The sequence below is a fragment of the Sebaldella termitidis ATCC 33386 genome (assembly GCF_000024405.1).
In the GTDB taxonomy this organism is placed as follows: Bacteria; Fusobacteriota; Fusobacteriia; order Fusobacteriales; family Leptotrichiaceae; genus Sebaldella; species Sebaldella termitidis.
Genome location: NC_013517.1, coordinates 4325358 through 4418842 on the forward strand (window position 1 = coordinate 4325358; position 93485 = coordinate 4418842).

The 93485-nt window shown below is 34.3% G+C and carries 76 protein-coding genes, 3 tRNA genes, 3 rRNA genes and 1 pseudogene (1 of these 83 only partly in view); 23 read left to right on the plus strand and 60 right to left on the minus strand.

Features of this window, described 5'->3' with window-relative positions; all coding sequences use genetic code 11:
- The 5 genes from STERM_RS20155 to STERM_RS20175 form a co-directional block, all read left to right on the plus strand.
- On the plus strand, nucleotides 1-611 hold the 3' end of the coding sequence (locus STERM_RS20155; RefSeq protein ID WP_012863469.1) for an ATP-binding cassette domain-containing protein. Its footprint begins 1141 nt before the window's first position; only the last 611 of its 1752 coding nucleotides appear in the window; its start codon lies off the left edge, out of view; the stop codon is at nucleotides 609-611.
- A gap of 9 nt (nucleotides 612-620) precedes the next feature.
- Nucleotides 621-1748 carry an ABC transporter permease gene (locus STERM_RS20160; protein WP_012863470.1) on the plus strand — a complete coding sequence of 376 codons (1128 nt, stop codon included), beginning with the start codon at nucleotides 621-623 and terminating at the stop codon, nucleotides 1746-1748.
- Between the two features lie 14 nt (nucleotides 1749-1762).
- The gene (locus STERM_RS20165; RefSeq protein WP_012863471.1) at nucleotides 1763-2878 is read left to right on the plus strand and encodes an ABC transporter permease; all 1116 of its coding nucleotides are present in this window, start codon (nucleotides 1763-1765) and stop codon (nucleotides 2876-2878) included.
- 19 nt (nucleotides 2879-2897) lie between these two features.
- Nucleotides 2898-3524, plus strand: a complete 627-nt coding sequence (locus STERM_RS20170) for a TetR/AcrR family transcriptional regulator (RefSeq protein ID WP_012863472.1) — start codon at nucleotides 2898-2900, stop codon at nucleotides 3522-3524.
- 350 nt (nucleotides 3525-3874) lie between these two features.
- Nucleotides 3875-5647, plus strand: a complete 1773-nt coding sequence (locus STERM_RS20175; protein WP_012863473.1) for a glycoside hydrolase family 2 protein — start codon at nucleotides 3875-3877, stop codon at nucleotides 5645-5647.
- Between the two features lie 72 nt (nucleotides 5648-5719).
- Here the strand turns inward: STERM_RS20175 and eno are convergent, their stop codons facing one another.
- From eno to STERM_RS20200, 5 genes are all read right to left on the minus strand, one after another.
- The gene (eno, locus tag STERM_RS20180; RefSeq protein ID WP_012863474.1) at nucleotides 5720-7027 is read right to left on the minus strand and encodes a phosphopyruvate hydratase; all 1308 of its coding nucleotides are present in this window, start codon (nucleotides 7025-7027) and stop codon (nucleotides 5720-5722) included.
- 220 nt (nucleotides 7028-7247) lie between these two features.
- A complete protein-coding gene (locus tag STERM_RS20185) occupies nucleotides 7248-9050 on the minus strand; it encodes a peptidylprolyl isomerase (RefSeq protein ID WP_012863475.1) in 1803 nt (600 codons plus the stop codon).
- 97 nt (nucleotides 9051-9147) lie between these two features.
- Complete coding sequence (gene rd / locus STERM_RS20190) at nucleotides 9148-9309, minus strand: rubredoxin (RefSeq protein WP_012863476.1); 162 nt, start codon at nucleotides 9307-9309, stop codon at nucleotides 9148-9150.
- 39 nt (nucleotides 9310-9348) lie between these two features.
- Entirely contained in the window at nucleotides 9349-9840 is a 492-nt protein-coding gene (locus STERM_RS20195; RefSeq protein ID WP_012863477.1) for a ferritin, read from the minus strand.
- Nucleotides 9841-9852: 12 nt separating this feature from the next.
- Nucleotides 9853-10269, minus strand: coding sequence for a Fur family transcriptional regulator (locus tag STERM_RS20200; RefSeq protein WP_012863478.1), 417 nt, complete (start codon nucleotides 10267-10269; stop codon nucleotides 9853-9855).
- 550 nt (nucleotides 10270-10819) lie between these two features.
- Between STERM_RS20200 and STERM_RS20205 the strand changes: the two genes are divergently transcribed.
- The gene (locus STERM_RS20205; RefSeq protein ID WP_012863479.1) at nucleotides 10820-11458 is read left to right on the plus strand and encodes a DUF3298 domain-containing protein; all 639 of its coding nucleotides are present in this window, start codon (nucleotides 10820-10822) and stop codon (nucleotides 11456-11458) included.
- A 50-nt stretch (nucleotides 11459-11508) separates the two neighbouring features.
- Nucleotides 11509-14103: a single-stranded-DNA-specific exonuclease RecJ gene (gene recJ / locus STERM_RS20210; protein ID WP_012863480.1), complete on the plus strand. Its 2595-nt coding sequence runs from the start codon at nucleotides 11509-11511 to the stop codon at nucleotides 14101-14103.
- A gap of 85 nt (nucleotides 14104-14188) precedes the next feature.
- Here the strand turns inward: recJ and STERM_RS20215 are convergent, their stop codons facing one another.
- The 3 genes from STERM_RS20215 to STERM_RS20225 form a co-directional block, all read right to left on the minus strand.
- Nucleotides 14189-15601, minus strand: a complete 1413-nt coding sequence (locus tag STERM_RS20215; protein ID WP_012863481.1) for a PTS transporter subunit EIIC — start codon at nucleotides 15599-15601, stop codon at nucleotides 14189-14191.
- A gap of 43 nt (nucleotides 15602-15644) precedes the next feature.
- Nucleotides 15645-17048, minus strand: coding sequence for a glycoside hydrolase family 1 protein (locus STERM_RS20220; protein ID WP_012863482.1), 1404 nt, complete (start codon nucleotides 17046-17048; stop codon nucleotides 15645-15647).
- Nucleotides 17049-17223: 175 nt separating this feature from the next.
- Entirely contained in the window at nucleotides 17224-19116 is a 1893-nt protein-coding gene (locus tag STERM_RS20225) for a BglG family transcription antiterminator (protein WP_012863483.1), read from the minus strand.
- Nucleotides 19117-19483: 367 nt separating this feature from the next.
- On the opposite strand from STERM_RS20225, the gene STERM_RS20230 reads away from it, so the two are divergent.
- On the plus strand, nucleotides 19484-20002 hold the full coding sequence (locus STERM_RS20230) for a dihydrofolate reductase family protein (RefSeq protein WP_012863484.1): 519 nt from the start codon (nucleotides 19484-19486) through the stop codon (nucleotides 20000-20002).
- Between the two features lie 118 nt (nucleotides 20003-20120).
- Here STERM_RS20230 and pstA read toward each other — a convergent pair whose 3' ends face one another.
- From pstA to STERM_RS20290, 12 genes are all read right to left on the minus strand, one after another.
- Nucleotides 20121-21002, minus strand: a complete 882-nt coding sequence (pstA, locus tag STERM_RS20235) for a phosphate ABC transporter permease PstA (protein ID WP_012863485.1) — start codon at nucleotides 21000-21002, stop codon at nucleotides 20121-20123.
- Nucleotide 21003: 1 nt separating this feature from the next.
- A complete protein-coding gene (locus tag STERM_RS20240; RefSeq protein ID WP_012863486.1) occupies nucleotides 21004-22077 on the minus strand; it encodes a PstC family ABC transporter permease in 1074 nt (357 codons plus the stop codon).
- A 95-nt stretch (nucleotides 22078-22172) separates the two neighbouring features.
- A complete protein-coding gene (locus tag STERM_RS20245; RefSeq protein ID WP_012863487.1) occupies nucleotides 22173-23066 on the minus strand; it encodes a PstS family phosphate ABC transporter substrate-binding protein in 894 nt (297 codons plus the stop codon).
- A 169-nt stretch (nucleotides 23067-23235) separates the two neighbouring features.
- Nucleotides 23236-23321 (minus strand) — tRNA-Leu (locus tag STERM_RS20250).
- Nucleotides 23322-23497: 176 nt separating this feature from the next.
- Entirely contained in the window at nucleotides 23498-24037 is a 540-nt protein-coding gene (locus tag STERM_RS20255) for a helix-hairpin-helix domain-containing protein (protein WP_012863488.1), read from the minus strand.
- Nucleotides 24038-24077: 40 nt separating this feature from the next.
- On the minus strand, nucleotides 24078-24593 hold the full coding sequence (locus tag STERM_RS20260; protein WP_012863489.1) for a DUF421 domain-containing protein: 516 nt from the start codon (nucleotides 24591-24593) through the stop codon (nucleotides 24078-24080).
- 41 nt (nucleotides 24594-24634) lie between these two features.
- Nucleotides 24635-25831: a DUF819 family protein gene (locus tag STERM_RS20265; RefSeq protein ID WP_012863490.1), complete on the minus strand. Its 1197-nt coding sequence runs from the start codon at nucleotides 25829-25831 to the stop codon at nucleotides 24635-24637.
- Between the two features lie 19 nt (nucleotides 25832-25850).
- A complete protein-coding gene (locus STERM_RS20270; protein WP_012863491.1) occupies nucleotides 25851-26102 on the minus strand; it encodes a 4Fe-4S dicluster domain-containing protein in 252 nt (83 codons plus the stop codon).
- Nucleotides 26092-27498 (minus strand): coproporphyrinogen III oxidase, encoded by a 1407-nt coding sequence (locus tag STERM_RS20275; protein ID WP_012863492.1) that lies wholly within the window; start codon nucleotides 27496-27498, stop codon nucleotides 26092-26094. Before STERM_RS20275 ends, STERM_RS20270 begins: the two co-directional genes overlap by 11 nt.
- Before the next feature lie 3 nt (nucleotides 27499-27501).
- The gene (locus STERM_RS20280) at nucleotides 27502-27993 is read right to left on the minus strand and encodes a hypothetical protein (protein ID WP_147289502.1); all 492 of its coding nucleotides are present in this window, start codon (nucleotides 27991-27993) and stop codon (nucleotides 27502-27504) included.
- A 49-nt stretch (nucleotides 27994-28042) separates the two neighbouring features.
- Nucleotides 28043-28855 carry an undecaprenyl-diphosphate phosphatase gene (locus STERM_RS20285; RefSeq protein WP_012863494.1) on the minus strand — a complete coding sequence of 271 codons (813 nt, stop codon included), beginning with the start codon at nucleotides 28853-28855 and terminating at the stop codon, nucleotides 28043-28045.
- A gap of 236 nt (nucleotides 28856-29091) precedes the next feature.
- Nucleotides 29092-29853, minus strand: coding sequence for a DUF4240 domain-containing protein (locus STERM_RS20290; RefSeq protein ID WP_012863495.1), 762 nt, complete (start codon nucleotides 29851-29853; stop codon nucleotides 29092-29094).
- A 277-nt stretch (nucleotides 29854-30130) separates the two neighbouring features.
- Here STERM_RS20290 and STERM_RS20295 point away from each other — a divergent pair, with 277 nt between their 5' ends.
- Together STERM_RS20295 and STERM_RS20300 are read left to right on the plus strand one after the other, a co-directional pair.
- Entirely contained in the window at nucleotides 30131-30706 is a 576-nt protein-coding gene (locus STERM_RS20295) for a toxin-antitoxin system YwqK family antitoxin (RefSeq protein ID WP_012863496.1), read from the plus strand.
- A gap of 21 nt (nucleotides 30707-30727) precedes the next feature.
- Nucleotides 30728-31351, plus strand: coding sequence for a hypothetical protein (locus tag STERM_RS20300; RefSeq protein ID WP_012863497.1), 624 nt, complete (start codon nucleotides 30728-30730; stop codon nucleotides 31349-31351).
- Between the two features lie 126 nt (nucleotides 31352-31477).
- Here STERM_RS20300 and STERM_RS20305 read toward each other — a convergent pair whose 3' ends face one another.
- The 9 genes and pseudogenes from STERM_RS20305 to STERM_RS20340 all read right to left on the minus strand — a co-directional run bounded on the left by STERM_RS20305 (nucleotide 31478) and on the right by STERM_RS20340 (nucleotide 41577).
- The gene (locus STERM_RS20305) at nucleotides 31478-31843 is read right to left on the minus strand and encodes a hypothetical protein (RefSeq protein ID WP_012863498.1); all 366 of its coding nucleotides are present in this window, start codon (nucleotides 31841-31843) and stop codon (nucleotides 31478-31480) included.
- 85 nt (nucleotides 31844-31928) lie between these two features.
- Complete coding sequence (locus STERM_RS20310; RefSeq protein ID WP_012863499.1) at nucleotides 31929-33974, minus strand: S1 RNA-binding domain-containing protein; 2046 nt, start codon at nucleotides 33972-33974, stop codon at nucleotides 31929-31931.
- A gap of 118 nt (nucleotides 33975-34092) precedes the next feature.
- Nucleotides 34093-34968 carry a 4-hydroxy-3-methylbut-2-enyl diphosphate reductase gene (gene ispH, locus STERM_RS20315; protein ID WP_012863500.1) on the minus strand — a complete coding sequence of 292 codons (876 nt, stop codon included), beginning with the start codon at nucleotides 34966-34968 and terminating at the stop codon, nucleotides 34093-34095.
- On the minus strand, nucleotides 34958-35227 hold the full coding sequence (locus STERM_RS20320; protein WP_012863501.1) for an HPr family phosphocarrier protein: 270 nt from the start codon (nucleotides 35225-35227) through the stop codon (nucleotides 34958-34960). Before STERM_RS20320 ends, ispH begins: the two co-directional genes overlap by 11 nt.
- 218 nt (nucleotides 35228-35445) lie before the next feature.
- Nucleotides 35446-36855 carry a glycoside hydrolase family 1 protein gene (locus STERM_RS20325; protein ID WP_012863502.1) on the minus strand — a complete coding sequence of 470 codons (1410 nt, stop codon included), beginning with the start codon at nucleotides 36853-36855 and terminating at the stop codon, nucleotides 35446-35448.
- A 310-nt stretch (nucleotides 36856-37165) separates the two neighbouring features.
- A pseudogene (pheT, locus tag STERM_RS20330) lies at nucleotides 37166-39568 on the minus strand (phenylalanine--tRNA ligase subunit beta); the annotation flags it as partial.
- Nucleotides 39569-39613: 45 nt separating this feature from the next.
- Nucleotides 39614-40633: a phenylalanine--tRNA ligase subunit alpha gene (pheS, locus tag STERM_RS20335; protein WP_012863504.1), complete on the minus strand. Its 1020-nt coding sequence runs from the start codon at nucleotides 40631-40633 to the stop codon at nucleotides 39614-39616.
- 307 nt (nucleotides 40634-40940) lie between these two features.
- Nucleotides 40941-41105 carry a hypothetical protein gene (locus STERM_RS22350; RefSeq protein ID WP_012863505.1) on the minus strand — a complete coding sequence of 55 codons (165 nt, stop codon included), beginning with the start codon at nucleotides 41103-41105 and terminating at the stop codon, nucleotides 40941-40943.
- A gap of 109 nt (nucleotides 41106-41214) precedes the next feature.
- Nucleotides 41215-41577 (minus strand): PTS glucitol/sorbitol transporter subunit IIA, encoded by a 363-nt coding sequence (locus STERM_RS20340; protein WP_012863506.1) that lies wholly within the window; start codon nucleotides 41575-41577, stop codon nucleotides 41215-41217.
- A gap of 698 nt (nucleotides 41578-42275) precedes the next feature.
- On the opposite strand from STERM_RS20340, the gene STERM_RS20345 reads away from it, so the two are divergent.
- Nucleotides 42276-48953, plus strand: coding sequence for an autotransporter domain-containing protein (locus STERM_RS20345; protein ID WP_012863507.1), 6678 nt, complete (start codon nucleotides 42276-42278; stop codon nucleotides 48951-48953).
- A gap of 167 nt (nucleotides 48954-49120) precedes the next feature.
- Nucleotides 49121-49357, plus strand: coding sequence for a hypothetical protein (locus STERM_RS20350; protein ID WP_012863508.1), 237 nt, complete (start codon nucleotides 49121-49123; stop codon nucleotides 49355-49357).
- A gap of 78 nt (nucleotides 49358-49435) precedes the next feature.
- Here STERM_RS20350 and STERM_RS20355 read toward each other — a convergent pair whose 3' ends face one another.
- The 8 genes from STERM_RS20355 to STERM_RS20390 form a co-directional block, all read right to left on the minus strand.
- The gene (locus STERM_RS20355; RefSeq protein ID WP_012863509.1) at nucleotides 49436-50425 is read right to left on the minus strand and encodes a Gfo/Idh/MocA family protein; all 990 of its coding nucleotides are present in this window, start codon (nucleotides 50423-50425) and stop codon (nucleotides 49436-49438) included.
- Between the two features lie 27 nt (nucleotides 50426-50452).
- Nucleotides 50453-51394: a sugar-binding transcriptional regulator gene (locus STERM_RS20360; protein WP_012863510.1), complete on the minus strand. Its 942-nt coding sequence runs from the start codon at nucleotides 51392-51394 to the stop codon at nucleotides 50453-50455.
- A 138-nt stretch (nucleotides 51395-51532) separates the two neighbouring features.
- Nucleotides 51533-52039 carry an MgtC/SapB family protein gene (locus STERM_RS20365; RefSeq protein WP_012863511.1) on the minus strand — a complete coding sequence of 169 codons (507 nt, stop codon included), beginning with the start codon at nucleotides 52037-52039 and terminating at the stop codon, nucleotides 51533-51535.
- 13 nt (nucleotides 52040-52052) lie between these two features.
- Nucleotides 52053-53708 (minus strand): PTS transporter subunit EIIC, encoded by a 1656-nt coding sequence (locus tag STERM_RS20370; RefSeq protein WP_012863512.1) that lies wholly within the window; start codon nucleotides 53706-53708, stop codon nucleotides 52053-52055.
- Nucleotides 53708-55090: a CehA/McbA family metallohydrolase gene (locus STERM_RS20375; RefSeq protein ID WP_012863513.1), complete on the minus strand. Its 1383-nt coding sequence runs from the start codon at nucleotides 55088-55090 to the stop codon at nucleotides 53708-53710. Before STERM_RS20375 ends, STERM_RS20370 begins: the two co-directional genes overlap by 1 nt.
- A 35-nt stretch (nucleotides 55091-55125) precedes the next feature.
- Complete coding sequence (locus tag STERM_RS20380) at nucleotides 55126-56508, minus strand: family 4 glycosyl hydrolase (protein ID WP_012863514.1); 1383 nt, start codon at nucleotides 56506-56508, stop codon at nucleotides 55126-55128.
- Between the two features lie 203 nt (nucleotides 56509-56711).
- Nucleotides 56712-57443 (minus strand): MurR/RpiR family transcriptional regulator, encoded by a 732-nt coding sequence (locus STERM_RS20385; RefSeq protein ID WP_012863515.1) that lies wholly within the window; start codon nucleotides 57441-57443, stop codon nucleotides 56712-56714.
- Nucleotides 57444-57461: 18 nt separating this feature from the next.
- Entirely contained in the window at nucleotides 57462-57749 is a 288-nt protein-coding gene (locus STERM_RS20390; RefSeq protein WP_012863516.1) for a Dabb family protein, read from the minus strand.
- Nucleotides 57750-58030: 281 nt separating this feature from the next.
- Between STERM_RS20390 and STERM_RS20395 the strand changes: the two genes are divergently transcribed.
- From STERM_RS20395 to STERM_RS20435, 9 genes are all read left to right on the plus strand, one after another.
- Nucleotides 58031-59500: a toxin-antitoxin system YwqK family antitoxin gene (locus tag STERM_RS20395; protein ID WP_147289503.1), complete on the plus strand. Its 1470-nt coding sequence runs from the start codon at nucleotides 58031-58033 to the stop codon at nucleotides 59498-59500.
- Nucleotides 59501-59682: 182 nt separating this feature from the next.
- Nucleotides 59683-60456 carry a ParA family protein gene (locus STERM_RS20400; protein WP_012863518.1) on the plus strand — a complete coding sequence of 258 codons (774 nt, stop codon included), beginning with the start codon at nucleotides 59683-59685 and terminating at the stop codon, nucleotides 60454-60456.
- Nucleotide 60457: 1 nt separating this feature from the next.
- Nucleotides 60458-61021 carry a hypothetical protein gene (locus STERM_RS20405; protein ID WP_012863519.1) on the plus strand — a complete coding sequence of 188 codons (564 nt, stop codon included), beginning with the start codon at nucleotides 60458-60460 and terminating at the stop codon, nucleotides 61019-61021.
- A gap of 335 nt (nucleotides 61022-61356) precedes the next feature.
- Nucleotides 61357-64062 carry a formate dehydrogenase subunit alpha gene (fdhF, locus tag STERM_RS20410; protein WP_012863520.1) on the plus strand — a complete coding sequence of 902 codons (2706 nt, stop codon included), beginning with the start codon at nucleotides 61357-61359 and terminating at the stop codon, nucleotides 64060-64062.
- Between the two features lie 72 nt (nucleotides 64063-64134).
- Complete coding sequence (mobA, locus tag STERM_RS20415; RefSeq protein ID WP_012863521.1) at nucleotides 64135-64767, plus strand: molybdenum cofactor guanylyltransferase; 633 nt, start codon at nucleotides 64135-64137, stop codon at nucleotides 64765-64767.
- On the plus strand, nucleotides 64751-65518 hold the full coding sequence (fdhD, locus tag STERM_RS20420; protein ID WP_012863522.1) for a formate dehydrogenase accessory sulfurtransferase FdhD: 768 nt from the start codon (nucleotides 64751-64753) through the stop codon (nucleotides 65516-65518). The genes mobA and fdhD overlap by 17 nt, the downstream gene beginning before the upstream one ends.
- Nucleotides 65519-65684: 166 nt before the next feature.
- Nucleotides 65685-66494 (plus strand): DUF1848 domain-containing protein, encoded by an 810-nt coding sequence (locus tag STERM_RS20425; RefSeq protein WP_012863523.1) that lies wholly within the window; start codon nucleotides 65685-65687, stop codon nucleotides 66492-66494.
- Nucleotides 66495-66569: 75 nt separating this feature from the next.
- Nucleotides 66570-67175, plus strand: a complete 606-nt coding sequence (locus tag STERM_RS20430) for a DNA-3-methyladenine glycosylase family protein (protein ID WP_012863524.1) — start codon at nucleotides 66570-66572, stop codon at nucleotides 67173-67175.
- A 16-nt stretch (nucleotides 67176-67191) separates the two neighbouring features.
- The gene (locus STERM_RS20435) at nucleotides 67192-67650 is read left to right on the plus strand and encodes a hypothetical protein (RefSeq protein WP_012863525.1); all 459 of its coding nucleotides are present in this window, start codon (nucleotides 67192-67194) and stop codon (nucleotides 67648-67650) included.
- Between the two features lie 55 nt (nucleotides 67651-67705).
- Here the strand turns inward: STERM_RS20435 and STERM_RS20440 are convergent, their stop codons facing one another.
- The 16 genes from STERM_RS20440 to STERM_RS20515 form a co-directional block, all read right to left on the minus strand.
- Entirely contained in the window at nucleotides 67706-68791 is a 1086-nt protein-coding gene (locus tag STERM_RS20440; RefSeq protein ID WP_012863526.1) for an SIMPL domain-containing protein, read from the minus strand.
- Nucleotides 68792-68961: 170 nt separating this feature from the next.
- Nucleotides 68962-70326 (minus strand): PFL family protein, encoded by a 1365-nt coding sequence (locus STERM_RS20445; RefSeq protein ID WP_012863527.1) that lies wholly within the window; start codon nucleotides 70324-70326, stop codon nucleotides 68962-68964.
- Nucleotides 70327-70341: 15 nt separating this feature from the next.
- Nucleotides 70342-70620, minus strand: coding sequence for an ACT domain-containing protein (locus STERM_RS20450; RefSeq protein ID WP_012863528.1), 279 nt, complete (start codon nucleotides 70618-70620; stop codon nucleotides 70342-70344).
- Nucleotides 70621-70823: 203 nt separating this feature from the next.
- Nucleotides 70824-72683, minus strand: coding sequence for a tRNA uridine-5-carboxymethylaminomethyl(34) synthesis enzyme MnmG (gene mnmG, locus STERM_RS20455; RefSeq protein ID WP_012863529.1), 1860 nt, complete (start codon nucleotides 72681-72683; stop codon nucleotides 70824-70826).
- A 199-nt stretch (nucleotides 72684-72882) separates the two neighbouring features.
- A complete protein-coding gene (locus STERM_RS20460; RefSeq protein WP_012863530.1) occupies nucleotides 72883-73425 on the minus strand; it encodes a hypothetical protein in 543 nt (180 codons plus the stop codon).
- An 82-nt stretch (nucleotides 73426-73507) separates the two neighbouring features.
- Nucleotides 73508-74131: a thiamine diphosphokinase gene (locus STERM_RS20465; RefSeq protein WP_012863531.1), complete on the minus strand. Its 624-nt coding sequence runs from the start codon at nucleotides 74129-74131 to the stop codon at nucleotides 73508-73510.
- 16 nt (nucleotides 74132-74147) lie between these two features.
- A complete protein-coding gene (locus STERM_RS20470; RefSeq protein ID WP_012863532.1) occupies nucleotides 74148-74708 on the minus strand; it encodes a nitroreductase family protein in 561 nt (186 codons plus the stop codon).
- A 93-nt stretch (nucleotides 74709-74801) separates the two neighbouring features.
- Nucleotides 74802-75464: a ribulose-phosphate 3-epimerase gene (locus STERM_RS20475; RefSeq protein WP_012863533.1), complete on the minus strand. Its 663-nt coding sequence runs from the start codon at nucleotides 75462-75464 to the stop codon at nucleotides 74802-74804.
- A gap of 347 nt (nucleotides 75465-75811) precedes the next feature.
- Nucleotides 75812-76336: a GNAT family N-acetyltransferase gene (locus STERM_RS20480; protein WP_012863534.1), complete on the minus strand. Its 525-nt coding sequence runs from the start codon at nucleotides 76334-76336 to the stop codon at nucleotides 75812-75814.
- An 81-nt stretch (nucleotides 76337-76417) separates the two neighbouring features.
- Nucleotides 76418-76494, minus strand: a tRNA-Asn gene (locus STERM_RS20485).
- Nucleotides 76495-76506: 12 nt separating this feature from the next.
- A 5S ribosomal RNA gene (rrf, locus tag STERM_RS20490) occupies nucleotides 76507-76621 on the minus strand.
- Nucleotides 76622-76694: 73 nt separating this feature from the next.
- Nucleotides 76695-79620, minus strand: a 23S ribosomal RNA gene (locus STERM_RS20495).
- A gap of 133 nt (nucleotides 79621-79753) precedes the next feature.
- A 16S ribosomal RNA gene (locus STERM_RS20500) occupies nucleotides 79754-81267 on the minus strand.
- The 16S, 23S and 5S rRNA genes sit together here with 1 tRNA gene alongside, the layout of an rRNA operon.
- 453 nt (nucleotides 81268-81720) lie before the next feature.
- Complete coding sequence (locus tag STERM_RS20505; protein WP_012863535.1) at nucleotides 81721-84759, minus strand: alpha-amylase family glycosyl hydrolase; 3039 nt, start codon at nucleotides 84757-84759, stop codon at nucleotides 81721-81723.
- Between the two features lie 12 nt (nucleotides 84760-84771).
- Nucleotides 84772-86148: an aminopeptidase gene (locus STERM_RS20510; RefSeq protein WP_012863536.1), complete on the minus strand. Its 1377-nt coding sequence runs from the start codon at nucleotides 86146-86148 to the stop codon at nucleotides 84772-84774.
- Nucleotides 86149-86269: 121 nt separating this feature from the next.
- On the minus strand, nucleotides 86270-87616 hold the full coding sequence (locus STERM_RS20515; RefSeq protein WP_012863537.1) for a glucose-6-phosphate isomerase: 1347 nt from the start codon (nucleotides 87614-87616) through the stop codon (nucleotides 86270-86272).
- A 233-nt stretch (nucleotides 87617-87849) separates the two neighbouring features.
- On the opposite strand from STERM_RS20515, the gene STERM_RS20520 reads away from it, so the two are divergent.
- Nucleotides 87850-88314, plus strand: coding sequence for a GyrI-like domain-containing protein (locus STERM_RS20520; protein ID WP_012863538.1), 465 nt, complete (start codon nucleotides 87850-87852; stop codon nucleotides 88312-88314).
- Nucleotides 88315-88392: 78 nt separating this feature from the next.
- Here STERM_RS20520 and STERM_RS20525 read toward each other — a convergent pair.
- Nucleotides 88393-88467: transfer RNA gene (locus tag STERM_RS20525), tRNA-Gln, on the minus strand.
- A gap of 190 nt (nucleotides 88468-88657) precedes the next feature.
- Here STERM_RS20525 and STERM_RS20530 point away from each other — a divergent pair.
- Nucleotides 88658-89092 carry an Hsp20/alpha crystallin family protein gene (locus tag STERM_RS20530; RefSeq protein WP_012863539.1) on the plus strand — a complete coding sequence of 145 codons (435 nt, stop codon included), beginning with the start codon at nucleotides 88658-88660 and terminating at the stop codon, nucleotides 89090-89092.
- A 289-nt stretch (nucleotides 89093-89381) separates the two neighbouring features.
- Here STERM_RS20530 and mnmE read toward each other — a convergent pair whose 3' ends face one another.
- The 6 genes from mnmE to rpmH all read right to left on the minus strand — a co-directional run bounded on the left by mnmE (nucleotide 89382) and on the right by rpmH (nucleotide 92992).
- On the minus strand, nucleotides 89382-90752 hold the full coding sequence (gene mnmE / locus STERM_RS20535) for a tRNA uridine-5-carboxymethylaminomethyl(34) synthesis GTPase MnmE (RefSeq protein ID WP_012863540.1): 1371 nt from the start codon (nucleotides 90750-90752) through the stop codon (nucleotides 89382-89384).
- Between the two features lie 3 nt (nucleotides 90753-90755).
- Nucleotides 90756-91580, minus strand: a complete 825-nt coding sequence (locus STERM_RS20540; protein ID WP_012863541.1) for a Jag family protein — start codon at nucleotides 91578-91580, stop codon at nucleotides 90756-90758.
- Nucleotides 91580-92239 (minus strand): YidC/Oxa1 family membrane protein insertase, encoded by a 660-nt coding sequence (locus STERM_RS20545; RefSeq protein ID WP_012863542.1) that lies wholly within the window; start codon nucleotides 92237-92239, stop codon nucleotides 91580-91582. Before STERM_RS20545 ends, STERM_RS20540 begins: the two co-directional genes overlap by 1 nt.
- A 16-nt stretch (nucleotides 92240-92255) precedes the next feature.
- Entirely contained in the window at nucleotides 92256-92465 is a 210-nt protein-coding gene (yidD, locus tag STERM_RS20550; protein ID WP_012863543.1) for a membrane protein insertion efficiency factor YidD, read from the minus strand.
- Complete coding sequence (rnpA, locus tag STERM_RS20555; protein WP_012863544.1) at nucleotides 92462-92785, minus strand: ribonuclease P protein component; 324 nt, start codon at nucleotides 92783-92785, stop codon at nucleotides 92462-92464. The genes yidD and rnpA overlap by 4 nt, the downstream gene beginning before the upstream one ends.
- Nucleotides 92786-92854: 69 nt before the next feature.
- Nucleotides 92855-92992 (minus strand): 50S ribosomal protein L34, encoded by a 138-nt coding sequence (gene rpmH / locus STERM_RS20560; protein ID WP_012863545.1) that lies wholly within the window; start codon nucleotides 92990-92992, stop codon nucleotides 92855-92857.
- Nucleotides 92993-93485 lie beyond the last annotated feature (493 nt).

Genomic DNA, 93485 nt, shown 5'->3' on the forward strand with positions numbered 1-93485 from the left:
CAACTTTCAGAATGCTCTGCGGTCTGCTTCCGGCGACAAGCGGTTTTCTTTCTGTAGCCGGTGTTAATCTGCGTAAAGCCAGAACTCAGGCCAGAAAAAATATTGGATATGTTGCACAAAAATTTTCCTTATATTCTACTTTGACTGTAGATGAAAATCTAAAATTTTTCGGCGGAGTCTACGGCTTGAAAAAAGAAAAACTAAGAAAAAGAATGGAAGATGTAAAGGAACAGTTTGATCTGAGAGGACTGGAAGCGAAGCCGAGCGGCGAGCTTCCCGGAGGATTTAAGCAGCGTTTATCAATGGCTGTAGCACTTCTGCATGAACCCAAAATTCTCTTTCTTGATGAACCTACCAGTGGTATTGATCCTTTAGCACGGCGTTCTTTCTGGCGCCAAATAACAGCTCTTGCTGCAGGAGGTACTACAATAATTATTACTACACACTTTATGGAGGAAGCAGAGTACTGTGATCGTATTATGATACAGGATCAGGGTAAAATGCTGATATTGGGAACCCCTCAGGAAGTAAGAGAAAAAGCCGGTAAGGATATAAAAACAATGAATCAGGCTTTTATCGAAATAATAGGGGAAAGCCGTTCACCCCACTAGGAGGAAATTATGATTAAGAATGATTTTTTAATACGTCTTACCGCAATGACAAATAAAGAATTTCATCAGTTAATGCGGGATAACAGCAGTATTTTAATCGGAATATTTTTACCTATTATTCTCATATTTATTATAGGATATGGTGTTTCACTTGATGTAAAAAAAGTTCCCATAGCAACGGTTCTTGAAGATACCTCCCCTACAGTTCATGAAGTTTTGAGCTTCCTTAACGGATCAGAATATTTTGCCCCTATTTATGTGACTTCTATGCATGAAGCAAAAGAACTAATGGATAACCGTGATGTTGATGCTATTATAAGAATCCCATCTGATTTTTCAAAAAATTTATATACTCGCGGAAGCTCGATGCAGCTGATTTTATATGGTGTGGATTCCACTACGGCTACAACGGTAAAAGGATATGTGGAAGGTTCCGTAAAGCAGTGGGAGGCATTAAACAAAGCCAGATTCATAAACGGTTCCACTGCGGGAATCATAACCGTGGAAAACAGAATGTGGTTTAATGATGCGAATTCAAGCATCTGGTATTTTATTCCGGGACTAATAGTGCTTATAATAACTATTGTAGGAGTGTTTCTGACCTCGCTTGTTATGGCACGTGAATGGGAACGCGGAACATTGGAATCACTGTTTATTTCACCAGTAAAACCCTTAGAAATATTATTGTCAAAAATGATCCCGTATTTCTGTATTGCCATGATCGGGCTTGCTTTTTGTCTTATTGCTGCACGGTTTTTATTCAAAGTACCTATACATGGTTCCCTGACCCTTATTATACTGTCTTCCATGCTTTATCTGCTCGCCACTTTGGGAATGGGACTGACCATATCATCCATTACCAAAAATCAGTTTTTGGCAAGCCAGATAGCATTGGTAGTGAGCTTTTTGCCTGCAATGATGCTGACAGGATTTTTGTTTGATTTACGGAGTGTTCCTTTTTTTATCCGCAGCGTCGGACAGATACTGCCGGCAACATATTATTTACAGCTGCTTAAATCACTTTTTCTTGCAGGAAACAACTGGAATCTGATTTTTAAAAACTGCTTCATTCTATTTGCTTATGCTGTATTTTTTGTATCTGCCGCACTTAAAGTAACTAAAAAAACTGTAGAATAAGAGAGTGATTTTAGATGGATAATATTATGACATTTTTATTAAAATTTAGAAATATGTGCAGAAAAGAACTTTTAACTACTTTGAAAGATCCTGCCACAAGAATAGTACTTTTTCTTCCGGTTGTTTTACAGGGTATTTTATTCGGGTATGCGGCAACTTATAATCTTGACAGTGTTCCATATGCCTGTATTGATAACAGCAGAAGTGCAACATCCGTCGAATTTCTTTCCAGACTTGACGGAACAGGTGTTTTTCAGCGTGTCCAGACCCTTATGAATGCCGACGGAATCGCACAAAGTATAGATTCTAATAAAGCAATGATGGTAATCAGCATAGACTCTGATTTTGAAAGAAAGCTCGCAGAAGGCGGTTCTGCTGCAATTCAGGTAATTATAGACGGACGTAATACCATGACAGCCGCTGTAGCTTTAGGATATATTAATGATATTATAGGAGATTTCAATGCTGAAAGAAACGGAAATGAGCAGCTGATAAATATTGAAACAAGAGCATGGTACAATCCTAACCTTATTACAAGATGGAGCTTTCTGCCGGGAATGATAGCAGCACTCAGCCTGATACAGATTTTGATGCTTGCAGGCCTGTCTGTTGCCAGAGAAAGAGAACAGGGAACTTTTGACCAGCTTCTTGTTACTCCGCTTTCTTCAACTGAAATTTTAATTGGTAAGGCTGTTCCGCCATTACTCATTGGCATGATGCAGGTGACTTTTATTATGATTTTATGTGTATTTTGGTTTAAAATACCTCTGAATGGTTCACTGCTTACACTCTACCTCACAGTTTTTATCTTCATGCTCAGCTGTATCGGTATCGGATTATCTATTTCGGCAGTTTCTACAAGTATGCAGCAGGTAATGGTGTACACTTTTGTTCTTATGATGCCGATGGTTCTGTTATCCGGTCTGGCAACACCTATACGTAACATGCCTGAAATTCTTCAGATTGCTACTTATGCTAATCCGCTGCGTTTTGGAGTGGATGCCATAAGGAGAGTTTATCTTGAAGGCAGCACTCTGGCTCAGGTTGCCCATAATTTTATTCCTATGACGGCAGTCGCAGCAGTGACTCTTCCGCTGGCAGTCCGTTTATTTAGAAATAAATTAACTTAATTTGTAAAGTAGGTATTATATGAAAAAAGAAAAAACAGTTGCTAATAAGGAAACAAAGAGTTTAATTATTAACTGCGCTGGTAGACTAATAGCCAAATACGGTTATGCTAATGTAACCAGTAAAAGTATCTGTAAAGAAGCTAAAGTGAATATGGCGGCTATCAATTATCATTTTGGAAGCCGGGACGGATTATACAGAGCTGTCCTCAAGGAAACACATGATTTTTTAATCAGCGTCAGCGAACTGAATAAACTGCATTTAAGCGACATAACCGCAAAAGAAAAAATCGAAGTTTTTATTGATATTTTTATAGAAAGATTATCCAATAAAAAAAACTGGTATTTAAAGGTATGGGCAAGGGAAATTGTCAACCCGTCACCTTTTATAACTCAGATATTATCAAAGAAAACTCTTTTGAAATTAAATATTGTAGCAAAAATATTCAGTGAATATACGAAATTACCTATTACGGATCTCAAATTATACAGCTGTATACTCAGTACTGTATCACCTTTTGCCTTAGCTTTTCTGGCACACGATACATTTGAACTTTTACCTGTAAAATTTTCCGAAAAGGAACTGGCAGCCCATACAAAAGAAGTTGTCCTCGCCGGATTAGATAAATTTCGGGAAGCACAATCCTGACAAAATTTTTTCAAATAAAATCATCTAAAAAATAACCCGGGATCAGATTATTCCCGGGTTATTTTATAAGAATTTTCTGCCACTGCACGATTTAGGCCTTCTTCTTACAATTCTGATTATTTCTGTATTCTAAAATATCATAAGCTGAAATAATATTCCGGTTAAATAAGTTATCAGGCTCTGAATCACGATAAAGTAAATACCGGCAAAAAATAATCAGCTTTGAAAGTGAAATAAGAAAAACATAAACTTATCTATTTCTATAGATTTTCTAAACTTTTGTACTATAATTCATACTAAATAGAAACTGATCAGATAATAAAATCTAAAAAATTTAAAGGAGTCGGAATATGCATAGAAATGAATATCCCAGACCGGATTTTGTGAGGGAACATTGGGCTTGTCTAAACGGTATATGGGATTTTGAATTTGATGATAATAATATCGGAATGTCATCAAAATGGTATAAAAAAGATCATAAGCTTACTGAAAAAATCAATGTTCCTTTTGTTTTTCAATCAAAGCTAAGTAATATCAATATAAATGATTTTCACGATTTTATCTGGTATAAAAGAGAATTTACAATAGATGATTCCTGGAAAAATAAAGATATTTTACTGCATTTCGGAGCCGTGGATTACAGATGTCATGTTTTTATCAACGGAGAGCTGGCAGGAAGCCACGAAGGCGGACACACTTCCTTTTATCTGAATATCACCAATTATCTTACATGGAATAAAGAGGAAATAACTGTATATGTAGAAGATCCTTCTGATGATGAGACTATCCCAAGGGGAAAGCAATACTGGCTTGAAAATCCCGAGAGTATTTGGTATAAGCGTTCCAGCGGCATCTGGCAGTCTGTCTGGATTGAACCTGTTAATAAAAACTATATCACAGACTTTAGATGTACTCCTTTATTTGATCAGGGTTCTGTAGAATTTAACATAAAAACAAAATCTGCCAAAAAAAATACAAAAATCATGATACAAATCTCATTTAGGGATACCCTGATAGCTGAAGATATAATAACTGTCAATAATATTGAAACTAAACGTATCTACGATATTTTTCAAAAGAAAATTTTCAGAGGCTGCACGCATGGTTCCGGATGGACATGGACTCCTGAAAATCCTAATTTATTTGATGTTACACTTACTCTTCTTACCAATGACAAAGTCTCAGATAAAATAGAAAGTTATTTTGGAATGAGAAAAATACATACTGAAAACGGAAAAGTATACCTGAATAACAGACCTTATTATCAAAGACTGGTACTGGATCAGGGCTACTGGCCCGACAGCCTTATGACAGCCCCTTCTGATGAGGATTTTAAAAAAGATATTATACTGGCAAAACAGATGGGCTTTAACGGATGCAGAAAACATCAAAAGATAGAAGACCGGCGTTTTCTTTACTGGGCTGATAAACTCGGCTATCTTGTATGGAGCGAGATGCCCAGCACTATCTCATATGATTCGAATTCTGTTTCCAGAATTACAAATGAATGGATAGAATCCGTAGACAGAGATTATAATCATCCCTGTATTGTTACATGGGTTGCATTAAATGAAAGCTGGGGTGTTTCGGAAATTAATTATAATAAAATGCAGCAAAGCCACTCACTTTCTTTATATTATATGCTTCACTCGCTTGACAATACCAGACCGGTTATTGCAAATGACGGATGGGAAGCTACAAAAACTGATATTTGCGCTGTACATAATTACCAACATGGTACAAAAGATGAGAAAGAAAAATATGAGAAATTTATCAAAGATTTGAGTACAAAAGAAGACATACTGGACTCTGTACCGGCGGGGCGTAATATTTATGCTGACGAATTCGAATATACCGGCGAGCCTGTTATGCTCACAGAATTCGGCGGGATCGGCTATGATAAAATCCGTCCTGACGGCTGGGGATACACAGTTGCTTCCAGTGAAGCAGAATTTATTCATGATTTAGAGCGTGTCTTCGATGCCCTGCGAAAATCAAAAGTATTAACCGGATTCTGCTATACACAGTTTACTGATGTAGAACAGGAAATAAACGGTCTTCTTACTTATGAGCGTGAACCAAAATGTGATTTGGAAATTATAAAAAATATTGTAGAAAAGTAATATCTTTAAATAAATTCTTCTAAAAAAACAGGACTACATCAAATAATGTAATCCTGTTATTTATTTATTTAACTATTTTTTTCTTATGTTATAGAAAGTGTTAATTCCTTCATAGATAGCCTCTTCAGCCAAGTCATCTTCGATTCTTAATAACTGGTTGTATTTAGCCATTCTGTCTGTTCTTGAAGCAGAACCAGTTTTGATCTGACCTGCATTTGTAGCTACTGCTATATCAGCTATAGTATCATCTTCAGTTTCTCCTGATCTGTGAGAGATAACTGCTGTATATCCTGCTTTTTTAGCCATTTCTATAGCATCAAGAGTTTCTGTTAATGTTCCTATTTGGTTAACTTTGATAAGGATAGAGTTAGCTATTCCCTCTCTGATTCCTCTTGATAATCTTTCAGTATTAGTTACGAATAAATCGTCTCCTACTAACTGTACAGTTTTCCCTAATTTTTCAGTAAGTTTTTTGAACCCGTCCCAGTCATCTTCTGCTAAACCGTCTTCTATTGAAATAATAGGATATTTAGCAACAAGACCTGCATACCATTCTACCATTTCTTCTGATGTTCTTTCTACTCCGCCTTCTCTTGTGAAGTGGTAAGTATACTTATCTCCGTCTTTTTTAGCGAATTCACTTGAAGCTGCATCCAGTGCGAATGTGATTTCTTCACCTAATTTATATCCTGCTCTTTCCACTGCCTGAGAAATAATATCAAGTGCTCCTTCTGTTCCGTTGATTTTAGCAGGTGCATATCCACCTTCATTACCAACATTTGTAGAATCTCCGTTTTCTTTAAGGATTTTACCTAAGTGATGGAAAATTTCAGCACCCATTCTTAATCCTTCTTTGTATGTTTTTGCTCCTACCGGCTGAACCATGAATTCCTGTACATCTACAGCCGAATCAGCATGTGATCCTCCATTCAGGATATTCATCATTGGTACTGGTAATTCTTTAGAATTTACTCCACCTAAATATCTGTATAAAGGTAATCCTAATTGGTTTGCAGCTGCTTTAGCCACTGCCAAAGATACACCTAAAATAGCATTTGCTCCTAATTTTCCTTTATTTGGTGTCCCGTCTAATTCTATCATAGCTTTATCCACAGCTACTTGGTCTAAAGCATCCATTCCCATTAAATGATCTGCTATAACTGTATTTACATTTTCTACTGCTTTTAGAACTCCTTGTCCAAGGTATCTGCTTGCATCCTTATCTCTTAATTCCACAGCCTCATGTTCACCTGTAGATGCTCCAGATGGTACAGAAGCTCTTCCCATCGCACCTCCTGACAGATAAACTTCCACTTCTACAGTAGGGTTCCCTCTTGAGTCCAATATCTCCCTAGCGTGGATATCTTCAATAATAGTCATTATACTACCTCCATAAATTTTATTTACATAATAATATTACCATATTATACTTCATTTTTCAAAGACTTTTTTGTACAGAAAACTTATTTAATATATCGTCATTTCTAATCAAAAACAATCATGTCATTAATTTTGTTCTTATTTTTACTGTATTGTATTATTTAATATATTTTCTTTTTTAAAATACCTGCTTTCCCGTTAATGGAAAAGCAGGCCCATTTTATAATAATTTATCAAGCTCCTGTGTTGCGTATTTCAATGCCTCTTCATTTCTGATCTGACCCTTTACCTCTTCAAAGGTACGCTTTTTATATGGAACTTCAGCAGTTTTTACCATTAGGAAATAACCTCCGTTTACTTCATAAGACAAAACTTCATCTACTTTTGAGGCAAATAATTTTTTATTGGCTTCTTCTACGAATCCTATTCCCGGCACTGCAGAGTTTTCATATATTTTCTTAAATACTTCTTTTACTTCATATTTATATTTGTCCTGATCTATTACATCTGTCCATGTTACTTTCTTTTCCTCCAGCTCTTTTTTCAGTGTATCAAGTCTGTCCACCAGCTCTTTTCTTGAAGCTTCCGAAGGCTTTGGAAGTAACAGTATATGACTTACTTTCTTCTTGTCAGGATTAGCTGAATCTACATCCTCCACATAGATAATGTGTGATCCGAATTCTGTCTGAACAGGACCTATTATTTGTCCTTTTTGTGCAGATTTTATTGCTTCAAGAAATTCCGGCACGAAATTAGTATTGGAATCTACCCATCCCAATTCTCCGCCCTGATCTTTACTTCCGGGATCCTCACTTACCTTCTTGGCTGTTTCGACAAAATTCTCAGGAGTAAGGGTCTTTTTCAGCTCCTCTGCGCTCTTCTTTGTGTTTTCTTTATCTGCTTCTGTAGGATCAAAGAAATCCCCTACCACATATCCGCCTACACTATGTCTTATATCATATTTTCCCTGATCTGCATCGTATATTTTCTTTAAGTCCGCATCAGACGGGTTGTATGAATCTACAAGATATACAAAATATCTCTTTCCAAGATCTCTTAGTTCATCTACGCCCACGAAATCCGGTGATGCCTTAATTCCCTTTTCCTTAGCGGCCTTACCTACCGCAACAAGATTATCAAGATCTTTCTGTATGCTTTCACGAACTTTTGCAATAAGGTCTTCACTGTATTCTGTTCCGGTAGAAACTACCATCATAAGAATTCTTGTATCCATCAGTGCTTCTTTGAATGAATACCCTTCTTTTTCCGCGATCGGTCTTACCATTTCTTCGTACAGCTTCTTTATTTCATCATCTTTAAAAACTATTTTTGCTTTTTCTCTCTGCTTTTCTATTAATGAATTTCTTATAAGATCAGAATACTCTTTTCCCACATAATCCTCTATTGTTGGTTTTGCCTGTTCAAAAGTCTGATCCTGAAAATCAGTATATCTATACATTTCATAATATTTTTTCAGATCTTCTTCGGAAAGCTTATGCGCTTTTTGCTGTGTTTCAAGAACTCTTGACACTTCGATGCTTTCCTTTATCATTCTTTTCAATTCTTTTTCATTGGCAATTCCCATTGACTGAAGATAGTTAAGAAAACTCTCCCCTTTGGCAACTCCGGCTTTTATCTCATTTATTTTATCATTAATCTCTTTATCGCTTGCTTTTATTTTCAAATCTTCAGCACTGCTTACCAGTAAGGCGTTCGATACTAATTCTCCCAAAATGACCTTTTTAATAATATCATCAGGTACTTCGCTGTTATCTTCTATTCCTTGCTGCGCTTTCATTGATTTTATCTGCATTATTTTATTCTTTACTCCGGCTACACCACGTTCCAGATCCAGTCTATGTATTTTATGCCCGTTCACTTCTGCAATGACTTCATTATTTTGCTGGATATTTTTTCCTGCTCTGATGCTTTCGCCTATTTTCAAGAAAATGGGTACAAGCATAGCTGCAATGAATAAAACAGACAGTGGTACCATCAGCTTTTTAAATTTTCTAAGTGCCATTTTTCCTCCTATTTTTGATTAACTTCTTACAATTATACCAATTTATTGACTTTCTTTCAAGAAAAAAAGCCACGATTTCTCGTGGCCCTTATTTTATTTAATCTAAAGCTTCAAATTGATCTTTTCCTACAGCACATAAAGGACATACCCAATCCTCGGGTAAATCTTCAAATGATGTCCCTGGAGCTATACCGCTGTCAGGATCTCCGATTTCAGGATCATAAACATATCCGCATACTAAACAAACCCATTTTTTCATATTCTCATTTCCTCCTGTATTTTCAAGTATTTTATTTATTTAAGCTCTTGTTCCTAATTCTTTGTCAAGAAGATACATTGATGTAGTATTTGAAACACCTAATAATTTTATTTTATCAATTATTTCAGTTACATTTTCCTCTTCTTCTATCTGCTCTGTTATGAACCACTGCAGGAATATTTCCGTAGCATAATCATTTTCTTTTCTTGCTAATGCATAGATTTTATCTATAGATTTTGTTACTGCCTGTTCGTGCCCAAGTGAATCCTTAAATACTTCCTCTGCATTTTTCCAAGAAGACTTAGGAGCATCTATGGCTGTGAGTGTAACAGTTCCTCCCTTTGAAAAAATATAATCATATATTTTTCTGGCATGTTCCTGTTCTTCTGTTGCCTGAAGATCCATCCATTTTGCGAATCCCTTGAAGTTAGCTCCCTCAAAATATGCTGCCATTGACTGGTATATATATGCTGACTGTAACTCCATATTTAGCTGTTCATTCAGAGCTTTCTCCAATTTTTTGTTTAACATTTTGATCACCCTCTATTTCATTTTTTTATTGCATTCTTCACATATTCCGCGTAAATAAAAATGTGTCTCGGTTATTTCTATATTTCCAAGATTTTTTAACTCAAGTTTTGATAAATCTATATCAAAATCCTCTATTTTTCCGCACACCTTACACTTAAAATGTCCGTGCGGCTCCACTACAGCATCATATCTGGCTTCATGGTCTTCTATTATTATAACATTGGCTACTTCATTGTCTACAAACAGATTTAATGTGTTATATACTGTTGTTTTCGATAGTGTAGGTATCTGACTCATCAGGTCTTTATAAATAACATCTACAGTAGGATGCGCATAAGTACCTAACAGATATTCGTATATTTTGATTCTTTGTAATGAAGGCTTTATTCCATGGGCTTTTAAATGCTCTGCAATATTTTCTACATGCATTTATCTCACCTCCTTGTTTTTTTACATCAGTAAGTATAGATATCCTTGTAAAATCTGTTATATTTTTTTTGTATTTTAAGGTAATACTTTTTGAATTCATTACAATTTTATAATACAAAAGCGAGAATGTCAACTATTTTTAATACTTTTACTTTCAAAGTAATGCATTTTTTCTGGATTAAGTATACTTTTTCCAATAATTATTTTTTTCAAATTTATTTTCATAACAGAAAGATATCTTTTCTATTTTTAATTTTTAAATAATAAATATATAAATTTTGAGTTTTTTATATAGTCTGTAGACATAAAAACACATTTATTTATTCTTTTAATAATAGAATCAAGATTTTTTATTGATTATTTTTTATAAATATTGTAAAATAGTACTAGTATATTGGCTAATCATAATATTTAGCATAAAGTAACTTTTATGGTCAAAATACTTGTATTTGTTCCTGTATTCATGCTATCATGTGTAGAAACAAGTTCAGAACACCGGTACTTCAGGTACTAAAATATTGTGTTTAAAAATTTATGAGGTGATAAATATATGAAGAAACTTTTGATTTTGGGTATGATGCTTTCAGTTTTCATGCTGACTGTAGGTGCAGAGAAATTTTCATTTCAGGAGTATGATCCTAAGTCTCCGTCTGTTGTCAGAGTTAGAGATTCAATAAGTAAACTAAATGGAAACAGTATTGATTTTCCCAGAATAAGTGCAAAAAATCCTAAAGCAACAAAGTCTATCCAAAAATCAATGGATAAATTCGTTAAAAAAATGACTGGTGATAAAAACGGAAAATATTACGTTACATACGATATCACTACTAATAACAGCAAGCTTGTAAGTATACTTTTTACTGTAGAGAGAACAGACCGTAAAGACAGAACAGTTGAGAATTACTACAGCGCACTTACTTTTGATGCCGTAACAGGTAAAGAGTTAAAAATCGGCGACCTTCTGGTAAGCGGATATGAAAAATCTCTTGGTACAGTTTTCGGTGACAAAGTAGTTCAGCTGAGTGTTCCCGTAAATGCATCATTTGACGGTCCTGCAAAAAAACAGGAATTTTATGTACAAAATACAGGAATCGTATTTTTCTTTGAACCATATCGATATACTGATTTTGCTGATGGTCAGGTTTTTTTACCTTTTGAATTAGCTGATTTAAGAGGACTTTTAAGATAATTTTTATATATTCAGGGGCTTCTCAGCTCCTTTTTTTATAGGGGGAATTCATGAAAAACACTAAATGGAATTTTAAAAAAGTAAACAATGCTGAAATTGCCAAAAACAATGAGCTGCCTCTGGATAAGGATATCTTAAGTATTCTCTATTCCAGAAATATCTCAAACAAAAAAGATATCATCGAATTTTTGAATCCCAGTCTCTCAAATATTCAGGATCACCATTTGCTGAAAGATTTGAAAAAATCCGTTGATATTATTTTTGATGCAATGAAAAATAAAAAAAACATCTGGATTTACGGGGATTACGATGTAGATGGAATTACATCCACTTCACTGCTTTATCTTGTTTTCCAAAAACTGGGGTATAACAATATTAACTACTACATTCCAATCCGTGATGAAGGTTACGGTCTGAATAAAAATGCAATTGAGCAGATCAAAAATTCAGGCGGAGATCTTATCATTACTGTAGACTGCGGAATTACTTCTTTTGAAGAGATTGATTTTGCCAATTCTCTGAAGCTTCCGGTTATTATTACCGATCACCATGAAATAAACAAAAAACTGCCGAAAGCAAGCGCTGTAATAAATCCCAAAAGAGAAGACAATGAATTTTCATTTAAGTATCTTGCCGGGGTTGGAGTAGCTTTTCTTTTGGCTGCCGGCTTATTTGAAGAGGCAGGACAAAAAGACGAGGTATACAGTCTTCTTGATCTCACAGCGATAGGAACTGTCGCCGATATTGTTCCTTTGGTTCAGGAAAACCGTATTTTCGTGAAATTCGGTCTGGAGCAGCTTCTTCATACAGAGATTCCCGGTTTGAAATATTTATGTTCACTTATTTTTGATCCCGGTAAAAAAGAATATACCACTTATGACGTGGGCTTTATCCTTGCACCGGTTTTTAATGCTGCCGGAAGACTCAAGGATGCTAAAATGGTAGTAAAGCTTCTTACCACTGATAATAAAAGAGAGATCGAAATTATTTCAAAAGAGCTTATTTCCAAAAATAATGAAAGAAAAGTTCTTCAGGAAAAAATTATTGCAGATGTAGAAGAAAATATACAAAAAAATTCACTTAATGATAACTATGTAATAGTCGACTATTCTCCGGAATACCATCACGGGGTAATCGGTATCGTGGCTTCCAAGATCATAGATACCTACTATAAACCTACTGTCATTATGGAAGTAAAGGAAGATGAGGATATTGCAGTAGCTTCAGCAAGAAGCATCGAGGGCTTTAACCTTATAGAAGCTCTCCAGACTATGCCGGAGCTTTTCCTGAAATTCGGCGGTCATGCCGGTGCAGCAGGTTTCACAATTCCGGTAAAAAATATCAAAAGCTTTATAAAAAAAATAAATGATTATGCTAAGAAAAAGCTTGATGAGAATGACTTTGTAAAATTAATAAATATTGATAAAGAAATACCTATACAGAAAGTTTCTTATGAATTTTATCAGATTATAGACTTGCTGAAACCTTTTGGCTTCGGGAATCCCAATCCTACTTTTGCAGTAAAAAATATTATACTTGAAAATATCAAGCATATCGGTCAAAATAAAAACCATCTTATGTTTAATATAAAAAAGAACGGATTTGTTTCAAGAAATGCTGTATGGTTTGGTGCCGGCAGTAATTTTAAGGATTTGAACCAGAATATTTTCTATGATCTTGCTTTCAAGCTGAAGGTAGAAGATTATATGGATAAATCCTATACTAAAGTCTATGTTGACGATATCAAAAATTCTGAATTAAACGACGATCGATATTCATATTTTTATTCTCTGTATCATACAGTTTTTCCGCTAAAATCTATATTTTATACTAATATCGAGCTTGAGCCGGATATTCCCCTGACACCAAAAATGGATTTTGAACAGATTTCTCTTTTTCAGGGCAATAAGTTCGTCGGCAGACTTGACTATAATGTTTCTAATCTGCTTACACAGCTTATGAAGTTTTATAATTATACTTTTAAAATTCAGATAGAAGATATTCAAAAAACAGATATCCACTATACAGTTGATATTTTAATCAAAAAAAACTATGATTTTTTATCATATGCCTATAATGAAAAAAGACTTTTTATAGATATTAAAAATTTTATTCTGGGAAATATGGAATATGACAGTTTTACCAAAACAGTGCTTGCATCTTTTTTTAAAGGTGAGAAAAATCTTATTATCCCAAATGATAAAACCTATAATTTTAAAAATGCATTTTTGACCTTTGGTATATATTTTATGAAAAAAAATAACCTGAAATCACAGATTGTTACTTCAAGTAAAAGTATGCAGTTTTCTGATTTATTTCTAAAGCATTACTTTGATATAAATAAAGAATATAAAGACGGTTATCCTTTTACCGTATTCTTTAATTCTGCCCCGGAATCAGAAATTAATGAAAGAAATATCATCATTTCAGATGATTATGAAAATGAAAATTATGAAAAAATTGACTTCAGCTTTGTTATTCCGGAAAATGTTGTTCTAAAAACTCCAAAAGAAATAATGAAGCTGGAAAATGAGAAAAATATATTTTTTGAGTTTATTCCTGTAAAAGAAAAACTAAAAATAAAGAAATTACTTGAAAACGGAGAGAAAATATATTCTGATAAAAGTATCTATGAAATTTTATAAAAAATTCCGAAATAAAAAAGCCTGCCTGAAATTATAGCATTCAGACAGGTTTTTCTTTTATATTTGTTTTTTCGGATAAAACTATTTATTTCTTTTCACTTGTGCTAAAAACATTCTGTTTTTTTCTGAAAAGCTTCAAATTAGAACCATCGTCTATTCCCAGAATCAGCGTCAAAACAAAGGCACCTATGACTGCAATAAGAACTCCCGTGATAATATATACAAAGCTGTCTGCATTATAGGTAGGCAGCGATAATATCCCGGGAAGTGCAGCAGCAGTACTGTATGCATGAAAAACGCTCATATATGCTGCCGCTGTCCCCGCAGAAAATAATGCAGCATAAAACGGTTTTTTATATTTCAGATTATATCCGTACATAGCCGGCTCCGTAATCCCGAAAAATGCAGAGAGAGCCGCAGAAAATGCTCCTGACTTCTCTTTTTTATCTTTAATAAGTACAAATGTAGCAAATGCTGCACCTGACTGTGCAAGGTTTCCTGCAAGAAGAGCCGGAATAATAATTGTTTTCCCCGTCTCGGATAATTCCTGAACCATAATCGGCGTAATAGCATAGTGCATACCAAACATAACCAGCACAGGCCGAAATGCTCCCAAAAGGAAAGCACCCACGAAACCAAATGAAGTATATAATATTTTTACTCCCTGAGCGATATACATTCCAAGGTAAGATCCTACAGGCCCGATAACAATCAGCTCAAAAGGAACCATTATAAGAAGAGTCAGCATAGATGTAAGAATAATTTTAAACATCTCGGGAACATATTTATCTATAAATCGGTGAACATAACTTAAAACCCATACAGATATTATGATAGGAATTACTGTAGATTTATAATTTACAAATAATATAGGCAGTCCCAGAAAATCAAGAAATTTTACTCCTGTAGTCGCCGCCTGTGCTGCTCCGTTCATAATTGTCGGATACATATAAGCACCTGCCAGTGCAACTGAAAGATAAATACTTGTCTTAAATTTTTGTGCAGCACTTACAGCGAGGAAAAACGGCATAAAGTAAAATATCAGATCTCCTGTCATTTTCAATACAAGAAAAAAACCTGAATCCGCCGGTACAAGCTGAAAAGTAGCTATTACAGCTGTAAGGGACTGAACCATACCGCAGCCTACCAATATTGGAAGAACAGGACTAAAAACACCTGAAATTGTCTCAATCAGTTTATTTAAGCCAAATTTTCTTTTTTCATGAACAGATGCTGTTTTTTCTGAATTACTAATTCCTGCTGTCTCTAAAAATTCAGCATATACTCCGGTTACCTTTCCGCCAAGAACGACCTGAAGCTGTCCGCTGCTCATCTGTACTTTTATTACTCCTTCTGTTTTTTCAAGTTCTTCCATTGATATCTTTTTATCATCAACTAAATTCAGCCTCAGTCTTGTGGCACAATGTGTGACATTTGAGATATTCCCGCTGCCTCCTATATTTTCTAAAATACTCTTTGCTATTTCTTTATTCGTCATATTTACTTCTCCTCCCGTTACCCTTAATCAGACAGATAAAAAATTACAGATCTTGTCCTCTTTCTGCAATTGTTTTTTTATACCAATAATAACTGTCTTTTTTTATACGGCTCAAATCTTTTAAATCATCATTATCCCTGTTTACATAAACAAATCCATAACGCTTATCCATACCTTCTCTGCCGCTGACCAAATCAATAAATGACCATGCATAATATCCAAAAACAGGAAATCCCAGACTTATACAATCCTTCACCTGGCTTAAATGTCTGCTTATGTAGTCTATACGATAGCTGTCGTGTATCTCTCCGTTTTCCAGCTTATCATAGGCTCCGAGTCCGTTTTCAGTGATAAGCATGGGCAGCTGATAACGGTTATATATTTCCATTATTGCTATTTTCAGCCCTTCAGGACATATATTCCACCCCCAGTCTGTCTGCGGAATATATTCATTTTTAGCTATTTTGTAGATTCCCACTTCTTCCGAAACAAAAACCTCTTTCCCTCTAAGGGCGATTTCTTTGATACTGCTCACGGCTATTGTCTGATTCATATAATAATTTACTGCTATAAAATCCGGAGGATTATCTTTCATCAGCTTCATATCATCATCATTTATCTCCGGAAAAATATCCCTGTCTTCCAGATATTTACGATAAACAGGCGAATATTTTCCCCGGCAGTTTAAATCAAGCATATAATATGCAGATAATTCGTTAAATTCCATTGAGGCTATAAGATCATCAGGAAGATTGCTTGCCGGAATTGCCGGCATAGGATTTATAATAGGAGCAATTTTGGCACCGGGAATCATTTTATGGCATAATTCTGTTACTTTGGCAGCTGCGACACACATGTTATAATTAGCTGTCTGTGCATTCCGTTCATATTCAAGCCCTGTCATTTCCGCAGGAAACCCTATACGCTCAGGTATTTTCAAAAGATGATCCTGCTCGTTGATCGTCAGCCAGTATTTAACCCTGTCGCCATAATTGCTAAACAATATTCCGGCAAAATTAACATAATCCTCTATACTTTCTCTGGATAACCAGCCTTTGTATTTATCCACAAGTGCCTTCGGATATTCAAAGTGATAAATTGTAACAATAGGCTCTATACCTGAATCTGTTAATTTTTGAATCAGTCTGTTATAAAAATCCAGCCCCTCTTTATTTATATTTTTCCCGTCAGGAAGAATTCTTACCCATGATATTGAAAATCTATAAGAATTCAGTCCCAGCTCCTTCATTAACTCAATATCTTCTTCAAATCTGTGATAATGATCGCTGGCAACTGAAAAATCAGTTATTCCTTTTTTCGGTTTTTTCAGATCATGCACGGCAATTCCGCGCCCGCCTTCTTTTATTCCGCCCTCTACCTGAAAAGACGATGTTCCTGCTCCAAAAAGAAAGTCATCAGGAAATTTTTCTATTCTCTTATGATACATCCTAAAAAGTCTCCAATCTTAATATTTTTATATTATCGGAAAAATCTAAAACTCCGGTTTGTTTTTATTCTCTTCCTTCATAAATACATTTACACATTAATTATATTGAAAACATATAAAAAAAGCCATTCACTTTTTTTCCCGTTTAAGCGTGAAAAAGAATGAACAGCTCAATTTATTTTTTATTATACCTGTACTTTTTTAGTATTTCTTTTACCTCCCCGGGATTAAGAAGTCTGTTTATAACCGAATAAAAATCTTTTATATTGCTGCTTTTTATATTATATCCCGAAGCTATTATCATTTTTATATCTCTGCCTTTATATCTCAAAGGATATTTAAGAATAAAGATTTTTATAAAGCTTTTCTCATCATCATATAAAAATCCGGGAATTAATATAATACCTGAATCTAAAATAAAATCATAGTTATTTTTATTCTGCTTTAATCCTGAAAATTTAAAAAAATCATCTGTGGTTTCCAGCTTTTGATTAATTTTCATAAACATTGTTTCGTTGATATATGAAAAATAAAATTTCTCAAATCTGCCGGCCTCTATCCTTCTCACAGATACTTCTATCTGTTCTGCCATTTCATGAATATCCCTGTCGTCCATGACCGCTTTTATCAGCACTAATTCTTTGTTTTGCAGCAGCATTTCTTTTTCAGTAGTTATGACAAGAGAATAATCTTCATTTCCTCCCCTTGCTTTATACAAATACCGCGGTATTATTTCAAGGGAATAAATCTCATTCTGAAAATATTTATCAACGGCCGTAACCGCCCTGTATAGCATGCTCATGGGAAGATCGCTTATTAGTACAGCTTTTATTGGTTTCCTGTTACTTTCAAACTCTGCAAAATATGATATTATATATGCTATTTCCGAGTCAGCAATCACAAAATCAAATAAAGGTACAAAATATTCATAAATTATATGTGTAATCATAGGATATTTACGAATAATTTCTCTTTTTGAATAATTTACATTATCATGCCCGTAATTAGTACGAAGCTTTAATTTATGCATATGAAGCAGAAATATTTCTCTTAGATTTTCACTCATTTCCAGCTCCAAAGACAGATTCTCCCTGACTATTTTTATAAAAATATCCACTCTGGCATTTATATCTGCATAAACGGCTTCTAATCCCCGATTTTTAGGCAATGCACTGATTACGTTGCATTCATTTAATTTTTTCTGACAATACACTATTTCCTTATCACTTAGTCTGAATCCTATTCTTTCAGAAATTTTTTCCTTAATTTCCTGCATTAATGAAGAGACCGGAACCGGTTCTCTATCTTCTTCTATAACAAAATCATAGTAACTCCTGATAATTGTAATCAGCATATAGTTTTGAAATATCTTCATCGAGTCTCCGGAAATTATATAATGATGTTTTATAAATGCCTCTTCCAGTATTGAAGAGAGATTACTGCTGAGATACATGTAATTTTCCTTAAGTGACAGAACCTCAAAGATAGAATTATCTGTTTCCAGCGTCTTAGACAGCAAATAGCGCTTTTTTGACTCAGGAGCATTTATCCTCAGACCCTTTGACTGTGATACCTCTATATTTTTCCCCAGTCTCCATGAATCATCCAGAATTTTTCTCACGGAAGATTTTGAAAAATAAAGTTTATCTGCTATTTTCCCCATACTTATATAATTTTTTTCGAACAGAAGAATTGTCAAAATTTTGTTAATACGTCTGAACTCATCAGAGTTCATTCTCTCTTCTTCGATTATCGAAATAAGTTTATTTCTTGTTTTTTCCGTAAGATTTTTAATAATATATCCCTTTTTAGGAGCATATTCAACTCTTTCCTCATCCGGCAGCTCTTCATTAATATTTTTTATCTCTGCTTTTATTGTTCTTGTAGACACGCCTAATGTAGCAGATAAAAACGCACTTGTCGTTTCTCCGTGCTTTCCTATTATATAAGACAATATTAACAGTTGTCTGCCTGTAAACACCTTTATCACTCCATTCGGCTTTATATGATTATTATATATATTTTTTGCCCTGTCTATGCTGCCGACAGTTTTTTTATACTTTAACATAATTCCTTTATTTGTTCAAACTTCTCGGTTTACAGCTATACTACTGTTTTTTCAGCATTATTCCCATTATCCGTTCCATTAATTAACTTTAAATTCATTTATTATAATAATATAAAAAGAGAGAAAAGTCATTTTTTATTTAAAAAACTGCTTTTCTCTCTCCTCTAGTAATTTTATCATTAACATTATACCCTCATTTTTCATTTTGTCAACAGACAAAATAAATATTTTTTTATACTATTGGTATCTTCTGTTTTATTGTAATGATTATGATTATACTTATCTGCTTTTTTTCTGTTGTTTAATTATGCTATAATGCATATAAAACATCATCACTAATTAATAAAAAAGAAATGGGGCGAACTGTATGAGTGTATATTTTTACGGTTGTATTACACTGGACGGATATCTCGCTGACAAAGACCATAATTTAGACTGGCTTTATCAGACAGGCACAATTGAAGAAACAGGCTATGACAATTTTTATGAGAAAATGGATATTACCATCATGGGCAGAAAGACATTCAATGAAATATTACATATGGAAAACCCTCATCTGGTTTATCATAAAACTGAAAATTATGTTTTTACACATGCAAAAGAACTGGCTGTTAATGGATTTAAGCCTGTTTCAGGTAATATTGCAGAGTTTGTAAAAAATATCAGCAGTACAAAAAATATCTGGATTATCGGAGGAACTCAAATATTAGCTCCATTACTGGATAATGATATGGTTGACAAAATGATAATACAAATTGCCCCTGTCCTTTTAGGCGCTGGTATACCTTTATTTACACAAAAAGAAGTTTTAAAACGGTTTTATCTTGAAGAATTGAATCAATACGGACAGTTTGCAGAATTAGTTTACAGCAAATGCAGAAACTAAAATATAAAAAGCTTAAAAAATTTTCATGTCAGCTTCCGTATATTCTTTTGAAATAACTCCGGCAATAAAACTAAAAAATCACAGGCCCGTCTTCAGATAAGCCTGTGATTTTTATTAATTATTCTCCTCTTTCTTTCTGATACTTATTTCTCAAAACTATTGCCAGTGTATTGGCAGAAAGAAGAATAACCAGAAGCACTATTATTCCTGTAGCTGCAAGCTCCTGAAATTCTTTTTTCGGCATTCCCGACCATTGGTATATCTGTATCGGAAGTGCTGTATACCTTGACATTATGCCGTTAGGTATTCTCGTTACATATGATGCTGCACCGACTACCAGTAAAGGTGCTGCTTCCCCCAGTGCTCTGGAAAGAGAAAGTATTATTCCAGTGAATATTCCCGGTGAAGCATAAGGAAGAACAACTGCTTTTATCATCTGCCATCTTGTTAACCCGAGACCGTATGCTGCCTCCCTTAATATCCCCGGTACTGCTTTTATGGCTTCTCTTGAAGAAACTATTACTACCGGAAGAACCATGAGAGATAATGTTACTGCTCCGGCAAGTATGCTTCCGCGAAATCCTTTCAGCCTTGAAAAAAGTGCAAGCCCCAAAAGACCGTAAACTATAGCAGGTACTCCGGCAAGATTTGATATATTTACTTCCAGAAAATTATAAAGTTTACTTTTTTTATTGGAATACTCTTCCAGATATATTGCTGCTCCTACCCCTACCGGTATTGTTATCAATCCTACAAGACCTACCAGCCATAAGCTTCCAAGTAATGCGGGATAAACACCTGCACGCTGCGGTCTTATTTTTGAAGGAAAATTAGTTAAAAAATCAAAGCTCATCCATCTTATCCCCTGCTTTATTATTCCAAACAGCAGCAGTACCAGAAAAACTATACAGAATATAATACAGCTGAAAAACAGATACTTAAAGATCTTATCTTTTAGTTTTCTTATTCTTAAATTATCTATAGCCATTTTTTCCATCATATTAATATTCCTCCCTAAATTTCAGAACTACCGTTTTAGCTATAACATTAAGCAGAAATGTCATGAAAAACAGAATTAATCCTACTACGAATATTGTCTGAAATTCCAGGCTGCCTACCATTACTTCTCCAAAACTTTTATTTACCATATAACCGGTCATTGTCTGAACCTGTCCTAGAGGATTGAAATTCAAAACAGGCTTTGCTCCGGCTGCCATTGCAACTACCATTGTTTCTCCCACGGCTCTGGAAATCGCCAGAATAAAAGAAGAAACTATTCCCGAAATTGCTGCCGGAATCGTTACATTCCATACCGTTTCAAACTTAGTTGCCCCTAATCCCAATGAACCTTCCCTCATTGTTTTGGGTACCGCTTTTAGTGCATCTTCACTTATTGACGCTACCAGAGGTGTTATCATTATACCGACGGCAAAGCTCGAGCTTAAGACATTAAATGTATCCACTCTCAGATTTGATGTTTCTTTAAAAAATCCCACAAAATTAAATGCAAGATACAAAAAAAGGACTAAAAAAATCAAAAATAATATCCCGAAAATTATTTTTGTTCTGATAAAATCTTTATCAATAAATCCTTTTACACATTTTATCATCATGTATAAGGAGAAAAGTACAAGAAAAATAAGTGCTGCTTTTGCCAGCCATGAAATATTTTTCTTTAAAAAAGGCGTTATATAAAACAAAGCAAAAAAGCCATACACTACTGATGGTATTCCTGCCAGTATTTCCAATACAGGCTTTAGTATATTTCTTGTTTTTGGGTTGGCATACTCACTCAGATATATTGCACTTCCCAAGCCCAGGGGAATGGCAAACAAGCATGAAAACACCACTATCATCATTGTTCCCACTACAAGAGGAAGTACATAATATTTTTCTCCTCTCGGATCCCATAGTTCACCATAAGAAAAAAGCTGCTTTAGTCTCTCTCCGTTAAAAAACGGTACTGACTCCAAAAATAAACTGGCAACAATGGCAGCTGTTGTTATTACGGATATAAAAGCAAAAATAAATAATATTACCTTTACTATATTTTCTTTTAAGTATTTATTTTCCATTCCGGCTCCTTCGTTATAATAAATCTAAAATTATCTGTAACAGCTAAACAAGGAAAACCGCTCTTTTAGCGATTTTCCTTCTGTTATTTATTTTTTTATTTCAATTTTGCTTTTTCTGCCGAGTAATCATCCAGCGGTATATATCCTACTTCTCTGGCAAGATCTGATACCTTATCAAGATAAAACTGTACAAAAGCTTTTACCTGTGGTTTTTCTGCATAAGACTTATTATTTACAAAAATAAATATTGGTCTTGATAACGGCTTATATGTACCATTCTGTACTGTCTCAGGGGTAGGCTCGATACCGTTTATTTTCAAAGCTGTTAACTTATCTGCATTCTCCTCATAGTAAGCAAATCCGAAGAACCCGAGTGATCCTTTATCTCCCTCCACGCCCTGTACCAATACATTATCATCAGAGCTTGGTGTATAATCTTTTCTTATTTTATTTTTTCCAAGTATCGCTTCTATAAAGTAATCATAAGTTCCCGAATCTTCATCTGGAGCATATAATTTTATAGGTGTATCAGGCCATTCAGGTCTTACATCCTTCCATGTCTTTATTGTGCTTCCTTCAGACCAGATTTTCTTTAACTCATCTGTTGTTAAATCCTGTGCCCAAGTATTTTCTTTATTTACAACCATTGTAATTCCGTCTTTTCCTACCTGGATTTCTGTGAATTCAATGTTATTCTTTTCAGCCAGTGCTTTTTCTTCCGGCTTCATTTCTCTTGAAGCATTGCTGATATCCAGTTCCCCGACTGTAAACTTTTTAAATCCTCCGCCGGTACCTGATATTCCTACAGAAACATTTACACCAGATTCTACATTTCTAAACTCTTCCGCTACAGCCTCTGTAATAGGTGCTACTGTAGATGATCCGTCTATTATTACTTCACCGCCGAGTCCTGATGATTCACCTTCTCCGCCTCCGCAAGAAACTAAAAGACCCAGTGAAATTAACATTAAAGCAAAAATCTTTTTCATTATATATCCTCCCGCTAACTTTTTTTCTATGGTAATTTTACATTATTTATGTAAACAGAGTATAAATCTAATGTAAAAAAAATGTAAAAATTTTATCGGGATATATCAAAAAACAGCCTCTGTCATAAGACCAAAAGGCTGTTCTATATGTAATCATTTTATTATCAAATGGTACCGAAGGCGGGACTTGAACCCGCAAGAGCCTAAGCTCGTCAGATTTTGAGTCTGATGTGTCTACCATTTCACCACTTCGGCAATACCTATATAGTATATAAAATAATTTTAAATTTGTCAATTCAGTATTTATAATATATTTCATGTTTTTTATTTTATCTGTAATTTGTAAAAAATTTTACAATCCCTTTATTATCGGCAAATCGTCTTTTATAAGCTAAGTATACCAGTGCAGCAGCTCATTCAGCCGTATTTTTTTAATCATAATATTTTAGTCTGCTTTCTATTTCTGTATATCTGTCAGAGCCTATTAATTCTATCAATTCTATATTAGACCTGATTTTCTTCTTTTTTATTACAGGCAGTATTATTTTTATTTCTTTATTTGTAAAACCTGTAAGCTTCAGGGTATCTTCATCCAATTTATTGATATTGTGTCGGTTTCTTACCTTTTCTTCACGTGAAACATATAAAAGCTTCTCTGCTTTTTCCATTCCTGCCTTACCAAAACCTTTTATTGCCGACAGCTCGTTAATTGAAAAAACATCACCAGCGAACTCTTTATATACAGATATTTTTTCTGCCTGTGACTTGCTGAATCCTGCTGTAATAAGATCTTCATATTCAGACCTGTTTATATCCATTTTATCATAATCCTGACTGTATTCTTTCTGCTTCATAGTCAGTCCCGATTCATCTATCTCCACTTTTGTCTTAATATTGTCACTTATGAATATTTTCAGTACATTTCCTGCCAATACAAGGACTATTAAAAAAACTGTAATTTTCAGTTTCATATTCACCCCCGATGAACTTCAAAATATTATTGCTCTGCTTTTATTCTGTATTTTGCTTTACTGCCCTATGACTTTTTCTCTTTTTTAGTGTTTTTTTGCTGAATGAGTCTGACAGCACACTTATATTTCCATCTCTTTCAAGCATAGCCAGATCCACTTCCTTTACTTCTTTCACACCATGCTCTCTCACTGCTTCATATAACTCTTCAAATGTTATTCTGGTTTTTCTCAGATTTTCCTCATTTACATAACCTTTATATATAAGAAGAATCGGTTTTCCCTGTATTGCATCATCCAGCTTCCTAGATCTGTACAGAAGCAATTTCAAAAGATAATTCCATATAAAAAGTGTAATTGCTGCTGTTATACCTCCGCTTAAAGTACTGTTAGGCCCTACCATTGCATTTTGAACAGCATTGCTTATCAGCAGAATAAAAACCAGATCTACTGTTGTCAGCTGTGCCAGTTCTTTTTTCCCAAAAAGCCTTAAAGCCAGAATAATAAAAAAATATACTACAGTTGTGCTAAACGCTATTTTCAAATATTCATAAGCCATTATTACCACTCCTCTTGGTATATTCCCGGATGATACTTGATTTACCCTACAGTATACTTAAGTATGTTTCCTACAATTACTCCCATATAATTTCCCAGAATATATCCCCATATACCAGAAAGCATAACCGGTATAATAAGTGTATTCCATCCTTTGGCTATTGCCATAGCCGCAGCTGTGGTCGGACCTCCTATTGCTGCATTGGTAGAAAGTAATATTTCATCCAGTTTGAATTTGAACAGTTTTCCCACAAACAGTGAAAATAAAAGATTTACTATTACAATAAGCAGACAGAACGGAAATAACACAGCTCCGTGTTTTAATATTTCCATTATTGAAGCAGGTATTCCCAGAACTACAAAAAATAAATATATTAAGAAAGTCCCTATTTCATCTGAACCGTTTATTTTATTGAAAAATTTTGAAAATACAGTAGCCAGAATAAGTGTCAGTGTTGTCATTATCAAATACATATTTCCAAAAATAGTATTTATTATTTCCATGACTGTATTATCTTTTGGTATAACTGTTTTAAAATATCCGGCAGCCATATTGGAAATACATGCTATAAAAAAAGCAACCGCAAGTGATACTGCTATATCTTTCAGGGAAATTTCCTTTCCCTTCCAGTAATCTGCTGCTCCTGTATTTTCACTGCTGTTTTCTCCGCTTTCCAGTCCGAATTTTTTTATCAGGAATTTTGACGATGCCAGATTCATTACTATAAGAAAATAAAGCGCCATTACCATGTTATCAGCAACAATTGTGGCATTTGTTATATTTTCAGGTGCATTAAAAGCGGCTGTCATTGCTACGAAATTCACTCCTCCACCAATATAGCTTCCCGTTATCATTCCGGCTATTTTATAAAGATGCGGAACAAAGGCCCCAAATACAAATGTTGCTATAAAAGCTCCCAGAACTGTCCCTATTGCGGAAATATTAAACATTCCAAACATTCTTCCGCTTTCTTTATAAATTTTTCTTATATCTGCTTTGAACAGCAGCAGCGGAATAGCCACAGGAATTACATAATCCCATACTGTATCATATACCGGACTTGATGTAGGTATTATTTTAAAATTTGCCAGAAGCATCGCTCCCAGCAGTGCTATAATCGCCCCTGTTATTTTAGCGGCCCATTTATACTTTTGTTCAAGTACTATACTTACTGCTGCCCAGCCTATTATTACAGTCCATAAAACCCAATAGTTACTTTCTCCAATTAAAGAATTCATTTCCTCTCCTTATTATATTTTATTTATGATTATGACAATGGCATTCTCCGCCGAAAGCATTCATTATGCTTTCATCAGTTCCGTCATAATATGAAACTGCACTATATTCACATATATCTTTACAGTCTTCACACCCGTCAGGACACTCAAATCCATTGTTTATAGTTATCTGATTATTTACCAGCGTCATATTCTGTATAGGACATTTTTCTATACATTGTTTACATCTTGTACAATTTCCTTTTATTATAGGATACCAATTATCTGCCATTAACTGCCTCCCTTATTCTCTCTTTTTTCTTTTTCAGTCTCTCTTCCAGCTCATCTATCCACATCAGCGGATCTTTAGGATTAATAAGTCTTTCTATTGTTCTGTTTCTTATATCGCCGGTTATCAGCTTAGTTACTGCACCTGCACCTATTCCGATAATTGTCTTATTTTCTTCTATAGTCTCTATATTATAAACAGATTCTTTATCCTGTAATGAATAGCCTATATTTTCTCCCCATTCAAAGCTGTTTTTCTGTCTATACATATAATAAGGATAAAGTCCTTTTTCTCTGGTTATTTTATATATGTTACCGTAAATTTTTTTGTAATTCAGATTTTTTGCAAGCAGATAGTTATCTTTATTTAGTCCGCTTGTTTTCTTTATGGCAAGATTATGTATTGTAAGATTATCCATATTGTAGGTTCCGGCTTTTTGTAAAGTGTAAAGTATATCATCTGTAGTTTCTCCGGGAAGACCCAATATCAGATCCATATTTACTATAAACCCCATTCTTTTTGCCTCATTAAATATACGGTCAAATTTTTCCTGATCATGGTACCGGTTTACCTCTTTCAGAGTTTTCATATTAAAGGTCTGAGGATTTATACTTATTCTGTCTACATTCCAGTTTTTCAAAACCTCAAGTTTTTCTTCATCTATTGTATCTATTCTTCCCAGCTCATATGAAAACTCTTTCAGTTTGCCTATGTCATAATTCTGATTTATTACTCTCAGCATTTTTTCCATTTCTTCCTTTGAGAGTATAGACGGGGTTCCTCCGCCCACATATATGGTATTTACCTCAAGACCCAGTTCTTTTACCAGCTTTCCTATCTCTCTTATTTCATATAACAGTGTATTATAATATTCCTCAAATCTTTCCAGATACTTTCCTTCTTTAAGATATGAAGGAAACGAGCAGTAAGAGCATCTGCTCGGACAGTATGCTATCCCTATATAAATCCCTATTGTCCTGTTTTCCATATATTTCAGTTCACGCTTGGCGATTTCTATAAGAAGTTCTGCTTTTTCCCTGCTCACCTGATAAAAATCCGTCAGTATACTTTCTATATAATGAAGATTAAAACCTGAATCAAAGAATTTATGTACTATTTTGGTAGGACGCACTCCTATAAGGGACCCCCATTTATAATCCTTATCATATAATTTCAGCAGTGAAATCCTCGCCATCACATCCAGCTGGTCATCAAAAGAATCGCTTATTTTTTCATATGAAAACTCCACGGTTTTTTTTCCGTTTGAAGTTATTACTGTGCATTTTTCATCATCCTCCATACCCTCTATCTTTACTGCTTCCTCTTCAGCTTCAGGTACCAGTATCCTTATGAATTCTGTAAGCTTTCCCGGATTCATTTTTATATTTGATTTTACCATTTTTTATTCACCTGTTATTCCGTTATACTTTCTGACTCTTTCAGCTCTCCTAAGCATTTTTTTATATGATCTGAATGTATATACTTCTACTTCTATATTAATATTATCATTTTTGTCAAAAATTCTTTTAAAGGCTTCCAGTCTGCCGTTTCCTTCAAAAGCTATATATGTATCATTTTTTCTCTTTATTGCTTTTATCCATGAAATAGAGGGCAGATATTTCCCGAGAAATTCCCTGTCAATATTCTTTTTTTCCTTTATTTCCGTTTTATTTTCTTCAAGCACTGCTATTCTTTCGTTAAGCTTGGATATTGCATTTTCCCTGTCAATTATGTGTATTTTGTCAATCTTGTTCAGCGGAACCATAAGAAACTCAGAGCTTCTCCTGTTTCTCCCGGCATCTATCATAAACTTGGCAAGAAAAATATCTTTTTTCTCCAGGTCTTTTACTTCTTTCCTTTTAGAAAACAGATAGTTCCACAGTTTTCTTAACATTTTAAACATTCTGTCTGCCCTCATTCCGTTATCATTTAGATACTGCTGTTTACTTAGTCATAAACATGAATGCCAGCATCACTATTCCCAATATTATTCTATAATATCCGAAAACTTTAAAATCATGCTTTTTTATGTAATCAAGAAAGAGCTTTATTACTATATAAGATATAATAAATGACAAAACAAATCCAAGAGCTATGAGGAATACCTCATATCCCGAAAGATTAAACCCTGATTTCATTATCTTATAGAAGCTTGCCCCGAACATCGTCGGAATTGCAAGAAAAAATGAGAACTCTGTTGCCAAGACTCTTTCCAGTCCCAGAAGAACTCCTCCTATTATGGTAGCTGCTGATCTTGATGTTCCCGGTATCATCGCCAGACATTGGAAAAATCCTATTCCCACAGCTGTCTTAAAGCTGAGCTCCTGTATAGTTTTAGTTTTTACCTTTACTTTTTTGCTGCTTTCTATAATTATAAGAATAACACCGTAAATAATAAGCATTAAGGATACAGTAAAAGGATTAAAAAACTTTTCTTCCAAAATATCATCGAATAACTGTCCGAGAACTACTGCCGGCAATACTGCTACTGCTATTTTTATCCACATATTCCATATGTCCTTGTTTTTTTCCTTGTCATTTGAAAAGGGCCATAATCTGGGAAAATAATATACAAGTACTGATAATATTGCTCCAAGCTGTATTATTATCAAAAATGAATCAGTAAATTCTTTATTTGAAGATAACTTTATAAAATGATCCACGATTATCATATGCCCTGTACTGCTTACCGGAATAAATTCCGTAAGACCTTCCACAAGGCTCAGAATAAAAACTTTTATTATGTCTAAAATCATTGTATTTCCTCTTTCTTTTTTTATTTTATGATTATACCATGTTTTATGCTATAAAAACAGAATTTTAATTTAATTCTGAATCTTTCTGTTGAACACTGAAAAATATTAATTTTTTGAAAAAGCATAAGGATTAATTATCATATCAAATAGAAAGAAATTAAAAAACAGGATCTGAATTTATATATCCTTTCCTGTCTTTTCAATACCTGTGAAATTTTTTATTTCGCAATTCGTTTTTAAAACAAATCCAGTTCCAGCCCCAAATCCTTTCTTCTCTTCAAAAGCTTTGGAACCACATTCTCCAGATCATCCATTGCATCTTCAAACGAGTCGTAATCTCCATATTTGGAATCATCCATAAATACGATATCTTCTTCTATCTCTTTTATCTGCTCCTTTGACAGCTTCACTTTTTCATCATTATCATCTGTATGAGGAATTCCCGAATCGTAATATTCCCCGCTGTATGCAATCAAATCATAATCCTCCTCCAGAAGTCCCATAGAAGCAAGATTTTCAAACTGGGCACCCTCGCCATACGTCTCCCTGCTTAATTCTTCCAGAATATCCGGTGATAATTCTCCCAGCATTTCAGATTCAGAGAAATACTCCTCATCTTCCCCGTCAAAAAGCTCCATATTAATATATTTATCCAAATCAGGCAGCCCCATAAAAGGAATATATTCCAGCTCCGACAGCGAATCAGGGTCTCTCAAAGCATTGAGCAGCACTTCTTTTCCCTGGGCAATCATCCATAGATTAAAATAAAGAGAAGTATCATCACTGACATATCCGTTTATTGCTTTACAGGCCATATCCAGCCATACGCATTCATTGATACTTTCCAGATATTTTCCGGTATACAGATAAAACTCTATTCTTTCTTTTTGATCAAGCTTTGAAATATGCTCATGTCCGAACTCGTGGAAGAAATTTAAGTCATTACCGCTTTTTTCCCTGAAAAGATCAATTAATTTCCAATATGATTCCTTTGTCATCACTATCCTCCTTACTTAAAGTTATTATGCTGTTTACTTTTTGTTCTTAATTAATTATAACGTGATTTTCTGTTTAGTAAAGACCATCTGATAAACTAATTATAATTTTATACGAAAGTACATAATACTGCACCGGAATAAAATAACCAAATCGTTAATTAGATATATAAAAATCTCAGGAAACATTATTAAGAAAATAATTATAATTGACAAATACATATAAATATATGTATAATTAATAACATTTAAAAGATAAAATAATAAAGGGTGGTAAATAATGAAGTTTTTGGTATATTTTTTTATTTCTATTTCTTTGATATCTTCAACTGAAATAGATTTTTTTAGTATTAAAATCGAAAAAGGGAAAAATAAAGAGAGAGTATACAGCTCAGACGGGAAAATCTTGGATAAAGCAATAAGCATAATAAATTTCCCCGAAGAATTAAGTATAGCATCAAAAGAAGGGTATAATATTTCCGGTTTATGCGATACAGAAAACATAAATATCACTAAAATATCAAAAATTGACGTGGAATTCAAAAACGGTATTTCTACACAAAATATAAAATGCTATAACAGAAAGAATATTTTATTTTTTGAAAGTGAAATATTGGAAAATAATTTCCTCAGAATATCAAAATATGATATAAACGGAATATTGGATCAAAAAAAGCTATATAATGATAATATTATTGAATTTTATTCATATTATGATAACGGTCAGATATTAAAGGAAGGAAACTTTAAAAACCATAAAAAAGAAGGCACATGGAAGGAATATTACAAAGACGGAAGTTTAAAAAGCGTAACAGAGTTTAAAAAAGACAGAATTATAAATATTGTAAAGTATTAAATGAAAGGGTGAGGAAAAATCATGAAAAAAATTATGATATTATTGGTATTATTAGGAGGATTCACATTTAGTTCGACAGTTTACATTGATATTGCAGGACCGGAATATCTGACAGTAAATGCAGATCAAGGTTTTAATCTAAACGGAATTCCATTGCACATGTTTACTAAAAAAGGAAGAGATACCGAAGCAAGAGCATACAAATTAACCGGTTATACAGTATCCGGAAAAGTGTATGCCGCAGAGAAGCTTTACAGTTATTTTCTGGAAAAAATTGCTAAAAACGAGACTTTTGAAGAGGAATTAAATAAATTATCAGAATTACCCTCAGAGGAGAAAGAAAACATACTGAATTCCCTGAGCAAAAGCTTTACCTCAAAATGGAGCGACAACGGAGTAAAGATAATTATCAGCAATTCTTCCAATAAAAAACTGTTTAATAAGAAAACAAGAAAAAGTGCTATATTTTATGACGATGTGGAGCATAAATTATATTTCAACGAGGATTTATTTGATTTCACAGACAAAGAAAAAATTACAGGCTCTGTAGGATATGCAAACTATGACCATTTTCTGTTTTATAATAATGAAAAATGGAATGAATGGGATTTTTCAGACATAAATGATTTTTTTGGCGTTAAGTAAAATGAAGTAAGTAATAATAAATTTTTTTAATAACTTAGCTTGTAACAATCTCTAAATAAATAACACACAGGAACGGTATCTGATCCGATACCGTTCTTTGTTTAAAAACAGGCAGATATCTTATCATTAATAAATTTCAAATATTAAAGCAGATATCTCGGCTTGCGAGATTAACTTTTCAAAATATACGCATAAAACTTTTATTCCATATAAGATATCTTCGACAGCATATCCCCAGTCTCCAGCTAATTCATCAGCTGCGAATTTCCCTTCCTCTAATACCTTCAAAGCCTGCCGGGCTTGCTCAGCCAGAATTTCCATAGCATAGGAATCAGTATTTCCGCTAAAATTCTCCAAAAAATTAAAAACAATATCACATTCATCTATATAATCAAGAACAGCCATATACACATCTCCGGAAATACTCTGTTCGTCATATATTTCTTTTATTTCTCCGTTTTTCTTTTCCAAAACCCTAAATAAAGCTGACATTTTTCACTCCTCCATAAATCATCAATATAAGCAAAGGACTGTATCACTTTGGAAATGATACAGCCCTTCTATATAAACTATTTTATTATTCTTCTTTTTTTACACCATAAATTTCGAGAAGCTCTTTTAATTCTTTTTCTTCCTCCATTTCAGAAATCTTCTTTACAGAAAGGATAACTGACTTTCTTTTTTCATGCATTTCCGTGATAATTCCTTCTACTGTATCTCCTACAGCCAGTGTTGTATTTTCCGGAAGCTCCTTTTTAGGAATCAAAGCGCTGAATCTGTCTGTGAGCTTTACTATATAACCGTTTTCTATCTCATTTTCTACAGATACTTTTACTTTATTTCCTATTTTATACATGCTTTCCATTTCTTTCCATGGTGATTGAGTAAGCTGTTTTATTCCTCCGCTGATTTTTTTCTCTTTCTCGTCAATTTTCAGAATTCTAAAGTTAACTATATCTCCGAGCTTATATTCTTTATGCTCTTCCTTTTCCCATGAAAAATCATTACGATGTATGAATACCTCCAAACCGTCTTCCAGTTCGGCAAATATTCCGTATTCCTGAATATTTATCACTTTTCCGCTTACTTCCTGATTCAGAGTGTATTTATCATGTATATTTGCCCATATATCATCCAGAATAGCTTTCATGCTTAATGATACTCTTCTTTTTTCCTCATTAAATTCAAGAATCTTAAATTTAATTTTTTCTCCTACAGTAAATTTCTCTTTCAGATTATTTACCCGTCTGTATGAAATTTCAGAAATATGAACCATTCCTTCCACATTTTCCTCCATTTCAACTAAAAGTGCAAAATCCAGTATTTCTTTTATCTCTCTTTCCAGAATCTGTCCTTTTTGATACTTGTCCTTTACAGTTTCCCACGGGTCACTGCTCAGACGCTTTATACTCAGCTTAAATATCTTAGCATCTTTATTCAGCTCTATAATCTTTGCTTTTACAGTATCTCCCAGCTTGAACTGTTCTATTACTCCAGTATGTGCTCCCCATGATATTTCAGAAATATGTATAAATCCGAGTACATCATCCACACTTGGAAGTATTGCAAAATCCAGTATTTTTTCTATTACTCCCTCTACTGTATCTCCTACTTTATAGTTTTCGACAAGCTTATCCCAAGGGTTTTCATCCAGCTGCTTTACACTTAATTTATAGTTTCTTCCCTTTTCGTCTATCTCTATTATTCTTGCTTTCAGCTTTTGCCCCAATGAATAACATTTTGACAATTCCTCTATCGGATGCCAGCTTATTTCAGAAATATGTATAAACCCTCTGTTATGCTCATGCTCTACCACAATACCGAAAGGCATTACTTCACTCACTTCCGCCTCAAGCACATCTCCTGTTTTATACTTTGCTATAAATATATTCCACGGATCTTCCTTCATTTGCTTTATACTCATTTTTATTTTCTTGTTTTCTTTATCTAATTCTATTATTTTGGCTTTTATTTTATCATTTGCATTAAATAAATGTTTCAGATCTTTTACTGATGACCAGTCTACTTCGGAAATATGTATAAATCCTGTTGTTTTTCCTAAATCTACTATTAATCCGAAATCCAGAATTTCCTTTATTGTTCCTTCCAGTACATCTCCCTTTTGGACTGTCTGATAAAAATCTTCCTCTTCTTTTTTTACTAAATCACTTCTTGACAATGTCAGATTTTTTGTATCTTTATCTATTATCAAAAACTTAAATTTTTTATTTTTATATTCATCATCACGTCTTAAATTAGAAATCGAAAACGGAAGGAAGCCAATATTTTTCCCTAATTTTACTTTATATCCGCCTTTTATTTTTTCTATTATTTCTCCCTGAATAATATCCCCTGTTTCATATGAAGCAAATTCTTTTTCTTTATCCAGCAAAAACTTAGAAACTATGATATTTTCACCATCGTTTCTTATGATTTTCACTTCTACGACTTCACCCACATTAAGATTTTCAATCTCGTTGGTATAAATTTTACCTTCAAGCTTGTCATTAACATCTAGATAAGAAAAGTCTTTTTCTTTTCTAAGTATTATTCCCTCTATCAGTTCCCCTTTCTTCTTTTCCTCCGGTAAATACTCATTTAACAGCGTCTCGAATTCATTCATATTATTACTCCTTTTAAACTTAGTGTTTTGTCTAACTATATACTAAATAAACCAATATTTATTAACATCAAAACTATTGTTCCCGTTTCTGCTTATTTTTGTCTGTACTGACAGGGTATTAGTCTTCCAGTTCTTTTATTTTATTTTCTATTATTGCTATTAATTCTTCAGGAGTGGATGCTCCCGCAGATACTCCTAATTTTCTTACTCCGTCTAACATATGTTTCTTTATATCATCGTTATTTTCAATCAGATAACTTTTTTCATTAAGATTTTTTGATATCTGATAAAGCTTTTTTGTATTTGAGCTCTGCTCGCTTCCTATTATAAAAACTGCGTCTACTTCCTGTGCCAGCTTTTCAATCGCCGACTGTCTCTGATGTGTTGCTCCGCAGATAGTCTTTACTACTTTATAATTAATGAATCTGTTTATTATATAGTCATTTATCTCCTGAAATATAAATCTGTTATAAGTTGTCTGAAATAAAAATACCCATTTTTCATTTATGTCCAGCTCTGCCTGCTTTAATTCATCAAGGCTTCCAAAAATCAAGGGCTTTATTCCATAGCTGGTTATTCCCTTTACTTCCGGATGATCTTTATCTCCTATAAATACACTCTTATATCCTCTTTGCTCCCAGATCACTACCTGATCCCTTGCACTCTTTACATAAATGCATGCCATGTCAATCAGCTTTACACCAATTTCCAGGAGCTTTTTCTGTACATTCTGTGTTGTTCCGTGTGCCCTGATTATTACAATATCTCCGCTTTTCAGAGGTGTATTATTATTTAATACATCTTCCTCAGATACAAAAATAACACCTTTTTTAAGTAATTTTTCTATTACGAATTCGTTATGCACCAGCATACCCAGAACATATATCTGTCCCCTGTTCATATCAACGTATCTGTGTACCTCGTCCACTGCTTCCCTTACACCAAAGCAAAATCCCATATGCTCGGCTCTGATAATCTCTATATTAAGTTTCATTAAATTTCTCCTCTTCGATTAAAATTCTAAGAGCTTCCAAAACTTCCTCCTCATCTTCACCGTCTGCAGTTATTGCCAGTACTCTGCCTTTTTCAGCAGCCAGAAGCATAAGTCCCATTATACTTCTCCCGTTTACTTCTTCTCCGTTTGTTTTTACAATTATTTCCGAATCATACTCACTTACCAGCTCTACAAATTTAGACGACGGCCTCGCATGAAGACCTGCCTCATTTTTTATCTCCACTTTTATTTCCTTCATGTTTTGAATCTCCTAAAATTTTTATCTTTAAATAACTTAATTATATCGTATTATCAAAAATTTTTAAAGTGCTTATTTTTGGTTTTATTACAGATTTTGTAAATATTTCAGACAAAAGCCGTTATTTTCAATCTTAATACAAATTATTCCCATTGGTTTTTTTTTGTAAAAAACTGACGGGACTTAGTAAATCCTCATCAGCTTTTCTTTTGGAAGCTTTATTCAAATTCATCTTCAAGCGGTTCAAAGCCATTTTCTTCAATTACTTTTTTTATCCAGTATCCTGATTTTTTTATTGTTCTGTTTCTTGTTTTCAAATCAAGAGATACATAACCGTATCTGTTTTTATAAGCATTAGTCCATGACCAGTTATCCACAAATGTCCACAGGTGATATCCCTGACAGTTCGATCCTTCTTCCATTGCTTTATGAAGCCATTCCAAATGTTCCTTTATGAATTCTATTCTGTAATCATCCTCTATCATACCGTCTTTATTTATAAAACGCTCTTCATTCTGCACTCCCATGCCATTTTCCGATATAAACCATTTGATATTGCCAAATTCATTTTTTACACGCATTGCTATATCATAAATTGATTTCGGATATATTTCCCAGCCTCTGTACACATTCATACGTCTGTTAGGCATTTCATAATCATCAAAATACCAGTTAGGTGTAAATGGTGCATTTACATTAGGAGCATATTTAGGAGCATTTACACGCTGCGGCTGGTAATAGTTTATCCCTATAAAGTCTACAGTATTTTCTTTTATTAATTCCTTTTCCCCAGGAAGGATATCAAACATACAGTCATGCTTTTCCAAAATTTCCAGATATTCATCATCGTATTGTCCGTTTACGCACGGATCCATAAATATCATATTAAAAAACAGATCTGCAACCCTTGCAGCATACTTATCCGCACTTCTTGCGCTTCTTGGTATCGGCGGAAGAAGATCCAGCACTATTCCTATTTCTCCGCTCAGCTGTAAACTTTTATATACTTTACAAGCTCCCGCATGTGCAAGAAGAATGTTATAGCTCGCCTGTGCAAAGGATTTTGTACTTAATTCCGCAGGATATATAAAATTATACAGATATGCTCCTTTTGTGTGTGCAACAGGCTCATTAAAAGTTATCCATCTTTTTACTCTGTCACCGAAAAGCTCAAAAGCTGTCTTAGCAAACTTTACATATAGCTCTGTTACCTTTTTACTTTTAAAGCCTCCATATTTCTGCTCAAGCTCAATGGGAGTATCAAAGTGAAAAAGATTCATTACAGGTTCAATCCCGTTTTCCAGCATTTCATTGATATAATTATTATAAAATTCCACAGCTTTTGGATCCGGCTCGCCTGTTTCAAGATTTTTTATAAGTCTTGTCCACTGAATAGATGTTCTGAATGACTTTAAGCCTAATTCCGCCATTATTTTTATGTCTTCCTTATATCTGTTATAGCTGTCGCATGTTATCTTCGGTCCTACATTCTGGTAAAAACGCTCTTTATCATTTTTATACCAGTAGTCCCATAAAGATTCATGCGGTTTATCCTGTGACCCTTCACTCTGCGGTCCGCTTGACGCTGTACCCCAATCAAAATTTTCCGGAAATTTAAGCTTTTTCATATCTATATCCTCCTAAGGTTAAAATCTATTTTACCAATTGTGCATTTCACACTTTACAAAAAATAAAACTTAATATTACAACCATATTTTCATATTATAAACTCTGTGATTTATAAAAAAACTCAAATATTTCACAAATAAAATTAAGAGTATTAAAAGTTTTTTCTAAGATTTCTAAGCTATACTTAAAATATAAAAATATTTTTCTTCATATACCCCCTTGAGACTGTTGAATTTGATTCAACAGTTTTTTTTCTAATAAAAAGATGCTTTCACTGCTTTTGCTTCATGTGAAAACATCTTTTCTTTTTTATTGTCTTAATTCTGCACCAAAATCTTTCTTTACTTTTTCCAGTATTTTTGATATTACTGAATTTATTTCATTTTCTTCCAGTGTTTTATTTTTCTCTCTTAAAACAATACTTATTGCTATACTTTTTTTCCCTGCTTCTACTCCTGCTCCCTGGTATACATCAAACAGCTCTACTTTTTCAATAACAGGCGATAATTTTGCTATACTTTTGATAACATCTCCCACAAGAATATTTTCTTCTATCACAAGTGCAAGATCTCTCGGTACTGCAGGAAATTTATTTATTCCCTTGAAGAATATATTTTTATCAGAGTACTTTATTAATGCTTCAAGCCTTAATTCTGCTGTAAGAAGCTTCTTTTTCAGATCAAAGTTTTCCATTACATCAGGATGCAGTTCTCCGAATGTTCCTATATATTCCTTACCGACATAGATATCTGCTGCTCTTCCCGGATGATAGCTTTCTTTTGTTGTTCTTACCAAAGTATATTTTTCAAATCTGATTTTTGAAAAAATTTCCTCTACTATTCCTTTCAGATCATAAAAATCATAAGGCACCGGCTTTACATTCCAGATATACTTTTCAGGTTCTCCGCCCAGTATAATACCAAATTTCTGTTCTTCCTCTATTTTTCCTTCTACTCTTTTAAATGTTTTTGTTGTTTCAAAAAATCTGATATCTGTTATATTTCTGTTAATATTATCCTTTGCATTTTTTATAAGACTATACAGTAAAGTAGGTCTCATAATAACAAAATCTTCCGTTATCGGCTTTCTTACCTCTATTATCTCATCACCGGCTGCATCATTGTATCTTATTTTTTCCAGTGCATTACGGGGAATAAAGCTGTAGTTTATTACCTCTCTCAGACCTGTTCCCACCGCAACCGCAGCACTTCTCAGCAAGTCTATTTCTCTTAATGTATCTATACGGATCGGATTTATATCCAACTTGGGCATAACAGATTCTATATTGTCAAATCCGTAAATTCTTATTATTTCTTCATAAAAATCCTGTTCCCTCTCGAGATCATTCCTGAAGCTCGGCGGTGTCAGCAGTAAAACCTCACCTTTATCATCAACAGTAATTTCCAGATTTTCAAAAATTTCTATTATTCTTTCTTTTTCTATCTCTTTCCCGACAAATTTTTCAAATCTCTTCATATTAAATTCGACTATTGTTTCCTCATATTTTACAGGATAAGCCTCGGATATACCGTGAAGAATCTCTCCGCCGGCTGTTTCCTGTATTAACTCGGCTACTCTGTCTATTACTCTCACAGCATCTTCCAAATCTATTCCACGCTCGAATCTGTACGAAGCATCACTTGACAGAGTAAGTCTCTTTGAAGTTTTTCTTATATTATAAGGATTAAAATGTGCAACTTCTATTAATACATCTTTTGTATTGCTGTCTATTTCAGAATTATATCCTCCCATTACCCCTCCAAGGGCAACAGCTTTATTTCCGTCTGCTATTACTATATCATCCGGGTTCAGTTTTCTCTCTTTTTCATCCAGAGTGACTACTTTCTCACCGTCTTCCGCTCTTCTGACTATTATTTTTTTTCCTTCGATTTTACTAAGGTCAAATGCATGAATCGGATGTCCCATTTCCATAAGAACAAAATTCGTAACATCCACTATATTGTTTATGCTTCTGATTCCTATAGAATTAAGACGCTTTTGAAGCCATTCGGGACTTTCTTTTACAGTTACGTTTTTTACTATTTTTGAAGTATATCTTTTTGAAATAGTTTCATCTGCTATCTCTATATGTATAAAATTTTCAGTTTTTTCAAAGTGCTTTTCATGCATTTTTGTCTCAGGCAGATGCAGCTCTTTATTATAGTATACCGCCAGTTCTCTTGCTATTCCTATATGTGACAGACAGTCCGGTCTGTTCGGCGTTATTTCCAGTTCGAATATGGTATCATCAAGACCGAAATAATCTTTTATTTCTATTCCTGTCTTTGTATCTTCCGGAAGAATCATTATTCCGTCATGATTATCACTTAGTCCCAGCTCTTTTTCCGAACAAAGCATCCCGAAAGATTCCATTCCTCTTATTTTTGTCTTTTTTATCTTAAAGTCTCCGCCAAGCACGGCTCCGATACGTGCAAGCACTACCTTATCCCCCTGCTTATGATTAGAGGCACCGCACACTATCTGCAGAACTTCATTTCCGTCGTCTACCTTACATACTGTAAGATGGTCTGAATCAGGGTGCATTTCTTTCTCCACTATCTGTGCTGTTACTATATTTCCGAGAGATTCCCCCTGTCTTTCTATTTTCTCTACTTCCTGTCCTATCATAGTAAGGGTATTATCTAATTCTTCTATTGATATTCCTTCCAAATCTATGTATTGCTTTAACCAGTTTAACGAGATCAGCATTTCTCCTCCTTCTAAGGTCTGTAAATCAGCTTTTTCTTTTTTATATTTTTATTTAAATTGATCTAAAAATCTTACGTCATTTTCATAATACGCTCTTATGTCATCTATGCCGAATTTCAGCATTGCTACTCTTTCCATTCCCATTCCAAATGCAAATCCCTGATACTTTGTAGGATCTATTCCCACTTCTTTCAAAACATTGGGATCTACCATTCCGCTTCCGAGAATTTCAAGCCACCCTGTATTTTTACAAGATCTGCACCCTTTACCATGACATACTCCGCATTCTACATCCATCTCAGCTGACGGCTCCGTAAACGGAAAAAAGTGAGGTCTGAATCTTACTGCTCTGTCTTCCCCAAAAAGTCTTCTTACCATGCTTGTAAGAAGCGCTTTGAAGTTGGCAAATGACACATCTTCTCCTATCATGAGCCCTTCCATCTGGTGAAACATAGGTGTGTGTGTTATATCATAATCTGATCTGTAAACCTTTCCCAATGATACCATTCTGAAAGGAGGCTTTTTTTCAAGCATATATCTTATCTGCATTGGTGATGTATGAGTTCTTAACAGCAGATCATCCTCTATATAAAAAGAATCCTGCAAATCCCTTGAAGGATGGTCTTTCGGAAAATTCAAAGCATCAAAATTATAATAAGTCTGCTCTATTTCCGGACCGTCCATTACATCAAATCCCATTTCCAGAAAAATCCCCCTTAACATTCCCATTGTCTGAGTAATAGGATGAAGTGTTCCTACATTTTGCTTTTTTCCGGGCAGAGTAATATCCAATACTTCTGTTTTCATTTTCTCTTCTTTTATTCTGGTCTTCAATGCTGCAAGCTTTATGTCAAAATTTTCCATTATTTTTTCTTTGACTTCATTTGCTGCCTTTCCGAATTCTGCTCTTTTTTCAGCGGCTATATTTCCCATTTCCTTCATAATGGAAGTTAGCTCCCCTTTTTTCCCTAGTATGGCTATTCTCAGCTCATCTAAATTTTCCAGACTATTTATCTGATCTAATTTTTCTGTTACCTGCTCTTTCAGCTTATCTAATTTTTCTCTCATCTGTCCTCCTGAAAAAATATAACTTTTAAAATTATTATAACACAAATCATAAACAAAAAAAAGCTTATAAAATTAGAATTCCCTAAATCTTACAGTGCTTTTTCCCTGTGTAATGATACTGAATATTTTAGCTTTTTACATGGAAAAAGGCAGGTGCAGCAGGTATATCTTTACAGACAGTAAAATTAAAATGATATTTTACTTACTACAATCAAGCCATAATTTATTTAAGAAATAATAAAAAACAGACATACCTGAATTAATTAAGATAAAGTCTGCTTTTTTAATAAATTTTATTATACATATTTTATAGTACTTTATTTCCGTCAGCTTCTTTTACTTCCAGTTCTTTTATTTCTCTTACTATTGCAGAATTGTTTTTATGTGCTTCCGCTTTTTCCAAAAATACTGCAAAAATACCTAAAAAGAAAACCACAGTAAAGAAAAAAATAAAATCAGTGTGTTTTTTCATAAATTTTCTCCTGTTTAGCTTTTCTCTTTATTATATCTTTTTCTTCTTAAACAGGACTTAGATTTATCCTTACATTTTATTTGACATCTGAAAGCTGTCTGTATTTTTACTATGATTTTATAAATTTTAATACTGTATTTTCTCCGTTTAACAATATTTCCTTAGCCTCTACATGTATTGTCCCCGGATTTTCAGCTTCAGGGCTTCCGTCAAATTTTATAGTGGCATGTCCCAGCTCCTCAATAGTTTTATTCGCCCCTGAACCTACCGCGGTTATTTTATATTCTTCCGTATCTATGCAAAATATATCCCCGGCTTCTATCCCTTCCTTTAATTCGGTAATTGTATGAAGAAGACAATACTCGTGATACATCTCCGGTGCATTATCATTAAAGAGAATTATCAAATTCTCTTCCATTCCTTCTCCCACCATTTCTCCTATTTTATTTACAACAGTTTCATATTTTACCATATACCTTCCTCCTCTGTTTCACGTGAAATTTATTTTATATTTGTTATTTTCTTACTGACAGTACACTCTTTATTAGTATCTAAAAACATTTTTGCACTTTTGTGTTATATAAGCACTTTTTAGCTATAATAATATATACTCCGATTTTCTTCTTTTGTCAATCCTTTTTTACTAAATTTACTGATTTAAAATTTTTCAATTGAAATTTTCAGTTTTATTTATTTTTTATGCTTTTTTTGCCCCTGCAAAACTCTTTCTTTCTCTGAATTATAATTATTTTATAGATAAAAAATTTATAGGAACAATGTTCTTAAAAATTATAATTATAAAATTTTTTTTATTTTTAAACATATAAAAATCATTACTTTTAATAGAAGAAAATCATAATTTTATTTATAATTTACGCATATAATTAAACCATTTGACAGTTATAAAAAAAAGGAATATAATAATGTTAAACATATATATTTAATATCATATCATTTATTAAATTATAAATATTTGAAATAATATTAAACTGTTTGGAAATTTTAAATCAATATCCAAAAATATAATAGCAGCAGTGCTGTTTTATATTTAAAATTTCGGAACATCGTTCAAAAAAATGATATAAAAATAAAAAATAATATATGAAGAAAATTCATTTGATAAATTCAATGACTAATTTTAGAAAGACCCAAAAATCTGAAGGAGTAAAAATGAAAACAAGTAAAAAAATGCTTGCTCTACTGGCATTAAACACTTTAGCAGCAGTTTCGGGAAAAGCGGCAGAAACCAAAACTGACAGATTATACAAAAATATTACAAAAAACATTCAAACAGGAAAATCTAACAGTGCAAACTATAAGCTTATAGAAAGTATACTTAAAGAAAAAAATAAAGAACTAAAAGATTTGTATCTACAATCTGACTATATTATAAAGCCTGAATATCTTGAGTGGCAGGTTTTCACGAGCGGAGTATACAGCTATAAAGACAGAGGAGGAGAAAAAGATACAGTAACCAACAAAATAAATTCCGAGGTAAAATCAGTAAATCTGGGTATGGTTATCCCTGTAACAGGAATGACAAAAAGTCCTCTTTCATTAAATATTACATCCGTAGATGAGCCTGATATAAAAGTAACAACACAATCAGTAACAGCTCCGCAGGTAACAGGACAAACGGTAAATTTCAGCGGTATTGAGATTCCTTCTGCTCCTAATTTAATTCTTGTCGCTGATGTCAATGCAAATGAGCTTTCTATAGAAAGTATAGGCAGTAATGCTTCCAATGTTGCTTATTATACCAGCGGAGGTATGATTTTTGAAAATTTAAATGTAAATACAAACAATACATCCCTTACTTTGGATACTTCTACCCGTAATATAGATATCTCAGGTGAAATGTCTTATGTAAATGGTTTATATTCAGGTGTTTCACAATCTTCTTATACACACACAGGATATACTGATAATTTTGCAGTACATAACATAGGTCTGAGCGGGAATTTTGAAATAAAAGGAAACTGGGATATGACTGTAAATGACACCGGCTCTTTATGGAGACCTGTCGGCTTTATTAATTACAGACCATACTCCATAACAGGTGATTCTAAGACTACTTTTTCCGGAGACCTTAATCTGGGTATAACTTCAGACTATGATACGTCAGACACTCCATTAGTCGGGATGAGTCTTAATCTGTCATCACCTGTTTCTGATAACCATAAAGCAGTATTAGAAAATACCGGAACTATAACATTAAAAGATAATCCTACAGTCGAAACTATTATCGGGATGCAGCTGGATAAATCAAGTGCTGCCTATATACGGAACGGGGAACTGATAAACTCAGGTCATATAATTGTGGAAAGCAGTACTGAAGACCCTTCTTATCCCGGCACTTACTGGGGTGGTGATATAGGAACTGCAGGTATGTTAGTCTCTGCCCTGCCATCTTCCAGCTCGGTATTGGTAAAACCAGGAAATATAACATTAAAAGGTGCCGGAGCCAACGCTCTAGAAATAGCAGGGGATTCTTATAATACAAATGTAAAAATAGACGGTACAGGAGGACAGTTGGTAATAGAAGGTGTACGAAATACTGCCCTGTTTCTTGGCGGAGATCTTAGCAGCAGCGGAACCAGCTCATTAGAAAATGTAAGTAATTTAAATATCTTTTTAAATGGTGATACTACTTTTGCTTTAATTTATGGTCAGTCCAGTTCAAGTAATGTATATTTACCTGTAATTTTAAATGATTCAATAATAAACACTATGGAATTTGGTGAAAATTCAAATCAAAGTGCAATAATATATAACTCAGGTGTAGGATCTACAGACTTAATTTTAGAGAGCAGTCTGGCAAATGCTTTAGGTCAGATAAATTCAGGAACATTAAATGCAATAGCCATAACTAATTCAGGAACATTAAAAAACTATATGCCTATCAATATAGGCTCTGGTGCCATAGCAATGAAAGGAATAGTATCAAGTAATTCATCCACTGAAAACTATGCCGATATAGTGAATTATTCTACAGATGGTATTTATAAACGATATACATATACTTCTGATGATGAAGGTAATCCTATTACAGAGATTGAAGAAATCCCTGTCGGAGGTATAGGATTGGCTGCTCCCTATTATGATACTTATTATAATTCATATATATCAAATCGTGGAAATATAGAAATGGGAGGAAATTATTCCACAGCAGTCTATAATTTTGATGATAATTTTGTTTCGGAAAGTGATCATATAACGGCAAACGGAAATATGGCAACAGCTATATATGCTGGTTCAAATAGTTTAAATCAAATTTCAAATACAAATATAAAAGCTGATAAGCTTATGGTAAAAGGAGAAAACGGAACTGTTTTGAATTCAAACAGTGCTCATATAAATATAGGTTCTTTCACATCAGGACAAGCTATGGAATTAACTGCTGACGGGAACAATACATTTGCTTTCTATTTTAAAGAATACGTAGACATGTGGGGCAATGCAATTCCTTATTTAGGTAAAGTAACACTAACCAGCAATGTAAATGCAAATCTGAAAAACGGTGCAGTAGGTTTTTATTACAAAGGAGATGGTACAGCTAATACAGCAGACTTTTATTCATTTCTTGACACTGTTGTAGATACTTCCGGGAATAACCTTACTGTAAACGTGGATTCTGATTCATATAAAATAGCTATTGACAATGCTAAAGTAAATTTAAGCGGTCTGTTAAACAGTGCAAATACCTCGGGAATTAACTTTACAGGAACAGACAGATCAAAAATTTACAGATCAAAAGTAATAATTGATATTGATTCTAATCTTGATAAAAATAATTCTGTTGGAGATAAAAGCTATTCAAATATGGAAATAGGAAATTCAGGAATAGATATTAGCAGCGGAATAACAGTAAGCGGTACTGAAGAGGGACTCGGAGGAATAGTACAAAGCTTTGCCCATGATGATGTAAAAATAGAAAGCAATAACTTTGGAACAATAAACCTCAGCGGGGATAAATCAGCAGGAATATATAATAAAATGGGAGTAAGTAAAAATGAGGGAATTATAAATATTTCAGGAAATTCAGGAACAGGAATATATGCAGTAACAGGACAGGCGGAAAATTCCGGTGAAATATTTATAGGAAATAAAGGAATCGGAATGTATGCTGAAACTCTTCTGAGCCCAGCAGAAAATCCCACAAGCAGTTCTTCTGTTTCTATAAGTAATTCAGGAAAAATAACTGCTTTATCAGGAGAAAAAGCAATAGGTATATTTGTTAATCAAAATGCATTAACCGGTACCACAGGAACAGCTTCACTGGATCTAACAGGAGGAAATATAAATGTAAGTGCTTCCGAAAGCGGAGTCGGTGTATATTCAAACGAAGCAGAAATTTCAGGAACTAATTCGGCAATTACTGTCGGGGAGAATGGCACAGGAGTATATTTAAAAAATGCAGCAGCAAATCTGTACAATCTTGAATTAAATCTGTACGGAGATAATTCTGTCGGGGTTTATACAGACGGAACAGCATCATTTAACGGTTCAGGAACTGTAAACGTGGACGGAAAAGGAATTACAGTATTTAATATAGCAGGTTCAGGAGGAATCAACCAGAATTTTACAGTTAATTCCACGGCAGGATCACAATATACAGTACAAAATATAAAAGATACTGTCTTTTATTATAATTCTGCGGCAGATATGGGAGAAGGCGGAAATTTCCTTACAGGTACTAATTCTGCGGTACTTTTGGACACTGATTCCTCTTTGAGCTCATCAGCAGATAATATGACCGGAATAGCTCTGAAAGGCAGCTATGCAGGCGGACTTCCGGTAACCATTAACGGAGAAACTCAGTATTACGACGTAGTAAACAAAGGACAGATCAGTTTCAAAAATAATTCTGTGGGTATTTATACAGCAGGCGGAGCCGGAATAAAAAATGACGGCAGTATTTCCATGGGTGATTATTCTGCGGCTCTATACGGGAATGGTGCAGGAACAAGAATCCTTAATAACGGAACATTAGAAATAGGAAAATATTCCGTAGGGATATATAACAATGACGGATCAGAAATTATCAATGACGGAAACATAATCAGTTCTTCTGACGGTGTAACAGCTCTTTACATAGACGGAAGCAGCAATACTGCCGGAGCTAACAGCAAGACAATAAAGCTTACGGGTGAAAAATCCGTAGGGGTATATATCTCTGAAAACGGCAGCAAGACATTTGAAAATACAGGAACAATAGAAACGGGAGATTCAAATTCAGCAACTCCAAATATAGGAATATATAATAACAACAACAATGCCGTAATCACTAATTCAGGTAATATCACTGCCGGAAAAGGCGGTGTGGGAATTTATAACAGCGGCGGATATATAAACTATATTTCAGGAATAATGAATACAGGTGAGAGCGGCGTGGGTATATACAGTGACTCCGGGACTATGAATATAAAAAACGGAATAATAAATGTAAACGGAAAAAATACAGTAGGCTTGTACGGGATTAACGGATCGGCAATTGATAATAACTCTGAGATAAATGTAGACAGTGAATCTTACGGTATAGTTCTTGAAGGAACCTCAAGCCTTATAAATAGAAATAGTTCTACTGTGGGAGATATGGGAGTTTTTCTTTACTCTGACGGAAATACCTCTGTTACAAATGAAGCAGGTGCGGCTGTAACAATGAACGGCTCGGAATCAATAGGCTTCTATATGGAAAACGGAGGAACCGTAACTAACAATGCAGACATAACAGCAAATTCAGGAACAGCAAATATAGGAATATATAATGAGTCTGGAAGCCTATATAATACAGGGAATATAAAAATAGGCGATTCAGTGATAACAGATCCGGAAAACCCGTTTTCCAATAAATATGCAGTGGGTGTATACGGCGAAAATTTAGCAAATATGGTAAATACCGGGAATATAGAAATAGGAGAAAGCAGTGTTGGTTTTTATTCGACTGGGAACATAAATGAAGCAGTAAATACAGGAAATATTTCATCATCTTCAAGCAGTGCAATAGGAATATATATAGAGCAGGGAGCAGTCAGAAACAGCGGAAATATAACACTGCTGGGAAATAACAGTATTGGAATCGCATCTCCGCGGAACGGTCAGGTAACTAATGCTGGTATTATAACAATGAACGGCGATAATAGCATAGGAATTTATGCTAATGCTAATTCTACAGTAATAAACGAAAGTACGGGAAAAATATATATAAACGGAAATAACAGTACAGGTGTACAGCTTTCAGACGGATCAACCCTTGAGAATTACGGAACAATAATAGTATCTTCCGGGACAATAGATTCTACACAGGTGATAGAAGGAAAAGCATCTTATACTGCACCAAGCATCATAAATGCCGGTGTAATAAAAGTAGATGAAAAATTTGAATTAGACGGTTATAATCTAATAATAAAACCTGATCCTTCCAGCTTTAGAAAACCTACTATGGACGAAGTAACTGCAAACAGCTATGAATTATCAGATGCAAATGCAGGATTCTTACTAAGCAACAGAGTCAGCATAGTAGCGCCAAGCTTTGATTTCGGAAATAATGCGGCTCAGATAGATCCTTTGTTTACACAGGGAACAAATGCAAGAGTGTATAAATTTGAAAATGTATTTGACCCGAGTACTCCGGGCGGAGGAACTAATACCGGAGAAGTCTCGGTAAAAAGTAACTCTCTGACATTTGATGCTGTTCCTGTAACGAATGACAAAGGAAAAATAGACATCTGGATGGAAAAAATAAACTATGATAATTTTACTGTTGGTGCATGGTATGACGGCTTTGCAAAGGAGATAGAAGGTAAATATCTGAATGCAGAAGGAGATACTCTAAAAGTATATGACAAACTTGATCTGATAACTGATGAAACTGTTTTAAGAAACAGTCTTGAACAGCTTGCAGGAGGCATGTATTCAAATATTAACCAAAGAGAACAGGATATTTACGGGATATTGGATAATGCATTATATACATTACAAAATTCAGATAATAATACAAAAGAAAATGTGAAAATAAATATCATTGGAGGAAAAGGAACTACAAAAGAAAAAACAAGCGGAGTAAATTCATATGATTATGATATAACAGGTGTATTGGCTCTAAGAGAAGTAGAAAGAACATATAAACATAAATTCGGCTACTCATTGGGTTATACAAGAACTGATTTTCAAATAGACGGAACAGATAATGAAGATCAGGCAGATACCGTTCAGCTGGGCTTACATAATAAATACAGTTCAGACGGATGGAACCTTAAAAATGACCTTCTCGGAAGATTAAGCTTTCATAGCGCGGACAGAAATCTAACATGGTATGACAATACTGTTTCCAGCTTTAATTCTGATTATCAGGTATACGGGGTAACATTGCTGAATGAAGCTGAAAAAGAAATAAGCGTTAACCGTAATATTAAGCTAAAACCATATATTGGTCTGGAGCTGGGTTATATGACTCACGGAAGCTTTGACGAAAACGGCAGCGGCGAAAAACTCAGTGTAGACAGCAATGACGGATACAGTGTAAAACCTAACTTAGGAATAAGAGTAGAGGGAAGCAGAGAATTCGGAGCTGCTTCAGAATGGAAATTAAAAGGAAATCTGGGAATAGGCTATGGATATGAGCTAGGAGAAATGAATAATCAGGAACGTGCAAAAGTAAACTTACTGGAAAATAATTATCATAATCTGGCAAAACCATCAGATGACAAAGGTGAAATGAAGGTACAGGGAAGCGTGGGAATAGATCTCATGGAAAGATATGGTCTGTATATAACCGGCGAATATGGAATCGGTGATAAAGAAAAAGAAGAATATAATATAGGAATAGGTTTTAAAATGACATTTTAAATATAAATTATCTATACTGAAGTACACTTGTTAATTAATTGTTGCAGTGTACTTCTTTTTTACTCATTACCTTGAATTTCAAAATAATATTGACTTTTCCAATGAAAAAAAATATTATTTATATAATACTAATTTTAGCAGAAACAAATCTATAAGGAGGAATTTTATTGAAAAAGGTTATTGCGGTATTAATGTTAGCTATTGCATTATATTTCGTTATTATAAGCAAAGTCAGTTATTTTTACGGCGGAAATTTTCCCATGTATATATGTATGGCTGTTTTTTCAGCGGTTTTGATTATCTTTTCTGTTCTTCTTTTTTTTAATCTGAAAGCCGGAAAAACAGTTTATTTAGCTTCAGCAGCAGCATTTATTATTTTAATGATAATAATAATTAAACTGTAAACAGAAAGTATATATTAAAGAAAAAGGATAATATCAGATTGAATGACATTATCCTTCTTTTTATTATATATATTTCTCTTATTTCTGCTCTGAGTTCTCCTCTTCAGGATATTTCATATTCCAGCTTTTTCGTATTTTGGTCATAATATCCATGACATCAATTGTATAATCGAGATACATTTCATCAGAGCTTTTTGAAACAGTTTTTTCCATATCTAAAACCTCATATAATAATGCATCCTCTGTCTTTCCTGCTTCGACTGTCTCCTGTTCGTTATTTTCCGTATAAGTAATAACTGCTTTTGTTGATCTTGGATATTCATAAATTTCTATATATCCTTTTTCAAATACTACTGTTCCCCGTTTAGGCTGTTTCCCGTGAAGTGTTAACGAGATAGCAGACATTTCATTTTTTGAATTCATTAATAATATTGAAGCCTGCTCATCTACCATTGTAGGGGCATATTTTACCTGAGATAAGATTTCTAACGGTGTTTCTGACATAAACCATCTCACAAAGGATATTGCATACACTCCTATATCCAATAATGCTCCTCCAGCGAGATCACGGCTGAAGAATCTGTTTGCCATGTCATATTCTTTATAGCTGCCGAAGTTCATCTGCACCATCTGCAAATCTCCTAATTTCCCGCTGCTTATGATTTCTTTTAATTTTCTGTAAAGAGGCATATGATATATAGTCATTGCTTCTGCCAGTATTAGATTATTTTTTTTTGCTAATTTTACTGCTTCTGTTAATTCCTGTGAGTTCAGGGTAATTGATTTTTCACATAAAACATGCTTCCCGTTTTTTAATGCCTCCAGCATATAAGGAATATGTGTATTATGAGGAGTTGAAATATAAATAATATCCACATTCTCATCAGTAAATAATTCATTAATATCTTTGTAAACCTTTGCTATTTTATGCTTTTCGGCAAAAGCAGCCCCCTTTTCATATGTTCTGTTAGCAACTGAATAGATGCTTCTTCCTTGTTTTTTCATTGCCTCGGCAAATTCATTTGCTATTACTCCGCAGCCTAATGTTGCCCAACGGTATTCTTTCATGGTATAGCCTCCTTAAGTATTTATATCTTATTCTTTTTCAAGCAGTTTTTTCCCCGTTTCAATATCAGTAATCAAAACATTTATAAACTTCCCTTTCAAAGCACCGTATATCGCCTCTGTTTTTTCCTTTCCCGAGGCAATTCCCACAGAATACTCTACTTTCCTCAGTTCAGGAAGATCTATCCCTATTATTCTGTCATCCAGTTTTGTTTTTATGACTTCTCCGTTTATATTATAAATTCTCGAACAGATTTCCCCCACTGCCTTCTGCTTTTTTATCTCTTTCTGAATACTTCCCACTCCGCGCAGCTCCGGAAGCCCTAATTCCCAAAAAACATTCGATGATTTTTCCAGTGACCCTATCCCTACCACAGTAATCCGCAGCTCTGACCATTTTTTTATTATATTCTGAAAATATCTGGAATTCACTATCTGTCTTTTCATTTCAGGATTATCAACAATCAAAGGTGACTCCAAAAAATAAGGCTCTCCGTTATATGAGCTTGAAAGTGTATAAATCATAGAATTTATGGGCATATAATCTCTCAAATTCCCATAACCTCCCAAAAGCGGGATAAAATCAATCCTGCAATTTACATCAAGAGGCTTATATACGGAAAATTCATGAATTGTCTTTCCCCACGTTATCCCTACAGTCTCTTTCTCCCGTGCGACTCTCTGTATATATGTATGAGCTGTCTCTGCTATGCTTACCAGTGTATTCTCATCTGTTGAAACCAGCTGTGCTTCCTTTAGTCCGTATTTCTTTTTTAATTTTGTTTCGATTTCCAGCTGCTCCAAAAAAGTCTCACTTATTACTATTTTTACTATTCCTGTCTTCTTTGCTTTTTTTATAAGTCTGCTTATTTTTGTTCTTTCTATTTTCAGAATATCTGCAATCTGGTTTTGTGTAAGTTCATCATAATAATACATCTTACAAATCGTCGATAACAGCTTGTTTTCAACCATAAAAATCCTTTCTAGTACGGCATTTCATTATTTTTATAATTAACTATATCGTTTTTATAATGCTTTGTCAATTTTTTTACCTGACAAATCAAGAAAAAAACAGACCCTTTTAAAATAAAGTCTGTTTTTTCTATAAATCTATTTTTTTACAGAACGTATATAATTTCTTTTCCTAAAAATCCTGATTCTCCTCTTTTGATTTATATATTTTCTTTCAAATTTTGTCATTATCACAAGTATAAAAATAGCTAAAACTGATGATACCAAAGCTATTTCATAAAATCCAAGCCCTATGATAAGTCCGAGACATGCACTTACCCAAAGTGTAGCAGCAGTTGTTATTCCGCTTACTTTATCCTGATTTTGTATAATTGTTCCTGCCCCCAAAAATCCCACTCCTGATATTACCTGTGCTATTATTCTTCCGGTATCTATTTTTATTACTTCTCTCAATGCCGGCTCATTCATGGCAAGTTCAGTCATATTATCAAAAATCATAAGCTGCATGACAGAAACAAGACATGCTCCCATACAGACCATTGTATGAGTTATGAATCCTGCGGGTTTATTTCGTCTTTCCCTTTCGTATCCTATTATTGCCCCCACAAACACAGCAAGAAATATACGTAATATATAATTGTACATTTTACTGCTCCTTTTACATATCCATCACTTCATTTATATCTGTCATTATATTTGTAACTTTTGTTCCATATACAACCTGAATTGCATTTTCTCTACGTATTACTCCCAATGCCTGAAGCTGTTTCTTCCATACTTCATCTGATACTATTTTCGACGGATCCTTTACTGTAACTCTTAGTCTTGATATACAGTTTCCTATTTCGGATATATTTTCTTTTCCTCCAAGACCGTCAAGAATTCCCAGTGCCAGCTCCTGATCCTTATTTAAAGCTGTTTTTCCATTCCCTGATTCTGTATTGGTAAATATTTTCGGATTCTTCTGCTTATAGTCATCTTTTGTATAAAGTTTTACATCCTCGCTCTCATCCTCACGTCCCGGCGTTTTTATATTAAATTTCAAAATCAGATATTTGAAAATAAAATAGTAAACTCCGAAATATATCGGTGTCAGATATAATAACGGCCATATATAATTTTTCTGCGGCTGAAGAAACGAGATGAACATATCCTTTATACATGTTCCGTATACAGCTACTCCTGTCATTTCTCCCAGTACCACTGATAATCCTGATAACGGCACATGTACCAGAAAGAATAATGCAGGCGATACAAATAAGAATGTGAATTCTATAGGCTCTGTTACCCCGAAAAGAATCATTGTTATTACAGCAGGAATCAAAAGTCCTTTTACTTCCTTCTTTCTTTCAGGTTTAGCACACTGATACATAGCCAGAGCTGCTCCCGGCAGTCCACCCATCTGATAAAGTATTCTTCCAGCAGAGAAGTTTCTTACAAGAAGTTTTGGTACTGTCGGCGATGCAAGCTGTGCCAGAAATATATTTGTTGTTCCGGCATATGTCTGCCCGTCTATTAATGCAGTTCCTCCCAGCTCGGTATATCTTATAGGAACTGTAATCAAATGGTGAAGTCCCACAGATATCAGAGCCTTATCCAGTGCTCCCCAGACAAAGCTTCCTATTAGTCCGCTGTCTCTTATGAAAAATCCCAGATCTGTGAGCGAGTATCCCACAGGCTTCCATAAAAATGCCATTACTGCTCCCAGTACAGACATTATACTTAGCGTTATTATAGGCACTATTCTTGTTCCGGAAAAGAATGCCATCACAGGCGGAAGCTTCAGATTATAAAACTTATTATGTATTGCTGATGTTATCAATCCTACAAAAAGTCCTCCGAATATAGACATTTTATATGTAAATATTCCCAGTTCAGTAGTAAATAATGAGTTAAATCTGTAAGCATTAATATTATTCATTCCCTGTTCTTTCAAAAAATCCACTGTTACAGTATCTGCTGTCAGTCCCTGTATTTTTAATATCTGGCTGATTACAGTATGAAATGCCAGATATCCCATTGCTCCCGATAATGCAGCAAATCCCTGTTCTTTTTTGGCAAGTCCGAATGATGCTCCCAGACAGAAGAACAATGGAAGATATTTGAATACTACTTCTCCCGCCGCCTTCATTATCTGAAAGAAATATATTACCCCTGTCTGTTCATTGATTATACCTGATAAATTCAGTGCTTTTATTGTATCGCTGTTTGTAAAAGCTCCTCCAAGTCCCATAAAAAATGATGCAAATGTTATCGCAGCTATGGGAATCATCATTACTTTCCCAAAAGACTGCAGTTTCCCCATAATTTTCATTAAATAAAATCCTCCTTCTTTTCAGACAAATACTTTGACATTAATTCTTTCCAGGTCTGTTTATTTTGAAATTTTATGTTATTATAGACAGGATTAACATATACTGTTATTCTTCCGTCTTCTGTTCTGCAGCCTTCCACTCTGTAAAATTCTCCTTCTGAAATATCAAAATCAAATTCTGCTCTTTTGCCTGTTTTAGTTATTATTATCTTCCCGTTTTTTACCAGATTCCATTTTGTATTCTCTTCTGCTTCTGTTATAAATTTTACTCTTCCCGCTGTTTCATTTCCGGGGAGTATTTCTTTATCATTATTATATATCTTTATCCTTGTTCCCGGTTCTTTACTTATATACATATTTCCCTTTTTCATTGCAGATAAAAGATTCTTTACCGACAAGCCCTCTGAATAAATATATGTCAAAGGAATTCCTACTGTTTCGCTTCCATTTTTAAGCGGCTTATGAGAATCACTTCCCCCTGTTCCGAATATTTTCAATCCGTTTAACCACAGATAATCCAAAAATCTTACCGCTTCTCCGTTATAATCGATCTCCTCATAATAATACGGAGAATTCATTACCTCAAGCAGGTCTGCATTTTCCATATCTATATCATGTGTAAACGGCGTTTCAGGATGAAAAGGATGATTTATGGATACAAGCCCTCCCTGCATTTTTTCATATTTTAGTATTTCATCTATTATTTCTGCCTTTTTATCAAAGTCTGAGTCTCTGAAAAAAAGTGTATAATCTATAAAATCCTTCAAAGCAAATACATTTATATGTCCTGAATTATCAAATGTTATTTCTGTAGACGGTATTATGCAGGCTTCAGATTTATAAAACTGTGTAGGTACTATTGAATGATCCGTAAGAAACAAAAAATCAAATTCCTTCTGCTTTATAACATTAAAAATTGTTTCAAAGCTCTGTCTCCCGTCGGAATAATTACTGTGTACATGAAGGTCTCCCTCGTACCATTTTTTCTCCGATGAATATTTTTTATCAAAATCCGACTTCAAAAGTTCAAGATTATATCCTGTTTTCTCTGTTTTAACATCAGTTTCTACTTCAAAAGCAAATTCTCCCTTTATATCATAGGGCTTTATCACTGTAAACTCCCAGATTCCGCCGGGAAATTCTCCGCAGACAGTTCCGTTTGACGTGTCTTCCTTCCCGGCAGAAATTATATATTCCTTTATTCTGGTTTTATAAGTGAGAAGTGCCCTGATTTTTTTATCCGGATCCTTTACAATGAGAAAAAAGTGTTCAAATACTTCCGAATCAAGTTTTATAAATATATTTTCCCTGATATTTTCCAGTTTTATTTTATAACTGAAAATCTCTATCTTTGGTTCATTGAAAATACCGCTTATTTTCATGTTTAACCTCTCTTTGTAAACTTACTCCAAACTCTTTATTTCCATTCCCCGATATATTCCTTGTGTGCCTCAAGATATTCATCAGCCAGCTTTTTAGCCAGCGAATAAGAATTTACCAACGGATGCACTGTTAAGGCCTTTATTGCTTTTTCCCTGCTTTTTTCAAATACCGCCTCTACAGTAAGTCTTTCATAAAGCTTTATACTTTGTATAAGATTTCTCTGCATTTTTCCTATTCCGGGTACTTTTATAGGATTTATCTGATTATCCTCAAATATACATGTTATTTCTACTACATCATCATCTTCCAGAAAATCAACTGCTCCTTTATTCGGTACAGATACTACCATCTCTTTTCTCTTTCCTTCACGGAATCCTTGAATAATATCTAGTGCTACACCTGCATATCCTCCGCTGTCAGGTTTTGCAAGATATTCCTCCAGTGTTTCCGGTTCTTTTTTATGAAGCTTTTCTGTTTTTGACTCTATTTCCATATAGCTGTTCTCTCTTTTCATATAGTTTCTCATATATATTTCAAAAGCTTTATCGGTATCCTTGTCTATATCAACCTCTTTCAGCTCCTTTGTCATCTGTTTATTTATTTCAAGAATTGTTTCTCCTCTTGTTTTTTCAGAGTTTATTATTGCTTTTTCAGCTCTTTCTCTATAGTAAAAATAATACAGATATTCATTCAGAAGCAGATTTCCCGAAATCTTTACTAGCTCCGGATCAAAGAACTTCATCTCTGTTTCGGTATACAGTTCTTTTTTAGCAAGAAGCTCCTCCATCGCATCTTTACCATTTACCTTTATATTTCTGAACCACGAAAGATGATTCAGTCCGAAACACTCCGCCGAAACTTCCTCCAACGGTTTTTCCAGTACTTTTGCCACCTGTTTTATAAATTCACTCGGAGCATCACATATACCGTATACATTTTTGAAACCGCTCAGATGAATTGCCTGAGTTACTATTCCTGAAGGATTCGTGAAATTAAACAGCATTGCACCTTCAGCAGAATACTGCTCTATCATTTTACAGTATTCCAGTATTTTTGGAATAGATCTGAGAGACATTGCAAAACCGCCTGCACCTGTCGTTTCCTGTCCGAGTATACCGTTATTCAGTGCTATTCTCTCATCCAATACTCTTGCCTTATCTTCTCCCACTCTTATTGTAGTAATTATGAAATTTGCATCCTTTAATGCCGCTACAGGATCTGAAGTAAGCCAGAACTTTATTCCGGGATTTATTTTTTCTGCTATTTTTTCTGCTATTTTCCCGTAAATATTCAGTTTTTCTTCATTTGAGTCCATAAATACTATTTCAGTAAGTCCGACTCTTTCTGCATTGCTGATCAGAGATTTTGCCAAAAACGGTGATCTGACCCCGCCTCCTCCTAATACTGTTATTTTCATTTTTTTCCTCCTTTGTTCTGTTTTTCCAGATATACATTTAATATACCCTGACTTTCTCTTTTGAAAAGTACTGTATTTTTTTCTCTTCTTCTCTGCATAGCAAAAACATTGAAATAAACACTTTTATAAATGTAAAATAAAAAACGTGTTGAAACAGATTGTCAACACGTTCTCATTTTGATCTTTTCATTAAATATAGCTTTCTAATCTATACCATATTTTTCGAAATACCTTCTTATCAGCTCTTCAAATCCTATTATGCATAATCCGATAAACGGATTAGGATAATATACATCATCGTCCAATGTATGAGGGTCATTATATGTAAATGAAATATCAGACAGTTTCGCAAGATGGCTTGCAGCATTACCGGTAAAACTGCATACTGTTATATTTTCTTCTTTTGCCTGTTTTGCCAGCTTTATGCAGTGCTTTGTTTCTCCTGATTTTGATACTATCAGCAGGAGGTCAAATTTCATAGCCGACTTTTCGCACAAAATATCAAAATCAATCCCGTGGAGCAGATAAACTATCTTTCCAAGGGTCAAAAGCTTTCTGTACATATATGACGAGGCTATTTCGGAAAAGCCCTCACCGTAAGTCATTATTTTTCCTCTGTGAATGCGCTTTAAAAACTGGTCTATTTCAGACTTATTTCTTGTATTAAAAGTAATTTTGTCAAAAAAAGATATATTTATTTTTTCTGATTTTTTTGCTGTCATTTTCTTTTTCAAATCATAAATCAATTCCACAAAACCGCTGTATCCTAATTTTTTTGAAAGCCTCATTATAGATGAAGTGGAAGAAAAGCTGTTTTTGGCAACACCCCTTACTCCTTCTTCAAGGCAGGTATCTATATTTTTTGTAATATAATCCAAAATTATTTTATCGTTACTGGTTAGCTTTATCCCCTTAAAAGTTCTTTCAATGTTCATTCTCATACCTCACAGAGTTTATTTCTCGAAATCTACGACCTTTGTATGGTCGCAGTATACTTTGACATAATTATTTATCACTTCCAGATGATCTTTATTTATCGCATATGACTCTAAATCCTCTTTTGTATCAAAAGCAGAGTACAAAGCAAGATCATAAGAACGGTCTTCCCTGCTGAAATCCTCGCCTACCTGAAATTCTCTTATTTCTTTTATTTTATCCTTTAAGGCTGCTATATTCTCTTTTAATTCTTTTATTCCCACAGGATAATTTTTTAGTTTAAAAAATACAATATGGACTATCATTTTTTCCTCCCGGATTTTTTCATTTATATTCTTTTCTTTTTTATGAATATGCTTAAGCTGTATATGTTTTTTATTTCTTTAATATTATAACATATTATTTGTTTTTTTCTTAACCCGGCTTGAAATTATGCAAAAAAGATTATAGAATAGTAGTAGTAACAAATTTGGAGTTTTTGAAAGGAGGTTATTTCTTGGATTTTTTATTTTTTATTCAGATTATATTTATTTTTATTAGTATAACTCTGATCTTTTTATTATTTCTTTTCCTGCTTTTTTATTTTATGAGTATTATCGGGGATTTTATCTTTGATAAAAGAGATTTTTACATTCTTGAAAAATTTTCTTTCATAAAAAAGCACCTGATAAAAAAAAGAAAGACATATCATGATAACGGCAGCCTAAAATCTGAAATAACTTATTATCTTAATACTCCTCACGGACTTGCCGTGCATTATTATGATAATGGTCAGGTATTTGGGAAGTGTCGCTATATAAAAGGTGAAAAAAACGGAATGTGGATAAGCTGGTACAGCGACGGTACAATAAAAGAAAACGGTTTTTGGAAATATAATAAAAAAGATGGCGAATGGCTTGGTTATTTTGAAAACGGTCAGCCGGAATATAGTATTTTCTGGAATAACGGCATTAAGCACGGTTCATATATGACCTTTTACCGAGACAATCAATTAAAATCAGCAGGTACGTTTATTCATGAAAAGAAAGATGATATCTGGTTTTTTTACTATAAAAACGGAAATAAAATGAGAATAGAAAGCTGGAAATACGGTATTCCCGAAGGTGAATGGAAATATTTTTACGAAAATGAAAATAAAAAAGCTTCCGGATATATATCAAAAGGGAACAGGACAGGATATTGGAAGTATTATTTTGAAAATGAAGCTATCTCCTCTGAAGGAAACTGGAATGATGATACTCTGAACGGACTGTGGCTTTATTACTATGAAAATGGCCGGATCAAGGAAAAAGGATACTGGCTTAACGATTATCAGCATGGATTCTGGGAATATTTTTATGAAAACGGCTCACAGGAAACTGCCGGATATTGGAATTATGGAAGAAAAAACTATCTTTGGAGATATTTTTATGAAAATGGCGGTATAAAAGAATACGGTAACTGGACAGATAATAATCAGACAGGTCTGTGGAAGTATTTTCATGAAAACGGACAGCTTTCATCAATAGGGAAATGGTCTGACAGTATGAAAACAGGAGAATGGAAATACTTTCACGAAAACGGCAGAATAAAATCCAAAGGTCGCTGGGTGAATGATAAACAATATGGTATATGGAAGTTTTATATTCCTGAAGGAAAATTAAAAAATAAAGGACTTTGGAGAAAAGACCTGCCTGACGGAGAATGGATAAACTATCATGAAAACGGCAAAAAAAGTGAACAGGGATTTTTTTCACAGGGAAAGAAAAATGGAATCTGGCGTTATTTTTCCGACAATGGCAGGCTTATGATAAAAGGCTGCTGGCTGGATGATCTTCAGAACGGAGAATGGAAATATTATTTTGAAAATGGAATTCCTGCTTCTCTTGGAGAATTCAAGGAGGGCAGCCAAAACGGAGAATGGAAGTACTTCCATGAAAACGGAAATTTGAAGTCCGTCGGTCTATGGAATAACGGTATAAAAAATGATGAATGGATTTATTTTGATGAAAATAACAAATTTGAAAATATAGAATATTTTGATAATACTGGTGATAATCTTCATTTTATCAATTAGCAGCTTTTCTGTATTATTATATAAAAAACGGATTATTCTTATTTTTCCGGTTTCCCGCCGGCAAACAGAATTTTTCCGTTTTTTATTTGCAGAATCTGAGGAAACATTATTTTTTTTATCTGTTGTAGAAATATATACTTTATGGTATATTTATATTAAATATAAAGAAAAAAGGAGAAACTATGAAAATACTCACTTTCGCAAATCCAAAAGGAGGTGCGGGTAAAACTGTTTCCAGTATAAATTTCGCATATGCGCTGTCACGTCTGGGATACAAAACTCTTCTTATAGATACGGATCCTCGTGGCGGAGTTTCTATCTGCCTCGGTATGGAAAATGAAAATACTCTTTTTGATCTTATCAAAGAGTATAATGAGGGTTTTGTAGAAGATGTGGAAAAATATATAAATCATAAAAACGGTGTGGATGTAGTTATTTCTGATTATGAAATTGCTAAATTCGACTCTTATTTTGATGCTGATACTGTTTCTGCCACTTTTATAATGAAAAATCTTGTTTCCGAATTTTTCAAAGAATATGATTTTATCGTTATAGATACGGAAGGAACTGTAAATTCACTTACAGCATCTATTTTATATGCTACACAGGATATTTTTATCCCTACACAGGCGAGTAATCTGGATCTTACAGGTGTCCGTGATATTCTCGGTCTTAGTAAAAATATTTCGAGACAGAATGCAGAACTAAAAATAAAAAAAGTTTTTCTTATAAGAGCTAAGATGAATACCATTGCATTTAAAGAATTTCAAAACAGTCTGGAGTCGTTCTTTGACGAACAGCAGTTTTCAAAAGTAGCCATCAGGGAAAATCAGGATATAATAAATGCCGTAAATTCACAGCTTGATATTTTCACTTACAGAAATTCTTCAAACGGTGCTATTGACTACAGAAACCTTGTTGACGAATATATAGAAGAGCTTCAGAAGGAGATATAAAATGGCAATAAAAGATATTTTAACTAAAAGTGTTAACTACGGAGGATTAGATCTTTATCAAAGTAATTTTGACTTTAATAAATTTGAAATACAGCCGAGTGACAGGGATCTGTTGCTGCAAAGCGAACAGATCATTTCTAATTCCCAAAGACAGATGATGAAAAATTTATACGAAATAGCCAAAAATTTATATGAATCACAGCAGATTCTTGCTAACTATCATTCAGGATCTTTTGTGGAATGGTTTGAAACAATCGGATTAAAAAAAGACTATGTTTACAGAATGATCGATAAATATAAGCTGGCTCAGGAAACCAACATAAGAAATGCCGTAAATCTTCCTGTAAGAGTAGTTCAAAATATAAAAAAAATGAATATTGATACCAGCCAAAAAATAGAAATCGTTAAAAGCGAAGATCCCAGAAAAAAAATAGCCGAGATTTCTCACAGTGAGAAATCAGAGCTCACAGAATTGGAAGTTCTAAAAATACAATTGCGTTATCATACAAGAAAAGTAAAAGAATTAAAAGTTAAAATTGCAATTTTGGAAGAAGAGAATATTTAAGATAATAACTTGAATATAATCAATTAAATACTGCCAAATATCCCGGCACCCCGCAAGGAAGAAAAAGACGGTATAAATTAAAAGACGGCAGTATTATCATAAGCAGCAAAATTCCGTTTACATCCATTTTGATATGGCTGCAGGACGGAATTTCTTTTTACCGGCTTTCTTCTTTTCATATCTATACTTACTATAAATTTAATATAATTAAAAAAAATAGATTGACAACATAAAATTTCAGGTTATAATTTAACGAGACGTTTTTTTATTCAATGAACAAAATTATCGTCAATGGTTGTTATTTGTTTTTTTATCTAAGGAGGACTGAAAATCTGATGGTCAATATTACCATTAATAATATTTCATACAAAACAGACAAAAGTAATACTATTCTGAAGGCTGCTTCTGAAAACGGAATAGAGATTCCGGTTTTTTGCAATGACAAAAGGCTGATTCCCGAAGCTTCCTGCAGAATCTGTCTTGTTGAAGTAGAAGGAGCGGGGAAACTTATTCCTGCCTGTTCTGCAAAAGTCTCTGACGGAATGCGTATATTTACGGAAAATGAAAGAGTAATAAATGCCAGAAAAAATATTCTGGACCTTATACTTGCAGATCATGATTTTGATTGTCCGAACTGTCCTAAAAACGGTGTATGCAGGCTACAGGAATATTGTCTGAAATATGATATAAAAAAGAGCAGTTATACAAGAAAAAGCAAAATCTTTGATATCGATACCAGCAATAATTTTTATTCTTTTAACCCAAACAGATGTATTCTTTGCAGAAAGTGTGTAAGAGTCTGCCGTGAATTACAGGGACGTGATGTTCTTACTGCTTCTGGAAGAGGAGTATTTACACATATAGAGCCTCCGTTTAACACCGGCCTTGGAAATTCCAGATGTGTTTCCTGCGGTAATTGTATTTCTGTCTGCCCTGTCGGCGCATTAGTTCCTAAAAGAAACATTCCTTTTGAAAATGATGAGATAAAGAAAACAAGAACTACATGTGTATACTGCGGTGTAGGATGTCAGATGAACCTTCTTACCAAGGGAGACAAAGTTGTCGGAACAGAGCCTCTTGACGTGGTTCCCAATAACGGACTTCTATGTGTCAAAGGTGCTTTTGCATATAATTTTGTTAACCATAAAGATCGTTTAAAAACTCCATTGATAAAAAAAGACGGTATTTTTGTAGAAAGCAGCTTCGATGAAGCAATTACCTTTATTGCAGAAAAACTTACAAATATTAAAAAAATTTATGGCAGAGAAAGTATCGCAGGACTGACTTCGGCAAGATGTACCAATGAAGAAAATTATCTCATGCAGAAATTTATGAGGGCTGTAATCGGTAATAATAATATCGACCATTGTGCCCGGCTCTGTCATGCCACTACTGTTTCAGGACTTGCAGAAACAGTGGGAAGCGGTGCAATGACAAACAGCATCTCGGAAATAGAAAAAGCTGATACTATATTTGTCATCGGGTCCAACACTACAGAAACTCATCCTGTTATCGGCACTTATATACAAAAAGCCAAAAGATCAGGAAAAAATCTTATTGTGGCTGATCCGAGAAAAATCGAGCTTGCCGAAAAAGCTGATATTTTTATGCAGCTGAAAGTGGGTACAAATATTGCTCTGTTAAATGGAATGATGAATGTCATCATAAGTGAAAATCTGCAAAACAAAGACTTTATAGAAGAAAGATGTGAAAATTACAGCGGACTGGTATCTGTGACAGAAATATACACACCCGAATATACTGAAAAGATAACTGGAGTTCCTGCAAAAGACATTATAAATGCGGCAAGACTTTATGCCGGATCAAAAAACTCCACAATAATTTTTTCAATGGGAATTACACAGCATACTACAGGAACTGAAAATGTTTTTTCTGTCTCGAATCTTGCAATGCTTTGTGGTATGATAGGAAGAGAAAATACAGGTATAAACCCTCTGCGGGGGCAGAATAATGTACAGGGTGCCTGTGATATGGGAGGACTTCCTAATGTTTACCCGGGATATCAAAACGTAGAAAATAATGAAAACAGAAGAAAATTTGAAAAAGCATGGAATTCTTCACTATCTGATAAAACAGGTCTTACTGCTTCAGAAATGATAGATTCAGCAGAAAAAAACCTTTTAAAGGCTCTGTATATTATCGGGGAAAATCCTGTGGTCTCGGAGCCTGACAGCAGCCATACGGAGAAAGCACTAAAAAATCTTGATTTTCTTATTGTTCAGGATATTTTCATGACTGAAACAGCAAAATTAGCGGATGTTATATTACCGGCATCCAGCTTCGCAGAAAAAAACGGTACTTTTACTAATACTGAAAGAAGAGTGCAATATGTGCAAAAAGCTATAGAGCCTGTTCGCGGAACTATGGAAGACTGGAAAATTCTTCTTCTTTTAATGAATAAAATGGGATACCGGCAAAATTTTTCTTCTACAGAAGAAATCATGGATGAAATCGCAGCACTCACTCCGCAATACGGCGGGATAACACATAAACGTATTTTGGAGCGAGGTCTTGGTCTTCAATGGCCGTGTCCTGAAAAAAATCATGAGGGAACTCCTTATCTGCATAAAAATACTTTTTCCAGAGGAAAAGGGAAATTTATTCCTGCAGCTCACAGATTTCCTGCAGAAGTGCCTGATAACGAATATCCTGTTATTCTCACTACAGGAAGAATTCTATATCAATATCATACTATGACAATGACTGGAAAAAACTCCGGATTAATGAAAACAGCCGGAGAAATTTACATGGAAATACACCCTGAGCTTGCTGAAAATCTTCTTCTGAAACAGGGAGAAACAGTAAAAGTCAGTTCAAGAAGAGGTTCCATCAAAGTAAAAGCAAAAATTACAAATAAAATTAATAAAAATACTATATTCATTCCTTTTCACTTTGCCGGCGGAGCTAATATTCTTACTAACAATGCTCTTGACCATTTTGCTAAGGAACCGGAACTAAAGGCCTGTACAGTAAAAATAGAAAAGCTGTATTTAGATGCGGACTGTACTGAGGCAAGGTGAAATTTCTGTTCCTGATTTGGACATTCTATTTAAATAAAAGGGGTTTATTTATATAAATTAAGGAGTCACAATATGAAAAAAACAGGAACAGCAATTATACTTTGCGGGGGCAAAAGCAGCAGAATGGGATTTGATAAAAGTAAATATGAGATTAATGGAAAGCTTCTTATAGAAATCTGTGCGGAAAAGCTCGGATCTGTCTTTGAAGAAGTTCTCCTGGTAACCAAAGATACTGATAAATTCAAAAAGCTCAGATACAAAATTATAGGAGATGATGCTGATGATTATGCTCCTGTTCTGGGGATATACAAAGGTCTTCTGGAAGCCGGATCTCATTTTTCTTTTATTATAGCCTGTGATATGCCTGTTATTAGCCTGAATTACATTAATTATCTGACGGAAAAGCTCGAAAAATCAAGCTTTCCTCAAGACGGTCTTATTTCAATGAACGGATCTTTTATCGAACCGTTTCATTCTTTTTATTCTAAAAGTATGCTTGAGAAAATAAAATATAATATCAGTATAAAGGATTATAAAATCTCAAATTTTATAAAGATGTGCAATGTTGAATTTATAAATAGCGAAACTATCAAAAAATATACCGGCAATACTGATATCTTTACCAATCTGAATTATCCATGTGATCTGGAAATTTTTTCTGATGTATTCATTAAGGAGCTTTGCCAAAATGATAAAAAATATTGAAATAATAAAATATAACAATGGATTTCTTGAAAAAACCTTTGATAACGTTGCCGAAGAAAGCAAAATAAATATTTTCGTAAACGGAAGCCACTATATAAGTCTTCTCTGCAGTAACAGCGAACTTACAGAATTGTGTACAGGCTTTCTTTTTTCCGAAGGTGTTATTTCAAGTTTCAAAGATATTAAAAATATTGAAGTTTCCTGCAATAATAATATTTTTATATCTCTTGACGAATCTATAAATTTTTTTCCCGAAAAACATAGAATTATTGTTTCCGGCTGTTCTAAAGGCAGTATTGACGAGGCGCTGATGGAACAGGACAATTTTTATTTTCCTGATTCGGAGCCATTTTATAAAATTTCTGATATTCTTAATTACATGAAGGATCTCAATTCTCATTCCGAAATTTTCAAAAAAACCGGGGGAACGCATTGCTGTGTTCTATACAGTAAAAATAAAAAAATTATATCAGAGGATATCGGACGGCATAATGCTCTTGATAAAATTATAGGAAAAAGCTTAATTTTGGATTTTAAGCCGTCTGAAAGCATTTTGCTGTTAACGGGTAGGGTATCATCTGAAATTCTTCTTAAAAGTGCAAAATTTGGTGTTAGAATTATTATTTCACGCTCTGCTCCGACAGATTTTTCCGTGAAAACTGCTTTAGGTATAAATATGACTCTGGCAGGTTTTGCAAGAGGAAATAAAATGAACATATATTCCGGTGCAGACAGACTTATTAATGCCTGATTTTTTTTAATAACAGCTTTATCCGGATTTTGTATCTCCGGATCTTTTTGTGATATCCGTACATTAGGTATACTGATTAGTTTATTATATTAATATAATGTCTATTTTTCGGTTGATTAAAGTATATCCCCAATGGTAAAATATATAAAAAATAAAGGAGAACGTTTTGATTATTAGTGCAAGCAGAAGGTGTGACATCCCAAAATACGGGAAAAAATGGCTTCTAGAAAATCTGAAACAGGAATATGTTAATGTAACTAATCCTTTTAACAGAAATCAAATAAAAAAAGTCTCATTAAAAAGTGAAGATGTTGATCTTTTTGTTTTCTGGACAAAAGACTGCTCTGATTTTACAGATGTTTTGGATTATCTGAAAAGTAAAAACATAAAATTTTTAATACAATATACAATAAACGGATATCCTCCCGAAATAGAGCCGCATACCGGCAATACAGAAAAAATTATTAATAATTTCAATGATATTAATTTACGATATCCCGGCTCTGTCTTGTGGAGATATGATCCTGTTATTCTCGCAGACAGTTTTGACCTGAAGTATCATACAAAGAAATTTTCTTATATTTTTCAAAATATAAAGCATTCTACTGCAAGATGCTATACAAGTTTTTTTGATGAATACAGAAAAAATAAAAAATTCATAGCTGCATATAATGTTAATATAAATGACTTTTCAAAATATGAAGAGATTCTTACTGAATTTGACAATATTGTAGATGGTTCGGATGTAAAGCTTGTAGTTTGTTCTGAACCGGTTAATTACATCAGCTATAAAAATGTAATAAAAGGTGCGTGCATTGATAAAGACTATATTAATGAAGTTTTAGCCCTGAACATTCAGGGAAAGCGTGATTCAGGACAGAGAAAATTCTGCAGCTGTGTAAAAAGTATCGATATCGGTGCTTATAATCAGTGCAGAACAGGCTGTAAATATTGTTATGCCTGTAATAATAACTAGTTTGTCTATTCATTCTGCCCCGTTTACTAAATAAAACCGCCGCTACAAATATATTATACAAGGAGAATAATAATTATGGAATTTTTTCAATACGGCCAAAAGGAAACAGATTATCTGAAAAAAAAAGATAAACGTCTTGCTGAAGTTATCGACAGAATCGGACCGGTTCAAAGGGAGATTATTCCTGATCTCTTTGCAGGGCTTGTAAACAGTATCGTCGGCCAGCAGATTTCTACCAAAGCTTTTATTACCATCTGGAACAGAATAAAAGATCTTTTCGGAACTGTTACTCCTGAAAGTATTCTCTCGAAATCTGCCGAAGAGCTTCAAAAATGCGGTATTACAATGAAAAAATCGGTTTACATCCGTAATATAGCTGTGGATATAATAAACGGAAGTCTTAATCTTGACGAACTTTATGAACTGCCTGATGATGAAGTCTGCCACAGATTATCCTCCCTGAATGGTATTGGTACATGGACAGCAGAAATGCTTATGACCTTTTCCATGCAGCGTCCTGATATTCTAAGCTGGGATGATCTGGCTATAAGGCGCGGCATTATGATGCTTTACAGGCACAAAAAACTGGATAAAAATCTTTTTGAGAGATACAAAAAAAGATACTCCCCGTATGGTTCAGTGGCATCCCTGTATTTATGGGAAATTTCTTTGGGAAAATAATAAAGGAGAGATAAATATGAAAAAATTACCCCCTGTGGAGAAGATCTATGAGGCATACAGTGCTTTATCAGATAACAGAGTTATTATGGAAGAAAACTCTGCAAAAGTCTTTTCCTCTGATAAAAGTAAAGAATATACAGTTACATGGAATGAAAATATATATTCATCTAACGATAATGCTTCTTACTGGCAGGGATACGCGGGTTATCCCATGATTGCAGTCTTTATGCTTCAAAAAAAGCTTTCATTTGACAACTCTGTTGCTGAATTCTTCAAAAATATAAACTGGAAAGAATTAAATACAAAATACAAAGGAAAATATTCCAAGGCTGTGGATGAAATTATGGAAAAACTGAAAAATTCGGGAATCGACACAGATAAAATATATAAAGAAACTGAAAATATCTTTGAGGAATTGAAAAATCTCGATATTCAGTGTAAAAGAAGCTCTCTGCGTCCGCCAAAATCAAAATGACCTATATAAAAAGCTGTTTCCAAGTAATACTACTTATGGAAACAGCTGTTTTTTTTTATCTTTTCAATTTTAATATATCATATGATGCTGTAAGTGTCACGGTTATACTCATTTCCTGAGCAACTGAAAAAGGAATATCCACACTCGCTGCTTTATAATCCGCAGAAAAATTTCCGCTGTTCTGCATCATTACTATTCCTGAGCCTGAATTATTGTTATAATTCCAGTACGGACTGCTGTCATTTATGTATTTTATGTCTCCTACCTCATATCCTCTGTTTCTTAAAATAACTTTTGATTTATCCACTATCTCCTGCATTGCTTTTTCATATGCCTCTAATGTGTATTTTTTCTTTAAATCCTCTGATATATCATAAGTTATTCTCCCGGGATTTTTTATTTTATAAGACTGACCTTTTTGCAGAACTTTCCCCATATCTACAGATGTTTTCATTCTTACCCTGAAAGCATGAGTTACAGTATAAACCTGTTTTTTTTCCGGTTCTGCCTCTGCTGTATTATAACTGGCTATTTCCACATTCCCTATCCCTGCTCCTCTTAATTTTTTCTCAATTCTGTCATACTTATCTTTCGCAATCTGCTTTGATGATTTTTCTGTTGTTACAGGTGACTCTACCGTATAGGTATAGTAATTTCCATAGTCATTTTTTACCAGTCTGCTTATTTCTTCCTGCTCAAGGATTCCCATAACATCATAAAATCTTTGTGTATCAAGGGAATTTATCCGCACATCTATTTTTGTCACATATCTTCCCTTTCCTTTATCACCCTGAACTGTTTCATTATTTCTTGTATATCTTGATGTTTCTATATCCTCCGATTTTATTCCCAATGATATCAAGTATTTTTTGAACTCAGTCATCGTTTTTGCATTTTCATTTGATGCCTGCTCCAATGTGCTTCCTTCAGTTTTTAATTCAAACTCTGTTACCATGATATCGGGTTTTACTTTTAATGTACCGATTCCCACAAGGTTGTTTATTGTTCCTACCACCAGATATTTTTCTCCGTATTGCTGTCTTACCCTTTCCATTTCTGCCTCAGCTGGTGACATCTCGGCTTTTAGTATGCCAAAAGACAGTAATATTGCCATTATTACCATAATCGTCTTTTTTTTCATGATTTCCTCCTTAAATTTAATTAATACACGCTGTTAAAATTTCAGTTATCTTTATTAATTATACTATCCTATGACAATTTTAACAATACTTCATTATAATAATTTCCTGATTTTGTATAATTTCAGCAAAAAAAGAAACCGAAAAAATCCGGTTTCTCTATTTTTTATATTTAATTTTTTAATGCCTGAATCGGCGGAGCCACTTTTCCGCCTCTGTTTATAAGGACAGAACAATCCAGATTATTTATATTAATTATATCGGCTTCTCCAAGCAGACCTCCAAAAACAACCCTGTCTCCGGCCTTTTTTCCCGGTACAGGTATTATTCTTACAGCTGTTGTCTTACTGTTTATCATTCCTATTGCCATTTCATCAGCTATAATTCCTGATACTACAGCTTCAGTGGTATCTCCCGGAATTGCTATCATGTCCAGACCCACAGAACAAACACATGTCATTGCCTCGAGTTTTTCCAGTGTAAGATATCCCTTACTTGTAGCTGCTATCATTCCCTGATCTTCACTCACGGGAATAAATGCTCCTGTCAGTCCTCCCACTCTGCTTGCTGCCATAGCACCGCCTTTTTTTACTGCATCATTTAGTATGGCAAGAGCAAAAGTTGTTCCGTAAGCACCTACTGATTCAAGCCCGAATTCTTCAAGAACATTGGCAACACTGTCTCCCACTGCCGGAGTAGGAGCAAGAGATAAGTCAATAATTCCAAACTCTATTTCCAGCTTATTTGCTACTTCTCTACCTATAAGCTCACCCATTCTTGTTATTTTAAAGCTTATTTTTTTTATTGTTTCTATTATCTCATCTATTTTTGCCTTTTTATCTACCTGTGCCAAAGCATGTCTTACCACTCCTGGTCCGCTTATCCCTACATTCAGTACTACATCAGCATTTTCCACCCCGTGAAAAGCTCCTGCCATAAAAGGATTATCCGGTACCGCATTAGTAAATACCACGAATTTCGCTGCTGCAAGACCATCCTGATCAGCGGAAAGCTGTGCCAGCTCCTTTACTGTTTTTCCCATCATTTTTATGGCATCCAGATTTATTCCTGACTTAGTTGATCCTACATTAACTGAAGAGCAGACTTTTGCCGTACTGCTTAGTGCTTTTGGTATACTATTGATTAACCTTATATCCCCTTTTGTAAATCCTTTATCAACTAAAGCAGAAAAACCTCCTATGAAGTCTATCCCTATCTCTGTTGCTGCTCTGTCCAGTGCTTCGGCAAATATAGTATAGTCTTCGGCATCTGTAGAATTACCTATAATAGCAATCGGAGTAACTGACACTCTTTTATTAACTATAGGAACATTATATTTACTTGATATTTCATCTGCATATTCCACAAGATTTTTCCCGTATTTTACTATTTTATTATATATATTCTCAGCTGTTTTTTCAGCACTGGGATCTATGCAGTCCAAAAGACTGATTCCCATTGTTACTGTTCTTACATCAAGACTATATGTACTAATCATATTTATTGTTTCTAATATCTCATCTGGGAGTAATAACATCTCTAATAAACCTCCTTATATTCTATGCATTGCTTTGAAGATATCTTCATGCTGTATAAATATTTTTACTTTTAAACTTTCTTCCACTGCCTTAAATTCATTTTGTATATCTTCTATGCTTCTTTGATTGTTTTTTACTTCAGTGAGCATTATCATCGCAAATATTTCATTTTCAAAAATTGTCTGTGATATATCGATTATATTTATATCCAGTTCATTCAGCTTTGCAGATACTCCGGCTACAATTCCGGTCTTGTCTGCACCCATTACAGTCACTACTACTTTACCGTCCATTTTTCCTCCTATATAAAAATTATTTACAATCTGATTATCTCACAATTACCATGAGATGTAAACATTCATTTAACTAATTTTATCATTTCTGAGATACAAATTTATTCAAAAATTTCAGAAAACAATAATACCTTCACTATAAAAGTCCTTATTTTTACTATATTAAAAAAGAGAAGACCAACTTTCTTCTCTTTTGACTGTATTTACTTATTTTTTTCTTTTATAAAGGCTATCAGCAGTGTCATATCATTATGAGTTATCCCGCTTATTCTGCTTGCCTGCCCTATTGTTTCGGGCTGTGAATATACAAGTCCGGAAATTGCAATATTACTTATACCTTTTATCTTTTCATAATCTGTATCCTTTGGAATTATCATTTCTTCCAGTTTTTTAAATTTTTCTATCTGATTTTTTTCTCTGTCGATAAAAATTTTATATTTAGAATTGATCTCTACCTGTTCCTTTACAATCTTAGATAATTTCTCTGTCTCTATGAATCTTGCCAGACCATCATATGTCATTTCTTTTCTTGCAAGAAATTCAAACGCCGAAACAGGATTATTCATGGTGTCATGACCTAGTGATATCAATATTTCATTATTTTCTTTTGTAGGATAAACAGTTATATTTCTTAGTCTTTCCAGCTCTTTTTCTATCTCTTTTTTCGCATTCTCCAGCTCTTCCAGCTTTTCCTTATCTAAAATACCTATTTCTCTGGCTTTATCAAGTAATCTCAGGAAAACATTGTCCTGTCTCAGTGTCAGTCTGTATTCTGCCCTTGAAGGAAGTACTCTGTATGGTTCGGGAGTATCTTTATTTATGATGTCATCTATAAGAACTCCTGTATACCCTTCACTTCTGTCAATAATAACAGGGGACTGCCCCTTTATTTTTCTCACTGCATTAACAGAAGCCATAAATCCCTGAACAGCAGCCTCTTCATATCCGCTGGTACCGTTAATAGTTCCTGCTGTATAAAGATTTTCAAGAACTTTTGTTTCAAGTGTCAGTTTCAGCTGATTAGCTGGTATATAATCATATTCCACAGCATAACCGTATCTCATTATCTTTGCATTTTCCAGCCCTTTTATTGTTTTCAGCATAGCGTCCTGTGCAAAAGGCGGCATTGCTGTAGTAAAGCCGTTTATATAAATTTCATTTGACTCCGTGCTTTCCTGCTCCAAAAATATCTGATGATCTGTTTTTTCAGGAAATCTTAAAACCTTTCTGTCAAGTGAAGGACAGTGTCTAGGTCCTTTGGAACTCACTATTCCTGTTACTATAGGGGAATATTTCAAAAGCTCGCTTGCTACCCTGATTGTTTCCGGTGTTGTATAAGTAAGCCATGTAGGCATTACCGAATTTTCTTCTTTCAAAGTATAATATGAAAAATATCTCGGATTTTCCTCACCTTTTAATTCCTCAATTTCAGAAAAATTTATTGTTCTTTTATCTATTCTCGGCGGTGTTGCTGTCTGGTATCTGTCCACCTCAAAGCCGTATTCACGAAGTCTGTCTGATAGTTCCTCGCTTGACTGCTCTCCCTGTCTTCCTGCCTCATATTTAACATCACCTATTATAAATCTTCCTTTTAGAAAAGTTCCTGTACATAATATAACTGCCTTGGCACCGTATTCTATTCCTACCTGGTCTTTTACCCCTGTGACTTTTTTACCGTCAAGGATCAAATCAGAAACTATTCCCTGAACTACCTCAAGATTCTCCTGTTTTTCTATTATTTCTCTCATTTTTATTCTATACCAGTATTTATCTGCCTGTGCTCTTGTTATTCTTGCTGCTAGTCCTTTGGTATGATTCAGATTTTTCAGCTGCAAATTATAGCTGTCTATATGTCTTGCCATTTCCCCGCCAAGCATTCCAAGCTCAGAAACAAGATGTGATTTTCCGGGTCCTCCTATAGAAGGATTACACGACATCATTGCTATATTATCAATAAAAATCGTAAATAAAGCTGTTTTCATTCCCAGTCTTGCCGAAGCCAAAGCTGCCTCCACCCCTGCATGTCCTGCCCCTACCACTATCACATCATAATCTGTATTCATTGTTTCTCCTCTTCATCTATAAAATTATCTTTTTTATATCTTTCTTAAAATAAAAATTACTGTATTATTATATCATATTCTTTAGAGAAAATCTTTTTTGTTTACTTTAATTTTTTATTCTGCACCTTTTATATATTACTAAAAATAAAAAGATTATCTATAAAATTTTATAAATAATCTTATCTATTCACTATTTATCTCACTCTGTTAAATCTAGTTTTATTGTACAATTCCCTCTATCGGCTATTTTCACAGCTTCTTCATTTGTCTTTACATTTCCGCAATATTTGGGTACACCTTTATCAAAGCTGATTACAAATAATCTTGAATGTGTTTTTCCTATAATATCAGGATCCTGAGCATCTACACGGAATATTAGTGCTTTTGCTTCTCCTGATTTTGTCACACGCCACTCGGCAACTCCTTCTCTTAATGCAGGAAAATGTCCAAAATTCGCATTATATACCTCTTTCATTGTTGACCATGTATTTACTCCGTCGCTTAAATCTATCCAGACTCTTGAATCATCATATACTGCAAAAACCTTCATATTTTTATAGCCGGGACATTCTTCCGCTCCATAACCGTATTCATCATCTATAGGATAAAGCTTTTTATAAATACCCGCCGGACGTTTGCAGTCCTTTGACTTCGTGGATGTATAGACACTGCTGAGCGATTCTGCCGAAAATACTGCTGCACCTGAAAAAAACAGTACCAATGCTAAAATAAGTTTTTTCATCTTTTTTCTCCTTGTTTTTATATAGAATAGCAGATATTTATTCTATTTTCAATCATACAGGTTAATTTTTAGCTGTATATTTTTATATATATAAAATAACTACTATTTTACCTTTTTTAAAAATGATCTCTGCTTTATCTGTCAATATCACATTGCTCATCAAAATAGAGCTGTCTCTTTTTATATATCTGTCTGAAAGAGGATATTTAAATCCCTTTAATGTTATTCCCTCTATCTCACTGTCAAGTGAAACCATAGAAAGCGTCTTTCCTGCCTTTCCGGCAATAGTAAAACTCTCTTCCCTGAAAAAAATCTCCTCTTTTTCTGTGAGAATTACCAGCTTATTGTATTTTTCCATAAGAAAAATATTATTCAAAGTAAAATCAATTCTTTTCCCCAAAGCTCCAACTACATATATTTTCTCATAATTCTCATACCCCATCTCTTCCAGAACAAGCTCAAAATCCGAAAAGTCCTTCTCAGGGGGAAATTTTTCTGTCTTTATTCCCATCTCAGTCACTTTATCCAGAATTTCAGGCTTTATGGAGTCCAGATCTCCATATATACATTTTGGAATATAGCCTTTTTCCAGACAGTAATTCGTTCCTCCGTCGGCACAAAAAATATCAGTATCTTTATCTATAATTTTTTTTAAAAAATTATCTTTGTAATCATACTCCCCGTTTAAGAATATAACTGCTTTCATTTAGAGTCTCCCGTATTTATTTTATTATTTTTCTGTAATTTTTATTTCTTTGCGGAATATTCATTACTTTTATTTTTGGATATCCAAAAGCTAAAACAATATGGGGAACATAATTTTCCGGTATTCCGAATTCTTCTCTCTGATCATTATCCATCTGGGAAAAGAACATACGCACTATTCCATTCCAGCAGCTTGCTATATTCAGGCTTTCTGCTGCAAGAAGCATATTTTGAGATGCAGCCGAGACATCCTCTATAGGTGTCAGATCCGCATTTTCATATGATACTATTACTATTGTCGGAGCTCCGTAAAAAAGATCCAGCATCTCATTACTGCACATTTTTTGTGTAATTTCATCTTTAGAAGCTTTCCCTGCTTCCTTTGCCAGCATATTTAATTTATCTATAAGCTCTCTGTTCTGAATAGCAGTAAAAAACCAAGGCTGTGTATTATGTCCTGTCGGTGCCCAGTTTCCTGCCTCTAATATCAGTTCCAGCTCTTCGTCTTTTATCTGTTCATCTCTTCTGAAGGCTTTTGTTGTTCTTCTTGATTTTATAACTTCTATTACATTATTCATAATTTCATCCCTTCTGCCTATTTTTCTTTTCTTATATTATAAACAGAAAACATGAGAAAATCAATCAGCTTCATTTTTTCCTTTTTATATATGCTAAATAAACAGTTTTTTCATATCCTCTATTTTTTCTCTGTAAGTACCGGGAGTGTTGTTAAATAAGGCTGATGTACCCAATACATATACACTTGCATTATTTTTATATAATATTGGTATTGTATTTTTATTTATATTACCATCTACCTCAATTAACGGAGGATTTTCCAAATCTCTAAGACAGATATTCAGTTCTTTTAATTTCTCAATTACGCTGTAATTAAAAGGCTGTCCTGCAAATCCGGGATTTACAGTCATTATTAACAGCATATCAACCAGCGAAAGATATTTTACTATTTCTGATATTGGTGTTTGCGGACTTATGGCAAGTGACGGAGAAATTCCGTTTTCTCTAAGAAACTCTATCTCTTTTTCCGGATTTTCAGATGTTTCTATATGAAATGATATATACTTCGGCTTAATGGCAGAATACATTTTCATATATTTTAACGGTGTTATAGCAGCCAGATGGATATCAAGAGGTATATCCGTATTTTTTTTTATTTCTTCCAGTATATATGGACCCATAGCCATATTATCCACAAAAATACCATCCATTACATCACAGTGCAAAAGTTTAATTTCAGCTTTTTCCAGTTCTTCTAACTCTTTTTTCAGATTCATCTGATCCGCACACATAATTGAGGCAGCAAACTGTTTCATAAAATTCCTCCTTAAATACCTGCAGGCAGGCTGATAATAAAAATTTCCCCTGTATTTTTACAGAATTCAGAGCAAAAATCATATATTATAAGCTCATTTTAGCAAGTTTTTATATTTCGTATCATTCTGTTAAAATATTATTGTCATATATCTATATTTTATTATACTCTTGCAATTATAAAAAAGTATAACTTTTATCACTAAAAATGAAATTTTTTATACTTTAGATATTATAAGTCCACATTTCAAAAGCCTGTTTTCAGTTTTTATTCAAAAAAATTAAGCAAATAACTCTTCCTTAAAGCCGGATCCAACAATTTAAATAATAAAAAAAGACAGCAAACTCATTATTTACTATCTTTTTTTAAAATATAAATATCGTGTATCATATCTTTTTCTTTATACCTTTTTACAAAAGAAGAAATTTTATTAAAACCAAGTTTTTCAGCTAGTCCTGATGATCTGTAATTTTCCGGTCTTATCAGAGCATAGATTTCTTTTTCTTCCATCTTGTGAAATGCCTGCTTTATAAAAAACATTGCAGCTTCATATGCATATCCTTTATTCCAGAATTCTTTCATAAAAATATACCCTATTTCTAAAATTCTTTTATCCTGAACCACAGAATAATGCAGACCAGCCTGCCCTGCAAATCTGCCTGACTCTTTCTCAATGATAGTAAAATAACCTGTTCCGTCTTCTCTATAACTTTTTATATTGTTATCTATCCACTCTTTTACCTCTTCATCGGAAAAAGAATGCTCCCATGCATACATGACTTCCAAATCCTTAAGCATCACAGACAGATTATCAAAATCTTCATAAGTAACTTCTTTTATTACTAATCTTTCTGTTTCCGATATTTTTTCCATATGCCCTCCAAAAATCAAACAATAAATAGTAAAAAATATTTATAAAATAAAAAAAATCCTATTAAACAATAGGAAAAAAAGTGGCGTCCCTGGCAGGACTCGAACCTGCGACCCTTTGATTAACAGTCAAATGCTCTAACCAGCTGAGCTACAGAGACAAATAATTAAAAGCTTGGCGAAGACCTATATTCCCTAGAAGTAAATCTAAGTATTGTCGGCGCAAACAGGCTTAACTACCAGGTTCGAAATGTATCTGGGTGTACCTCTGTCGCTATGTTCACCAAGCAAGGATTGTCTTAAAAAGACAATGAGAAATAAATAGTAGGATAGATATCCATCAGTAAAAACGGTATATATTTTTTAAAAAGCTTCGTCATATTAGTACTGGTCAGCTAAATATATCACTATACTTACACCTCCAGCCTATCAACCTCCTAGTCTCGAAGGTGACTTAACCATAAAGGTAGAATACTCATCTTGAAGTGGGCTTCTCACTTAGATGCTTTCAGCGATTATCCCTTCCAAACGTGACTACCCAGCTGTGCCACTGGCGTGACAACTGATTCATCAGAGGTTTGTCCATCCCGGTCCTCTCGTACTAAGGACAGATCTTCTCAATATTCTTACGCCTGCAGTGGATAGGGACCGAACTGTCTCACGACGTTCTGAACCCAGCTCGCGTGCCTCTTTAATGGGCGAACAGCCCAACCCTTGGGACCTTCTCCAGCCCCAGGATGAGACGAGCCGACATCGAGGTGCCAAACACTTCCGTCGATATGGACTCTTGGGAAGTATCAGCCTGTTATCCCCGGGGTAGCTTTTATCCGTTGAGCGACGGCCCTTCCATTCGGTACCGCCGGATCACTAAGTCCCGCTTTCGCGCCTGCTCGACCCGTCAGTCTCGCAGTCAAGCTCCCTTATGCCTTTGCACTCTTCGGTTGATTTCCATCCAACCTGAGGGAACCTTTGAACGCCTCCGTTACTCTTTAGGAGGCGACCGCCCCAGTCAAACTGCCCACCTAGCACTGTCTCACAGGTTACAAACCCATGATTAGAATTCCGACAATATATGGTTGGTATTCCACCAGTGACTCCTTTACAGCTAGCGCCATAAATTCAACGTCTCCCAACTATCCTATACACACATTGCCAAAACCCAATGCCAAGCTACAGTAAAGCTCCACGGGGTCTTTCCGTCCTACTGCAGGTAGTCGGTATCTTCACCGCCATTACAACTTCACCAAGTCTCCAGCCAAGACAGCTCCCAAATCATTTCACCATTCGTGCAGGTCGGAACTTACCCGACAAGGAATTTCGCTACCTTAGGACCGTTATAGTTACGGCCGCCGTTCACTGGGGCTTCAATTCGAATCTCTCAATCCTCCTCTTAACCTTCCAGCACTGGGCAGGTGTCAGCCCATATACGTCGCCTTTCAGCTTAGCATAGACCTGTGTTTTTGGTAAACAGTTGCTTGGGACTCTTCACTGCGACCTACTTCTGCTCCGGACGTTTCTTCCTTCACATAACATAGGTACCCCTTCTCCCGAAGTTACGGGGCCATTTTGCAGAGTTCCTTAGCTAGAGTTATCTTGTCGGCCTTATGTTTCTCACACAGTCCACCTGTGTCGGTTTACAGTACGGGCACTATTATTCTAAATAGAAGTTTTTCTCGGCAGCATAGGATTTGTAACTTCGCTTCCTTAGAAGCTCCCTATCAAGTCTCACATTTAATCAGGCGGATTTACCTACCTAATCATGCTACTCTCTTCGACATACTATTCCGTCAGTATGCTTACATACCTTTCTGCGTCACTCCATCTCTCAAACAAATAACAGTGGTATAGGAATATTAACCTATTTTCCATTCGCCTACGCTTTTCAGCCTCAACTTAGGTCCCGACTCCCCCAAAGCGGACAAACCTTCCTTTGGAAACCTTGGACTTCCGGCCAGAGGGATTCTCACCCTCTTTCTCGCTACTCATTCCTGCATTCTCACTTCTGATACCTCCAGCATGCCTTACAGCACACCTTCTTCGGCCTACAGAACGCTCTCCTACCAAACTAACTTACGTTAGTTTCCACAGCTTCGGTTTATGTCTTAGCCCCGTTACATCTTCGGCGCAGACACTCTCGACCAGTGAGCTATTACGCACTCTTTAAAGGTATGGCTGCTTCTAAGCCAACCTCCTGGTTGTTTCTGAATGTCCACCTCCTTCCCCACTTAGACATAATTAGGGACCTTAGCTGGTGGTCTGGGCTGTTTCCCTCTCGTCTGCGGACCTTGTCACCCACAGACTCACTCCTAACAATTAAACTATAGTATTCGCAGTTTGCTTGACTTCAGTAAGCTATACGCCCCCTAGGCCATACAGTGCTCTACCCCCATAGTTCTTTGTTAAGGCTGCACCTAAATGCATTTCGGAGAGAACGAGCTATCTCCTAGTTCGATTGGCTTTTCACCCCTAAACCTATCTCATCTCCCAGCATTTCAACGATGGTGAGTTCGGTCCTCCACTAAGTCTTACCTTAGCTTCAACCTGGACAGGCCTAGATCACTAGGTTTCGCGTCTATAACATGCGACTATCGCCCTATTAAGACTCGGTTTCCCTTCGGCTCCGCTTCCTTAACCTTGCCACATATCATAACTCGCAGGATGATTAACCAAAATCCACGCAGTCACCCCGAAGGGCTCCTACCGTTTGTAAGCACACGGTTTCAGGTTCTATTTCACTCCCTTACACAGGGTTCTTTTCACCTTTCCCTCACGGTACTCTCCTCTATCGGTCAACAAGAGTATTTAGCCTTACGAGATATGGTCCTCGCTGATTCACACCGAATTCCTCGTGCTCGATGCTACTCGGGATATTTAATATATACACTCAATATTACTCATACAGGACTTTCACCTTCTATGGTTTACCTTCCCAGATACATTCTAATTCTATTTCGTATATATTGACTTCAGAGCTATCCGTCATTAAACTCCCACTACCCCACACAAGCAACGCTGCTCGCTTATACACTTATGTGGTTTAGGCTCTTCCCCTTTCGCTCGCCGCTACTCAGAGAATCGTTTTTACTTTCTCTTCCTCGGGTTACTTAGATGTTTCAGTTCACCCGCTTACCTCTTTCGTAAATACCCTCCAGGTATTTAGGTTCTCCCATTCGGACATCTTAGGATCAAAGCTTCTTTGCAGCTCCCCTAAGCTTTTCGCAGCTTATCACGTCCTTCATCGGCTCTTGTTGCCTAGGCATCCTCCGTGTGCCCTTAGCGCTTTTCTTTCGATAACCTCTTTTTTACTTTCTTTCTTTCTACCTACTATTCATTTCTCATTGTCCAATTTTAACACTTTTAGTTGATTGTTCAAGGAACAATCAAAATAAAAGAAGAAGCTGCCATCTTATTTCTCCTTAGAAAGGAGGTGATCCATCCGCACCTTCCGGTACGGATACCTTGTTACGACTTCACCCCAATCGCTTACCACACCTTCAGTACTTCCTTCCCTTACGGGTTAGGCCAGCAATTTCAGGTGCAACAAACTCTCGTGGTGTGACGGGCGGTGTGTACAAGACCCGAGAACGTATTCACCGCGGCATTGCTGATCCGCGATTACTAGCGATTCCAACTTCATGAAGTCGAGTTGCAGACTTCAATCCGAACTGAGAACAGATTTCTTGATTTGCTCCATGTCACCATTTTGCTTCTCTTTGTACTGTCCATTGTAGCACGTGTGTAGCCCAGATCATAAGGGGCATGATGACTTGACGTCATCCCCACCTTCCTCCTGCTCTTCGCAGGCAGTCTCGCTAAAGTCCTCAACTTAATGTTAGTAACTAACGATAGGGGTTGCGCTCGTTGCGGGACTTAACCCAACATCTCACGACACGAGCTGTCGACAGCCATGCACCACCTGTCTTCCGGTTCCCGAAGGCACTTAAGTATCTCTACCTAATTCCGGAGATGTCAAGATCTGGTAAGGTTCCTCGCGTTGCGTCGAATTAAACCACATGCTCCACCGCTTGTGCGGGTCCCCGTCAATTCCTTTGAGTTTCAGCCTTGCGGCCGTACTCCCCAGGCGGTTCACTTATCGCATTTGCTTCGGCACAGACGATCTACTCGCCCACACCCAGTGAACATCGTTTACAGCTAGGACTACCAGGGTATCTAATCCTGTTTGCTCCCCTAGCTTTCGCACTTCAGCGTCAGTTTTTGTCCAGTGAGCTACCTTCGTCATCGGCATTCCTACATATATCTACGAATTTCACCTCTACTCATGTAGTTCCGCCCACCTTTCCAATACTCTAGAATTTCAGTTTCGTCGGCAAGCTAATGGTTGAGCCACTAGTTTTCACCGTCGACTTGAAACCCCGCCTAGATGCCCTTTATGCCCAATAATTCCGGATAACGCTTGCGACATACGTATTACCGCGGCTGCTGGCACGTATTTAGCCGTCGCTTATTCTGTTGGTACCGTCATTTTTTTCTTCCCAACTTAAAGCACTTTACAATCCGAAGACCTTCGTCGTGCACACAGAATTGCTGGATCAGAGTTACCTCCATTGTCCAATATTCCCCACTGCTGCCTCCCGTAAGAGTAAGGGCCGTATCTCAGTCCCCTTGTGGCCGTCCACCCTCTCAGGCCGGCTACCTATCATCGCCTTGGTTGTCCGTTACACTACCAACTAGCTAATAGGACGCAAAGCTCTCATATGGCATTGCTTTTCATGAATCAATGATGCCATTAATTCATTATATCAGGTCTTATCCGTCGTTTCCATCGGTTATCCCTGTCCATATGGCAAGTTCTTTACGCGTTACTCACCCGTCCGCCATGATACCCTCTCCCCGAAGGGAGTCTTCTCATCGACTTGCATGTGTTAAGCATTCTGTCAGCGTTCATCCTGAGCCAGGATCAAACTCTTCATTCAATATTTATTTCCACTACCTTAATCTTTTCTTTCTTGGCGTTTGCTTCTTCTTCTATTTTCATTGTCCTTTTGTCGGCTTCTTTTTCCGTCGACAAGATATATACTATCAAATACTTCCTTTTTTGTCAATGCTTTTTTTTCCCTTTTTTCTTTTTTTTTATTATGAATACGCTTTTTCAAGTCCTTCTATCTTCTATATCCTTTTATTTTAGGTACTTTTAGAGAATTCATTTTTTTTGAATTTTAGCTGTATTTTTATAGATTTTTTTCTGTTTTTCATTGTCAGACCTCATTTTTTTAATCGTATAATTAATTTAAATTATCATATATTTATAAAAAAAATCTGTTATCCGTAAATTAGTACAGTGACTCATTTGTTTTTTATTAAACGAGTCACTGCTTTAAATCAGATTTCTATATATCAGACCTTTACAAGTCTATCTTGTTTTTATACTATATACTTTTTTTCCATTTTTTCAGGATCATTCCCTGTTTGGCCCTTATACTAAGTATGATTTTTCCGTCTTTTCTGCTGTATATATTTTTCCCTGTAAGAAGATCTATGTATCTTTCTTCTGGTTCATCTGTCACTATTTCCAAATCTTCATAGTCATTAAATGAATTATTCAGTACTGTTATTATTACACTGTTTGGATTTGACCTTACATAGGCTACTATATCCCTTCCGTCATCCCAGTACAGCTCTTTGAATTTCCCATATACCAGTACAGGATTCTCTTTTCTTATTTTTATTACTTTTTTATACCAGAACAGCAGATCCTGGTCGGGCTCCTGCGAATATACCTCATTTTCATTTGTCAGCGACGGGTTTTTTTCATTGTCATATGTAAACTCATCCCAGAGCATAGGCTTTCTGCAGTAAGGATCTGTAGCTCCCCACATTCCTATTTCATCTCCGTAAAAAAGCATCGGAGCTCCTACATATGTCATCTGAAATACAGATATCAGCTTCAAAACATCCTTTGGTTTTATAAAAGAGCTTCTCCAGTCTATTGTAGTATTAGGATGGTAATTTGAGGCGAGATCCGGCCGTATTCCATTATACCCCTGTTCCAGCTGTTTGCCCTCTTCCAGATCTCTCCCCACCCTGTCATTTACTATTCTTGACAGCAGTCTGTCTGTATCATGCGAACCGTTCAGATTTTGTGAGGCCTGTATCGCCTGTTTAGGATACCATGTTCTTTTTTCTCTCAGCTCATTTAAAAATTCTCCGGCTTTCAGCTTATAGCTTTTATTTTTCTCATAACCCTGATTTATAAAATAACCTATTACTGTTTTCAGCCATTCATAATTCATAACCGCATCGAATTTATTCCCCTGATTTATATCATAGCTTGCATTTCCCCACAGTTCTGCAGTTATATATGTATCTTTTTTAGTACTTTTTACTACCTCACGCCACTCTATCCAAAAATCCTGATTCTCAAGGCAATTAGGAACATCCAGTCTGAAACCGTCTATTCCGTCATCTTCGTACCAATTTTTGGAAACTTTTGCATCAGGACCAAGAAGCCATTTTTTGGTTATATTGAAAATATAACTTTTGAATTCCAGATTATAGCTGTTAAACTCCGGCAATGAATCAAATCCTGCCCAGCCTGAATATTTTATATTTTCCCTGTTTTTATTTAATATTTTGTAGGCTTCTTCCTCGCTCATTCCATCTTCTATCTTTATATGCTTTGAAAAATCACTGAATTTATACCAGTTTTTATACTTGGAATTTTCTCCCTCCATAAGAACCTGGTTAAAACTCCAGTGTCTGTTGCTGCTGTGGTTAAATACACCGTCAAATATAACTCTTATCCCGTTTCTGTGCAGTTCTTTTATTAAATCTACCATTATAAGATCTGACTCCGTCCATATCCATGTCGAAGGATCCTCTGTTTCGCCGTAACCGTTTTTTCCTTTATTTTCTCCGGTCAGTTTTAGCTCCAGAAGCTTTAGTTCACTGTTATCTTTGGCATTCTTTTTTAATATATCAACATAGCTTTTGTCTCCATAAGGATTATTTTCATCTATCTCTGCATTATATCTGCTGCCGCTTGTACGTATCGTTCCCAGATCCGGCGATATATGTCTGAAATCATTCGTACCGTATTTATGGTTCTGGTATGAATAAAATACCGGATTCAGCCATACGGCATTGATGCCCAGCTCTTTCATATAAGGTATTTTTTCTCTTATGCCCTGCAGATCTCCACCGTACATTCTTGCATATTTCAGTGAAGTATTTTTTCCGCTCTCACCTTTTATCTCCCAGTCTGTCTTTTCGGAAAAATCACTTGTCCACCTGTTGGTATCGAATTTTCCTAAAGTTTCTTCTTCTGTATTCCACTTATACATCTCTTCAAAATTGCTCTCATGAAGCTTGTTTATTTCAAAATTTTCCGGTCCAAATTCATTAAATATAGGATTATTATAGCAGCTGTGGTTATAAAATCTATCTGGAAATATATTATACCAGATTGCTTCCTTTGCCCAGTTCGGTATATAAAATATTTCGATTTTATCTTTTTCAAAATTTATTTTTATTTTTCTTCCCTTTTTATTGGACAGCTTTCCGTCAAAATAATATTTTGTATTTCCATCCTCCAATATAAATACATATGAAAACTCTTTTACATCTTCTTCAAACGAAATACTTCTTTTAAAGTAATCAAAACTGTGTGTAAAATCGCTATGTCTTTCCAGTTCGTATATCTTTTCATAAATATCCTTTTCATTCAGATCTACACTTATATAAGCCCTCTCTACATCATGGAGCTGGGTTCTTATTGTAAATTCCACTTCATTCTCGGATATTTTATTCAGATAATTTAATTTTCTGAAATCATGTTTTATGGCTTTTTCAGTCTGATTCTTATCCAGCGCGTCATATGAAAGCTTCCCGGTTCCCAGTTCTCCTTTTGGAAATAAAGCACCGCTTTCTCCTACTATCAGTATAAGATTATCTTTTTCGGGAACCCATTTTTCATCAAAAATCAGCTTATATTCATAATTTCCTTCTTTTACTGCGAGTACTATCTCATACTTATTTTCCCCTGCACTTTTTAACGGAACCTCTTCTATTTCCCAGTTATTAAATGTTCCTGTTATCTGCAGCCTGTTTATTTTCTCATATCCATAATCTGTTATATCTACTATAAGTCTTTTAAACCGTGTTTTCACAAGGGAAAAAGTATTTTCCCTTGAATTATATTTTATAAGTATATCTATATTACTCTGAAAACCTGTTATGGGCTTTGGTTTTGCATCTTTATCCAGATATGTATCGAATGTATGGGCAAAGGGAGTAGTGTGATTATATGTTACTGCATAAGTAATGTTATTTTCATCCACTACTTCAAATGAATAGCTTCCGCTCTCTACTTTTTCCCATTTATAAGTATATGTAGTATCTTTCAGCTGTGTAAGTTCTTCTTCTCTGTATAAACTGTCATTTCTATATATTATTAATTTATAAATCATACAATCACTTCTTTATTTTATAGAATAAAAAGCTTTATAAGCTTTATAAGCCTCATAAATATCCGCTTTGGAAGAAACCTCAAACAAAGAGTGCATCGACAGCAATGCTGGTCCTATATCAACAGTTCTTATTCCGAAATATGCCAGAAATTTTGCTACAGTTCCGCCCCCGCCTTCGTCTACCTTGCTAAATCCGCCTACCTGATAGGCTACCTTATTTTTATCGAATATTTCTCTTATTTCATACATATATTCTGCATCAGCATCATTTGAGCCATTTTTTCCTCCATGTCCTGTATATTTGGCAACAGGAATCCCATGTGACAGCTTTGCCGAATTATTCATATCATGCACAGATTTGAAAATAGGGTCTACTCCTGCAGTAACATCGGCAGATATAGCTTTGGAATTCCAGAGAGTTTCTCTAAGCAGCTGATCATCATAATCTTTTCCAGTTAATTTCAGAAGCTTTCCCGTAAAGTATTCTATTAAACTGGAATTCAGCCCTGTACTGCCGTCACTGCCCACTTCTTCTTTATCTGCAAAATAGCATAGTACTGTTTTTTCAGGCTTTTTTATATCCAAAAGAGCTTTTAACGATGTGTAGGCACAGATTCTGTCATCCTGACCATAGGCACCTATCATTCCTCTGTCCAGACCTATATCCCTTGCCTTTAATGCCGGAACTATTTCTATCTCCGCAGAGAAAAAATCTTCTTCTTCTATTCCATAATCTTTTTTCAGATGTTCCAGTATATTGGCTTTTATCTTTTCTTTTGCATCTTTGTCTTTTACAGGTATGGAACCAAATAATACCTTCAGCTCTTCACCTTTTATTACTTCTCTTGTTTTTCTGTCATCCTGAACATTTCTTGATAAATGCGGAAGTATATCAGGTATGCAGAAAACCGGATCCTCTTCCCTTTCTCCTATTGCGAAGCTTACTTTTTTACCGTTTTTCAAAAATACTACTCCGTGAACTGCCAGCGGTGTGGCTACCCATTGATATTTTTTTATTCCGCCGTAATAATGAGTATTCAGCATCAAAAACTCTTCGTCCTCCAAAAGAGGGTTCATTTTGAGATCCAGTCTGGGTGAATCCACATGTGAAACTACCATGTTTATCCCTTTTTTCATATCTTCTTTCCCGATTATGCTCATAAGTATATTTTTATTTCTGTTATTAAAAAATATCTTATCCCCTGCTTTCAGCGACTTTACTTTTTCTATATTTTTAAATCCGTTTTTTTCCAGAATCTCCATAGTTATTTCTACTACTTCTCTTTCTGTTTTCCCGTTATTCAGGAATTCTTTATACTCTGAACCCAGCTGCTCTATCTCTTTTTTTTCTTTGTCTGTATAGCCTGTCCATAAATTCTTTTTGTTCATATATTCTACCTCCGTTTGTACTTATTTTTGCTATTTTAAAAAGCGGCTTAATATTTTTCTGATTCTTTTACTCTCATAAAAAATAACAGATTCTAAATATTATGCCACCTTTTCTATTAAATTATTTCTTTAATCTCTCAGCTAATTTTTTTCCTTCTTCTTCATATCCCGGTTTTCCCAGAAGAGCAAACATGTTTCTCTTATAGTCTTCTACTCCGGGCTGATTAAACGGATTAATACCAAGAATATATCCGCTTACTCCGCATGCTTTTTCAAAAAAGTAAAACATATATCCCAAATGATATGGCGTAGCTTCCGGAAGCTTTAACAGAAGATTCGGTACTCCGCCGTCTATATGTGCAAGAACTGTCCCGTCACAGGCTTTTTTATTGACATAATCCATTGTTTTTCCTGCTACAAAATTCAATCCGTCAAGATTATCCTTATCCTCTTCAATAAGAAATTCCACTTCGGGCTTTTCTATGCTTATTACTGTTTCAAACATTGTTCTTTTTCCGTCCTGTATATACTGCCCCAAAGAGTGTAAATCAGTAGAAAAATCAACAGATGCAGGGAATATTCCTTTTTGGTCTTTTCCTTCTGATTCTCCAAAAAGCTGCTTCCACCATTCAGATACAAAATGCAGTCTTGGCTCATAATTCACAAGGATTTCTATATCTTTTCCTTTTCTGTGAAGAATATTTCTTATAGCAGCATACTGATAGCAGATATTATTTTCAAATGGTGCTCTGAAATCTACCATTGCATCTGCCGCACCTCTCATTAATTCATCTATATCTATTCCTGCCGCCGCTATTGGAAGAAGTCCTACTGCTGTAAGTACTGTAAATCTTCCGCCTACATCATCAGGTACTACGAATGTTTCGTATTTTTCCTCATCAGAAAGTTTTTTTAATGCTCCTCTTGCTTTATCAGTAGTAGAGTATATTCTCTCTCTTGCACCTTCTTTACCGTATTTTTTCTCAAGAAGATTCTTAAATACTCTGAAAGCGAGTGCAGGTTCTGTAGTTGTTCCTGATTTTGAGATAACATTGATGGAAAAATCTCTGTCTCCTATTACTTCGATCAAATGCTGCAGATAAACACCGCTTATATTAGTTCCTGCAAAATATATCTCAGGAGATTTTCTTTTTTCTTTGGATAATTTATTTGCAAAAGTGTGAGATAAAAACTCAATTGCTGCTTTAGAGCCCAGGTAAGAACCGCCTATTCCTATCACCACAAAAACCTCAGAATCGCTTTTTATTTTCTCAGCGGATTTTTTTATTCTTGCGAATTCTTCTTTGTCATAATTTTCAGGCAGGTCTATCCATCCTAAATAGTCATTTCCTGCACCTTTTTTTTCTTCAAGGTACTTTACTGCTGTCTCTACTTGCGGTAAAAATTCACTTAATTCGTGATCATTTATAAATTTTTTTGCAAAGTCGTAACTAAATTCCAGTTTCATTTTCTCCCTCCGATATGCTTTTTGATTTTAGTATAACAGAATATATGAGGTTTTTCAATTATTTTATATCATAATTTTTTCTTATTGTGATATAATGTAAGCAGTATTTCAGCACTCTGGAATTAAACGAGCAAGTCATTTTTTATTATAAATTTTCCTGTATAATATTTCTTTCAAATTTCTTTTTTCATTTAGTTTTTTATAAAATAATTATTTTTGGAGAGGTGATAAAAATGCCTAAAGTTTCAAATATTGAGCTTATAAAAATAGGAAAGCAGCCGGTTTTATCAGTAAGAACAATTACGAATGCCGCCAATCTTCCTTCTGTTATCGGGGAAAGTTTTAGAAAAATAGCAGATTATCTGACGGAAATCAATGAATTGATGTCTGATGTACCTTTTGTAGCTTATCACAGTCTTGATCCCGAGGATATGGATATAGAAGTAGGTTTTCCGGTTCCAAGCCCGCTTTCGGGAAAAGGCGATATAAGAGCTTCCTTTTTTCAGGAGGGTTTTGCTGTTTTCTCCATGTTCAGAGGTTCTTACGGAGACATGGAGCCTTTATACAGCGAGATGACAGGATGGATAGAGGAAAACGGCTACAGGTTTTCCGGAGCATATTATGAATTCTATTATAACGGAATAGAATTTCCCGAAAGTGAACTGCTTACCAAAGTTCTTATTCCTGTTTCAAAGTAAATAATTTATTTACAGATAATAAAAAAGCTGCTTCATATGAAACAGCTTTTTTTATATATAATCTAATATTTTTTCAAATGGCTGGGCTGAATGGATTCGAACCATTGCATGCTGGAGTCAAAGTCCAGTGCCTTACCGCTTGGCGACAGCCCAATAATGATACAAAAAAGATTATATCTAATTTTTCCTTATCTGTCAAGGGATTTTTTCATTTTTTTTGAATTCCTTTAATAATCTTCTTGTTTTTCAGGACTTTTATCTCTGTTGACCTGTATTTTTTTTAGTGCTATACTAAAAATATAGAGAGAAATTATAAATAAATTTTTTTAAGAGGTGATAGTCTATGAATAAAAAATTTTTACCTATTAAATCAACTTTTTTTGATGATTTGATTAAAAGAGATAATTTTTTCAAAGATAATCTCTTTGACGATTTTTTAAATTTCAAATCTTCACTTCCGGCACTTAATGTTTCAGAAGATGATTATAATTATCAGATTGATGTTGCTTATCCCGGAGCAAAAAAAGAAAATTTTACCGTTCATATAAAGGATAATAATCTGGTTATCAAATATGAAAATAAAGCTGAAAATAAAGTAGAAGAAAAAAATTATCATAAAAAAGAGTTTTCTTCTGAGTCATTTATAAGAACTCTTGAAATACCCCAAAACTGTGATATTGAAAATATCAAAAGCAAATATGAGGATGGTGTACTCAATATAAATATTCCTAAACTGGAAAAACCAGAAGAAAATATAAAAATTGTGGATATCGAGTAACAGATATTCAATATGTAAAAAGGCTGTGATTAAATCACAGTCTTTTTTACATAAAAAGAAGCTGACTGAAATTAATCTGTCAGCTTCTTTTATTAAAGGGGTATATGAAAAAATTAATTGCTCTCGTTAACTATGGTATAATTATAAAACTATTTTCTTTATTTTTCCTTTTTATAATCTTTTTTTATTTATATATATAAATATTTTCTCTTACTCAAAAAAATAATCCTAATAACAAAAAATCTGCTGTATCGGTTACACAATACAGCAGATTATCTATATAATTATTTTATTTACCTACACAAAAATTACTGAATACATGATCTAATATATCCTCAGAACTTATTTCCCCTGTAATTTCCGATAAAGAATCAAGTGCTTCCTTAAGATCCACTGATATCAAATCCATAGGCATTTCAGAATCAATTGTTTCAAATATATTTTCTACTGCCTCTTTTGTTTTTTCCAACGCCGATTTATGTCTTATATTGGTAATTACAAGCTTTTCAGATGAATCCTCCACGTCTTCTTCGAGAATATAATTATATATCCGTTCTTCCATTTCTTCTATTCCAGTTTCTTCCTTTGCAGAAATTTCCAGTATCTCACCATCGAAAAAATCAATATTTTCTCTGGTTATTTTTCTTGAAAGATCGATTTTATTCAGGAGTATTATTGCTTTTTTATTATTTTCCCTTATAAGCTCTATTATCTGATGATCATCCTTTTCGAGCTCTCTTGAAGCATCAAGAACAAAGAGAATGAGATCACTTTTTTCAATAATTTCCTTGGATTTTTCTACACCTATATTTTCTACCAGATCCTCTGTTTCTCTTATCCCTGCTGTATCCACCAGTACAAGAGGTATTCCTCTTACATTTATCACTTCTTCTATTATATCTCTTGTCGTCCCCGGAATATGGGTTACTATAGCTCTTTCTTCTTTTAAAAGAGAATTCAGAAGAGTTGATTTTCCTACATTTGGTTTTCCAATAATAGCTGTCTTTATGCCTTCTTTTATCTTTTTCCCCTTATCATAGGAATTTATTAATTTATTTATTTCTGTATGAACATTTTCAAGATTATCCCTTAAATGTGCAGGAAGCGGTTCATCAATTCCCTCCTCCGGATAATCAAGCACAACATTTACATGAGCTGTTACATCCAGAAGAAGTTTTTTCAGATTTTGTATTTTGTCTCTAAGATCGCCTCTCAGCTGTTCAAGCGACAGGGATATGCTTTTCTCTGTTTTTCCCTGTATAATATCCATTACTGCCTCTGCCTGAGAAAGATCTATTCTTCCGTTCATAAATGCTCTTTTGGTAAACTCTCCCTTTTCAGCATGCCTTGCACCTTTTTTCAGAACAAGTTCCAGTATTTTTTGTGTTACAAGATAACCGCCGTGGCAGTTTATCTCCACTACATCTTCACATGTATAGGTTTTCGGCCCTTTCATTCTGACCGTCATTGCTTCATCAAGCATGTAATCTCCGTCATATATAAATCCATAATTAAATTTATAAAAACCCAAATCTTTATTTGGGTTTTTTGCTTTAAATATTTTATTTAATATTTCAAAAGAGTCGTCACCTGAAATTCTTATAATTCCTATACCGCCCTCACCTCTCGGAGTCGATATAGCAGCTATTGTTTCAAACATATTCTACCTCTTCTTTTTTATAACTAAACATCTCTTTGGCTCTTCACCCACGCTTTGAGTTTCCAGTTCTTTCATGAAAGAAATTTCCTCATGAATTATCTTTCTTTCTCTTGCTGACATAGGGTTAAGCTTAATCGAATTTCCTGTTTCCAGTACTTTTTCTCCTTTTTTACGTGCCAAAGCTCTTAATGATTCTTCTCTTTTATTCTTATAACCGTTTGAATCTATTACTACTTTTACATTCTTTACCATTGTTCCTATCAGATACTCAAGACTGTTTAATGTAGTTCCTTTTTCACCTATAAGATATCTTATGTCTTTTCCTTCAAGATTTACTATGTATCTTCCGTTTCTGTTCTGTATATTTTTTATGTTTACATTTAATTTGGAAGCTACTATAAATTCCTTGATTATCGCTCTAAGCTGATTTTCAACACTGCCTTCATTTTCTTTTCTTTCAAAGCTTTCCGGCTTTTCTGTTTTTTCTCTTGGTTCTCTAGGTTTTTTTATTTCTTTTGGAACTCTTTCCTGTGTTCTTTTTTCTTTTTCTCTTGGTTTTTCCTGTACCTTTTCCTTCACAGATTCTTTTTTTTCTGTCTGAGCTTTTACTGTTTTTTCTGCTTTTTTTATTTCATTAATTTCTTGTTTTTTCTTTTTATCTACTACTCGTATTTCATATTCACCCTCGATATTAAGGAATAAAAATTTTTTAGGTTTTTTCAGTACCATAATTTCAAAAGTTTCATTTTCCTTTAAATGAAGGATGTTTTTAGCCATTTGTTCTACTTCTTTTTCACTTTTGGCTCGTAATTTTATTACCTCATCCATTAATTTCTTCCTTTCATAATGAAAAACTGTTGGATAACTGCTAATAAACTCGAAGTAAACCAGTATAATGAAACCCCTGACGGCATATTATATGTCATTACCAGAATTACAAGCGGTAATGTATAAAGCATTGTCTTCATTTGAGGATTACTGTCCTGTGTTCCTGTACTCATCATTTTTTGTTGGAAAAAAGTAACAACTGTATTTAGTAACGGAAATATATTAATAGCTGAAAACATACCTGTAAATGGCAGCTTTACCAAAGCATCAGGCTGTTTTAGGTTAAACCACAAAAAAGTGGCATCATTGGGTATTGAATTTGCGTCATTTAGTACACGAAATAATGTAATAAAAATACACATTTGTACAAATAAAGGCAAACACCCTGCCATAGGATTTACCTGATTTTTCTTATATATTTCCTGCATTTTTATCTGCATTTCCTGAGGATTATCTTTATATTTTTCTCTTAATTTATCTACTTCCGGCTGGATATCCCGCATTTTTTTCATTGATTTTTCTTGTTTTATAGTCAATGGCAGGATTATAACTCTTATTAAAACTGTTAGTAGAATTATTCCTATCCCATAATTTCCGGTAAATTCTGATAATTTCTTTAATGTTGTTAAAAATACTCCCTCTAATGGACCTATTCTCATATTTTCCTCCAAAAACTTATTTTAATGGATCATATCCTCCTTTATGAAAAGGATGGCATTTTAGAATTCTTATCAGTCCTAAATATAGTCCTTTTAATGCTCCATATTTTTCTACTGCCTGTTTAGTATATTCCGAACATGTAGGATAAAACCTGCATCTTCTTCCCAAAAAAGGGGAAATTGCTTTCTGATAAAATTTTATGAGGAAAATAAATATTTTTCTCATTTTATAATTCCTTTCAAAATATCTTTCTCCATAGTATCATATTTTAGGGAATCTATATTATCTTTTAAAACAGCTTTTCCTATAATAATATAATCATAATTTTCTTTAAATTTATTATAGTTTAATCTGACAACTTCGCGGAACAGTCTTTTTATTCTGTTACGCTTAACTGCATTTCCAGTTTTTTTACTAGCTACGAACCCAAACCTTTTTTCATTTAAATTATTGTTTAGGAAAATTATTATTACATATTTAGTATGTTTTTTTTGTCCTTTTTGGTAGACTTTTGAGAATTCCTTTTCTTTTTTTAAAGTTATCATAAGTTTATATCCTTATATTCCTTCTTTAAAGAGTTTTAAAAACCCGGTGCTTATTTATGAATCACCGGGTTAAGCACATAATTGTTTTCTACCTTTTGTTCTTCTTCTTTTAAGGACTGATCTTCCGCTTTTTGTTTTCATTCTTGCTTTAAACCCATGATCCTTTTTTCTTTTTCTCTTGTTTGGCTGAAATGTTTTTTTGCTCATTTTACAGACTCCTTCCTAAAGTTATAATAAATTATACTATATAAAAATTTATTTCACAAATTGTTATAGTTAATTACGATATATCATAATAAAAAAAAAGAAAAAAGTCAAGTTTTTTAATTGGAATTTAGCATAAAAGACTTGTTTTCATTGAAATTAAATTTTTATTTTAAAATTTTAAATAATTGTATTTCTGCTTTTATATTTCTTTTTATATATTATCAGATATTATAAATCGTTTTTAGAATGCTTTTTTTCTTTGAGAATTGATAGAGTTTTTTCATATAACATGTTTTTGTTTTCACAGTGTCTTAGCTGATTGCTGGAATTTTTTATCACAAAGTTATTTTTACATGCATTTCAGATTTATTTTTATTATGTGAAAAATTTTCAAATGAATTTTCCGGATTTTTTGACATGCTTTTTTCTATCGGATTTTTTTTTCCACAGAGCATATTATTAATAAAATAAAAAACATTTCTATTATTATTAT

Excerpts from the sequence above, each read along its gene's own strand:
- STERM_RS20160 (WP_012863470.1), top strand. The coding sequence starts at position 621 with ATGATTAAGAATGATTTTTTAATACGTCTTACCGCAATGACAAATAAA.
- STERM_RS20165 (WP_012863471.1), top strand. The coding sequence starts at position 1,763 with ATGGATAATATTATGACATTTTTATTAAAATTTAGAAATATGTGCAGA.
- STERM_RS20170 (WP_012863472.1), top strand. The coding sequence starts at position 2,898 with ATGAAAAAAGAAAAAACAGTTGCTAATAAGGAAACAAAGAGTTTAATT.
- STERM_RS20175 (WP_012863473.1), top strand. The coding sequence starts at position 3,875 with ATGCATAGAAATGAATATCCCAGACCGGATTTTGTGAGGGAACATTGG.
- eno (WP_012863474.1), bottom strand. The coding sequence starts at position 7,027 with ATGACTATTATTGAAGATATCCACGCTAGGGAGATATTGGACTCAAGA.
- STERM_RS20185 (WP_012863475.1), bottom strand. The coding sequence starts at position 9,050 with ATGGCACTTAGAAAATTTAAAAAGCTGATGGTACCACTGTCTGTTTTA.
- rd (WP_012863476.1), bottom strand. The coding sequence starts at position 9,309 with ATGAAAAAATGGGTTTGTTTAGTATGCGGATATGTTTATGATCCTGAA.
- STERM_RS20195 (WP_012863477.1), bottom strand. The coding sequence starts at position 9,840 with ATGTTAAACAAAAAATTGGAGAAAGCTCTGAATGAACAGCTAAATATG.
- STERM_RS20200 (WP_012863478.1), bottom strand. The coding sequence starts at position 10,269 with ATGCATGTAGAAAATATTGCAGAGCATTTAAAAGCCCATGGAATAAAG.
- STERM_RS20205 (WP_012863479.1), top strand. The coding sequence starts at position 10,820 with ATGAAGAAACTTTTGATTTTGGGTATGATGCTTTCAGTTTTCATGCTG.
- recJ (WP_012863480.1), top strand. The coding sequence starts at position 11,509 with ATGAAAAACACTAAATGGAATTTTAAAAAAGTAAACAATGCTGAAATT.
- STERM_RS20215 (WP_012863481.1), bottom strand. The coding sequence starts at position 15,601 with ATGACGAATAAAGAAATAGCAAAGAGTATTTTAGAAAATATAGGAGGC.
- STERM_RS20220 (WP_012863482.1), bottom strand. The coding sequence starts at position 17,048 with ATGTATCATAAGAGAATAGAAAAATTTCCTGATGACTTTCTTTTTGGA.
- STERM_RS20225 (WP_012863483.1), bottom strand. The coding sequence starts at position 19,116 with ATGTTAAAGTATAAAAAAACTGTCGGCAGCATAGACAGGGCAAAAAAT.
- STERM_RS20230 (WP_012863484.1), top strand. The coding sequence starts at position 19,484 with ATGAGTGTATATTTTTACGGTTGTATTACACTGGACGGATATCTCGCT.
- pstA (WP_012863485.1), bottom strand. The coding sequence starts at position 21,002 with ATGATGGAAAAAATGGCTATAGATAATTTAAGAATAAGAAAACTAAAA.
- STERM_RS20240 (WP_012863486.1), bottom strand. The coding sequence starts at position 22,077 with ATGGAAAATAAATACTTAAAAGAAAATATAGTAAAGGTAATATTATTT.
- STERM_RS20245 (WP_012863487.1), bottom strand. The coding sequence starts at position 23,066 with ATGAAAAAGATTTTTGCTTTAATGTTAATTTCACTGGGTCTTTTAGTT.
- STERM_RS20255 (WP_012863488.1), bottom strand. The coding sequence starts at position 24,037 with ATGAAACTGAAAATTACAGTTTTTTTAATAGTCCTTGTATTGGCAGGA.
- STERM_RS20260 (WP_012863489.1), bottom strand. The coding sequence starts at position 24,593 with ATGGCTTATGAATATTTGAAAATAGCGTTTAGCACAACTGTAGTATAT.
- STERM_RS20265 (WP_012863490.1), bottom strand. The coding sequence starts at position 25,831 with ATGAATTCTTTAATTGGAGAAAGTAACTATTGGGTTTTATGGACTGTA.
- STERM_RS20270 (WP_012863491.1), bottom strand. The coding sequence starts at position 26,102 with ATGGCAGATAATTGGTATCCTATAATAAAAGGAAATTGTACAAGATGT.
- STERM_RS20275 (WP_012863492.1), bottom strand. The coding sequence starts at position 27,498 with ATGGTAAAATCAAATATAAAAATGAATCCGGGAAAGCTTACAGAATTC.
- STERM_RS20280 (WP_147289502.1), bottom strand. The coding sequence starts at position 27,993 with ATGTTAAGAAAACTGTGGAACTATCTGTTTTCTAAAAGGAAAGAAGTA.
- STERM_RS20285 (WP_012863494.1), bottom strand. The coding sequence starts at position 28,855 with ATGATTTTAGACATAATAAAAGTTTTTATTCTGAGCCTTGTGGAAGGT.
- STERM_RS20290 (WP_012863495.1), bottom strand. The coding sequence starts at position 29,853 with ATGACAAAGGAATCATATTGGAAATTAATTGATCTTTTCAGGGAAAAA.
- STERM_RS20295 (WP_012863496.1), top strand. The coding sequence starts at position 30,131 with ATGAAGTTTTTGGTATATTTTTTTATTTCTATTTCTTTGATATCTTCA.
- STERM_RS20300 (WP_012863497.1), top strand. The coding sequence starts at position 30,728 with ATGAAAAAAATTATGATATTATTGGTATTATTAGGAGGATTCACATTT.
- STERM_RS20305 (WP_012863498.1), bottom strand. The coding sequence starts at position 31,843 with ATGTCAGCTTTATTTAGGGTTTTGGAAAAGAAAAACGGAGAAATAAAA.
- STERM_RS20310 (WP_012863499.1), bottom strand. The coding sequence starts at position 33,974 with ATGAATGAATTCGAGACGCTGTTAAATGAGTATTTACCGGAGGAAAAG.
- ispH (WP_012863500.1), bottom strand. The coding sequence starts at position 34,968 with ATGAAACTTAATATAGAGATTATCAGAGCCGAGCATATGGGATTTTGC.
- STERM_RS20320 (WP_012863501.1), bottom strand. The coding sequence starts at position 35,227 with ATGAAGGAAATAAAAGTGGAGATAAAAAATGAGGCAGGTCTTCATGCG.
- STERM_RS20325 (WP_012863502.1), bottom strand. The coding sequence starts at position 36,855 with ATGAAAAAGCTTAAATTTCCGGAAAATTTTGATTGGGGTACAGCGTCA.
- pheS (WP_012863504.1), bottom strand. The coding sequence starts at position 40,633 with ATGAGAGAAAAATTAGATAAGCTGAAAGAGCAGGTAACAGAAAAATTA.
- STERM_RS22350 (WP_012863505.1), bottom strand. The coding sequence starts at position 41,105 with ATGAAAAAACACACTGATTTTATTTTTTTCTTTACTGTGGTTTTCTTT.
- STERM_RS20340 (WP_012863506.1), bottom strand. The coding sequence starts at position 41,577 with ATGGTAAAATATGAAACTGTTGTAAATAAAATAGGAGAAATGGTGGGA.
- STERM_RS20345 (WP_012863507.1), top strand. The coding sequence starts at position 42,276 with ATGAAAACAAGTAAAAAAATGCTTGCTCTACTGGCATTAAACACTTTA.
- STERM_RS20355 (WP_012863509.1), bottom strand. The coding sequence starts at position 50,425 with ATGAAAGAATACCGTTGGGCAACATTAGGCTGCGGAGTAATAGCAAAT.
- STERM_RS20360 (WP_012863510.1), bottom strand. The coding sequence starts at position 51,394 with ATGGTTGAAAACAAGCTGTTATCGACGATTTGTAAGATGTATTATTAT.
- STERM_RS20365 (WP_012863511.1), bottom strand. The coding sequence starts at position 52,039 with ATGTACAATTATATATTACGTATATTTCTTGCTGTGTTTGTGGGGGCA.
- STERM_RS20370 (WP_012863512.1), bottom strand. The coding sequence starts at position 53,708 with ATGAAAATTATGGGGAAACTGCAGTCTTTTGGGAAAGTAATGATGATT.
- STERM_RS20375 (WP_012863513.1), bottom strand. The coding sequence starts at position 55,090 with ATGAAAATAAGCGGTATTTTCAATGAACCAAAGATAGAGATTTTCAGT.
- STERM_RS20380 (WP_012863514.1), bottom strand. The coding sequence starts at position 56,508 with ATGAAAATAACAGTATTAGGAGGAGGCGGGGTCAGATCACCGTTTTTG.
- STERM_RS20385 (WP_012863515.1), bottom strand. The coding sequence starts at position 57,443 with ATGAACATTGAAAGAACTTTTAAGGGGATAAAGCTAACCAGTAACGAT.
- STERM_RS20390 (WP_012863516.1), bottom strand. The coding sequence starts at position 57,749 with ATGATAGTCCATATTGTATTTTTTAAACTAAAAAATTATCCTGTGGGA.
- STERM_RS20395 (WP_147289503.1), top strand. The coding sequence starts at position 58,031 with ATGAGTATTATCGGGGATTTTATCTTTGATAAAAGAGATTTTTACATT.
- STERM_RS20400 (WP_012863518.1), top strand. The coding sequence starts at position 59,683 with ATGAAAATACTCACTTTCGCAAATCCAAAAGGAGGTGCGGGTAAAACT.
- STERM_RS20405 (WP_012863519.1), top strand. The coding sequence starts at position 60,458 with ATGGCAATAAAAGATATTTTAACTAAAAGTGTTAACTACGGAGGATTA.
- fdhF (WP_012863520.1), top strand. The coding sequence starts at position 61,357 with ATGGTCAATATTACCATTAATAATATTTCATACAAAACAGACAAAAGT.
- mobA (WP_012863521.1), top strand. The coding sequence starts at position 64,135 with ATGAAAAAAACAGGAACAGCAATTATACTTTGCGGGGGCAAAAGCAGC.
- fdhD (WP_012863522.1), top strand. The coding sequence starts at position 64,751 with ATGATAAAAAATATTGAAATAATAAAATATAACAATGGATTTCTTGAA.
- STERM_RS20430 (WP_012863524.1), top strand. The coding sequence starts at position 66,570 with ATGGAATTTTTTCAATACGGCCAAAAGGAAACAGATTATCTGAAAAAA.
- STERM_RS20435 (WP_012863525.1), top strand. The coding sequence starts at position 67,192 with ATGAAAAAATTACCCCCTGTGGAGAAGATCTATGAGGCATACAGTGCT.
- STERM_RS20440 (WP_012863526.1), bottom strand. The coding sequence starts at position 68,791 with ATGAAAAAAAAGACGATTATGGTAATAATGGCAATATTACTGTCTTTT.
- STERM_RS20445 (WP_012863527.1), bottom strand. The coding sequence starts at position 70,326 with ATGTTATTACTCCCAGATGAGATATTAGAAACAATAAATATGATTAGT.
- STERM_RS20450 (WP_012863528.1), bottom strand. The coding sequence starts at position 70,620 with ATGGACGGTAAAGTAGTAGTGACTGTAATGGGTGCAGACAAGACCGGA.
- mnmG (WP_012863529.1), bottom strand. The coding sequence starts at position 72,683 with ATGAATACAGATTATGATGTGATAGTGGTAGGGGCAGGACATGCAGGG.
- STERM_RS20460 (WP_012863530.1), bottom strand. The coding sequence starts at position 73,425 with ATGAAAAAACTTATTTTAGCATTGGTACTGTTTTTTTCAGGTGCAGCA.
- STERM_RS20465 (WP_012863531.1), bottom strand. The coding sequence starts at position 74,131 with ATGAAAGCAGTTATATTCTTAAACGGGGAGTATGATTACAAAGATAAT.
- STERM_RS20470 (WP_012863532.1), bottom strand. The coding sequence starts at position 74,708 with ATGAATAATGTAATAGAAGTTATAAAATCAAGAAGAACAACAAAAGCC.
- STERM_RS20475 (WP_012863533.1), bottom strand. The coding sequence starts at position 75,464 with ATGAAACAGTTTGCTGCCTCAATTATGTGTGCGGATCAGATGAATCTG.
- STERM_RS20480 (WP_012863534.1), bottom strand. The coding sequence starts at position 76,336 with ATGGAAAAAATATCGGAAACAGAAAGATTAGTAATAAAAGAAGTTACT.
- STERM_RS20505 (WP_012863535.1), bottom strand. The coding sequence starts at position 84,759 with ATGATTTATAAATTAATAATATATAGAAATGACAGTTTATACAGAGAA.
- STERM_RS20510 (WP_012863536.1), bottom strand. The coding sequence starts at position 86,148 with ATGAACAAAAAGAATTTATGGACAGGCTATACAGACAAAGAAAAAAAA.
- STERM_RS20515 (WP_012863537.1), bottom strand. The coding sequence starts at position 87,616 with ATGAAACTGGAATTTAGTTACGACTTTGCAAAAAAATTTATAAATGAT.
- STERM_RS20520 (WP_012863538.1), top strand. The coding sequence starts at position 87,850 with ATGCCTAAAGTTTCAAATATTGAGCTTATAAAAATAGGAAAGCAGCCG.
- STERM_RS20530 (WP_012863539.1), top strand. The coding sequence starts at position 88,658 with ATGAATAAAAAATTTTTACCTATTAAATCAACTTTTTTTGATGATTTG.
- mnmE (WP_012863540.1), bottom strand. The coding sequence starts at position 90,752 with ATGTTTGAAACAATAGCTGCTATATCGACTCCGAGAGGTGAGGGCGGT.
- STERM_RS20540 (WP_012863541.1), bottom strand. The coding sequence starts at position 91,580 with ATGGATGAGGTAATAAAATTACGAGCCAAAAGTGAAAAAGAAGTAGAA.
- STERM_RS20545 (WP_012863542.1), bottom strand. The coding sequence starts at position 92,239 with ATGAGAATAGGTCCATTAGAGGGAGTATTTTTAACAACATTAAAGAAA.
- yidD (WP_012863543.1), bottom strand. The coding sequence starts at position 92,465 with ATGAGAAAAATATTTATTTTCCTCATAAAATTTTATCAGAAAGCAATT.
- rnpA (WP_012863544.1), bottom strand. The coding sequence starts at position 92,785 with ATGATAACTTTAAAAAAAGAAAAGGAATTCTCAAAAGTCTACCAAAAA.
- rpmH (WP_012863545.1), bottom strand. The coding sequence starts at position 92,992 with ATGAGCAAAAAAACATTTCAGCCAAACAAGAGAAAAAGAAAAAAGGAT.